A 112,376-nucleotide genomic window follows, 5' to 3' on the forward strand; every position below is an offset into this window, starting at 1 on the left:
CGCCCCCCCCGGGCCGCCGGGCGGCCCCCGGGGGGGGGGCGGGGGGGGGGGGGGGGGGGGGGGCGGCCGCCCCCCCCCCCCCCCCCCCACCAAAAGGGGTGAACGGTCGTAACTTTCCTGTGCGGTTCGCGTTCGATCGCGCTAAGAGATCATGCAGTCACGTTCCGTCAGGCTGCGGCCGGCTCCCGCCGTGCCGCCCTGCGGCTCGTGGCGACCTGCGGGTCGAGTGCCGGTACGGCGGCCAGGAGCTCCTTGGTGTACCGGTCCTGCGGGTTGTCGTACACCTCGTCGGCGGGGCCGGACTCCACGATCCGGCCGCGGCGCATCACCGCGACCCGGTCGCTGACCTGGCGGACGACGGCGAGGTCGTGCGCCACGAAGACCAGCGCCAGGCCGAGTTCACGCTGGAGTTCGCCGAGCAGAGCCACCACCTGGGCCTGCGTGGTCACGTCCAGCGCGGAGACGGGCTCGTCGCAGACGATGACGCGCGGATCGGCCGCGAGCGCTCGTGCGATGCCCACGCGCTGGCGCTGTCCGCCGCTGAACTCGTGCGGGTAGCGGTCGTAGTGCGCCCGTTCGAGTCCCACGCGCTCCAGCAGTTCCGACACGCGCCCCCGGATGCGCTTGTCGTCGCGCTCCCCACGCGCGCGGAGCGGGTCGGCTATCGACTCGCCCACACTGCGGCGGGGATTGAGGGAGGAGACGGGGTCCTGGAAGACCATCTGGACGGCCGGACGCACACCCACGCGCGCGTGCCCGTCGTGCCGGACCTCTCCGGACGTCGGCTCCAGCAGCCCGACCAGCATCCGGCCGAGCGTCGTCTTGCCGCTGCCGCTCTCGCCGACGACGCCGAGCGTCTCGCCGCGGTGGATCGTCAGCGACACGTCGTCCACGGCCGTGAACGCCCGCTTTCCGCGCCCGAACTCACGTCGCAGGCCCTTCGCCTCCAGCACGACCTCGCCGGACACCTCCGAGGGGGTGCGCGGCGCGTCCACGCGCGGGACGGCGCCGAGGAGTTCGCGTGTGTACGGCTCGGCGGGCGAGGCCAGCACGGCGGCGACCGGCCCGTGTTCCACCACGCGCCCGTGCCGCATGACCAGCACCTCGTCGGCGCTCTCGGCGGCCACGCCCACGTCGTGCGTGACGAGCAGCAGCCCCATGCCGGTCTCCTCGCGCAGCGTGTGCAGCAGGTCGAGGATCTGGGCCTGCACGGTGACGTCGAGCGCGGTGGTCGGCTCGTCGGCGATCAGCAGCTCGGGCTCGCACGCGAGGGCCATGGCGATGAGCGCGCGCTGGCGCATACCGCCGCTGAACTCGTGCGGACGGGAGCGGGAGCGGCGCCGAGCGTCCGGAATTCCCACCCGGTCGAGCACCTCCACCGCACGCGCGCGTGCCGCCCGCCGTGAGGCGCGCGTGTGCACGCGGTAGACCTCGGCGATCTGGTCGCCGATCGCGTAGTACGGGTCGAGGGAGGACAGCGGGTCCTGGAAGACCATGGCGGCCTTCCCGCCGCGCAGCCGCCGCAACTCCTCGTCGGACGCCTGCCGTACGTCGGTGCCGGCGACCTCGATCGAGCCGCCGACCCGCGCGCCCGTGCCGCGGTGCAGGCCCAGCAGGGCCGAGGCGACCGTGGACTTGCCCGAGCCGGACTCGCCGACCAGGGCCAGGGCGCCGCCCCGCGCCAGGGCGAACGACAGTCCGCCGACGGCCCTGAGGTCGCCGAACTCGACGGTCAGATCGGTGACTTGGACGAGACTCATGTCAGTACCACCCGTCGGTCGGCCACCGCGTACAGGACGTCCGCGACGGCGTTGGCGAGGACCACGAAGAAGCCGATCACCAGGACCATGCCGACGACGACGGGCAGGTCGACCACGTCGACGGCGTGGACCAGTTCCTGTCCGATGCCGGGGAGGCCGAAGAGGGTCTCGGTGAGGACGGCTCCGCCGATCGCCGAGCCGACGTTGTTGGCGTTCAGGGCGATCACGGGCGCCAGGGCGCCCCGCAGCGCGTGCCGTCCCACGATCGTCCGCTCGGCGACGCCGTAGGCCCGGAAGGTGCGGATGTGGTCCTCCGCGAGCGTCTCCAGCATCGACGCCCTGGTCAGCCGGGCGAACGCGGCGGCCTCGATCAGGGCGAGCGAGAGCCAGGGCAGCAGCAGGTTCCACGCCCACTGCTCGGGGTCGTCGGTGAGCTTCACGTACTGCGGGAAGGGCAGCAGCCGCAGTTCGCCGCAGACGACGATCATCAGCACCAGGCCGATGACGAAGACCGGGGTGGCCCAGCCCGCCAGGGTCAGGGCGGTCAGCACCCGCTCGGTGAACCGGCCGCGCCGCCAGGCGGAGAGCACACCGGTGCCGACGCCGAGGACCAGCCACAGGACCATCGCGCCGAGCACCAGGGAGAGGCTCACCGGGAGCTTGGTCAGGATGATGTCCATGACCTGGCGGTCGGTCTGGTACGAGAGCCCGAGGCAGGGAGCCGGGCAGTGCTCCACCGAAGTGCCCGTGGAGTAGTCCTGGCCGGCGAACAGGCCCTGCAGGAAGTGCCAGTAGCGCACGTACAGGGGGTCGTCGAGCCTGAGTTGCTGCGCCACCTGGTGTACCTGCTCCGGGGAGCAGCGCGGGCCGCAGGTGATCTGGGCGACGTTGCCGGGGGTGGCGTAGAAGACGACGTAGACGATGACGGAGATGGCCAGCAGGGTCACGACGGTGCCGAGGGAGCGCCGGACCAGGAAGCCTCCGAAGCCGTTCATGCGGATCCCTCCTTCGCGCCGGCTCCGGCGTCCTTCGCGCCCGCCCTGGCCTCCCGCCTGCGGCCCGTTCCGACGCTCAGCCGTGACGCGGCGCGGGGGTCGAGGGCGGTGCGGACGCCGTCTCCGAGGACGGTCAGCGCGAGCACGGTGACGAACAGCGCGCCCGCCGGGAGCAGCAGGTACTGCGGCGCCGCCTGGTACCAGACGTCGGCGGCGGTGAGCATCTGCCCCCAGGACGGTGTCGGCGGCTTCACACCGACACCGAGGAACGACAGGGCGGCCTCGACGCTGATGTTGACCGGCATGAGGATCGCGGCGTACGTGATGACCGGCGCGGCGAGCCCGGGCAGCAGCTCCCTGCGGGCGACACGCCAGGTGCCCCAGCCGCTGAGCCGGGCGGCGGAGACGTAGTCGAGCCCCTTCAGCGTGAGCGTCTGGGCCCGCACGATCTTCGCGATGTTGCCCCAGGCGATGAACCCGATGACCAACGTGACCAGGACGGGGCGCGGGAAGCTCGACGGGACGATCGCGAGCAGCGCCAACGACATGATCATCAACGGCATGGCGACGAAGATGTCCGTGACCCGGCTCAACAGTTGATCAACCCATCCGGTGCCGATCGCGGACGCGATGCCGATCACCACGCCCAGGAAGACCTGGATCACGGTGGCCGCCAGCGCGACGCCCAGGGAGACCCTCGCCCCGTAGACGAGCCGGGCGAACAGGTCTCGCCCGGTCTGCGGTTCGACGCCCAGCCAGTGGTCCGCGCCGACGCCCCCGAAGGAGCCGATCGGCACGCCTCCGCGCGCGGAGTCGACGAGCGAGGGGTGGTACGTGGTCGGGTCCTGGCCTTCGAGGGCGGTGAGCAGCGGCGCTGTCAGCGCGACCAGGACGAGCAGCACGACGAGGGACGCCGCGACGAGGGCGGCGCGCTGCGTGCGCAGCCGCCGCCAGAACTGAACGGCCCCCGAGGTCCTCGAGGCGGACGCCTCGGGGACCTGGGCGGCGACAAGTGCTTCGCTCACGGCGCTACTTCACCGAGACCTGCGAGATGTCCAGCACGCCGGTCCAGTCGCTGATCACGACGTTCTTGATGTCGCTGCCGACCAGGCGCTTGTAGACGGGGTGGAACAGCGGCACGGTCAGGGCCTGCTCGCCGATCTTCTTGTCCAGCGCACCCCACCTCTTGGCGGCGGCGTCAAGATCGGTCAACTTGTTGATCGCGTCAATCTCGTCATTGACCGACTTGTCGTTCAGCAGGCCGTTGTTGAAGTTCGCGCCGTCCTTGACGATCTGGCGGCCGTCGAAGATCGGGGCGAGGAAGGGACCGCCGGAGGGCCAGTCGGCACCCCAGTGGGCGAGGAAGAACCCGGGCTCGGTCTTCACGCTGTGGATCTTGTCCCGGTAGTCGTTGTCCTCCAGGCCCTGCAGCCTGACCGTGATGCCGGTCTTCTTGAGCGCGTCCTGGATCGCGGTCGCGATCTCGGGGCTGGTCTCGAAGTCCTTGGCGTTGGAGTGGGTCAGCGTGATGGAGAGGCCGTTCTTGTACCCCGCCTGGGCCAGCAGCTCCTTGGCCTTGGCGGCGTTGCCCGTCCCGCCCGCCGGAAAGAGGTCGTAGGGCGTGTAGCCGAAGGACTTCTGGTTCGGCAGGAAGGTGGTGGCCGACTCGGCGAGCGCGGAGCCGCCGGCCGCGTTGATCACGGACGAGCGATCGACGGCGTACGAGATCGCCTGCCGCACCCTGACGTCGTTGAACGGCTTGACCGCCGGGTTGAACGCTATGTAGTTCGTGTAGCCGAAGTGGCCTGTGCCCACGCGCGCGGCCAGCTCCTTGTCGCCGGTCACCTTGGCGAGCTCTGCCGGGCCGAGGTTGGTGTCGGTCGTGACCGCGGTCGCGTCCGCGCCCTGGGACGCGGACAGCCGCTGGTTGATCACGGAGGAGTCCAGCCCCGACCGTACGTCGACCTTGTCCGGGTAGGCCTTGCGCTCGGCGTCCGTGGCGGCCGACCAGTAGGTGTTCCGCTCCAGGAGCAGGTGCTCCCCGTCGTTCTCGTTCTTGACGACCTTGTACGGGCCGGACGAGACCGGGTGCTCCTCGTACTTGGTGCCCGTGTCCTTGCTCTTCGGGACGGGCGTGAACTGCGTCTGCGTGGCGAGGTACGGGAACTCGCCCTCGGGCTTGTCGAGGTGGAAGACGATGGTCCGGCTGTCCGGCGTCTCGATCGCCGACAGGCCCTTCTTGTCCTTGTACGGCCCCTGGTAGTCGGCCGCGCCGACCAGCCAGTCCCTCAAGTAGGGGGCACCGCCGGACAGTTCGGCGGCGAAGGAGCGCTCGATGCCGTACTTGATGTCGGCGGACGTGATCGGGGTGCCGTCCTCGTACTTGAGGCCCTTCTTCAGGGTGTACGTCCACACGGTCGCGTCCTTGCTGGGGCGCCCGGTGTCGGTGGCGAGGTCCGGGACGACCTTGGCGCCGGCCGCGCCGTTCTCGCGGTTGCGGGTGGTGAGCGTACGGAAGACCAGGGACGGGACGTTGCCGCCGCCGGAGGTGTACAGGCGCGCGGGGTCGAAGTCCGTCTGCGCCTCGGAGTTCAGGACCGTGAGAGTGCCGCCCTTGTGGGGCGTGGAGTCGCCGCCGGCGCCCTTGGCATCGTTGTCCTTCGGCCCGCAGGCGGCGGCGCCCGCTGCCAGAACCAGGCCTACGGATGCCGCGGCCACGCGGCGCGCTGTGACGGACGGTTGGCGCATCGGAATGACGACCTCTCGAATGATGAGACGGAATGACGAGGAGTGAGACAGAAGTGCGCAGACGTCTGCTCGGGCGTCAGGTCGTCGAAAGCGACTGCCGCAGTGGCACGGCACAAGGCCGTGTCAGGGCAGGAGGAGAGGATCGCGACGCGAACGCCCGAGGGCGGACGTCAGCGACAGTCGATGTCGGCCACGCAGAGCGCGGTCACGCCGATGAGCGCCAGCTCGATGGCTGCGCGTACGGAGACGTGATCGGTCGACATGCCCAGAAATATGAATCAACTTTCTGCGCATGTCAACGTGACTTCCCAGGCGCCCGTCAACTCCTGGGATAGGGCCAGGGGTTGGGCAGGCAGTGGATGCCGTCGTGGTCGAGGAACTTGGTCTGCTGCTGCATCACCGGCGCGAGCTGGCCGTTCTTGGTGCAGGTCACATGGCCGTGGCCGAGGCGGTGGCCGACCTCGTGGTTGATCAGCATCTGCCGGTAGGCGTGAATTTGATCACCGTAGGTCTTCGACCCCTGGGCCCATCTGTATGCGTTGATCATCACTCGCTCGGTGGAGGCCGAGTCGCAGGAGACGTTGTCCTCGGTGGTGTCGAGGCCGGACTTGGCGCACCACTTGGCGGTGGTCCCCGGGCTGGCGAGGGTGATCACGAAGTCGGGCTTTCCGGAGTCGACGCGCTCGAAGGTGCGGTCGCCGTCGTGGGCCCAGCTCCGGCTGTCGTTGAGCGTCGCCTGCACGGCCCGGGCGAAGAGTTCGCCGTCGAGACCGAGCCCCTGCTCGACGTCCACGCGGTAGGTGTACTTCTGGCCCTTGCCGGGCGCCTTGGCGCTCCCGGGGACCGCGGCGAACTTCCCTGACCCCTTGAGCGTCGCGCTGAGCGGGTACTTCTTCCCCATCGCCTGCGCGTACGTCAGTGTCGCCACGCTCGGCGAGGAGGACGGTGACGCCCCCGGGTCCCGGGCGTCCCGCGCCTGGCCGGTGGCCGACTGCGCACCGATGCCGCTGTCGTCGCGGCCGCCGGCGACCTGGCCGGCCACGACGACGGCGAGCACGGTGGTGACGGCGGCGGCCGCGATACCGGTGAACGTCCGCCCCTTGCCGCCCTTGGCCTGAGCCGGCACACCGGTCGGCGGCGCGTCCTCGTCGGCCTCGGAGGGGGCGCCGACGACCGGGCCGTGGTCCCGGTCGGTGACGGAGGCGTACGGATCCGGGGCGCGCCCGGACCCGCCGCCCCGGGGCGTGAAGACGTCGGCGTCCTCCTCGAAGGCGTCTACGTACTCCTGCCGCGGTCCAGCGGGCGGCGCCTTGCGCTGCCGCGGAATGGCCGCCCCGGACTGCCTCAACTCACCCCAGCCGCCGCCGGCTTCACGCTGCTCGGGGTGACCGCCGCGGACCCGGGGGGTGCCATGGGCGGGCGTACCGTCGACGGGACGGGGCACGCCGTGAGCGGGCGGGCCGTCGGAGAACTGCGGCACCCCGCGCGCGGGCGTGCCGTCCGCCCTCCCCGGCTCCTTGTGACCCGCGTCCCTGGCGTCGCCCTTCGCGGCATCGGCCCCGCGGCGGCTGTGACGTCCCACGTCGCCCCTCAGCTCCCCGCGCTGTTTGCTGCGGTCCCGCCGTCACCGGCCGACTCGTCGGACCGAAGGCTATCAATCAACTCGCCCCGCTCGGACAGGAGTTCGCAGAAGGCGCGGGCCACCGTGCCGGGATACTCCATCATCGCCACGTGCCCCGCCTCCGGCAGGGTGAGCAGGCGCGAGTCGGGGAAGGCGCGGGCCGCCTTACGGGCCATGCGGAAGCCGACGAGCTGGTCACGGCCGCCGTAGACGAGGAGGGTCGGGGCGAGGACGCGCTCCGCCTGGCGCCACAGGCCGTGCTGTCCGCCCAGTGTGTAGGCGTTGACGATGCCGCGCGCGGAACGCGTCATCGCGTCCCAGAGGTACGGCAGCTGCATCCGCCGCTCCATCTCCTCCACGGCGTTGCGGAAACCTTCCGGCGACACCCGGCCGGGGTCGCCGTAGCAGAGCGCCAGCACGCCGCGGACGCGCTCCTCCGCGGTCCATCCGACGGTGTACCGGGTGAAGAGGTTGGCCACTCCCGGCAGCGCCAGCAGCGCGGTCGGCACCGCGCTGCGCTGCACGAGGAGCTCCGGCAGCGCCGGCGACACCAGCGTCAGCGTCCGTACGAGGTCGGGCCTGAGCGCCGCGACGCGCGTGGTGACGGCGCCGCCGAGCGAGTTGCCGAGCAGATGCACGGGACCGCGCCCGGACGCGTCGAGAAAACGGATCACCGCGCGCGCGTGCCCGGTGATCGAGTAGTCGCCGTCGTCCGGCGGCGGCGAGTCGCCGAAGCCCGGCAGGTCGACGGCCTCACCGTCGACGACGCCCTCGAGCTCCTGCATCAGCGCCGACCAGTTCTGCGAGGAACCGCCGAGCCCGTGGACGTAGAGCGCGGGCGGCAGGCCCTCGCGCGCCGGTGGTCTCGACCGCACCGTGAGCGTGATGCCCGGCAGCCCGACCGACCTGAGCCGCTCGCCCTCCGCGACCCTGACGGGCGACACCTTCGGGAGCACGGTGGTCGCCGGAACGGACGGCAGCTCGGTCGAAGACATGCGGCAATGTTACGAGACGATCACGCAGTGGCTCATGTGTTCGCCGTCACAGATTGCACGCGCAGCACATAGCATCCGGATCCGGTGTCTCCTAGGCTCGTAACGAGGGCACCCGCTGTGGCACCTGCTTCTCGCACAGGGACGTTCGTAGGAAGGGAGCCCGTCATCATGGCCGTAGACCCCACCGACCCCGAGACGTTCGAGGACGACGGCGCACAGGAGCCCCGGGAGATCGACGTCGAAGCCCCTGAGAACGACGCGGCGGAGCAGTCCGCCGACCTGGCGGCAGACCGCGACGACCCGCTCGAGGACGTGGACCCGGCCACCGCGAACGAGGCCGACCTCGTCGAGCAGCACCGCGTCGTCTCCATCGACGAGGACGACTACCGCTGACGGGGGCGCACGGAAGCACCGGAGGGCGCCGCTGAGCTGGAACGAGGCGGTTCGCTGCCCGCTTCGGTCCGGTTTGAAACGAGCTGCATGGCTTTCGTCGCCGTCCGGTCCGTGAAATTCTGCGCTCGCACCGCGCACACCCGGGTTACTGAAAAGTACGATGGCGGCGCGGCGCACACCGCATGTGGACGAAATTGGGAGGCGGCGTGACAGCCATCGAGCAGACAGAGGCGGCACGCCCGCGGGGCACGCGCCTGCCGCGACGTGCCCGACGGAATCAGCTGCTGGGAGCCGCCCAGGAAGTCTTCGTGGCGCAGGGTTACCACGCGGCCGCCATGGACGACATCGCCGAGCGCGCCGGCGTCAGCAAGCCGGTGCTCTACCAGCACTTCCCGGGCAAGCTCGACCTCTACCTCGCACTGCTGGACCAGCACTGCGAGTCACTGATCGGGGCGGTGCGCAGCGCACTCGCGTCGACGACCGACAACAAGCAGCGCGTCCGCGCGACGATGGACGCCTATTTCGCGTACGTCGAGGACGACGGCGGCGCCTTCCGCCTGGTCTTCGAGTCGGACCTGACGAACGAGCCCGCGGTGCGCGAGCGGGTCGACAAGGTCACGAACGAGTGCGCGGAGGCGATCTGCGACGTCATCGCCGAGGACACCGGCCTCTCGCGCGCGGAGTCGATGCTGCTGGCCTCCGGGCTCGGCGGACTCGCGCAGGTGGTGGCCCGCTCCTGGCTGCACAGCGACCGCACGGTGCCGCGCGACCAGGCGGTGCAGCTGCTGGCCTCGCTGGCCTGGCGCGGTATCGCGGGTTTCCCGCTGCACGGCAGCGAACAGCACCACTGAAGGCCCCCTGACACGCATTTGTTCCCGCCCCGTGTTCGCTCCTGGCGTTCCGGGGCGGAGCGTGCGCGTCCCCTCACCGGGCTAATGTGTGCTGGGTACGGCGCGTAAAGGTCGCGCACTTCACTGACCGTCGGAGGGACATAGCCGTGGAGGTCAAGATCGGCGTGCAGCACGCGCCCCGCGAGATCGTTCTGGAGAGCGGTCAGAGCGCCGAGGAGGTCGAGCGCATCGTGGCCGAGGCGCTGGCCGGGAAGGCGCAGCTGCTGACCCTCGTGGACGAGCACGGCCGCAAGGTCCTCGTCCCGGCGGAGCGCCTCGCCTACGTCGAGCTCGGCGAGCCCGCCCCCCGCAAGGTGGGCTTCGGCGCGCTGTAATCACCGGATCAAGGCAGGGGCCCGGCGGTCGACGACCGCCGGGCCCCTGCCGTTCGCCCAAGATTCTTCTCTTCACATATGGAGCACAACGGACGCACAGAGGAGGATTGCATTCCGCAGGTCACGGGTATGACGGGCTACGACCGTGACGCGCAGTCTGGCCGTGGGAGGGCCCCATGTTGTTGATCGAAGCGCTCGGCTCCGCGCTGCTCGGTCTGGCGCTGGCGTGGGCTGCGAGCCACCGGCTGGCCCACCGTCTGCCCGCCCGTTCCCTCGTGCTGGCGACGGGCGCCGCGGGAGCCCTGTTCGGTGCCTTCGTCACCCACAGCGCCTTCGACCCCGGCAACATCCTGCTGAATCTTCTCGGCGCGGCGATCGTGTCCGCCGCCTCTCTCTCCCTGCTGGTGCGCCCGGCAGGGAGACTCCGCCGGCGCTCGGCGCCGGCGTGATCTCGACGAGGACCGACAGGACGGGCGGGACGACCGCGAAGCCCGGACCGACCGCGAAGCCCGGACCGACCGGGACGACCGCGGAGGCGGGGACCACAGGCGTTAGGCGGCGAGCCCCAGGGCGGCCATGCGCTTCGTGTGCGCCTCGGTGATCCGGGAGAACATCCGGCCGACCTCGGCGAGGTCGAACCCGTCCGCGACCCCGCCCACGAGCATCGTCGACAGCGCGTCCCGGTCCGCGACCACTCGCTGGGACTGCGACAGAGCCTCGCCCATGAGACGCCGGGCCCACAGAGCGAGACGGCCACCCACGCGCGGGTCGGCGTCGATCGCGGCGCGCACCTTCTCCACGGCGAAGCCGGCGTGCCCGGTGTCGTCCAGCACGGCCAGCACGAGCTCGCGCGAGTCCCCGTCCAGCCGGGCCGCGACCTCCCGGTAGAAGTCGCTGGCGATCGAGTCGCCGACGTACGCCTTGACGAGCCCCTCCAGCCAGTCCGAGGGCGCCGTCTGCCGGTGGAAGCCGTCCAGCGCGGCGACGAACGGCTCCATCGCGTGCGTGGGCTCCTCGCCGATCTCCGTGAGCCGGTCGCGCAGCCTCTCGAAGTGGTGGAACTCCGCCGACGCCATCTTGGCCAGTTCCGCCTTGTCGGCCAGCGTGGGCGCCAGCTTGGCGTCCTCCGCGAGCCGCTCGAACGCCGCGAGCTCGCCGTACGCGAGCGCACCGAGGAGATCGACGACCGCGGCCCGGTACTGCGGATCGGCGGAGGCCTTCGCCCAGTCCTGGGCGGCGACTCCGGTGTGCTCGGAGGGTGCGTCAGAGGTGTTGTCAGGCGTCGTCATGAAGCGCACAATAGTCCGCTTGCCGAGTGGCGGAAGTCCCTGGTCAATCAGTGTGATGACGGCTACGTGACCAAATCGGCCATCGTGTGTGCGGGATTCCGGGGTATGGTGGTAATGCGCCTGCCGAGTAGTCGACGGGCCGCACGTATGAGGATGCCCGGTCGGTGGCCCGATCGGCTCCGACCCGACAGCCCTCCCAGGCCGTACGGCACATTGCGTACGACGACCGGAGGGACACCTCAGCGGTACGAGCGCTAGAGCGTCGGCAGAGGTCCCGTGCCCTACGGCAAGATCGTAAGGCAGCCGACGTCCCCCGGCACGGTCCGTCTACGACCCCCGCGCTCGCCTCGCACCGCGTACACAGAAGAGGCAGCACCCTGACTACCACGTTCAGAGATCTCGGCATCCTTCCCGAGACCGCCGAGGCCCTCGAAGCCGTCGGCATCATCACCCCCTTCCCCATCCAGGAGATGACCCTCCCCGTCGCCCTCTCCGGCACGGACGTCATCGGCCAGGCCAAGACCGGCACCGGCAAGACGCTGGGCTTCGGCCTCCCGCTCCTCGAGCGCGTCACCGTCCCCGCGGACGTGGAGGCGGGCCGCGCGAAGCCCGAGGACCTCACCGACACCCCGCAGGCGCTCGTCGTCGTCCCGACCCGCGAGCTCTGCCAGCAGGTCACCAACGACCTGCTGACCGCGGGCAAGGTGCGCAACGTACGCGTCATCGCGATCTACGGCGGCCGGGCCTACGAGCCCCAGGTCGAGGCCCTGAAGAAGGGCGTCGACGTGGTCGTCGGCACCCCGGGCCGGCTCCTGGACCTCGCGGGCCAGAAGAAGCTCAACCTCAAGCATGTGAAGTCCCTCGTCCTCGACGAGGCCGACGAGATGCTCGACCTGGGCTTCCTGCCCGACGTCGAGAAGATCATCAACATGCTGCCGGTCCGGCGCCAGACCATGCTGTTCTCGGCGACCATGCCGGGCGCGGTCATCGGTCTCGCGCGCCGCTACATGTCGCAGCCCACGCACATCCGCGCCGCCGCGCCGGACGACGAGGGCAAGACGGTCGCGAACACCTCGCAGCACGTGTACCGCGCGCACAACATGGACAAGCCCGAGATGGTCGCGCGCATACTGCAGGCCGACGGCCGGGGACTGGTCATGGTCTTCTGCCGTACGAAGCGCACCGCGGCCGACCTCGCGGACCAGCTCAAGCAGCGCGGCTTCGCGGCCGGCGCGGTCCACGGCGACCTCGGCCAGGGCGCCCGCGAGCAGGCGCTGCGCGCCTTCCGCAACGGCAAGGTGGACGTCCTCGTCTGCACCGACGTCGCCGCCCGCGGCATCGACGTCGAGGGCGTGACGCACGTCATCAACTACCAGTCTCCCGAAGAGGAGAAGACGTACCTGCACCGCATCGGCCGCACCGGCCGCGCGGGCGCCAAGGGCATCGCGATCACGCTCGTCGACTGGGACGACATCCCGCGCTGGCAGCTGATCAACAAGGCGCTGGAGCTCAACTTCAACAACCCGCCGGAGACGTACTCCACGTCCCCGCACCTCTTCGAGGAACTCAACATCCCCGCGGGCACCAAGGGTGTCCTGCCGCGTGCCGAGCGCACGCGCGCGGGTCTCGACGCGGAGGAGCTGGAGGATCTCGGCGAGACCGGCGGCCGCGCTCGCGGCGGCCGGAACGGCCGAGGCGGACGGGGTGACCGGGGTGACCGGGCCGAGTCCCGGCCCGCCGAGCGTGAGCGCCAGGAGCGTACGCCGCGGCGCCGTCGCCGCACGCGCAGTGGTACGCCGATGGACGCGACCGCCGCTCCGGAGGCCGTGGCGGAGACCGCGTCCTCCGAGGAGACCGGTCCCCGCACCCTGCGCCGCCGTCGCCGTACCCGCGGTGGCGCGTCCGAGCAGGTGCCGCCGGCCACGGCCACCGCGCCCGAGGCCGCGCAAGCCGCCGTCACGGCGGCGGAGGGCCCTGCCCTGGACGCCCCCGAGGCTCCGGAGAAGCCGCGCCGCCGGCGCACCCGTAAGTCCGCGGAGGGCACGGCGGCCGTGGAGACGGTTGCCGAGCAGGCCGCTGAGGTCGTGAAGACCCTGGCCGTCGCGGAAGCCCCGGCGAGCGCGGCTGCCGCGGAGACGGCGGTCGACACCGCCGAGGCCGCGGAGGCGAAGCCCCGTCGTACGCGCAAGGCGGCCACCACCGCCGAGACCGCCGTCGACACGGCCGAGACAGTCGAGGCCAAGCCGCGCCGGACCCGCAAGACGGCAGCCACCGCCGAGATCCCGGCGCAGGTCGCCGGCGAGCCCGAGGCGAAGCCCCGTACGCGAACCCGCAAGGCCACCGCCGCGGAGACCGCCGTGGACACGGCAGAGGCCGTCGAGGCCAAGCCGCGCCGCACCCGCAAGACCGCCGCAACCTCGGAGAGCGCCGAGGCCGTCGAGGCCAAGCCCCGTACGCGGACCCGCAAGGCCGCCGCCGCGGAGACCGCCGTGGACACGGCAGAGGTCGCCGAGGCCAAGCCGCGCCGTACGCGCAAGGCCGCTGAAGCCGCCGTCGACACCGCGGAGGGCGTCGAGGCCAAGCCGCGGCGTACCCGCAAGACGACGGCCGCCGCCCCGGAAGCCGCCGCCGAGGAGGTCAAGCCCCGCCGCACGCGGAAGGCCGCGACCACCGCGGTCGACGCGGCCGAGGCCGCCGAGGCCAAGCCGCGCCGCACCCGCAAGACGGCCGCCGCCGCCGAGATCCCGGCGCAGGCCGCCGACGAGCCCGCGGTCAAGCCCCGGACCACCCGCGCCCGCAAGGCCACGGCAGCCGCCGAGGCCACCGCCGACGCGGCCGAGGCGAAGCCCAGGACGCGTCGCACGCGGAAGGCCACGGCCGCCGTGGAGACCGCGGAGAGCTGACCGCTCACTCGACCGACGGCCCGGCCCACCTCGTGTGGGCCGGGCCGTCGGCATTCCGGCGCCGGGACTGCGCCCGTCCCCGCCCGGCCGCCTCCGCGACGCCCTCGCCGGATAACCTCACCCCATGAGCAGGCCTCCGACCTTCACCCCGCCCCCGGGCGCCCGCGCGTACTCGCTGCGCACCGCGCGCGGGGAGTTCGCCGTCGTCGACTCGCCCGTGGCGGACGGCGCCGTGCCACGGGGAACCGCGCTGCTGCTGCCCGGGTTCACCGGCAGCAAGGAGGACTTCAACCCGCTGCACGTAACGCTCGGGGCGCGCGGCTACCGGACCGTCGCGGTGGACGGGCGCGGGCAGTACGAGTCCGACGGGCCCGAGCACGACGAATCGGCGTACGCGCAGGGTGAGTTGGCGCGGGACGCGCTCGCCCAGGCCGCCGCCCTCGGCACCCCCGTACACCTCGTCGGGCACTCCCTGGGCGGGCAGATCGCGCGGGCCGCGGCCCTGCTGGACCACTCCCCCTTCCGGTCCCTCACGCTCATGGCCTCCGGACCGGCCCAGATCTCCGTCTCCCAGCAGCAGCGCGTGAAACTGCTCCAGGACGCGCTCGCCGTGATGGACATGACCGAGGTGTGGGAGGCGATCCAGGCCCTGGAGCCGCCCGAGGAGACCGACACCGGCGATCTGGATGCCGGGCTCGGCGACCAGGAGGATCTGCGCCGCCGCTGGATGGGCAACAAGCCGGCCCAACTCATCGCCACCGGACGCCAGTTGTGCACCGAACCGGACCGCGTGGCCGAGCTGGCCGCCCTGCCGCTGCCGTTTCACGTGCTGTCGGGTTCCAGCGACGACACCTGGCCGGTGTCCCTGCTCGACGACATGGCGCTGCGCCTGCACGCACACCGCACGGTCGTCCAGGGTGCCGAGCACTCCCCCAACACGGACCGGCCCCTCGAGACGGCCCGCGCCTTCGCCGACTTCTGGGACCGCAGCGACCCCGGCCACCGGTAACCGCCACATCCACCCGGGCAGCCGGTAACCGCGCCCGCACCCCGAAAGCCGGTGACCGCGCCCTGCCCCCGGCAGCCAGTTCTGCGCCTGCACTCCAGCGGCCAACACCGCGCCCGCACCCCAGCAGCCAACACCGCGGCCCGCACCCGTGCGGCCAACACCGCAGGCTGCACCCCGGCAACCAGTTCCGCGCCTGCACTCCAGCGACCAACACCGCGCCCGCACCCCAGCAGCCAACACCCCGCCCGCACCCGTGCAGCCAACACCGCAGGCTGCACCCGGCAGCTAGTACTGCGCCTGCAGGTGCTCCCAGAACCCGTCCCGCAACGCCCGCCGCAGATCGGCCTGTCCGCGCAGCGAGTACTGGAGCAGGCCCTCCGCCTCCACCAGCAGGTCCTGGTCGACCGAGCCCGGCAGATAGGGGTGACCGGGCAGCAGCTCGACCAGCGACTCCCGGCCCCGGGCCGCCAGCCACTTCGCCGCGATCTGCGCGCCGACGAAGCGGACGTCCTCGCGGGTGGGCCGGGAGGCGGTGGCCTCGTAGGCGGCAGCGGTGCGCCGGGCCACGTACGGCTTGAAGAAGTCGAGGTCGAGGGTGCGCTGGCTGTCGACCTCCCAGAGCAGGGGCTCCGCCTGGTTGCGTCCCTCGGGGGCCTCGATGCCCCACAGGTGCACCCGCGCGCCGTACCCCTGCGCCGCCTCGACCGCCGACACCAGGTCCTCGTCGCCGCCCAGCAGGGCCGCGTCGCTGATCGCACGGTGTCTGGCCAGCGACTCCAGGTCCGACCTGATCAGCGAATCGACGCCCTTCTGCTGGTTGTTGGCATTGAGATTGCCCAACCGGACCTTCACGTCGGGGAGTTCGGCGATCGACTGCTGCTCGGCGGTGTGGATACGGCGCCGCGCTCCGTCGTACCAGTAGACCCGCAGCAGCCGGCTGTCCGCGAAGATCGTGCGGGCCTTGTCGATGAGCGCCTCGATCAGCCCTTCCGCGTCGAGGTCGAACGCCCGGCGGTCCTCCGTGCCTGCGACGAGGCGCCCCGCGGCCGCGTACAGGTACCCCGCGTCGACGAAGATCGCATGGGTCGAGGGCGTCTTCGCCACCTCGGCGAGCATGCGCTGAAGCAACTCGTTCGTGCGGTCGATGCGGGCGGTGAGCGCCACGAGGTCGTCGTTCATCGCCTCCATTGTCCCGGCGGTCACGCTGCGAACACAACCGGTCCCGGTCGGTCTCGCGACTCGTTCCTTACCGGTCAGTAGTTAGCCGTTCGAAAAATTTATTTAGCGTAGGGAATGTTTGTAACGCGGTAATGGTTGACTCCATCAGATGGCAGCGCGACGAAGGGAGAGGCATGCGCTTCGAAATCATGCGACTCGACGAGGTCAACGGCACGACCGTGGACAGCACCGTCGTGGACGCCGCCTCCGTCGACCGGATCGTCCAGCAGGCCGCAGCCATAGGACAGCGACTCTGGATCCGGCCCGCCGAGAGTGCGGCCGTATAACCGACTGACCGACGCGGATCACCGCGCAATCTTCGAAGCCCCCGCCCGGCACCGACGCCGCGCGGGGGCTTCGCGTATACGCGGACCGAGTGGCCCCGGGGCCGCTCAGGCGCCCTTGATCACCTGGGTGACGCCGTTGATGATCTGCTGCACGGCGATCGCGGAGAGCATCATGCCCGCGAGACGCGTCACCAGGACCACGCCGCCGTCCTTGATGACCCGGATGATCAGCAGCGAGTAGCGCATCACCAGCCACAGCACGATGTGGATGGCGAGGATCGCCGCCCACACCGACGCCTGCATGGCGAAGCTGTGGGCCTTCTGCACGGCGAGGATCACGGAGACGATCGCCCCCGGGCCGGCCAGCAGCGGCATGCCCAGCGGCACGAGCGCCACGTTGACGTCCTTGGTCTGCTTCGGCTCGTCGTTCTTGCCGGTCAGCAGGTCGAGGGCGATGAGCAGGAGCAGCAGTCCGCCCGCGATCATCAGGGCGGGCACGGAGACATGCAGGTAGTCGAGGATCTGGTGCCCGAGCAGCCCGAAGACGGTGATCACGCCACCGGCCACGCAGACGGCCTGGAAGGCCATCCGCTTCTGCACCTTGCCGGGGCGTCCGGCGGTCAGCGCGAGGAAGATCGGGGTGATCCCGGGGGGATCCATGATGACGAACAGGGTCAGGAACAGGGAGCCGAAGACGGCGAGGTCGAACATGGGTGAGCAACTGGCCTTGCGGTGATGGGGAAACGGACGGTGAGAGGGCAGGGAAGGGTCAGGCCCCGCCGGTCCCCGGCACCGGGAACGCCCCGGTCGCCCGCCGCACGATCTCCCCGTACACCTCGGGATCCGTGACGTACTCGCCGAGCACACACGTCTTGCGGCTGCCGTGGTAGTCGCTGGACCCGGTGGTCAGCAGCCCCAGTTCCTTCGCCAGCCCGCGCAGCCGCGCCCGCGTCTCCTCGTCGTGGTCCATGTGGTCGACCTCGATGCCGTCGAGCCCCGCGGCGGCCATCTCGGCGATCGCCGGCTCCGGCACCGTACGGCCGCGCTTGCTGGCACCGGGATGCGCGAAGACGGTGACCCCGCCCGCGGCCTTGACGAGCCGGATCGCCTCGAAGGGGTCCGTCTCGTGCTTCTCGACGAAGGCCCGGCCGCCGTCGGACAGCCAGTCCTGGGTGAACGCGTCGTTCACGGTCGGCACGACGCCGAGCTCGACGAGCGCGGTCGCGACATGCGGCCGCCCGACCGAGCCGTCCCCGGCGATCCGCCGCACCTGGTCCCAAGTGACCGGCACGCCCAGCGTGTTCAGCTTGGCGACCATGCCCTGGGCCCGCGGCACCCGGTCGTCCCGCACCAGCTCGCGCTCGGCGAGCAGCGCCGGCTCCTCGGGGTCGAAGAGGTAGGCGAGCATGTGCATGGAGACGCCGTCGATACGGCAGGACAGCTCGGCGCCGGTGACGAGCGTGAGCCCCTCCGGCAGCGCGGCGATCGCCTCGGCGTGCCCGCGGGTGGAGTCGTGATCGGTCAGCGCGACGACGTCCAGCCCGGCGGCGGAGGCGTTCCGCACCAGCTCGGCCGGCGTGTCCGTACCGTCGGACGCGGTGGAGTGGGCGTGCAGATCGATACGCACTACGCGGACTCCAGGCGGCGACGGGACGGAAGAGGACGCTCAAGGATAACCGGATTTTCCAGGTCCCCTGTCACACCCATACCCGGGAGGTGACCCCTACAGGTTCCCTCAGGGTTCCAACAGCCTGGGCGAAAGCGCCCCGCACGGTACGAGATCGACCTCCGCCCCGGCATCCCGCAGATCCGTCAGCACCAGCTCGTCGTACATCAGCAGCCCCGACTGCTCGGGCCACACGACCGCCCACAGCCACAGCCCCCGCGCCTCGCCCGCGAAGACGGCGCGGTCGTCGGGGCTGTCGGTGACGTGCCAGAGCGGGGTCGGACGGCCGCCGGCCAGGACCTTGGCCTGGGGCGGCTTCTCGACGTTCATGTACCGCCCCGGGTCCGGGCCGTCGATGCCCGCGTACCGCGCGCCGAGTCCGACGCCGAGCTCCTCGGCGACCAGGATCAGCTCCCCTATACCGCCGAGCGGCCCCGGTCCGGAGCACGCCACCGCGGTGGCCCGGCCGCCGTGCCGGTCGTCACCCGCGCACGCCACTCCCGTGAAGAGCCAGCCGACCGGCAGGGGCCACGGCATCCACACCGGTACCTGCGTGCGATGCACCACCACACCGAGGGCCTCGACGCTGGGCGGGATCACGGGCTGCAGCGGATGCACGGTGCCGTGCACATCGCACTGCCAGGAATCGGCGAAGAGTCCGGGAGCCCTGACCCGGCCACCACACTTCGGGCAACTGGGTTCGCCCCTCATAGGGCCCCACGGTCCTACCCGCGCCCCGTCACGTCAAGGACGATCACCCGTCCGGACGGAACCCTTCACCGGGCGCCGCGACGGACCAAACTAGATGTAGCTTGCATTAATTAGCTGCCCTAACTTACTATGTGCATATACCAACCATCCTTGAACGAGAGTGGAGGAAGCATGGACGACCCCTTCGACGCGGGAGCGGGCAGCATCCTGCGGCAGCCGAAGGCCGTGTGGGCGACGGCGGGCGCGTCCGTCGTCGCCTTCATGGGCATCGGACTCGTCGACCCGATCCTGCCGTCCATCGCCAAGGGCCTGGACGCGACGCCCGGCCAGGTCTCCCTGCTCTTCACCTCGTACTTCCTGATCACCGCCGTCGCGATGCTGGTCACCGGCTTCATCTCCAGCCGTATCGGCGGCCGCAGGACGCTGCTGCTCGGCCTCGCCTTCGTCGTGGTGTTCGCGGGTCTCGCGGGCACGTCGGGCTCGGTCGCCGAACTCGTCGGCTTCCGCGCGGGCTGGGGCCTCGGCAACGCGCTCTTCGTCTCGACGGCCCTCGCGGTCATCGTCGGCGCTGCGGCGGGCGGCAGCGCCGCCGCGATCCTGCTGTACGAGTCCGCGCTCGGCCTCGGCATGGCGTGCGGCCCGCTGCTGGGCGCGCTGCTCGGCAACCAGAGCTGGCGCTACCCCTTCTTCGGCACCGCCTTCTTGATGGCGGTCGGCTTCCTGTGCATCACGGCGTTCCTGAAGGAGCAGCCGAAGCCGGCCCGGAAGACCTCGCTGCTCGACCCCCTCCGGGCGCTCGGCCACGGCGGCCTGGCCTCGGCGGCGGTCTCGGCGTTCTTCTACAACTACACGTTCTTCACCGTGCTGGCCTTCACGCCGTTCGTGCTGAACATGACGCCGTACAAGTCGGGTGCCGTGTTCTTCGCCTGGGGCGTGCTGCTCGCCGTCTTCTCGGTGCTCGTGGCCCCGCGCATGCAGAAGCGCTTCGGCTCACTGAAGGTGCTCGGCGGCTCGCTGGTGCTGCTCGCGGCGGACGTCCTCGTCCTCGGCTACGGCAGCCACACCACGGCCGTCGTCTGCACGATCCTGTCGGGCGCCTTCATCGGCGTGAACAACACCGTCTACACGGAGCTGGCGCTCGGCGTCTCGGACGCGCCCCGGCCCGTGGCGAGCGCCGGCTACAACTTCGTGCGCTGGTTCGCGGCCGCGGCCGCGCCGTACTTCGCGCCGAAGATCGAGGAGTGGACCGACATCCGCATCCCGTTCGTGGTCGCGGCGGTCACCGCCGTGCTGGGCGCGGTCGTCGTGTTCGTACGGCGGAACGCGCTCACCCACGAGACCGAGGAGCTGGAGCCGCGGCACGCCACGGAGGACAGCGTCACGGTCTTCGCCAACTGACGCCTTCCGGCCACCGGTTGGTGAGCTTGCTCACCTGGCCCTCAGTCCAGCGGGACGGACTTGCGGGACGGATCCCTGAGGTCCGTCCCGTTCGTCAGCCAGCGCTCCTGGAGGGCCTGGGCGCCGTGCACGCGCTTCCAGGCGGCCTCGTTCGCCGTCATCGGGAGCAGCGGCAGGAAGCGGACCGGCTCGAGCGGCTCGTCGAGTTCGAGGTCCTCGACCAGGCCGCCCGGCTCGGCGACCAGCACGGAGCTGAACGGGGCGCCGGGCCACAGGGGTTCACCGACGTCGAGCGAGGCGCCGGGTGCCACGACCACACCCTCGACCTGCGGGGAGGCGGCGAGTACGGCGAGCGGACGCAGCGCCTTGTCGGTCTCGGCGTGGCCGCCGCGCACCGAAAGGACCAGCTCGGCGCGCGGGCCCCTGTGCGGGTCGGCGAGCATGGCCGTGGGGTCGCTCATCGGCTGCGCGGACATGCCGAGGGTGGCGTAGCGGACGATGTCGCCCTCGTGGAAACGGAGCACTTCGATGCGGTCGGTGCCGAGGAACGTGACGGCCGCGCGGGCGTCCGGTTCGCCCAGCGCGCTGCGCAGCCGGGCCTCGACCAGAGGAAGAACATCAACCATGCCGCGAGCATAGAACTCGTCAGTACAGGGCAAAGCGGCGCCTTGACACATTGGGCTGCTGATAGTCTTGCCCGCGTCGTTCGGGGCAACACGCAGATGGGGCACCGCCCAGGCCGTTCAGGCACTGGGGGAGTCGCACCAAGTCCCGACGCCCGTGAGACTCCCTTTACGGGAATGGAACGTCCCTTACGAGGGACCGGCCGGAGGAGGTGGGGCTGTCATGGATCGAAGTCACCCGTGCAGTACCACTCGCTCTTCCCGCCGCTGATACAGCTGATCCGGCTCTGGCTGACCGCCGCCTTTCACGCTCACGTCTTCCCGCGGAAGAGCACTTCGTTTCGTTTTGCCTGATCTGTCTGATCTGAATCAGCAGCGAAGTCCGCCACCGCGACGGTGCGGTGCTCCCCGCTTTGTGGACGTGCCAAACACCTGACGCCAGGACGTCCCCATTCCGGGTAGTTCCAGCCGTCGTCGGCGCCTTTCGTCGCATGACACGAAGGAGCCAGCCATGTCGATGATCCGTGACCTGCGCGCCGCGGTCCGGCCCTCCCGCGTCCCGGTGCGCGGGGACGCCGGTGTGTACGACACGACTCGCGACCCCTCCACCCCCTCCGCCGTCGTCGACTGCGCCGTCTACCGGGACGGTGCCCGCGTGGACAGCGGCCGGTCCCTGAGCCCGCACGAGGCGATGCGCCTGGTGCGCCGCGACGGAGGCTTCGTCTGGATCGGCCTGCACGAGCCGACCGAGGCCGAATTCTCCGGGATCGCAAGCGAGTTCGGGCTGCACCCGCTGGCCGTGGAGGACGCCGTCCAGGCCCACCAGCGGCCCAAGCTGGAGCGCTACGACGACACGCTCTTCACCGTCTTCAAGACCATCCACTACGTCGAGCACGACCAGCTCACCGCCAACAGCGAGGTCGTCGAGACCGGTGAGGTCATGTGCTTCACCGGACAGGACTTCTTCATCACCGTCCGGCACGGCGGCCAGGGCTCGCTGCGCGCCCTGCGGCACCGGCTCCAGGACGACCCCGAACTGCTCGCCAAAGGCCCCTCGGCGGTGCTGCACGCGATCGCCGACCACGTCGTCGACGGGTACATCGCGGTCGCCGACGCCGTCCAGGACGACATCGACGAGGTCGAGACCGAGGTGTTCTCGCCCGGCCGCCGGGGCGGTGTCTCGCGCGGTGTGGACTCGGCGCGCATCTACCAGCTCAAGCGCGAGGTGCTGGAGTTCAAGCGCGCCGTCTCGCCGCTGCTGCGCCCCATGCAGCTGCTGAGCGAGCGGCCGATGCGGCTGATCGACCCCGACATCCAGAAGTACTTCCGGGACGTCGCCGACCACCTCGTCCGCGTCCAGGAGCAGGTGGTCGGCTTCGACGAGCTGCTCAACTCGATCCTCCAGGCCAACCTCGCGCAGGCGTCCGTCGCGCAGAACGAGGACATGCGCAAGATCACGTCCTGGGCCGCCATCATCGCCGTACCGACGATGGTGTGCGGGGTCTACGGCATGAACTTCAAGTACATGCCGGAGCTGCACGCGAAGTACGGCTACCCGGTGATCATGAGCATCACCGTCTGCATCTGTCTGGGCATCCACCGCACGCTGAAGCGCAACGGCTGGCTGTGAGAGTGCCTGGATAGGCTGGGCCCATGACTAGCGAGCTGCTCGACCAGGCCCTCGTCGAGGAGGCCACCAAGAAGTCCGGCCTCATCTGGGTCGCGGGCCCCGGCAGTCCGGCCCGGGCGCTGTGGCACGTGTGGCACGAGGGTGCCGCGTGTCTGGTCGGCGACGGACCGGGCGAGCAGCCGCTGCCGGGCCTGACCGACGGGGCCGGGGCCGAGGTGACGGTCCGCAGCAAGGACAAGGGCGGCCGGCTGGTGACCTGGTCGGCGAAGGTCGTCGAGCTGACGCCCGGGTCCGAGCAGTGGGCGGCCACGGTCGCCGAGCTGAAGGGCAAGCGGCTCAACGCCCCCGACGGCGAGGCGATGACCGGGCGCTGGTCCCGCGAATGCCGGGTGCTGCGCCTTGAACCCGCCGGGGCGACAACGGAGTTGCCCGACGACGACCTGGCCGAGGCACCGCTGCCGACGCCCGCCACCACCCGTCGGCCGATCCCCGCGGGGCTGCCGCGGCTGCTGCTGAGGAAGAGGAAACGCCGGTAGGACGTCAGGACGTCGGCAGCTGCTTGCCGTAGTCCACCGTCTCGGTCTTCTTCGGCTCGTTCAGGGCGAAGTCCTCGCCCCAGGACGAGAAGGCGATCGTGCCCGCGCCGCCCGCCCGCTCCAGCCGGAGCGGATACGGCTTGCCCTGGAGGGAGACGTCGAGGGTGCCGCCCGAGCCCTTGTCGCCGGTGATGCGGATGGTGCGGGTACCCGACTGCTCGTGATGCCCGTCCGTCGCGAGCGGGCCGTGCAGGGTGAGCAGACCCCCGAGGAGGACGTCCATGTCCGTGAAACCGCTGAACTTCTTGTACGCGGGGTCGCGCTGCGGCACCTTCACGTACTTGCCGTCGAGCTTGCTGGCGGACGCCTTGCCCGTATTGCCGTCCGCGTGGTTCCAGAAGCCCGCGCCGGCCTTCAGATACAGCTGCTCACCGATCCGCAGCAGCCCGAAGGCGACCCCGTTGGAGGTGACCGAGCCGGTGGCGCCCTCCGACTTCAGGCGCATGTCGAGTTTGTACGTACGCCCGTTGGTGACCACGTCGCCGGAGAGGTGCACGGCCTCCGCCGCCGCGGCGGCCGCCCTGGTCTTCGACTCGATCTTGGCAGCCGGCAGCTTGCCGACCCCGTTGGTGCCCGCGTCGGGGTCGTCGCTGCAGCCCGCCAGCACACCCGTCCCCGCCACGACCAGTGCGCACATCGCTCCCAGCAGCGTGGTCCGGCGCGTACGGCCCAGGGCAATCACGGTCACAGAAGGGGCTGCCTTTCGGTCGTGGGACGTGAGCGGCGTACCGCAGCGTACCCGGGGCCCCGACGGCCCCGCGGAAGCAGTCCGTCCGGACGTCCCACCAGGGCGGATCCGATCGGTACGGGCTAGCCTGAAGCCCACCTGAGCGGGCAATTCGGAAAGAAAACACAGCAGGAAACAAGCACTGCGAAACACCCCGCAAGCAAAGGAGCGCAGCCCATGGCAGCGGGCGCCCCCAGGATCTTCGTCTCGCACATCGCCGGCGTCGCCGTCTTCGACCCCAACGGCGATCAGGTGGGCCGCGTCCGCGATCTCGTCGTCATGCTGCGCGTCGGCCGCCGGCCCCCGCGCGTGCTCGGGCTGGTCGTCGAACTGCCCACCCGGCGCCGGATCTTCCTGCAGATGACCAGGGTGACCAGCATCGAGTCCGGCCAGGTCATCGCCACCGGCGTGCTCAACGTCCGGCGCTTCGAGCAGCGGCCCACCGAACGTCTCGCCTTCGGCGAGCTGCTGGACCGCCGGGTCACACTCGTCGAGACCGGCGAGGAGGTCACCGTCCTCGACCTGTCGGTGCAGCAGCTGCCGGCCCGCCGGGACTGGGAGGTCGACCGCGTCTTCGTCCGCAAGGGCAGGCCCGGCGGCGCCTTCCGGCGCGCCAAGGGCGAACAGCTGACCGTCGAGTGGTCCGCCGTCACCGGCTTCTCCCTGGAGGAGCAGGGACAGGGCGCCGAGAGCCTGCTCGCCACCTTCGAGCAGCTGCGCCCCGCCGACCTCGCCAACGTGCTGCACCACCTGTCGTCCAAGCGCCGCGCCGAGGTGGCCGCCGCCCTCGACGACGACCGGCTGGCCGACGTCCTCGAGGAGCTCCCCGAGGACGACCAGATCGAGATCCTCGGCAAGCTGAAGGAGGAACGCGCCGCCGACGTCCTGGAGGCCATGGACCCGGACGACGCGGCCGACCTGCTCGCCGAGCTCCCCGAGCAGGACAAGGAGCGGCTGCTGAGCCTGATGCAGCCCTCCGACGCGGCGGACATGCGGCGCCTGATGGCCTACGAGGAACACACCGCCGGCGGCCTCATGACCACCGAGCCCATCGTGCTGCGGCCGGACGCCACGGTCGCCGACGCGCTCGCCCGCGTCCGCAACCGCGACCTCTCCCCCGCCCTCGCCGCCCAGGTCTACGTCTGCCGCCCGCCCGACGAGACGCCGACCGGCAAGTACCTCGGCACCGTCCACTTCCAGCGCCTGCTGCGCGACCCGCCGTACACGCTGGTCAGCTCGATCATCGACGACGATCTGCAGACACTCGACCCCGATGCCACGCTGCCCCTCGTCGCCGGGTTCTTCGCCGCGTACGACATGGTGGCGGCGCCCGTGGTCGACGAGGCCGGGGCGCTGCTGGGCGCGGTGACCGTGGACGACGTACTGGACCACATGCTGCCCGACGACTGGCGGGAGACGGAGTTCCACCTGGACGAGGACGAGGGGGTGGGCGCTCATGACGCCTGAGCGGGAGAGCACGCGCGAGCGCACACCGGCCGGGGCCACGGCCGCCACCCGCCCGCGCGTCCGGCTGGACCAGCCGCGCGCGCCGCGCCGCCGGATCATCCCCGAGTGGGACCCGGAGGCCTTCGGGCGGCTGTCGGAGCGCATCGCGCGCTTCCTCGGCACGGGCCGCTTCATCGTCTGGATGACGGTCGTCATCATCCTGTGGGTGGTGTGGAACGTGTTCGCGCCGAGCGCCCTGCGCTTCGACAACTACCCGTTCATCTTCCTGACCCTGATGCTGTCCCTCCAGGCCTCCTACGCGGCCCCGCTGATCCTGCTCGCGCAGAACCGGCAGGACGACCGGGACCGGGTCAACCTCGAACAGGACCGCAAGCAGAACGAGCGCTCCATCGCGGACACCGAGTACCTGACCCGCGAGATCGCCGCCCTGCGCATCGGCCTGGGCGAGGTCGCCACCCGCGACTGGATCCGCTCCGAGCTCCAGGACATGGTCAAGGAGCTGGAGGAGCGGCAGAACGGCCACCACGAGCACGCCGTATTCCCGGCAGAACGGTCGCGTGGACGTGACGTAGACGACCGGTGACAGGCATCCCGGGGCCCCTGTGCGGCGCCGTACCATCGTCCTTATGGCTAGCGAAGACGCGGTGCGCGAGGCACTGGCGACGGTGAACGACCCCGAGATCAACCGACCCATCACCGAACTGGGGATGGTCAAGTCGGTGGACATCGGCGCGGACGGGACGGTCGCGGTCACCGTGTACCTGACGGTCTCCGGCTGCCCGATGCGCGAGACGATCACGCAGCGCGTGACGGATGCGGTGTCGGCGGTCGAGGGCGTCACCCGCGTCGACGTCTCGCTCGACGTCATGAGCGACGAACAGCGCAAGGAGCTGGCGAACGCCCTGCGCGGCGGCACCGCCGAGCGCGAGGTCCCCTTCGCCAAGCCCGGCTCGCTGACCCGCGTCTACGCGGTCGCGTCCGGCAAGGGCGGCGTCGGCAAGTCCTCGGTGACGGTGAACCTGGCGGCGGCGATGGCCGCCGACGGGCTGAAGGTCGGTGTCGTCGACGCCGACATCTACGGCCACAGCGTGCCGCGCATGCTCGGCGCGGACGGCCGCCCCACCCAGGTCGAGAACATGATCATGCCGCCTTCGGCCAACGGCGTGAAGGTCATCTCCATCGGCATGTTCACTCCGGGCAACGCCCCGGTGGTCTGGCGCGGCCCGATGCTGCACCGCGCGCTCCAGCAGTTCCTGGCGGACGTGTACTGGGGCGACCTGGACGTCCTGCTGCTCGACCTCCCGCCCGGCACCGGCGACATCGCCATCTCCGTCGCCCAGCTGGTCCCGAACGCCGAGATCCTGGTCGTCACCACGCCTCAGCAGGCGGCCGCCGAGGTCGCCGAGCGGGCCGGCTCCATCGCCGTGCAGACGCACCAGAAGATCGTGGGCGTCGTCGAGAACATGTCCGGCCTGCCCTGCCCGCACTGCGGCGAGATGGTCGACGTCTTCGGCACCGGCGGCGGCCAGACGGTGGCGGACGGCCTGACCCGTACGACGGGTGCGACGGTCCCCGTCCTCGGCGCCATCCCCATCGACGTCCGCCTCCGCGAGGGCGGCGACGAGGGCAGGCCCGTGGTCCTGAGCGACCCGGACTCCCCGGCGGGCGCGGCCCTGCGCGGCATCGCGGGCAAGCTGGGCGGACGCCAGCGGGGCCTGTCGGGAATGTCCCTGGGGATCACGCCGAAGAACAAGTTCTGAGGCTGCACGGAGCACTGAAGCGACGGGGCGCCGCATCCGCGCGGCGCCCCTTCGTCATGCGTACGCCTTGATGTCCTTGATCACGGCGAAGGCGAGGCCGTACGCGCTCATGCCTCTTCCGTACGCCCCCAGGTGCACCCCTTGCGGCGTGGACCCGGCGAGGACCCAGCCGAACTCGGACTCCCGGTAGTGGAACTGCGTGGGAACGCCGTCCACGGGCAGGGAGAGCGTCGACCACTCCGCGCCCGAGAGGTCGTCGGCCAGCGCCCACGCGGTCTCCGTCTGCTGCTCCAGCCAGTCGTCCCGCAGGGAGTGGTCCATCTGACCGGGCCAGGTGAAGGACAGCAGCCCCACACCGGCCAGCCAGGCCGCCGAGGAGACCGACGTGGCCTCCAGCAGCCCCGTGCCGTCGGCACTGCGCCGTACGGGGCTCGCCGCGACGGTCACCACGACCGCGAACTTCTCCCGCGGCTCGTCGTTCGAGCCGACCGCGAACTCGTTCTTCACGGACGGCTCGTCGCCGTGCCCGATCGAACCGTGCTCGACGGCACCGTCGGCCGCCGTCCCGACCTGCATCAGCCAGCGCGGACCCGTGAAGGCCTCATCGAGGCCGTACCACGGGAAGGGCGCCAGCAGGTAGCCGTCGACCGTGCGCCGGGCCGTGGGGAGCTGTTGTCCGCCCTCCGCGGCCGACGCCTGCGCGACTGCCTGACTCGTCGTCTCCATGTGCCCGGACGCCTCCTCGTTCTCGTCGAACCGGAGCGGCCCGCCCCCCTTCGGGCGTACTCGTCCGGTCCGCACAACAACTCGGCAGCATAGCCACCCCACTGAGGACAGCAGGGAAATCGCCCGGCTCGTGCGTCGCACCGAAGGGTGGGTTCAGGCCGTGCGCAGGTGCCGCGGAGTATGAAACGCATCACGTACGGCGCGGGTGGCACGGCGCTTGAGCAGCACCGGAGTGCGGCTCGGCGGCTCGGGCCTACGACTCAGGTGGCGTCCGCGTCGAAGGGCGGGCGGTCGTCCTCGTCGGGCTTCTTCGTCATGTCGATGCGGCCGCCGGCGGAGGACGAGGAACCGGAGGACGACGGGGACGACGACGGCGCGTCGGTCTCGCGGCTGTGCACCGCGTCCGTGACCTCGGCCATCTCCTTCTTCAGGTCGAAGCCGTTGCGGATCTCCTTGAGCCCCAGCTCGTCGCTGTCCATCTGCTTGCGGATGAACGTCTTGGGGTTGAGGTCCTCGAACTCGAAGTCCTTGAACTCCGGGCCGAGCTCCGAACGGATGTCGTGCTTGGCGCTCTCCGAGAACTCCCGGATCTTGCGGATCGTCCGCATCACGTCCTGGATGACCTTCGGGAGCTTGTCCGGACCGAAGACGAGCACGGCAAGGACAACGAGCGTCACCAGCTCGAGCGGTCCTATGTCATTGAACACCTGAAGCTCCTTGCGAGTCCCCCGGTCCTCGGCCCTCGGTGGCCTGTGCGGGTCTTCCGTGGTCCGGGCCGGATCCACGGTACCCGGCGATCCCGTAAGACCGGTACTGTCCCGGGGGTTCCGAGTGCGGTCGCGTGGGCGGTTTGGGGCGTTGTTTGCCTTGTGAGGCCCCAGGTGGGGCGGCGACCGGGGCTCGGCGCTGTGACTTTCTGTGAGTCCTGCCCGGGGACGTCACACACAGCTCTTACCCACGGCTCGCGTGCCCCGGCCCTCAGCTGCCCTCCGAGGAACCGAGGACCAGCGGGATCTTCAGCTCCTTGCCGTCGCGCCGGACGGTCAGCTCCAGGCGGTCGCCGGGGCGGTGGGCGCGGGTCTTGACGATCAGTTCCTCGCCGGAGTGCACGCGCTGGCCGTCCACCGCGGTGATGACGTCGCCCGCCTTGATGCCGGCCTTGGCGCCCGGGCCGCCCCGCGTGACGGCGGGGCCGCCGCTCTCGGCCTTCGCCCCGACGCGGGCACCGTCGCCGCTGTAGTCCATGTCGAGGGTGACGCCGATGACCGGGTGGGTCGCCTTGCCGGTGTTGATCAGCTCCTCGGCGACGCGCTTGGCCTGGTTGACCGGGATGGCGAAGCCGAGCCCGATGGAACCGGCCTGTCCGCTCGCCGAGTCCGAGCCGTCGTCGGCGGACCGGATCGCGGAGTTGATGCCGATGACCCGGGCCTGTGTGTCGAGCAGCGGGCCGCCGGAGTTGCCGGGGTTGATCGGCGCGTCGGTCTGCAGGGCGTCGACGTAGGAGACGTCGCTCCCGTCCGCGCTGTCGCCGCCGGCCGTGATGGGCCGTTCCTTGGCGCTGATGATGCCGGAGGTGACGGTGCCCTCCAGGTCGAAGGGGGCGCCGATGGCGACGACGGGATCGCCGACCTGGACGTTGTCGGAGTTGCCGAGCGGCATGGGCTTCAGCCCGCGCACATTGCCGACCTTGACGACGGCGAGGTCGTAGCCGCTGTCCCGGCCGACGACGGTGGCCTTCGCCGTGTCCCCGCTGTTGAAGGTCACCGATATCTGGCCGGAGGAGCCGGCGGCCGGTTCGACGACGTGGTTGTTGGTGAGGATGTGGCCCTGCGCGTCGAGCACGAAGCCCGTCCCGGTGCCGGACTCCTCGGCGCCGGACACATGCAGGGTGACCACGCTGGGCAGGGCCCGCGCGGCGATCCCGGCGACGCTGTCCGGAGCCCGCCCCGCGGGCTCCTTGCCCGCCTGCGGCAGCTCCACGGCCCCTACGCCGCCGTTGCGCTCGAGATAGGACCCGATGACACCGCCCACGCCCCCGGACACGAGCGCGAGGGCCACGGCACCGGTGACGAGCGCCCGCCGGACCCGCCTGCGCCGCTTGTCCTTGCCCTCCACGGCCGCGCCGTTCTGCTGGAGGGGGATGGACGACCAGGGGTCGTAGTTCTGCCAGGGGGTGGCGGGGTGTGCCGCGTGGGCCGCCGTATGTGCCTGAGCTGGGATGCCGTGGGCCGGTGGCGGCGTCGGCGATGGCGTCGGTATCGCGGGGCCCTGCGCGGGTGCGCCCGCCGCCGGATGCTGGACCGGCGGAGCGGGTGCCCAGGGGCCCGGCTCGCCGTACGGCGGGGTGCTGTAGGGATCGGGGTCGTGCAAAGGCCTGGGGTGCTCGGCGGCGGGCGTCGCCACGGGGGCGTCCGGCGCCGCGGGAGCGTCCGGCGCCGCAGGAGCGTCCGGCGCCGCGGGGGCGTCCGGCACGACAGGAGCGTCCGGCGCCGTCGGGGCGTCCAACTCGAAGTCGCCCTCGTCGGCAGGCGCGCTGTCGGCCGCGTCCTCCGGACGCCTCAGCTCGAAGTCGCCGTCGGACACGGATGGGCCGTCGGACACGGCTTCGCCGCCGGCACCCGCCGGTCGCGCCAGTTCGAAGTCGCCGTCGGGCAGAGGCACACGCGCGCTGCCGGCTTCCTCCGGCCCACTCAGCTCGTAATCGCCGCCGGCGGACGGGACCCGCTCCGCCTCCCCCACAGAGCCCTGCCGGCGCGGCAGGCTCCACCACTTCGGCTTCGTGGGCTTCCCCTCGTTCATGCTCTCCCCACAGCTGGCCACAGCACGGCACGGCTCGTCGGCCATGGCCTCAGTTGTCGACTCCGCGCGCGGCTTTCTGCCGTGGACGCGGTCCACCCTGGATTCAACCAGGTTCGCAGGCCGTGACGCAGAGACCGGTCAGCGTGAGGTGCGCGGGGAGGAAGAAGCGGAAGTCGAGTCGGGGACGGGTGCGGCGAGCAGACCCGGGGACGAGGCCTCGGGGGTCTTGGACCACGAGGTCAGGGTGAACGGCGGGGTCGCCTCGAGCGGTCGTATCAGCGGGGACATCACGGCGGCGCCGGCCATCACGGGGGTGGTCAGCGTGTGCATGTTCTGCTGGCGGGCCTGCACCGCGCCGGTCTGGTTCGCCGCGCCGGGCAGCAGCGGTGCGGAGACCGCGGTCGGGGCCACCGGGACGTCGTTCAGCGACTGCCGGCCCTGTGCGAGCAACGGGGTGGTGCCGCGGCGCCGCTGGTTCTCGGGAGCCGTCGCGGTGCCCGTCCCCTGCGTACGCGCCGGGGTGACGTTGCTCCCCGCGCCCGTGCCGCCGCGGGCGTCCGCGGTGTCGGTGGGCGTGCCCGCCGTGACGCCGCCCAGGGCGATCGCGGCGAGCGAGACGGCGCCCGCGGCGACGAACGCGAACCGCATCCCGCGCGAGGCGGAGCGCTCGGACTCGTGACGGCTGACGTCGTGGATACGGAAGCCGCGGTCCGCGGAGGGCGGCAGTACCGGGGCGTGCGGGGAGGAGGCGGGGACGTAGCCGAACTCGAAGCGCTCGCCGCGCTTCAGGCCGAAGACCCCGGTGACGCCAAGCCGTCCGGGGAGTCCGCCGGGGATTCCTCCCCCGCCGAACGGCGAGCCACCGCCGTCCGGATCACCTCCCCCGGGAAGCCCCTGAAGGCGGGCGAGGAAGCTCTCGGAGGGTGGCGGCGGGGCCGCCTCGGCGAAGACGTTCTTCAGCTGTCGCTGCGCTTCCGCCTCCGCCTTGCACCTGGCACAGGTGGCCAGGTGGGCGAGGACCCGCTCGCGCGTCTCATGCCCGAGCTCTCCGTCCACCAGGGCGGAGAGTCGGTCTCCCAGATGCTGTTCGGCCAGCCGCCTCTCGGCGGGGCTTGGTCGTGATTCGCTCACGCGGTCGCGCCCCCTCCTCCCAGTGCGGGCACACGGGCGAAGGAGCGCCGCTCCTTGGTCCGGGCCTGGGGCGCACGGTGCGCGAGGGCCTTGCGCAGCTGCGAACGGCCGCGGTGGATACGGGAGCGGACCGTGCCGAGCTTGACGCCGAGGGTCGCGGCGATCTCCTCGTACGACAGTCCCTCGATGTCGCACAGCACGACGGCGGCGCGGAACTCGGGCGCGAGGGTGTCGAGGGCCTGCTGGACGTCGGCGTCGAAGTGCGCGTCGTTGAAGACCTGCTGCGGCGACGGCTCCCGGCTGGGCAGCCGCTCGGCGGCGTCCTCGCCCAGCGCGTCGAAGCGGATGCGCTGCTTGCGGCGGACCATGTCCAGGAAGAGGTTGGTGGTGATGCGGTGCAGCCAGCCCTCGAAGGTGCCGGGCGTGTACGTCGACAGGGAGCGGAAGACGCGGACGAAGACCTCCTGGGTGAGGTCCTCGGCGTCGTGCTGGTTACCGGTCAGGCGGTAGGCCAGCCGGTACACGCGACCGCTGTGGGTGCTGACGATCTCCTCCCAGGTGGGCGGAGTCCACGCCTGCCCGTCCGCGTCGGTGGAGAAGGTCGCGGTCTGGGACTGGTCAGCGGCGTGGCTGGGGTCAGCAGCGGTGTCGTTCACGGATTTCGGCCTACCTGCTGATCCGAGGAAGCGCCGCAGCACCCCTGCCCGGTCCCCAGGCGCAGCCGCACCTCCCCTGTCGGCTCTGGTGGTGTCCAGTGGAGCCCCTACCATAGCCACCTCGCCCGTTAGCTCCGGATAAGCGGTTTTACGAGAATTTGATCTGGGTCGCCACCCCTCGGACCCCTGCGTCTGCAGTTGCTCCGGGGCCTGCCCCTCATCGTGATCCAACTGTGTCCCCCCGGCGTCGTCCGTACCCCTATTAACGCCCGGTCCCATCTGCGGGTTCCCGGGCCCAACGGATACAGTCACGCCGAGGCAACCACGGGGACAGGAGAGGGTCATTACCGGCAACCGGCAGACGAGCTGGGCGTTCGCCGACGCCTACGTCGCCGAGGACGAGGTGCTGCTCTGGGCCCGCGACCGGGCCCGTGAGGCAGGGCTGCGCTCGGTGGCGCCCGGCACGGGCTTCGCGCTGCGGTTGCTGGCGGCCTCCGTCGACGCCAAGGCGGTCGCCGAGATCGGCACCGGTACGGGCGTGTCCGGCATCCATCTGCTGCACGGCATGCGCCCGGACGGGGTGCTGACCACGGTGGATCCCGAGCCCGAGCACCAGCAGTTCGCCCGACAGGCCTTCCGTGCTTCCGGTTTCGCCAGCAACCGCGCCCGTTTCATCCCGGGCCGCGCCCTGGACGTCCTGCCCCGGCTCGCGGACGCCGGCTACGACCTCGTCTTCTGCGACGGCGACCGGCAGGAGGTCATGGACTACCTCGCTGAATCGTTGCGCCTGCTGCGCCCCGGCGGCCTCGTCGTCTTCGAGGGGGTCTTCGCGAACGGCCGCACGGTGGGCTCCGGACCGCAGCCGTCCGAGGTCCTGCGGCTGCGCGAGCTGCTGCGCGCGGTGCGCGAGAGCCAGGAGCTGCTGCCGTCGCTGCTGCCGGTGGGCGACGGGCTGCTGTGCGCGGTCAAACGGCCGGTGCAGGACCCGTAAGGCACACGGCGACCGAGCTTCGAAGCCGGGAGAACAGCAGCCCCGGCACCACGTGGGTGCCGGGGCGACTGAAGGGGTATGGTCGCTCCCGCGTCAGCCGACGACCTTCTTGAGGGCGTCGCCGAGCGCGTCGGCCTCGTCAGGGGTCAGCTCGACGACGAGCCGACCGCCGCCTTCGAGCGGAACGCGCATGACGATGCCCCGCCCCTCCTTGGTCACCTCGAGCGGGCCATCGCCCGTTCGCGGCTTCATGGCCGCCATGCTCGTTCCCCTTCCTGAAACCAGCTCATCGCCAAAGCCGACGGCCCTGGAGGGCACGCGCGGGTCACAGCGTGGGACTGGGACACGCGACACCGGCATCGAACACATTGCTTCCCAGCCATTATCCCGCATCTCAGGACCCGATGACCAACATCAGTCGGCATCGCTTGGGCAACGCGCGCGAGCAAAACCACTCAATTCGGCGATGTGACTGCGATACTGCGCCACCGCATCGACTTCCACGGACCGGAAATCGTCGAGAATTCTTTGACGCAGGTCACACGTCCACTCCGGTGTCTCTCCGCCATGCTGTCCTACGGACAGGGGCGTACCGGCCGGTACGCCTGAACCGCGACAGCGGAGGGGACACACCATGGCCGACACCGTGCTCTACGAGGTGAGCGACGGGCTCGCGACGATCACGCTGAACCGCCCCGAGGCGATGAACGCGCTGAACATCGCGACCAAGGTCGCCCTGCGGGAGGCGGTCCGCTCCGCGGCCGAGGACGACGCGGTGCGCGCGGTGCTGCTGACCGCGGCCGGCGACCGGGCGTTCTGCGTCGGGCAGGACCTCAAGGAGCACATCGGGCTGCTGATGCAGGACCGGGAGACGGGTTCCGGGCAGACGATGAGCACGGTGAAGGAGCACTACAACCCGATCGTGCGGGCGATCACCGGGATGCCGAAGCCGGTGGTGGCCGGGGTCAACGGCGTCGCGGCCGGGGCCGGGTTCGGCTTCGCGCTGGCCGCCGACTACCGGGTCGTGGCCGACACCGCCGCGTTCAACACGTCGTTCGCCGGGGTGGCGCTGACGGCCGACTCGGGAATCTCGTGGACGCTGCCGCGCGTGGTGGGCCCCGGGCGCGCCGCCGACCTCCTGCTCTTCCCGCGCAGCATCAAGGCCCAGGAGGCGTACGAACTCGGCGTCGCGAACCGTCTGGTGCCGGCCGCCGAGCTGCGGGCCGAGGCGGAGAAGGTGGCGCGGGCGCTCGCCGAGGGGCCGACGGTGGCCTACGGGGCGATCAAGGAGGCGGTGGCCTACGGGCTGTCGCACTCCCTGTCCGAGACGCTGGACAAGGAGGACGAGCTCCAGACCCGCGCGGGGTCGTCGGAGGACCACGCGATCGCCGTGCAGGCCTTCGTCGACAAGGAGAAGCCCAAGTACCTGGGCCGCTGACCCGCGCCGACGCGCTCAGGGCCGACGCGCCACGCAGCTTTCCAGGTGGTCGTCGACCAGGCCGCACGCCTGCATCAGCGCATACGCCGTCGTCGGGCCGACGAAGCGCAGGCCCTTCTTCTTGAGGGACTTGGACAGGGCCGTCGACTCGGGCGTGACCGCGGGGACGTCGGAGAGTGTCTTCGGGGCCGGGCGGCCGGGCGCCGGCGCGTGGGACCAGATCAGCTCGTCCAGCTCGCCCGGCGCCCAGTCGGCGAGCGCGCGGGCGTTGGCGAGGGTCGCGTCGATCTTGGCGCGATTGCGGATGATGCCCGCGTCCACGAGCAGGCGCTCGCGGTCCTCGTCCGTGAAGGCGGCGACCTTCTCGATCCTGAAGTCGGCGAAGGCGGCGCGGAATCCGGGGCGGCGGCGCAGGATCGTGATCCAGGACAGGCCGGACTGGAAGGCCTCCAGGCTCAGGCGCTCGTAGAGGGCGTCGTCACCGTGGACCGGGCGGCCCCACTCCTCGTCGTGGTACGCCACGTAGTCCTCGGTGGACAGGGCCCAGGGGCAGCGCAGGGCGCCGTCCGGCCCGGCGACCGCGGTGCCGTCGCTCACTGCTGCTCCTCCTGGCCGTGGACCGGCTTGTGCATGGAGACGTGGTGGGCGGCGGCCCGGGCGCCCGCCAGCGCGGACTCCAGGTCGGAGATGCGGGCGTCGCGCTCGGCGAGCTCGGCACCGAGGCGGTTGAGGGCGTCGTCGACGTCCGACATGCGGTAGCCGCGGGCGGCGAGCGGGAAGCGCAGGGCGTCGACGTCGGCGCGGCCGACCGGGCGGTCCGGCGGCAGCGGGTCCTGGAGCCGCTCGGGGGCCACCTCGGGCAGCGGGCCCTGGCCTTCGCCGCCGCCCACCACGGCAAGGGTCACCGCGGCGACCACGACGGCGAGAGCGACGACCAGGAACAAGAACATAACCATCGCTGTGGTCCCCACGCTCGATGCTCGGAAGGCAGAAAGTGTCAGGGTCCGATCGTGCCATGAGCCTGCGACAGTTAGGGTCGCAGGCGGCCGAAAGGCCGGGACACCCGGAACGTACTAGGAGAGGTCACAGGGGATGCTCAGGCTGGGCAGGCGGGAATTCGGGCCCCACGAGCCGGTGATCATGGCGATCGTGAACCGGACCCCCGACTCCTTCTACGACCAGGGGGCGACCTTCCGCGACGAGCCCGCCCTCGCGCGCGTGGAGCAGGCCGTCACCGAGGGCGCCGCGATCGTCGACATCGGCGGGGTCAAGGCCGGTCCGGGCGAGGAGGTGACCGCCGAGGAGGAGGCGCGGCGGACCGTGGGCTTCGTCGCGGAGGTCCGGCGGCGCTTCCCGGACGTCGTCATCAGTGTGGACACCTGGCGGGCCGAGGTCGGTGAGGCCGTGTGCGCGGCCGGGGCGGATCTGCTGAACGACGCGTGGGGCGGTGTCGACCCCGCTCTCGCGGAGGTCGCGGCGCGCCACGGCGCCGGGCTGGTGTGCACGCACGCGGGCGGTGCCGAGCCGCGGACCCGGCCGCACCGGGTGACGTACGACGACGTCATGGCGGACATCCTGGAGGTGACGCTGGGGCTGGCCGAGCGGGCCGTGGCGCTGGGCGTGCCCCGGGAGTCCGTGCTGATCGATCCCGGGCACGACTTCGGGAAGAACACACGGCACAGCCTGGAGGCGACGCGTCGCCTCGGCGAGATGGTCGCGACGGGGTGGCCGGTGCTGGTGTCCCTGTCCAACAAGGATTTCGTGGGCGAGACCCTGGACAAGCCCGTCAAGGAGCGGGTGGTCGGGACGCTGGCGACCACCGCCGTCTCGGCGTGGCTCGGGGCGCAGGTCTACCGCGTGCACGAGGTCGCCGAGACCCGGCAGGTGCTGGACATGGTGGCGACGATCGCGGGCCACCGGCCCCCGGCGGTCACCCGCCGGGGACTCGCTTAGGCCGCCGCTACCGGGCGGCCTCCTTGGACACCAGGGCGACCGCCTCGTCCACGTCGTCCGTGACGTGGAACAGCAGCAGGTCCTTCTCCGCGGCCTTGCCCTGGGCGATCAGCGTGTTCTTGAGCCAGTCGACCAGTCCGCCCCAGTACTCGCTGCCGAACAGGACGATCGGGAAGCGGGTGACCTTCTGGGTCTGGACGAGGGTCAACGCCTCGAAGAGTTCGTCCAGGGTGCCGAGGCCGCCGGGGAGGACCACGAAACCCTGCGCGTACTTGACGAACATCATCTTGCGGACGAAGAAGTAGCGGAAGTTCAGGCCGATGTCGACGTAGGGGTTCAGGCCCTGCTCGAAGGGCAGCTCGATGCCCAGGCCGACCGAGATGCCCTTCGCCTCCACGGCGCCCTTGTTGGCCGCCTCCATGGCTCCGGGGCCGCCGCCGGTGATCACCGCCCAGCCCGCCTCCACCAGGCCGCGCCCGAGGCGTACGCCCGCCTCGTACTCCGGCGAGTCCGCCTTGGTGCGGGCCGAGCCGAAGACGCTGATCGCGGGCGGGAGTTCGGCCAGCGTGCCGAAGCCCTCGATGAACTCCGACTGGATGCGCAGGACGCGCCAGGGGTCGGTGTGCACCCAGTCCGAGGGGCCGCCGGCGTCGAGCAGCCGCTGGTCCGTCGTACTCGCCGTGACCTGTCCTCGCCTGCGGAGGACCGGACCCAGGCGCTGCTCGTCCGGCGGCACCTTCTTGCCTTCTGGGTTCCCGGTGGCCATGTGCGCTCCCTCCACTTGCGGGGTGTTTCCACCTCAGCGTAGATCTACGCGGGTTACGGACGGGGGACGTGCGCATGTCCGCGGTGAAGCGGCCCCGCCACGACGGTCACCGCGTCAGGCGGTCAGCCACGCCCGCAGGCGCTCCTCACCCGCCAGGATCTTCGCGGTTTCGACCCGTTCGTCCCGCTTGTGCGCCAAGTGCGGGTTCCCGGGGCCGTAGTTGACCGCGGGGATACCGAGGGAGGAGAAGCGCGACACGTCCGTCCAGCCGTACTTCGGCTGCGGGGTTCCGCCCACCGCCTCGATGAAGGCCGCCGCGGCCGGGTGGCTCAGGCCGGGCAGGGCCGCGCCGCTGTGGTCGTCCACCTCGAACTCCGCCACTCCGCAGTCCGCGAAGACCTCGCGGACGTGGGCGATCGCCTCCTCCTCCGTGCGGTCGGGCGCATAGCGGAAGTTGACCGTCACCACGCACTCGTCGGGGATGACGTTGCCGGCCACGCCGCCCGAGATGCCCACCGCGTTCAAGCCCTCCCGGTACTCCAGGCCGTCGATCACCGGGTAGCGGGGTTCGTACGACGCGAGGCGGGCCAGGATCGGCGCGGCCGCGTGGATCGCGTTGGAGCCCATCCAGCTGCGCGCGGAGTGCGCCCGCTCCCCCTTCGTCCTCAGCAGGACCCTCAGGGTGCCCTGGCAGCCGCCCTCGACCTCGCCGTCCGAGGGCTCCAGCAACACCGCGAAGTCGCCCTGGAGCCAGTCGGGACGGGCCTCGGCGACGTGCTTGAGGCCGTTGAGCTCCGCGGCCACCTCTTCGTTGTCGTAGAAGACGAAGGTCAGGTCCCGGTTGGGGACCGGCACCGTCGCCGCGATGCGCAGCTGGACCGCCACTCCCGACTTCATGTCGCAGGTGCCGCAGCCCCACAGGACGCCGTCCGCGTCCAGCCGCGAGGGGACGTTGCCGGCGATCGGCACCGTGTCGATGTGCCCGGCCAGGACGACCCGCTCCGGCCGGCCCAGGTCCGTGCGCGCGACCACGTTGTTGCCGTACCGCTCCACCGTCAGATGAGGAAGGACGCGCAGGGCGGCCTCGATCGCGTCGGCGAGGGGCTTCTCCGTGCCGCTCTCGGAGGGGAAGTCGACGAGCTGCGCGGTGAGCTCGGCAGCGTCCAGGGTGAGGTCAAGTGCGGTGTCGGCCATGCCGTCGACCCTAACCCGCCACCGCCCGGCCCCACTGCCCACATCGGGCGCATGGGCCACGGAGGCCTCCGCTACCTTGTACGGCGTGCCAGAGCCGTCTCCCTCTCTCAAACGCCGTGGCCGCCTCTTCCGATTCGGTGCGGCCCTCGTGGTCCTCCTCGCGCTCGCGGGCTACCTCGCGGTGCAGTACGTCACCGGGGGCAGAGGCGCGCCGGGCTGCCGGGTCGTCTCGGGCGGGGACGACAAGGCGGCGTACGACTTCACGCCGGAGCAGGCGGTGAACGCGGCGACCATCGCCGCCGTGGGCACCGGACGCGGCATGCCCGAGCGGGCGGTGACCATCGCGCTGGCCACGGCGCTCCAGGAGTCGGGCCTGCGCAACATCGAGCACGGAGACCGCGATTCGCTCGGCCTGTTCCAGCAGCGGCCCTCGCAGGGCTGGGGCACCGAGCAGCAGATCCTGGACCCGACGTACGCGGCGGGCGTGTTCTACCAGCACCTGGCCAAGGTGCACGACTACACCAAGCTGCCGCTCACGGTGGCCGCGCAGCGCGTGCAGCGCAGCGGCTTCCCCGAGGCGTACGCCAAGCACGAGCCGGACGCCGTGCTGCTCTCCGCCGCGCTCACCGGAAACTCGGCCGCCACGCTGACCTGCGACGGGCGCCCGGCCGCGACGCCGGCGGCGGGTCCGGACGGCGTACGGGCCGCACTGGTGCGGGACTTCGGGCGGGACGTGCTCCAGCCGGCCGGCGTCGAGGTGGGCGCAACCGCCACGTCGGCGCCCGCCTCGGGCGCGCGGACCGTCACGCTCCCCGTCGACGGCGACGTGAGCCCCGCCAAGGGCCGCCACGTCCGGCAGCGCGGCTGGCAGCTCGCCCACTGGGCGGTGGCCAACTCCTCGGCGCTGCACATCGAACGGGTCCAGTACGGCGGGCGGGAATGGACCGCCGGCAACACCGACAGCCGGTGGCTCCGGGTCGCCGCGGGGGGCGCGGGCGGCGCGCAGCGGACCGCCGCCGCGGTACGCATCGTCACCGCTCAGTAGTACGGGCCTTCACCCTCAAGGGTTAGGTGTGGCATACGCGGGCCCTGAAGTGGGCAGGTTTTCGCGCCCTCACCCCTGCATCCGTAAAAGCCCTTGGAAACAAAGGGGCGTAAGGATTCCGCAGACTTTCAGACCGTGCGCATTTTGCCCGTTTTTATCCGCAGCCGATAATGCGACGCATTGCCAACTCTTTACGTTGTGGCGCCGCAACCTTCGAGCCCTTCGAGCGGTAACTACTGCGTCCGAGCCCGGACGATCAACCTCCATCGAAGGAGCACCATGTCCCTCCCCCTGACCCGTCGGATCGCCCGTGCCGCGCTGCTCGTCGCAGCGGGAGCGGCCGCCGGGGTCGGCGCGGCCGGCGCGGCGAGCGCGGCAAGCGCGGCCCCCCAGCTGCCCGCCACTCCGAACGTCGGTGGCCTGACCGCGCTGGACGGGGCAAACGTCGGCACCACCGTCGACGGTGCGGCGCAGAACGTCACCGGGCTCGCGGGCGACGCGGGCGCCAACGCGGTCAAGAAGGCGGTGCCGAACGCGGGCAAGACCGGTGGCAGCGTGGCCAAGAAGGCGGCCCCGGCCGCGCAGAAGGCGGCGGGAAGCGCGGCGGGCTCCGTCGGCGAGATCGTCGGTGTCACCACGCAGTCGGCGACCAAGGGCGGCGGCCTGCCGACCGACTCGCTGACCAAGGGCGGCCTGCCGGCCCCCGCCACCCTGCCGGTGAAGGGCCTGCCGATCGGCGGCTGAGCACTCCGTACGGCGAAGGGGCCCGGGATCTCTCCCGGGCCCCTTCGGCGTGTCCACGGCAGGTGTGGACCGCGTCGGCGGCTACAGGCGCTGCGCGGCCGCCCGTACCCGCTCGTCCGTCGCCGTCAGCGCCACCCGGACGAACTTCTCGCCCGCCGGGCCGTAGAAGTCGCCCGGCGCGACCAGGATGCCGAGTCCGGCCAGGTGGGCCACGGTGTCCCAGCAGGACTCGTCCCGCGTCGCCCACAGGTAGAGGCTGGCCTCGCTGTGCTCGATGCGGAAGCCGTGCTTCTCCAGCGCCGCGCGCAGGGCCGTACGGCGGGCCGCGTACCGCTGCCGCTGCTCGCGGACATGGCTGTCGTCACCCAGGGCCGCCACCACGGCCGCCTGCGTGGGCGCCGGCGTCATCATGCCGCCGTGCTTGCGGATCTCCAGCAGGGGGCCGAGCACCGCCGGGTCGCCGGCCAGGAAGGCCGCCCGGTAGCCCGCGAGGTTGGAGCGCTTGGAGAGGGAGTGGACGGCCACGATGCCCTCGTAGGAACCGCCGTTGACGTCCGGGTGCAGCACCGAGACGGGGTCGGCCTCCCAGCCGAGCTCCAGGTAGCACTCGTCGGAGAAGATCAGGACGCCGTGCTCGCGGGCCCAGGCGACGATCCGGGTCAGCTCCTGCTTCGGCAGGACCTTGCCGGTGGGGTTGGAGGGCGAGTTGAGCCAGAGGAGCTTCAGCCCCTCGGGGTCGAGCTCGGTCGGGTCGTCGTAGGCCTCGTACTCCGCGCGGGCCAGACGGGCGCCGACCTCGTACGTCGGGTACGCCAGACGCGGGTACGCGACCCGGTCGCCGGGGCCCAGGCCCAGCTGCGTCGGGAGCCAGGCGACGAGCTCCTTGGAGCCGACGATCGGCAGGACGTGCTTGTGGGTGACCCCGCGGGCGCCGAGCCTGCGCCCGACCCAGCCGGTGATCGCGTCGCGCAGCGCCGGGGTGCCCCAGACCGTCGGGTAGCCCGGGGAGTCCGCCGCGTCGATCAGGGCCTTCTGGACCAGTTCGGGGACCGGGTCGACCGGGGTGCCGACCGAGAGGTCGACGATGCCGTCCGGGTGCGCGGCGGCCGTCTTCTTGTACGGCTCCAGCTTGTCCCAGGGGAAGGTGGGCAGGCGGTCTGAGACTGCGGACACGGTTTCTGGCTCACTTTCTGGTACGGCAGAGGCCCTCGCACGGCAAACGCCTCGGCCCCGTACGGCGATCATGGCGATCGGGCCGTACGGGACCGAGGCGGCGCGTCTGAACGGACCGCTTCTACTGGTTCTGCGGCGGCAGCGCGGCGACGAAGGGGTGGTCGCGCTCGATCAGTCCCAGCTTGCTGGCGCCGCCGGGGGAGCCGAGCTCGTCGAAGAACTCGACGTTCGCCTTGTAGTAGTCCTTCCACTCCTCCGGAGTGTCGTCCTCGTAGAAGATCGCCTCGACCGGGCAGACCGGCTCACAGGCACCACAGTCGACGCATTCGTCCGGGTGGATGTACAAGGACCGCTGGCCCTCGTAGATGCAGTCGACCGGGCACTCCTCGATGCACGCCTTGTCCTTGACGTCGACACAAGGCTGCGCGATGACGTAGGTCACGCTGTCGTTCCTCCTCGATTGGGCGCTGGCGGGCCTCCGTAGGCTCCGCCGCCTGGCGCGCGGGAGCGCGGCGTCGTCGATGCCCGCCCCTAGTATCTCCGTTCCTGGGCATGATCCGAACAGGAGGGGTGAACTGACCTGTGGAAATCTCGGCCGGAGGACGTCTCGAGGTCCGAATCACCGCTGCTGACGTGGGGAAACGGGTCTCCGTCCGGCGCTTGATCGAATCATCGGTCCCGGAGGAGAAGTTCACCGACACGGTGGGTGTTCTCACATCATGGGACGACGGTGTGCTGCTGATCACACGGAAGGACGGCGAAAGCGTCCGCATCGCGGAATCCGCCCTGGTCGCGGGGAAGGTGGTGCCGTCGGCCCCGGCTCGGCGCCGCGGGCCCGCCGCCTCCTACGAGGAGCTCGCCCGGGTCGCCTCGCGCGCGTGGCGACCGGTGGAGAGCGAACGGCTCGGCGAGTGGGAGCTGCGGGCCGCGTCCGGGTTCACCCGGCGTGCCAACTCCGTGCTGCCGCTGGGCGACCCGGGCCTGCCGCTCGACGAGGCGCTGAGCGCCGTACGGCACTGGTACGGCGAGCGCGGGCTGCCTGCCTACGTGCAGACCGCGACCGGCGCCGAGGGCACGCAAGAGCTGCTGTGCGCGGAGCTGGAGCGGCGCGGGTGGGTGCGCGAGGTCAGCGCGGAGGTGTGGACCGGAGCGCTCGCGCCGGTCGCCGACCGGGCCGAGGGCACGGGCGTCGTGCTGTCCCGGGAGGCCGACGAGGCGTGGCTCGCGCGCTATCAGCGCAAGGGCGTGAGCGAGGTGGCGCTGAAGGTGCTCTCAAGCGGTCCGTCGGTGTGGTTCGCGACCGTTCCCGGTCACGACGCCCCCGCCGCGATCGGGCGGTGCGTGGTGGACGGGCGGTGGGCGTCCTTCGCCGCCGTGGAGGTGGACCCCGCGCTCAGGCGCCGCGGCCTCGCCTCCACCGTGCTGGCCGCGCTGGCCCGGCGGGCGATGGACGAGGGCGCCTCGGCCGCCTGGCTCCAGGTCGAGGAGGACAACGCGGGAGCGCGGGCGCTGTACGCCGGCATGGGCTTCGCCGCGCACCACGCGTACCACCACTACCGGGAACCGGCGGCTCCCGGCAGCGGCAAGTAGTACCGATCGTCGTGAGAGGGCACGAGCCTGCTATGCGTCCCCCATACCCCCCTTCACCCGAGCGGTCCGCCGAGGTGCGGCGTCGGTTCGCCGAGGAGGCGCGGTCCGAGCGGCCCGATCTGTCGCAGCTCTGCCTGCTGGTGGGCGCGGAGGCGGACGGGGCGCTGGACGAGACGGGCATCGACGCCGCGCAGCTGGAGCTGGACCGGCTGGCGGGGCAGCTGCCGTTCCGGCCCGGCGGCCCGCAGTCCTGGGCGACGGCGCTGCACCATCTGCTGGGCGCGCGGGAGGGCTTCCGCGGCTCCCCCGCCGACTATCAGCGCCTGGAGTCCTCGCTGCTGCACGAGGTGCTGCGGCGCCGGCGCGGGCTGCCGATCCTGCTGTCGGTGGTGTGGGTGGAGGTCGCGCGGCGGGCGGGCGCGCCGGTGTACGGGGTCGCCCTGCCGGGGCACTTCGTCGTCGGGTTCGGCCCCGAGGACGCGCAGGTGCTCGTCGATCCCTTCGACGGGGGGCGGGTCCTCGGCGGAGGCGACGCGGAGGTGCTGGTGGCCGGGGCGACGGGGGCTCCGCTGGACCGGTCGATGCTGGTGCCCGCGGCGCCTCTGGAGGTGGTGTCGCGCATCCTGAACAACGTCCGCGCGTGGGCGGCCGCCCGGCCCGAGCGGTCGGACGTGGCGCTGTGGGCGGTGGAGCTGTCGCTGCTGCTGCCCTCGCATCCTGCGCGGCTGCGGTACGAGCGGGCTCATCTGCTCGTGCAGCGGGGGGATTTCGTGCGGGGCGCGGACGAGCTGGAGGCGTACGCCGATGTGGTGGCGGCGGCGGACGAGGCTGCGGCGGAGCGGGTGCGGGGGCAGGCGCGGGTGGCTCGCGCCATGCTCAACTGACGGCGCCACCTCGCCCTGGGGGGTTCTGTGGTTGCGCGGGCGCGGGTGCGTCGTGGCTTGTCGCGCAGTTCCCCGCGCCCCTGAGGGGGCGTCCCCGAACGAAGTTCAGAGCCAGCCCTTTTCTCGTGCTATCCGGACCGCTTCCGCTCTGTTTCTGACCGCCAGTTTCTGGATGGCTGTCGAGAGGTAGTTGCGGACCGTGCCCTGGGAGAGGTGCAGGGTTGCCGCCAGTTCGGCGTTGGTGGAGCCGTCGGCCGCTGCGCGCAGGATCTCGCGTTCGCGGTCGGTGAGGGGGTTGGCGCCCTCGGCGAGGGCCGCGGCGGCGAGGGTGGGGTCGATGACCCGCTCTCCCGCCAGTACCTTGCGTACCGCTTCGGCGAGTTGGGCCGCCGGGGCGTCCTTGACCAGGAAGGCGTCGGCGCCCGCCTCCATGGCGCTGCGGAGGTAGCCGGGGCGACCGAAGGTGGTGAGGACGACCAGCTTCACCGCGGGCAGCGCCCGGTGGACCTGGGCCGCCGCCTCGATGCCGGTGCAGCCCGGCATCTCGATGTCCAGCAGGGCCACGTCCACGTCGTGCTCGCGGGCGGCGGTCAGGACCGCGTCGCCGCGCGCCACTTGGGCGACGACCTCGATGTCGTCCTCGAGGCCGAGGAGGGCGGCCAGGGCCTCACGGACCATCGACTGGTCCTCGGCGAGCAGAACCTTGATCGTAGGGCTCATGCACCGGATCCTACGGCCGGCGGGAAGCCGGCGGGCACGCGGGCGACCAGCCGGAACCCGCGCTTGGTCCGGCCCGCCTCCAGAGTGCCGCCCGCCTTCTCCAGGCGCTCGGTCAGGCCCGTCAGACCGTTGCCCGGGCCCTTGCCGGTGCCGCCGGATCCGTCGTCCTCGACGGAGAGTTCGAGCATGTACCCGTCCAGGGTCTGCCGCTTGAGCACCTCCACGGTGCAGCGCCCGGCGCCGCTGTGCCGTACGACGTTGGTGACCGCCTCGCGCAGCGCCCAGGCCAGGGCCGCCTCGCTCTCCTCGGGGACGCCGGCGAGGTCCGGTTCGTCGGGTACGTCCGCGACCATGCCGGCCGCCGTGAGGGCGACCTGCGTGCCCGCGAGCTCCGCGGCCAGACGTGGGCGACGGTAGCCGGTGACGGCCTCGCGGACGTCCACCAGGGCCTGGCGGCTGACCTGTTCGATGTCGGCCACCTGCTGGGCCGCCTTGCCGGGGTGGTCGGGGAGCATCCGGCCCGCGAGCTCGCTCTTCAGCGTGATCAGCGACAGCGAGTGGCCGAGCAGGTCGTGCAGGTCACGGGCGAGCCGCAACCGCTCCTCGTTGGCGGCGAGTTGGGCGACCGTTGCGCGGGCCTTGCGCAACTCGACGGTGGTGCGCACCAGTTGGCGTACGCCGGTCATGGAGTAGCCCACCAGCAGCACCACCAGGACCAGGCCCCACGCGGCGTCCTCGTCCTCGCGCAGCCCGATGGCCAGGAAGACCACGGTGGTCAGCGGGATCGTCCAGTAGGCGGCCCGCAGCGGGAGGGTCACGCCGCAGCTGACCGAGAGGTACACGAACAGGCCGAGCCACCTGCTGCCGAGGGTGAGGCACAGGGTGACCGCCAGGACGGCGAGCACGCCCAGCAGGACGGCGACGACGGGGGTGGGGAAGGGCCGTCCCATGTTCCGGAAGACCAGCGTCATGTACGCCCCGACGAAGACGGTCAGTCCCGCCCAGCCGGCGGCGGTGGCGCCGGCCGAGTGGTGGCCGCCGGTCAGGTCGCTCACCGGGGAGGCGAGGAAGACCAGCCAGGGCAGGATCCACACCATCTTGCGCAGGGCCTCGCGCACGTTGCGGGGTGGCTCCCCCATCCGCACCAGTCGCTCCGCTCGGGCGTCCGTGGCCCGCAGGTCTTCCGTCATGGCGCTCACGCCTTCAGCGTGTCCTTCCGGTACAGCCATGCCGCGCCGCCCGCGAAGAGCAGGAAGAAGACGACGAGGATGACGACGTCCTTGGTGTGCGGGGCCTGGCTCTGCTCGATGGCCTGTCCGAGGGCAGCGTACGCGTGCGTGGGCAGCCACTTCGCGATGTCCTGGAGCCACTGCGGGAAGCTGGTGGAGGGGAACCACAGGCCGCCGAGGATCGACAGGCCGAAGTAGGTGATCATCGTGATCGGGCGGACCGCGTCCCCGGAGGCGATGTAGCCGATGGCCACGCCGAGGGCGGCGAAGACCAGGCTCCCGGCCCAGATCGCGCCCGTGAGGGCGACCCACTGCCAGGCGTCCAGGCGTACGTCCTTGACGACGGCGGCGACCAGGAAGACGACCACGATGGAGGGCAGGCTGACCACGGCGGCACTGGCGGTCTTGGCGAGGACGTAGCCGCGCCCGGGCAGCGCGGTCAGCCGCAGCTGCCGTACCCAGCCGTTCTCGCGCTCCTTGGCGATGCGCTCGCTGTTGCCCATCAGGACGGCGGTCAGGGCACCGAAGGAGGCCATGGAGACCATGACGTACTTCGCGACGCTCAGGCCGGTGCCCTGGACGTTGCCCGTCTGGTTGGCGACGAGCAGGAAGATCACCGACGGGTAGATCACCGAGAAGAACAGGAACTTGCGGTTGCGCAGGGCCCGGGTGAGCTCCAGCTTGATCAGGCTGTTCATGACTGCTTGGACTCCTCGGCGGTGGTGATGGCGACGAAGGCCTGCTCCAGACCGAGGCCGGCGACTTCGAGGTTGCGGGGGTAGACGCCGAGGCCGTAGAGCGCGTGCACGGTCGCGTCGGCGTCGGTGGACTGGATGCGGACGGTCTGTCCGGAGATGTCGATGGAGGTGAGGAACGGCAGGCTGCGCAGCGGGCTCTCGTCGATCGTCCCCTCCAGGTCGAAGGCCACCCTCCGCGCGCCCGCCTTCGCCTTGATCTCGGCGGCGGTGCCGTCGGCGAGGAGCCGTCCCCGGTGCAGGACGAGCACCCGGTCGGCGATGGCGTCGGCCTCTTCGAGGTAGTGGGTCGCGAACAGCACGGTGCGGCCCTGGTCGGCCTGCTCGCGCATGGTCGCCCAGAAGGCCTGGCGGGCGGAGACGTCCATGCCGGTGGTGGGCTCGTCCAGGACGATCAGGTCGCTGTCGCCGGCGGTGGCGAGGGCGAAGCGGACGCGCTGGGCCTGGCCGCCGGAGAGCTTGTTGACCTTGCGGTCGGCGATCTGGGTGATGCCGGCGCGGGCGAGGACGTCGGCCGCCTTGTACGGCTTCGGGTGCAGGTCGCAGGCGAGCTTCACCAGCTCGGCGACCGTGACCTCGTCCATCAGCCCGCCGCTCTGCAGCATGGCGCCCACACGTCCGGCCACGATGGCCTCGCGGGGGCTGGTGCCGAAGACGCTGACCGTGCCGCTGTCGGCGTGCTTCAGCCCGAGCAGCAGATCGAGCGTGGTCGACTTGCCGGCCCCGTTGGGCCCGAGCAGCGCCACGGTCTCCCCCGGGTGCAGCGCGAGCGTCAGCCCGTCCACGGCCCGGACGTTCCCGTACGTCTTGCTCACCTGCTCGAACCCGACCACGGGCGCGGTGGTCGCTGTCACTGTCGTCGTCATGTGATCCATGGTGGCCGCGGGCGGCGGATCACGGCAGTGTCGGCAGTCCGCAGTGCCGGATGACAGATGTCATGGGCCAGGGCGTGACATACGACGAGAGGGCACCCGGCGCGTGCCGGGTGCCCTCTCGCGGGGCGTGTGTCAGCTGGGGTTCGTCTGGATGACCCCGACCCGGTTCGACGTGCGCAGCAGGGCCTGGCGCAGGGCGCCGTAGACGTCCTCGGGGGTGACGGCGGTCTTCTTGCCGGTGCCCCGGGTGATCAGGACGCCGTCGAACTGGCCGCCGTAGAGCTGCTTGAGCGCGACGAGGTCGGGCTTGTCGACGAGCTTGCCGTTGACGGCCTGGACCCTGAGGAACTTCCACAGGGACTTCTGCGGGCTCATCAGCAGCGAGACACCCGTGTCCGTCTTGACCGTCACGAGTCCCGACATCGCGGGCTCCGCGAACGCCTTCATCTCACGGTCCACCTCGGCCTTGGACACCGTCGGCTGCTGCGTGGTCGTGGCGACCTGCACCGCCGGGGCCGACCCGGTCTCCACCTGGGTGCGGTAGGCCGTCTCCACGGCGTCGGTGGACCGGGTGACGTCGATGCCCTTGCCCGCCTTGCCGTATATCGGGACGGCCTGGCCGGACTTGAACTGGATCGAGCCCTCGACCATCGAGCCGGAGCCGCCCGACGAGGCCGTCAGGGCCGCGGCCAGCTTCTCCTCGTCGACGGGCATGACCGGGTCGACGACGCGGTGGTTGCCGAAGAGGGAGCCGATGACGGAGATCGGGTTGTAGTCGCTCTCCGCGGCCGCGGCGACCGTGCCCTGCTCGTCCAGTTGGAGCCCGGCCTGGTCGGGCTTGAGCGCGACCGTCTTGCCGCCGACCGACAGCTTCAGCGGCTTGTTCACATTGCCGCCGAAGGCCTCGTCGAGCTTCTTGACGGCGTCGTCGCGCGTGCCGCCGCCGATGTCCACGCCGAGCACGGTGGTGCCCTTGGGCACGTCGGAGTGGTTCATCAGCAGCCCGGCGCCGTAGGCGAGACCGGCGACGACGACCACACCGGTGCCGACCAGCACCAGCTTGTTGCGCCCCTTCTTCTTTTTCTTGGGGCCGGAGGCGGACGGCACGTTCTGTGCCACCGGCTCGGGGAGTTTCGGGGGCGTGTGCGGCAGTGGGGCCTCGCTCGGGGCGCCGGGGCCGAACGGGGAGTTCGAGCCCGGCGGCACGACCGGGATGCCGCTCTTGACGGTCTGCCCCGAGACGTTGTCGGGCGCCGGATACCCCTGCGGACCCGGCTCGGGGGCCGGCTTCTGCGGGGTGAGGATCGCGGTGTCGTCGCTGAGGCCGCCACCGGGGCCGAGACCGGCGCCGTGCGGACCGCCCATGCCGCCGGGGGGCGGGGCCAGGTGGCCGTCGCCGGTGACCGGTCCGCCGGTCGGGCCCGCGGGACCCTGGCCGCCGCGGCCGTTCGGGCCGTCGAAGCCGCTCGCGCCGCCCTGAGCTCCGTACGGGTCCTGCCCGTTCGGCCCGCCCTGGGCGCCGCGCTCGCCGTCCGCGAAGTACGGCAGGTCGTCACGGCGCGGCTCGCCGCCACCGGGACGCGCACCGAGCGGTCCCGCGGCCAGCGCCTCGGTGACGTCGAAGGAACCGGTGCCGCCGCCGTGTCCGGGGGCCACCGGCCCGCCGGTCGCTCCGGGGAGGCCGGCGCCGTTCGTCCCGCCGGGGCGGGAGGCGCCCGGCACGCTCATGGAGCCGACGACACCGCCGGGGCGGCCGGTGTTCGGACGCGGAGCGCCGGGAGCCCCGGCACCAGTGCCCGGTGCGGGCGGTGCGGGAGGTGCGGCCGGTGCTCCCGAACCGCCCGGCAGACCGGCTCCGTTGGTCCCGCCACCGCCCTGACCGCCCTTGGGCGCCCCGGCCTTGCGCGGTGCGAACCAGTCGCTGGTCTTCTCCTCGGCGGGCGGTGCGGGCTCGGCCGGAGGCTCGACGGTGCCCATGGACTGGGTCGCCTGCGGCGGCGGGGCCTCGGTCTCCCCGGTCTCCTCGGGGGACCCGGCGTCCGTGACGGGCGTACGCACGACGACCGGCGGAATGGGCCGCGACCCGGGGATGTTGATCCGGATCCGGGTCGTCAGCGTGGTCTCGGTCTTGCGCTCCTCCGGCTGCGCGGCCGATCGGCCCGCGTCCGTACCGGCGTCGGAAGCCGTGGGCGTCCCGTACGGCGGCGTGCCCGACGGGTATGCGGCTCCGCCGCGCCCGTTGGGCCCGGAGGACGGAGTGTCAGTTTCACGACTCAAGGCAGGTTCTCCCGGTTGGCTCCGCCGCCCGACACAACCTCGCGGGCGGCTCGGCGGCGCGCACCACCATACTGGCCACTTCTGGCGCGTATCCCATGACCGCCGGGGAAACCCACACGGGACTCGCACGCACGGTTAATGGCGAAGTGGTACGTCACTTGCCAAGTCGGACCTCACGGCCCCTTGGTTGCCACCCCTGACCAAGGGTGGCGCAGATCACAGCCACGGCCATGCCGCCGAGCAGGAAGACGTACGAGCCGCCTCCCGCGCCGAAGAGGAAGTCCCCCTCGGGCCTGCTGGCGGTGAGCAGGATGACGGCGATCAGCCAGCCGGCGGCGGGCGCGATCGCCCCGCCCCGGCCACGGGCGACCAGTCCGCCGCCGAGGCAGAGCCCCGCCTCGCCCGCGAGCGCGAGCAGCAGCCCGCCCGGGAACCAGGCGCCCTGCACCAGCGAACCGGCCACGCCGACCGCGAGGCCGAGCACGAAGAGGCCCACGTACAGCCCGACCCGCCCGGCGGAGGGTGGCTGCAGCGGCTGGGTGAGCAGCGAGCCGCGCTCGTTCATGACGCCTCCCCCACGCCGGCACCGGCTGCGAGCCCGGCGAACAGATCGCTCTCCCGCGCCGCGCCGGCCTCGCCGCGCACCAACTCGTAGTACTCGGTGGTGAAGAGGGGCTGGGCCAGCTCGTTGGAGAGCGCGAAGCAGCCCTCCGCAACCTCGATCTGCGTGGCGTGCGCCCGCATCGCGGCGGCCTTGGCGGCGGCGTGTGCGCCGCCGTCGATCTCGGCGGTGACGCGGTCGTCGGGCACGACACCCGGTACGTCGCCGACGGCGGCGACCTTGGAGAAGGGCAGAGTGGGCAGTTCGTCCGCAAGCCGGGCGAAGGCCTCTTCCGCGACGGACTCGGGCACCCGGTTCCAGTACACCTTGGGGATGTGCCAGCCCGCCCCGGCGGCGAGTTCGGCGGCGCGCATGGCGACGCGGTGGGCCTGGATGTGGTCGGGGTGGCCGTAGCCGCCGTTGTCGTCGTAGGTGACCAGGACCTGGGGGCGCACCTCGAGGATCACCTCGACCAGGTGTCCGGCCGCCTCGTCGACGTCCGCCTGCCAGAAGCAGTCCGGGTCGTCGTTGTCGGCCAGGCCCATCATCCCGGAGTCTCCGTAGCGGCCCGGGCCGCCGAGCAGTCGGACGTCCTCGACGCCGAGCGCGTCCATGGCCTCGGTGAGCTCGCGCAGCCGGTGTTCGCCCAGTGCCGCGCCGGTGAGATGCCGCAGGTCCGTCGGGATGACCTCGCCGCGCTCGCCGAGGGTGCAGGTGACCAGGGTGACGTGAGCGCCCCCGGCCGCGTAGGCGGCCATGGTCGCGCCGTTGTTGATCGACTCGTCGTCCGGATGCGCGTGCACCAGGAGCAGACGCCGGGAGGGCTGTTCCGTCATGGAGCCACCCTACGAGGCCGCGAGCCCCGGCCCCCGCTCACCCGCCTGCTCTCGGACCGCCGGTCAGAACTTGATGCTGCCGATCATCCCGGCGATGTTCGTCGTCAGCTCGTTGATGGTGGGAGCGATGGTCGAGGACGCGAGGTAGAACCCGAGCAGCATGGACACGATGGCATGCCCCGCCTTCAGTCCTGACTTCTTGATCAGCAGGAAGACGACGATCGCCAGCAGCACCACCGCCGAAATCGAGAGTGCCACGGCGGTTCACCTCCAAAGGTCCCAGCAGTGGGGGATCGGACTTGGGGGGGGCAGATAAATCCACGCAACAACCAGCAGGTTCATACCCACCATGCGCCAGTGATCATAACTATTCGGGCGCGCGCATCGATCGGCGCACGGCCGCACAAGGGGGCGCATGGCCAATATGGTCGGACCATGACGACGACGTCCGACTCCTTCCCCCGCCGGCACGCACGCACCCAGCGATTCACGCTCGGTGCGCCGCGTGCTTTCACCGTGGCGCCCGACGGCGCGCGTGTCGTGTTCCTGCGCTCCACCTCCGGTACGGACAGGGCGAGTTCCCTGTGGGTCCTCGACCCGGCGCAGGGGCAGGAGCGCGTGGCGGCCGACCCGCGCGCCCTGCTGGGCGGCGCCGACGAGGACCTGCCGCCCGAGGAACGGGCGCGCCGCGAGCGCAGCCGTGAGGGCGGCGCCGGGATCGTCGGCTACGCCACCGACGCGGACGTGGAGTTGGCGTCTTTCGCCTTGTCAGGGCGGCTTTTCGCGGCCGAGCTGCGGGCCGGCACGGCACGTGAACTCCCCGCCGCGGGGCCGGTGATCGACCCGCGCCCCTCCCCCGACGGCCGGCACGTCGCCTACGTCGCGCACCGTGCGCTGCGGGTCGTCAGCGCCGAGGGCAAGGACGAGCGGGCGCTCGCGGAGCCGGAGTCGGCCGAGGTCACCTACGGGCTGGCCGAGTTCATCGCGGCCGAGGAGATGGGCCGCTCCCGGGGCTTTTGGTGGTCGCCTGACTCGGAGCGCCTGCTGGTCGCGCGTGTGGACGACACGCCGGTCCGGCGCTGGTGGATCTCCGACCCGGCACGGCCCGAACGTGATCCACAGCACGTGCCCTACCCGGCGGCGGGCACCGCCAACGCGGACGTACGGCTGTTCGTGATCGGCCTGGACTCAGAGCGCACGGAGGTGGTCTGGGACCGGGCGCGCTATCCGTATCTGGCCCATGTGCACTGGTCGGACGCGGGTGCGCCGCTGCTGCTCGTACAGGCGCGCGACCAGCGCAGCCAGCTGTTCCTGGCGGTGTCGCCGGAGACGGGCGAGACCCGGCTGGTGCACGCGGACGAAGATCGAGTTTGGCTTGATCTTTTCCCCGGGGTGCCCTGCTGGAGTCCCTCGGGAAACCTGGTGCGGATCGCCGACGAGGGTGGCGCGCGGGTGCTCGCGGTGGGTGAACGCCCGCTGACGGGACCGCAGTTGCACGTCCGTGCGGTGCTGGACGTGGGGCCGCACGACGTGCTGGTCTCCGCGTCGGCGGGCGCCGAGGCCGACGCCCCCGAGATCGGCGAGGTGCACGTCTATCGCGTCAACGAGCTCGGCCTGGAGCGCGTCTCGCAGGAGCCCGGTGTGCACGCGGCCGTGCGCGCCGGGGGTGTGACCGTGCTGGTGTCGGCCTCGGTCGACCGGCCGGGCAGCCGTGTGAGGGTACTTCGCGACGGCAAGCAGGCGGCGACCCTCACCTCGCATGCCGAAGATCCCGGTATGTCCCCGCGCGTGACCTTGACCGAAGGGGGCGCACGCCGCATCCCGTGCGCCGTGTTGCTCCCCCGTGACCACGACGGCCGGACCCCGCTGCCCGTCCTCATGGATCCCTACGGCGGTCCGCACGGCCAGCGGGTGGTCGCCGCGCACAATCCGCACCTGACCTCGCAGTGGTTCGCCGACCAGGGCTTCGCGGTCGTCGTCGCCGACGGCCGCGGCACCCCGGGCCGCTCCCCGGCCTGGGAGAAGGCGGTCCGCGACGACCTCGCGGCGGTCGTCCTCGAGGACCAGGTGGACGCGCTGCAGGCGCTCGCCGCCGACTTTTCCCTCGATCTGGACCGGGTCGCCATCCGCGGCTGGTCCTTCGGCGGCTATCTGGCGGCGCTCGGGGCGCTGCGCCGCCCGGACGTCTTCCACGCGGCCGTGGTGGGCGCACCGGTCACCGATCTGCGCCTGTACGACACCCACTACCAGGAGCGCTACCTCGGCCACCCGGACGAGCAGCCGGAGGTCTACCGGCGCAACTCGCTGATCGACGACGCCGGTCTGGTGGACGCCGCCGAGCCGCACCGTCCGATGATGGTCATCCACGGCTTCGCCGACGACAACGTGGTGGTCGCCCACTCCCTGCGGCTGTCCTCGGCGCTGCTCGCCGCCGGCCGGCCGCACGAGGTGCTGCCGCTGTCCGGCGTCACCCACATGACTCCGCAGGAGTCGGTGGCCGAGAATCTGCTGCTACTGCAACTCGACTTCCTGCGACGGTCGTTGGGCCTGGCGTAGCACGGCAGCGGGCCGGGGCGACATGGCGTGCCCCGGCCCGCTTACGGCACCCGCACGGCCGTACGCTCCACAGCCTGACGCGTCCGTATATCGGAGGCGGGTCGGCCAAGTTGCCTGCGTGTTACTCCTCTTCTTCCTCCCGCTCCTGCTCCTTCTGCTCCGGCTCCTCGGCCGGTACGACCTGCTTCTCCTCCGCGAAGTGGCAGGCCGAGTCATGGGCGGTCGGGCCGGTCTCGTAGCGGAACACGGCGGGCACGGCGAGCTCCGGCACCTCCAGCGCGCACCGCTCCTGCGCCTTCCAGCAGCGGGTGCGGAAGCGGCAGCCGGAGGGCACGTTCGTCGGTGACGGCACGTCGCCCGCCAGGATGATCCGCTCCCGGTGCTCGCGCGCCTCCGGGTCGGGCAAGGGGACGGCGGACAGCAGCGCCTGGGTGTACGGGTGCGTCGGGTGGTCGTAGATCTCGCTGTCCCGGCCGGTCTCCACGATCCGGCCGAGGTACATCACGCCGACCCGGTCCGAGATGTGCCGGACGATCGACAGGTCGTGCGCGATGAAGACGTAGCTGAGCTCGAACTCGCTCTGCAGCCGGTCGAGGAGGTTGATCACCTGGGCCTGCACGGAGACGTCGAGCGCGGAGACCGGCTCGTCGGCGACGATGATCTCCGGGCGCAGGGCCAACCCGCGGGCGATGCCGATGCGTTGACGCTGGCCGCCGGAGAACTGGTGCGGATAACGGTTGATGTACTCGGGGTTGAGGCCCACGACGTCCAGCAGCTCCTGGACCTTGCCGCGCCGGTCGCCCTTGGGGGCCACCTCGGGGTGGATCTCGTACGGCTCCCCGATGATGTCGCCCACCGTCATACGGGGGTTGAGAGAGGTGTACGGGTCCTGGAAGACCATCTGGATGTTGCGCCGCACGGAGCGCAGGGCCTTGCCGGAGATCCGGGCGATGTCCTCGCCCTTGTAACGGATCTGACCGGCCGTCGGCTTCTCCAGGTTGACCAGCATCTTGGCGACCGTCGACTTGCCGCAGCCGGACTCGCCGACGATGCCGAGGGTTTCGCCGCGGCCCAGTTCGAAGTCGACGCCGTCGACGGCCTTCACGGCGCCGACCTGCTTCTTGAAGAGGATGCCCTGGGTGAGTGGATAGTGCTTGACCAGCCCGCTGACCTGAAGAATCGGCTCAGCCATTCAGGCACTCCCTCCAGAAGTGGCAGGCGCTGCGCCGGGCCGAGTCCTGGCCGTCCACCTCGTACAGGGGCGGCAGGTCCGTGCGGCACACGTCCTGGGCCATCGGGCAGCGGGGGTTGAAGGCGCAGCCGGCCGGGATGTTCATGAGGTTGGGCGGCAGGCCCTTGATGGCGTAGAGCTCCTCGCCCTTCTGGTCCAGGCGGGGGATCGAGTCCAGCAGGCCCTTGGTGTACGGGTGTGCGGGCGCCTTGTAGATGTCGTGCACGGGGGCCGACTCGACGATCCGGCCCGCGTACATCACCGCGATCTTGTCGGCGACGTCGGCGACCACGCCCAGGTCGTGGGTGATGAGGATGAGCCCCATGTTGAACTCGCGCTGCAACTCGGCTAGCAGGTCCATGACTTGAGCCTGGACGGTGACGTCGAGGGCGGTGGTGGGCTCGTCGGCGATGATGAGGGCGGGCTCCAGGGCCAGGGCCATCGCGATCATGATGCGCTGGCGCATGCCGCCGCTGAACTGGTGCGGATAGTCCTTGACGCGTTCCCTGGCCGCCGGGATGCGCACCCGGTCCATCAGCTCGACGGCCTTGTTCCGCGCGTCCTTCTTCGACATCCCCCGGTGCACGACGAACATCTCGCCGAGCTGGTCGCCCACGGAGAGCACGGGGTTGAGGGAGGACAGCGCGTCCTGGAAGATCATGGCCATCTCGGCCCCGCGGACCTTGCGCCGCTCGTCCTCCTTGAGCTTCAGCAGGTCCCGTCCCTGGAAGAGGATCTCGCCGCCGGTGATCCTCCCGGGCGGGATGTCGAGGATGCCCATGACCGCCTGCGCGGTGACGGACTTCCCCGACCCGGACTCCCCGAGCACCGCGAGCGTCTCCCCCGCGTCCACGCTGTAATCCACCCCGTTGACGGCCCTGGCCACTCCGTCCCGGGTCCGGAACTCCACGTGCAGGTCCCGCACTTCGAGCAGCAACGCCATCACCTCAGCTTCGGATCGAGAGCGTCCCGCACCGCGTCGCCCAGCATGATGAAGGCGAGGACCGTGAGGGCGAGGGCGCCGGCCGGCCACAGGAGCATGTGGGGGGCGTTGCGGATGTAGGGGGAGGCGGCGGAGATGTCGATGCCCCAGCTGACCGTGGGGGGTTTGAGGCCGACGCCGAGGTAGGACAGGGTCGCCTCCAGGGCGATGTAGGTGCCGAGCGCGATGGTCGCCACCACGATCACCGGGGCCACGGCGTTGGGGGTGATGTGCCGCAGCAGGATGCGGGAGTTGGAGGCGCCGAGGGCGCGGGCGGCCTGGACGTAGTCGTTCTGCTTGGCGGTGATGACCGAGCCGCGGGCGATGCGGTAGACCTGCGTCCAGCCGAGCAGCACGATGAAGCCGACGACCGGCCAGATCGTGTTGCTGGTCACCACGGAGAGCAGGACGAGACCGCCGAGCACGACCGGGATCGCGAAGAAGATGTCGGTGATCCGGGACATCAGTGAGTCCCAGCCCCCGCCGAAGAACCCGGCGAGTCCGCCCAGGACCGACCCGAGGAGCGCGACACCGAGTGTGGCCAGGACGCCGACGCTGATGGAGACACGGGTCCCGTACACCGTGCGCGTGTAGACGTCGCAGCCCTGGCCGTCGTAGCCGAAGGGATGGCCGGGCTGCGAGCCCTCCTGGGCCTTGGAGAGGTCGCACTTGAGGGGGTTGCCGGAGGTGATCAGCGACGGCCAGATGGAGATGACGACCAGGAAGAGGATCACCAGCCCCGAGATGATGAAGACCGGATTGCGGCGCAGGTCCCGCCAGGCGTCGGACCACAGGGAGCGCGGCCTGCCCGCGGGCCCCGTGCCCTCCGGTCCCCCGGGCGTCCGCTCCAGCGTCTCCGCCTCGGTCACCGCGAGGTCCATCGCGCCGCCCGTGCCCGCGGAGGAGATGACGCCCTCGGACTCGTACTGCTCAGGCATAACGGATCCTCGGGTCGAGTACGGCGTACAGGAGGTCGACGAGCAGGTTGGCCACCAGGAAGACGAGGACGAGTACGGTCACGAAGCCGACGACGGTCTGCGTGTTCTGCCGCAGGATGCCCTGGTAGAGCTGGTAGCCGACGCCGTGGATGTTGAAGATCCGCTCGGTGACGATCGCGCCGCCCATCAGCGCCCCGATGTCCGTGCCGATGAACGTCACCACGGGGATCAGGGAGTTGCGCAGCAGGTGCCGGACGATCACCCGCTGCCGCGGCAGGCCCTTGGCGATGGCCGTGCGGACGTAGTCGGAGCGCCGGTTCTCCGCGATGGAGGTCCGGGTCAGCCGGGTCACGTAGGCGAGGGAGACGGAGGCCAGGACCAGGCCCGGCACGATCAGTTCGCCGAAGTTCGCGTCCGGGGAGACCGACGGTTTGATCCAGCCCCACTCGACGCCGAGCAGCAGCTGCAGCAGCAGGCCGGTGACGAAGGTGGGGACGGAGATGACGACGAGGGTGAGCAGCAGCACCGAGGTGTCGACCGGACGCCCGCGCTTCAGTCCCGTGATCACCCCCAGCGTGATGCCGATGACGATCTCGAAGAGGATCGCCACGATGGTGAGCCGGATCGTGACGGGGAACGCCGTCGCCATCAGCTCGGTGACCTTCTGCCCGTTGAACGCGGTGCCGAAGTCGCCGGTGAAGACGTTCCCCATGTACGTCAGGTATTGCTGCCAGACCGGTTTGTCGAGGCCGAACTCCTTCTTCAGCTGGGCGGCCGTGGCCGGGTCGCACTGCCGCTCGCCGCACAGGCCCGCGATGGGGTCGCCCATCACGTTGACCATCAGGAAGATCAGCAGCGTGGCCCCGATGAACACCGGGATCATCTGGATCAGACGCCGGACCACGTACCTGCCCATAGGCGCTCAGCCGACCTTGATCTCGTTGTAGACCGGGACGCTGAAGGGGTTGAGGGCGACGTTGGAGAGCCGGTCGGACCAGCCTGCGCTGCCGTTCTGGTACCAGAGCGGGATGGCCGCCATGTTGTCCCGTACGACCTTCTCGGCGCTCTGGAACAGCGAGATCGCCTTGGTGGTGTCGGTCTCGCCGTTGGCCTGGTTCACGAGGTTGTCGAAGTCCTTGTTGGACCAGTGGCCGTCGTTGGAGGAGGCGTTGGTGTAGTAGAGCGGCTGCAGGAAGTTCTGGATCAGCGGGTAGTCCATCTGCCACCCGGCCCGGAACGGGCCCGACATCTTCTTCGCGGTGATCTTGTTGCGGAAGTCCGCGAAGGTGCCGACCGGGTTGCCGACGCAGGCCTTGTCGTTGCCGAGCGAGTTGTTGATGGAGTTGCAGACGGCGTCCACCCACTCCTTGTGCGAGCCCGTGTCCGCGTTGTAGCTGATCTTGACCTGGCCGCCGGGCAGTCCGCCGCCCTCCTGGACCATCTTCTTCGCCTCGGAGGGGTTGTAGTCGCAGGCGCTCCCGCACAGCCCGTCCTGGAACCCGCCCTTCGTGCCGAGCACCGGGGAGGTCCAGTCGCTGGCCGGGGTGCGGGTCTTCTGGAAGATCGTGTCGGTGATCTGCTTGCGGTTGATCGCCATGGACAGGCCCGTGCGCACCTTCTGCGAGCCGCTCTTGTTCCAGTTCGGGTCGTAGAAGGGGAAGGCGAGCGTCTGGATGATGCCGGCCGGGGTGTTCAGATACCGGCCGCCGAGGTCGCTCTTGACGTTCTTGAGCTGGGCGGCCGGGACGTCGTCGACCAGATCGAGGTTGCCGGCGATGAGGTCGGTGTAGGCGGTGTTGTTGTCGGTGTAGACCTTGAGGTCCACGCCGCCGTTCTGCGCCTTGTCCGTGCCGGGGTAGGCGTCCCACTTCCTGAGGGACATCTTCGAGCCCTTGGTGTACGACTGCACCGTGTACGGACCGTTGCCGACGGGCTTCGCGATCCAGGAGGCGTGGTCGCTGAAGAACGCCTGCGGCAACGGCGCGAAGGCCACGTAGCCGAGGGTGTCCGGGAAGGTCGAGAACTTCTGGCTGAGCTTGATCGTGAAGGTGTTGGTGCCGGTGACCTTCAGCCCGGAGAGCGTGTCGGCGGTCTGCTTGCCGCTGTCGGGGTGGACCTTGTCGTAGCCCTCGATGTACCCGAAGAAGTACGCGTTCTTCTGGTTGTTCTTCAGGCTGGCGCCGTAGTTCCAGGCGTCCACGAAGGACTTGGCGGTGACGGGCTCGCCGTTGCTGAACTTCCAGCCGCTCTTGACGGTGACGGTGAAGTTCGTCGAGTCCGTGGTGTCGATCTTCTGGGCGAGCATGTCCTTGGCCGCGCCGGTCTTGGGGTCGTACCGCTTGAGCCCGCGGAAGATCATGTCGAGGACCTTGCCGCCCTGCACCTCGTTGGTGTTGGCCGGCTCCAGCGGGTTCTGCGGGTCTCCCCAGGAGGAGCTGAGCACGCCACCGCTGCCACCACTGCCGCCGCCGTTGTCGCTGCCGCCGCCCCCGCAGGCCGTCGCGGCGAGTGCGACCGCCGCCGCGCCCGCGGCCCATTTGGCGTGCGTGGCTCCGCGCATCGTGTGCCTCCTCATGACTGCCAGTCCATTACCGGCAATATCAACTCAAAAGGAACGCACCGCACACGCACCGAGCCCATTGGGGGATCTTCGGCGGGTCATGCCATCCGGATGGGCGCGCACGGGCCTCGCCGGGACAAAGGATCTTCCGCGGATCGCGCAATGGATCTTCACCATCCGATGCCGAACCGTTGGATCGTTACGCGGAGATGTACGGATTTCGATACGGAGGCATCCGCATATCGAACTCCTTGCCCGTTTCGCGCAGTTAGCCCGAATCTGGACACGGATCGATTACAAGGCACTACACGCGTAGCTACAGATCGGTCAAGGCCGGGCAAAGAAAGCAAAGCTAAGCCCAAGTCGAGTGAGAATTTATTGACCTTGAACGAATTGCGTTGAAAAAGTCCGGCGTAGCCCGTAGGGGAGCGCCCTGCGGAGTCACTCAGACCTCCTCCTGGGCCAGGAGCACCATGACCCCCCCAACTCCATCGGCGGCTGCACCGCTCGAGGTGACCGACGCGAGCGTCGAGACGTCACCCTCGCCCTCCACCCCCAAGGGCAGCGAGAGCCGTTCACCCGGGCGTCTGGCCTGGACTCGCTTCAAGCGCGACCGGACGGGTGTTATATCCGCCTACATCGTGATCTTCTTCATCGTGATCGCGGTGGCCGCGCCACTGATAGCCAAGCTCTATGGCAAGGACCCGTACACGACGTACGCCAGCCAGAACCCGAACCTGCTGAACGCGTTCTCCTACCCGGCCGGTCCCAACGGCGGTATGAGCTCGGACTTCTGGTTCGGCATCGAGCCCCAGCTCGGGCGGGACGTCTTCACGTTCCTGCTGTACGCCATCCGCAACTCGCTGGGCATCGCCGCGGCCGCCGCCATCCTCACCACGGTGCTCGGCGTCCTCATCGGTGTCACGGCGGGCTACCTGGGGGGCAAGGTCGACTACTTCGTCGGCCGGGTCATCGACATCCTGCTGTCGTTCCCCTCGACGCTGTTCTTCATCGCCTTCATGCCCGTCGTCTTCGGCTTCTTCGTCGCCCCGGACGACAACATCCCCACCTCGCTGCGGGCCTTCGCGCTGATCATCGTCCTGTCCTTCTTCGGCTGGTCGAGCATCGCCCGTCTGCTGCGCGGCCAGGTACTCGGCCTGCGCGAGCGGGAGTTCATCGAGGCAGCGAAGATCACGGGCGCGTCCCCGATGCGCATCGTGTTCAAGGAGCTGCTGCCGAACCTGTGGACACCGATCATCATCCAGTTCACACTGCTGCTCCCCCTCTACGTGACCTCGGAGGCGGGTCTCTCCTTCCTCGGCGTCGGCATGATCGACCCGACCCCGGACTGGGGCGTCATGATCGCTCGCGGCGCCCAGTTCTACACCGAGGACTTCACCTTCATGCTCTTCCCGGGCCTGTCGATGGTGATCTTCGTCCTCGCCTTCAACCTGCTCGGTGACTCGGTGCGCGACGCGCTCGACCCGAAGTCCAGGCGGTAACCCAAGCTCCCCGTCCCGGCCGGCCCGCCGCCCGGCCGGTCCCGTTCGTCACGACTCACACAAGAGGCAGGCCCAGCATGTCCTTTTCCCGCAGAAACTTCCTGATAGCCACCGGTGTGGCCGCGGCCGGCACCACCGTGCTGAGCGCCTGCGGCGGCAGCGGGGGCGGCAGCTCGTCGAACGACAAGGTGCCCTCGGTCTCCGGTGCCAAGACCATGAACATCCCGGTCGGCACCAAGGCCGACTCCACCGGCCCCGCGCCGGAGGTCCCGGGTGCGGTCAAGGGCGGCACGATCTACTCGCTCGACCAGTTCGACATGGACCACCTGGACCCGGCCCAGATCTACGTCTCGACCGAGGGCGCCATCACCCGTCCGATCCTGCGCGGCCTCACCGGCTACAAGATCGACGAGAAGGGCGGCTGCACTCTGATCGGCGACGTCGCCACCGACGCCGGCACCATGAAGGACGGCGGCAAGACCTGGTCGTTCACCATCAAGGACGGCATCAAGTGGGAGGACGGCGCCGAGCTGTCCATGGACGACGTCCGCCACACCTTCGAGCGCCTCTTCGCCTCCTTCGTCACCGAGGGTCCCCGCTACGTCCAGCAGTGGCTGGTCGGCGGCGACAAGTACAAGGGCCCCTACAGCGGCAAGAGCCTCGACTCGATCGAGATCGACGGCAAGACCATCACGTTCCACCTCACCGAGGCGCGTGCCGACTTCAACTACACGCTCGGCATGCCGGGTTACGGCCTGGTGCCGAAGAAGCACGACACCAAGGAGCAGTACGACAAGCGTCCGTACGCCCTCGGTCCGTACAAGATCGGCGACCGCAAGATCGGCAAGTCGCTGACCTACGTGCGCAACGAGCACTGGGACCCGAAGACGGACGCGATGCGCAACGCCTACCCGGACAAGTACCTCTTCCAGTTCGGCTTCGAGACCGTCGCCTCCACCGACCGCTACATCGCGGACAAGGGCAACGACCAGTACACGATGTCGATCTTCAACGAGGTCGCTCCGGAGCGCACCCAGCAGGTGCTCACCAACGCCACGCTGAAGAAGCGCGTCCTCACCCAGGTCGACACGGTCACCTACTACTGGCCGATCAACACCACCCGGATCAAGGACGTCAAGGTCCGTCAGGCCATCAACTGGGCCTGGCCGCACCAGCAGCTGCAGACCATCCGCGGCGGCAAGGCCACCAGCGAACTGGCCTCCACCATCCTCAGCCCCGTCACCCCCGGCTACGAGAACTTCGACCTCTACGGCGTGGAGACGAAGCCCGGTGGCGACCCGGCGAAGGCCAAGGCCCTGCTGAAGGAGGCCGGCAAGGTCGGCCAGAAGCTGGTCATCGCCTACCAGCAGTCGGACAACGCGGTGAAGCAGGCCGTCGCGATCAAGAACGCCCTGGAGGCGGCGGGCTTCACGGTCGTCAACAAGCAGGTCGACAAGACGACCTTCTACACCCAGATCGGCAAGATCGACAACGGCTACGACCTGTTCGCCGCCGGCTGGAGCCCGGACTGGCCGAACGGCTACTCGGTCTTCTACCCCTGCTGGAGCGGCAAGAACATCGGCGACGGCCGCAGCAACTACGCCCAGCTGAACGACCCGACCGTGAACAAGGCGATCGACCAGGCCTCCACGATCGCGGACACGAAGGCGGCCAACAAGGCGTGGGGTGCCATCGACAAGCAGATCATGGAGCTCGCGGCGGTCGTCCCGGACTACCACTCCATCCGTAACTGGATGTACGGATCCAAGGTCGGCAACGTGGTCTACGACGCCGGCAACACCTGCGTCGCGCTCTGCAAGCTGTACGTCAAGAAGTAAGCCGACCGGGGGCGGCCGTCGCGACGGCCGCCCCCGCGGTGGCCCACCCCCCTCCTCTCCCCGGCGACGGCGCCCCGTCCGGAAAGTCACGCCCTCATGCCCCGCTTCCTTGTCCGCCGAGTTCTCGGCGCGCTGGTCATCCTCCTGATCATCAGCGCCGTCACCTTCTGGCTCTTCTACGCCGTTCCGCGTGACCCGGCCACGATGTCCTGCGGCAAGAACTGCACGCCCGACATGCTGGCGAAGATCCGGCACAACCTCGGCATCGACCATCCGATCCCGGTCCAGTACTGGGAATGGCTCAAGGGCGTCTTCGTCGGACGCGACTACTCCGGCTTCGGCCACTGCAACGCCCCGTGCCTGGGCTACTCGTTCGCCAACCGCCAGCCGGTGCTCGGCACCATCCTGGACCGGCTGCCGCTGACGCTCTCGCTCGCCTTCGGCTCCGCCGTCGTCTTCCTGGTCTTCGGCATCGGCACCGGCATGATGGCCGCCGTCAAGCAGGGCAAGTGGCAGGACAAGGTGGCCAGTTCGGCCTCCCTGGTCGCCTCCTCGATGCAGATCTACTTCGTCGGCTACCTCGCGATGTACCTTCTCGTGAGCAAGCTCGACATCCTGGACAACCCCTCCTACACGCCTCTGACGGAGAACCCCGTCAGCTGGGCCTCCGGCCTGATGCTGCCCTGGCTGGTGCTGTCCCTGATCTGGACCGCGAACTACACCCGTATGACGCGCTCCCAGCTGGTCGAGACGCTCAGCGAGGACTACGTCCGCACGGCCCGGGCCAAGGGCCTGTCCCGCCGCAACGTCTTCTTCCGGTTCGCCTGGCGCGGCGCCATGGGCCCGATCGTCACCATCTTCGGCATCGACCTCGCCACCCTCATCGGTGGCGCGATCATCACCGAGTCCGTCTTCAGCCTCCAGGGTGTCGGCCGGCTGGCGCTCTCGTCCGTGGACAAGAGCGACCTGCCCATGCTGCTCGGCGTCACCGTGCTGTCGGCCGGCGCGATCGTGTTCTTCAACATCATCGTCGACGCCGTCTACGCCCTCATCGACCCGCGGATCCGGCTCGCCTGACCTCCGCCGCCCTGCCCCCGACCCCTCGCATCACCCCTGGAGCGTCCCAGTGACGAGCACCGACCAGCAGATCTTCCTCTCCGTCAGGGACCTGAAGGTCCACTTCTCCACCGAGGACGGCATCGTCAAGGCCGTCGACGGCCTCTCCTTCGACCTGGCCAAGGGCAAGACGCTCGGCATCGTGGGCGAGTCGGGTTCCGGCAAGTCCGTCACCAACCTGTCGATCCTCGGCCTGCACGACCCCGCCCGTACGACGATTGACGGCGAGATCCTGCTCGACGGCAAGGACCTGCTCACGGCCACCGAGCGCGAGCTCGAGCGGCTGCGCGGCAACAAGATGTCGATGATCTTCCAGGACGCGCTGGCCTCGCTGTCGCCGTACCACACCATCGGCATCCAGATCGGCGAGACGTACCGCAAGCACACCGGCGCCTCCAAGAAGGAGGCCCGGGCGCGGGCGATCGAGATGCTGCGGCGGGTCGGGATCCCCCAGCCGGACGTCCGGGTGGACGACTACCCGCACCAGTTCTCCGGGGGTATGCGCCAGCGCGCGATGATCGCCATGGCGCTGGTCTGCGACCCCGAGCTGCTGATCGCCGACGAGCCGACGACCGCTCTCGACGTGACCGTCCAGGCCCAGATCATGGACCTGCTCAAGGACCTTCAGCAGGAGTTCGGCACCGCGATCATCTTCATCACCCACGACCTCGGCGTCATCGCCGACATCGCGGACGACGTACTGGTCATGTACGGCGGCCGGTGCGTGGAGCGCGGTACCAAGCAGGAGGTGCTGCGCACCCCGCAGCACCCGTACACGCTGGGCCTGATGACCTCGATGCCGAGTCTCGAGGGCTCGGTCGACGTGCCGCTGAACCCGATCCCGGGCTCGCCGCCGTCGCTGCTCAACCCCCCGTCCGGCTGCCGCTTCCACCCGCGCTGCACCTTCACCGAGAAGGTCGCGGACGGTCTGTGCTCCACCGAGCGGCCGCTGCTCGACGTGGTCGACGGCCGGGGTTCGGCCTGCCACCTCTCGCTCGAGCAGCGCGAGGAGTTCTTCGCCGAATTCGCCGCGTCGCGGCACAACTGACGGACACGAGACGGGATTTCACGATCATGAGCAACGCCACCCCCCTCCTGGACGTCTCCGGGCTGACCAAACACTTTCCGATCAGGGGCGGTTTCCCGTTCCCGCGCACGGTCGGCGCCGTACAGGCGGTCGACGGCCTGGACTTCCAGGTGGCCACGGGCGAGAGCCTGGGCCTGGTCGGTGAGTCCGGCTGCGGCAAGTCGACGACCGGCCGGCTGATCACGCGTCTGCTGGAGCCCACCGCGGGCAAGATCTCCTACCGCGGGCAGGAGATCACCCACGCGAGCCGCAAGCAGCTGGCGCCGATCCGCTCCGAGATCCAGATGATCTTCCAGGACCCGTACGCGTCGCTGAACCCGCGCCAGACGGTCGGCAAGATCATCGCCGGCCCGATGGAGATCAACGGCGTCAACCCGGCGGGCGGCCGCGAGAAGCGCGTGCGCGAGCTGCTGGAGATCGTGGGTCTCAACCCCGAGCACTACAACCGCTTCCCGCACGAGTTCTCCGGCGGACAGCGCCAGCGCATCGGTGTCGCCCGCGCCCTCGCGCTGGAGCCGAAGCTGATCGTCGCCGACGAGCCCGTCTCGGCCCTCGACGTCTCCATCCAGGCCCAGGTGGTGAACCTGCTCCAGAAGGTGCAGCAGGAGCTGGGCATCGCCTTCGTCTTCATCGCCCACGACCTGGCCGTCGTACGGCACTTCTCGCAGCGCGTCGCGGTCATGTACCTCGGCAAGATCGTCGAGATCGCCGACCGCGACGACCTGTACGGCAACCCGCGCCACCCCTACACCCGGGCCCTGCTGTCCGCCGTGCCAGAGGCCACGGCGGACGACCAGCCGGCCCGTGACCGGATCCGGCTGGTCGGAGACGTGCCCTCCCCGATCTCGCCGCCCTCCGGCTGCCGCTTCCGCACCCGCTGCTGGAAGGCGACGGACAAGTGCGCGAGCGAGGCCCCGCCGCTGGTCCAGGTCGAGGGCAACAAGCCCGGCCACCTGACCGCGTGCCACTACCCCGAGACGGTGGATGCCGCGCCCGCCGCCGTTCTCTCCAAGGACCCCGAGGCGGCGGTCTGACACACCCCTTTCGTCAGCCGCCCTCTTCGGAACGGACCTTCAAGGCCCATTGACCCGAGCCCCGAACGTCCGCTTCCCGGGGATGAAGGCCCACGCCGCGCTCTCGCGCCGCGTGGGCCTCTTCTCTGCCGTGGGTGCGCACAGGCCTCAGGCGCCCGCCTGCGGCTCCGCAGCGGCCTTCGTGGCCCCTACGGCGCCGGAGGGCACCCTCTGCGTGCCCAGCGTGCGCACCTGGGGTGAGAGCAGCGCCGCCGCGGTGGCGAGGACGATCAGGGCGGCACAGCCCGCGAGGGCCCGGCCGGTGCCCACGGCCTGTGCGACCGGTCCCGCCACCAGCAGGCCGAGCGGGGCCAGCGCGAGGGAGCCGAACCAGTCGTAGGAACTGACGCGGGACAAGGCGTGTTCGGGGATCTGGCGCTGGATGGTGGTGGCCCACAGGACGCCGAAGACGTCGCTCGAGATGCCGGCGCAGAACATGGCCGCCGCGATCAGCCATACGGGCGCCCGGGCGCAGAGCAGGGCGATGGGCACCGCGGCGGGGAACGTGCACGACACGGCGACCAGCATGGGCCGTCGCACCCGCACGCGGGCGGCGAGCCCCGCGCCGGCGATGGTGCCCAGGGCCTGTGCGCCCACGATGACGGACCAGGCTCGCGCCCCGCCCAGATGCTGTTCGGCGGTCAGCGGGCCCAGCACCCCGACGTTGGCGTTGGTCGCGGCGACCACGACCGCGTACTGGACGACCACGACCCACAGCCACTGCCGGGAGGAGAACTCGTGCCACCCCTCCCGCAGATCGGCCCACCCGGAAGCCTTTTTGCGCGGCGCCGCGGTCACGCCGAGGCGGGACGTCAGGGCCGCGCTGACCACGAAGGACGCGGCGTCGAGTGCGAGAGACCAGCCGGGCCCGACCAGGGCCACCGCGACCCCGGAGAGCGCCAGGCCGAGCAGCAGCGAGCTGTTGGTGCCCATCCGCAGCAGGCCGTTGGCGCGCTGCAGCCGGTCGGCGGGCACGATCAGCGGCACCATGCCGTCCATCGCGGGCGCGAACAGGGCCGTTGCCGTCCCCGCCACGGCCGCGAGCACGCAGAGCGCCACCAGGGGCGCGTGGCCGGTCAGCACCATGGCGGCCAGGCCCCCGTAGGCCCCGGCCCCCAGGACGTCGGCCAGGGCCATCAGCCTCGACCGTGACATCCGGTCCGCGACGACGCCGCCGGCCAGGATGAACACCAGCTGCGGCAGGGCCTGGCAGGCCACCACCAGCGACAGCCGGCCCGGGCCGGCTCCCGGAAGGGCCAGAACCGCGAACGCCAGGGCCACGCGCGCGAATCCGTTGCCCAGCACGGAGATGACGCGCGCGCCGGCGAGCAGCAGGAACCGTCTGTCACGCCACAGCGGCGCGCCGTTCGAAGAAGCCGTCACGGCCAGGCACCCTACGTCCGCGAGGTGATGCGTGGGCGGGACGGGTCAGGTGAGTCGCCGACCCATCTTCGCCGACCGCCGGTTGTGCCCCTTCGTGTCCCACCACTCCTCCAGATGGGCGTGGACGAGATGCACGAGCTGCTGCAGCCGGTCGGGAGGGGGTGCGGGCGAAGTGAGCACATCCACAAAGGACTTGTCGTCCCAGGGGAGGGCGACGACCCAGCGTTCGTCCGGGTGGTCCGGACGGCGCACGGTCAGCCGGTACGTCAGCGTCGCGCTGCGGTCGGGATGGTGCTCGACCGTCAATGCGCCGACGTCGAACCGGAGTCCGTCAGCGGTGACGTACGAGCGTCCGAGGGCCTGCTCGGCCGACGTCTGTTCCTCCACTGGGATCAACCACCCTTTCACCTCGGCCCACACCCCGTCACCGTGTTCAGCAGCGGGCAGCGCCGGCGACGGCCGGCTGGTCCACCTTGTAGGCGGTCAGGAGGTCGTTGCGCCCGCCCGGGGTACCGATGATGGTGCGGAACTTCTCGATGCGCGGGCACTGATTGGCGTAGGTGGAGTATCCACCGCGGCCGTTGGGGTCCCCGGTTCCGATGGCGGCGCTTATCTTCCGGTCCATCGCGCTGTTCCAGCCGTGCCCCGCCTTGATGTGCTTCCAGCCCCACGTGCTGGTGCCACAGCGCAGAGTGATGAAGGTGGGCGGGCCGACGGGCACCTGGCGGTAGTACTTCTTCAGTACGTACGTGCGGCTGTGACTCCTGCACTTGGCGTCGTAGCTGGTGGCCTGTGGTGTGACGGTCTGCCCGGATGCGGGTGACGCGGCGGACGCGGAACCGGCTGCCGGGATCAGGAGCGCCGATATGACGGCAGCACCGGACAGCGCTGCCTTGACGGCAGTGCGGTGAAGCATGTTTCCCCCTCTGTGCTCCCCGTGGTCAGCGGGGAGTTGAGTACGAAGCGCCCCATTGGTGGCGCGGCTTCACCGTTCCATCGTCCACCGCACCCCGTCAATCGAATACATCCCAGGCCATCGGGCCCCAGGCGCCTACGCTGATGCCAATTCGCACCACACGTACTTGCCCCGGTTCCCGTGCCTGGACAGCGGCTGCCACCCCCATGCGTCGGCACACGCCCGGACCAACGCCAGCCCTCGCCCTCCCTCCGTCTCCCCGAGCCGCCCCAACGCCTGGGGCGGTTCCGGTGGTTCGGGGTCGCCGTCCCAGGCCCCGATCCGCAGCACACCGGCGCCCCACCGGACCCGTAGCGCGGCGGGCCCCTTCGTATGGCGTACGGCGTTGCAGACCAACTCCGTCGCGAGCAGCTCGGCGACGTCCACGAGCCCGATGAGGCCGTGCATCGTGAGGATCAGCCGAAGGGTACGGCGACAGACGGTGACGGCACGGGGATCGTGCGGGATGTAGAGGGAGTACTCCCAGGTTTCGGATTCGTTTTCGGGCATGCGGCAACTCCGGTTCGACGGTGGGGGTTTCGGAGGGTTGCGAGGGGGCGGAGCCCTTCCGCAGCGTGTGCGTCGCGTCACCGACAGTAGACCTTCATTTCCAGGTCTAGCAAGCCGGTCGCGTAACCTGACCCCGAACGAGTCGCGCCCTCAAGCGCGTTGAGCCGAGGAGAAGTGCATGGCCGGGTTGAGGCGCGATCCAACAGCGCGTCAGATGCGCCTGGGAATCGAGCTGCGCAGACTTCGTGACGCGGCAGGCCTGACGGGCCGGGAGGCGGCGGCACTGCTCGGAGTCAGCTCGACGCAGATCAACCAGGTCGAATCCGCCCTCACCGGCGTGAGCGAGAAGCGGCTGCGCCGCCTGGCCGCCAACTACGCGTGTACGGACGGAGAGTTGCTCAACGCCCTGGTGGCGATGGCAACAGACCGGACTCGCGGCTGGTGGGAGGAGTACCGCGGCCTGCTCCCCACATCGTTCCTGGACCTGTCCGAGCTGGAGCACCACGCCGCCTACCGGTGGGACGTGGACTTCCTGCACGTTCCCGGCCTCCTTCAGACCGAGGACTACGCCCGGGCACTGTTCTCGCACCGCGTCCCCGAACTCCCGGCAGACGAGTTGGAGCCGCGCGTCCGGCACCGGATGCAACGGCGTGTCATCGTCGAGGAGGGGGCGACCCCGTACAAGGCCGTGATCCACGAGGCGGCACTGCGCATCAAGGTCGGCGGCCGTGCCACCTCACGAGCTCAACTCGCCCGCATCCTGGAGCTTTCCGAAGCGGGCCACATCACGGTGCGTGTCATTCCCTTCGCACTGGAGGAGTTCGCCGACATCACGGCGGCCATGGTGTACGCGGGCGGCACCGTCTCTCGGTTGGACACCGTCGTACGCGACGGTCCTCACGGTTCGCTCTTCATCGACTCCGAGGCTCAACTCGGCGTCTTCCGAACACTCTTCCGTAGAGTGGAGGCGGTGTCACTCGAACCCGAGCGGTCGCGTGACCTCATCCACAGGCTGACGAAAGAGCTGTGAGGCACCCGATGGTCACCCCCGACAACTGGCGGAAGTCCTCGTACTCCGGAAGCGGCGACGGCAACGCCTGCGTGGAGATCGCGCCCCACCCCACGCACATAGCCATCCGCGACTCCAAGAACCCGGCCGGCAGCATCCTCACCGTCCGGGTCGGCGCCTTCACTCCCTTCATCGACGCCCTGAAGACCCCGCACTCCCCGGAGGGGCAGGGCTAGGCATCTTCCTCCAGCGCCGCAAGCGCCGGGTCCAGCACGATGTCCTCTTCCCGCGCCTCGATCGACGGCTCCTCCGGGAAGTGGCAGGCCGTCAGGTGCCCGTCGTGGTTGCCGGACAGACGAACCAGCGGCGGCTCCTCGCTCGCGCACTTGTCCTGCGCCTTCCAGCAGCGGGTGCGGAAGCGGCAGCCGGAGGGCGGGGAGATGGGGGACGGTACGTCGCCGGCGAGCCGGATGCGCTCGCGCTGGGCCTCGTCCTCGTCCGCGGACAGGCTCACCTCGGGGACGGCCGAGAGCAGGGCGTGGGTGTAGGGGTGGCGGGGCCGGGTGTAGATGGACGTGCGGTCCCCGACCTCGATGATCTTGCCGAGGTACATCACGGCCACGCGGTGCGAGAAGTGCCGTACGACGGCCAGGTCGTGGGCGATGAAGAGGAACGCGATGCCCAGCTCCTTCTGGACCTCCTGGAGCAGGTTGACGACCTGCGCCTGGATGGAGACGTCCAGGGCCGAGACGGGCTCGTCGGCGACGATCAGCTTCGGCTCCAGGGCCAACGCCCTTGCCACGCCGATACGTTGACGCTGTCCGCCGGAGAACTCGTGCGGGAAGCGGTTGTAGTGCTCGGGGTTGAGACCCACGATCTCCAGCAGCTCGCGCACGCGCTTCTCGCGGCCGCCCGCCGGGTTGACGCCGTTGATCTCCATCGGGCCGGCGATGATCTTGCCGACCGTCTGGCGCGGGTTCAGCGACGAATACGGGTCCTGGAAGATCATCTGGATCTCGGAGCGGATCGGCGCCAGCTGCTTGCGGCTCGCGTGGGTGATCTCCTGCCCGCGGTAGGAGATCTTGCCCGCGGTGGGCTCCAGCAGACGCGTGATCAGCCGGCCGGTCGTCGACTTGCCGCAGCCGGACTCACCGACGAGGCCGAAGCTCTCGCCGACGTGCACGGTCAGGTCGATGCCGTCGACCGCCTGCACGGCGCCGATCGTGCGCCGGATCGGGAAGCCGCCCTTGACCGGGAAGTGCTTGGTGAGCCCGCTCACTTCGAGCAGCGGCTCCCCTTCCGGCCCACCGGCCGTCTCCCGCGGAGCTGGGAGGACGAGGTCCTCTGTCATGCCGTCTCCTCCTAGCCCAGACGGGGCCTGATCTCTTCGACGAAGATGGTGTGCTTCTGCTCCGCCGTCAGGTGGCACGCGGAGTCGCGGTCCGGGCCCAGCAGCGGACGTTCGGTGACACAGCGGTTCCCGCCGACCCGGTCCTGGAACGTGCAGCGCGGGTGGAACCGGCAGCCGGACGGCGGGTTCAGCAGGGAGGGCGGGGCGCCGGGGATCGGCGCGAGCGGGGCGTCGAGGTCCGAGTCCAGCCGCGGCATGGAGTTCAACAGACCCCAGGTGTAAGGGTGTTGCGGCGCGTGCAGCACCTCTCTCGTCGTGCCGCGCTCCACCGCGCCGCCCGCGTACATCACCATGATGTCGTCGGCCATGTCGGCGATGACCCCGAGGTCGTGCGTGATGAAGATGATCGCCGAGCCGAACTCCTGCTGGAGGCTCTTGAGCAGATCGAGGATCTGGGCCTGGACCGTCACGTCCAGCGCCGTCGTCGGCTCGTCGGCGATCAGCAGGTCCGGGTCGCAGACCAGCGCCATGGCGATCATCGCCCGCTGGCGCATACCCCCGGAGAACTGGTGCGGATAGTCCTTCGCCCGCTCCTTGGGGTTGGGGATGCCCACCTTGCCGAGCATCTCCACGGCCCGGTCCCAGGCGGCCTTCTTCGAGGCCCCGGTGTGCTTCATGAAGGGCTCGGCGATCTGCCGGCCCACCGTGTAGTACGGCGACAGGGCGGTGAGCGGGTCCTGGAAGATCATGGCGGCCTTGTTGCCGCGCAGCCGCTCCAGCTGCGACTCCCGCGCCGTCGTCAGCTCCTGGCCCTCCAGGAGGATCTCGCCCTCGACGGTGGTGAACATCGGGTTGTGCAGCCCGAGGATGGTCAGGTTGGTGACGGACTTGCCGGAACCCGACTCGCCCACGATGCCGAGCGTCCTGCCGCGGTCCAGGTCGAAGGAGAGGCCGTCGACGGCCTTCACCACGCCGTCCTCGGTCTTGAAGCTGACATGCAGGTCCCGCACCGAGAGGAAGGCTCCCGCGTCGGCCGGTACGGGAGCCCCTGCTTCCTTGGTCACAGTGGTCACGACAGTCTCCTCCTACCCGGCCTAGGCGAGCCGCACGCGCGGGTCGATCCAGGCGTACGCGGCGTCGACGACGATGTTGCAGAGCAGGATCATGGTGGCCGAGAACAGCATCACGCCCAGCAGCAGCGGCAGATCGCTGAACTGCACCGCCTCCACCGCGAGCCGCCCGAGCCCGGGAAGTCCGAAGGTGTACTCGGTGATGATGGCGCCGCCGAGCAGCGAGCCCAGGTCGATGCCGAAGATGGTGATGATGGGGATCAGCGAGCCGCGCCAGGCGTAGCGGAAGAAGACGTAGCGCCGCGACATGCCCTTGGCGCGAGCGGTGCGCACGTGCTCCTCCTGGAGCTGCTCGATCATCGAGGAGCGCGCCATACGGGTGTACTGCGAGGCGAAGATCGTGGACAGCACCACCCACGGCACGATCAGGCCCGTGAACCAGGCGACGGGATCGGTCGTGAAGGGGTTGTAGTCGGGCTTGTCGAAGACGTGGGTCTGGTAGACGAGGACCGCCAGGAGGAGCGGGCCGAGGAAGTAGATCTGCATCGAGCTGATCACCATCGCCCCGGCCGTGAACGTCTTGTCCACCAGCGTGCCGCGCTTCCAGGCGGCGATCAGGCCGGTGCCGAGGCCGAGGATCAGGAAGCAGACGGCGCCGCCCAGCGTGAGCGAGAGGGTGGTGGGCAGCCGGTCCATCAGGGTGGCCCAGACCTGCTCGTTGGTGTGGTACGAGTACCCGAAACAGGGCGCGGGGCACGGCCCTTGGGCGAATCCGTCGCTTCCCGCCACGAGGTTGTGCAGGAAGATCCCGTACTGCTCGGGGATGGACTTGTCGAGGCCGAGCACATGGTGGATGTTCGCGACGTTGGCCGGCGTGCATCCCTTGCCGCACATCAGGAGCGCCGGGTCCCGGGGCATGCCGAAGAACAGCAGGAACGCGACGATACTCAGCAGGAAGAGGATGACGAGGGCGCCGAGCGACCGGCGGACGAGGAAGCGCAGCATGGCAGTGGCAGCTCTCAGGCGTCAGCGGACCGGGGGGTGCCCGGCGCGCGCCGCACGAGGCGGGCGAACGCGCCGGACACCAGGTCTGGCGGGGATTACTTGACGTACACGCGACGCGGGTCGATGCCGGCGATGATGTCGTCGTAGGCCAGGCCACCGATCTTGGAACCGGCGATCTGGACCTGCTTGAAGTAGCCGGTCGGGACGATGTTGACGATGTCCTTCACGATGTACTTGTCGAGCTTCTCCCACTCGGCCGCGGCCTTGACCGGGTCGGTGATCTTGTTGATGCGGTCGATCTCGCTGTTCACCTTCGGGTCGTTGAGCTGCGAGTAGTTCGACGCACCGTCCGCGATCTGCCGGCCGTCGAAGCTCGGCGGGATCACGGTCGAGGCGGAGGGCCAGTCGGCGCCCCAGTTGGAGTTGAAGATGTCGTAGTTGTTCTTGATCTTGCTGACCTGGTCGTAGTACGACTCGGCGGGAATCTCCTGGCGCTGGACGTCGAAGCCGGCCTTCTTCAGACCCGCCGCCATGGCGGTCGAATAGGCCTGGCCCTCCTGGGAGTTGATGTAGCCGAAGGTCAGCTTCATGCCGACCTTGCCGGCCTCCTTGAGGAGTGCCTTGGCCTTGACCGGGTCACCTGCGGGCTTCGCCTTCTTGCCCCACGGGTCGAAGTTCGGGTCGTAGCCGCTGACGGTCGGGCTGATGATGCCGCCCGGGATGTCCATCGCGTCGGAACCACCGTAGGCGCGCTGGAACGGCGAGACGGGCAGGGCGTACGCGATGGCCTCGCGGACCTTCTTGTCCTTCATCGCCGGGTGGCTCAGATTGATGTTCATCTGGCCCACGAACGGCTGGTATCCCTTGACCGTACGGGACTTCATCTTCGGGTCGCCGAGCACCTTGGCCAGGTTGCCCGCGTCGACCGAGTTCTGGAAGCTGACCGAGGTCTGGTCACTGCTGCCGTCCGCGAGCAGCGCCTTGGTGGAGTCCTCGAACTGCTGGTTGAACGTGATGTTGAACTGGTCGACGTACTGCTGCCGCAGCGGGTCCGTCTTCGGGTCCCAGTTGGGGTTCTTGACGAGCACCATCGACTTGCCGGACTTGAACGACGCGATCTTGTACGGGCCGGACGTCACCGGCTTCTTGTCGTACTTCTCCTTGGTGTCGCCCTTCTGGGAGACCATCGCGTAGCCCACCATGCCGAGCGCGTACGGCAGGTCGGGGTGCGCCGTCTTGAAGTGGAAGATGACGGTCTTGTCGTCGGGCGTCTCCAGGATGCTGCTCGGCAGGTGCTTGCCCTTGTACGGGCCGTCCGGCAGCAGCTTGCGGTAGTCGGCGCCCGGCGTGTTCGCCAGCCACTGCTGGAGATAGCTCGGGCCGGTGTTGATGAAGGGCGCGAAGAGGCGCTCGACGGACTGCCGGACGTCCTTGGACGTGATCGGCGACCCGTCCTCCCACTTGACGCCGTCCTTCAGCGTGTACTTCCAGGTCTTGCCGCCGTCGGTGGTGGTGCCGGCGTCGGTGGCGAGATCACCGACGACCTCGTGCTGCTTGCCGTCGTTGCTGGTGGCTTTGAAGCCGGTCAGCCCTCTGTGATAGAGCTGCGCGAGCTGGCTCTCGTTCGAGACGTAGATCTGGCCCGGGTCCAGGTGGGCGATGCTGTCGCGCTGCGGCACGGAGACGGTGCCACCGCTCTTGGCGCCCGGTACCGCGGCCGCCGGCCCCTGCGAGTCGGCGGCGTCGCCGAACTTGATGGACGCCTGCTGACGCTGGGCGTTCTCCTTGTCCTGCTTCTTGTTGTCGCCCGTGTCACTGCCGCCCTTGCTGCAACCGGTCAGCACGAGTGCGCCGGCCGCAAGCACGGACAGTGTGGCGTATGCGTGGCGTCCGCCCTTACTCATCACTCAGTTTCCACCCATCTGTGTGTCACCAGTGCGAAGGAAGTGCCATCCGGTATCCGGGCGAGGACGCCCAATCCGTAGGTCAGCGAGCCGTCTTGGGGTCGAAGGCGTCTCTGACCGAGTCCCCGAGCAGGTTGAAGGCAACGATGAAGATGATCATCGAGATGCCGGGGAAGAACATGTAGGTGATGTCGTTCTGCATCACGAGTTCGGTCGACGCCTTGGAGAACATCTGGCCCCAGTCGGGCGTCGGTTCGACGATGCCCACGCCGAGGAAGGACAGACCGGCCTCGGCCGTCACGAAGTTGGGCAGCATGTAGGTGCCCTGGACGAGGATCGGCGTGACCACGTTCGGCAGGATCTCCCTGCGGATGATGCGCCAGGGCGGCGCTCCGCTCACCCGGGCCGCCTCGATGAACTCCCGCTCCCGCAGGGCGAGTGTGGTGCCGCGCAGGATGCGTCCGAGGCTCATCCAGCCCAGGAACCACTGCACCATGATCAGCGCGACCACCCGGACGTAGACCGGTGTCTCGTCGGTCGGGCTGACGAACAGCGACACCACGACCGGCATGCTGGCGATGAAGAACAGCTGCGCAGGGAAGGCGAGCAGGAAGTCGATGACCCGGCTGATGAAGTAGTCGGCCTTGCCGCCGAGATAACCGGCCGTCACACCGAGGAGGATGCCGGTGAGGACGGTCGCGACCGTCACGGCGAGGGAGATCATCAGCGAGGTGCGGATGCCGTAGAGGAGCTTGGTGAAGACGTCGTAGCCGTTGCCGGGCTCGAGGCCGAACCAGAACTCGCTGCTGATACCGCCATTGGGCTGTACCGGCACACCGGCGCTGTCGAAGAGCTCGGGGCGCTCGTCCGCGTAGACGGTGTAGGGGTTCTTGCCGTAGAGCTTCGCGATCAGTGGAGCCGCCGCCGCGATCAGGAAGAAGAAGACCACAACAGCGGCCGAAATCACGCCGGTTCGGTCGCGCTTGAAGCGGATCCACATCAACTGGCCGGGAGACCGGCCCTGAAGTTCCTTGGCCTCGAGTGTCGCCGGAGGCTCGGTTGCTCCGTCGACCATGACCGACGTGCCGCCGCCGCCCTCGACGTCGATAGGACTTGTCACAGTTCGCCCATTTCACAGGTGTGGGTGTGAGAGGTTCCTGTTACCGCGAGGACGCGCGAACCCCCCAGGGGAACGCGCGTAGTTCTAGGACCTGATCACACAGCTGGAAGCGACGAACCGAACCACCTGACCCTTGTGACACCGCACATGGGGCTCCTCCTCGTGACTCCACGTGTCCACCAACAGGCGGGGGTACGTTTCTGCCCTCCGACACCCCTGACGGAAGGTCAGGCACCCCCGGGTGCTCGCGAGTCGGGCGCTGCCCCACAGCGCCAGACCCATTGACCCGAGCTACGCGGCTAACTATCTGCCATGAGCAAGGGGCCGACCACCGTCTGTAAATCTCAATTCAGTCACAGCTGACGCGTAGAACTTCCAAAAGTTGGACAAACCGTTCGGGAGGAGAAGGCCACGAAACGGACGTGTTACATGGCTATCGGGCGCATCGGTCCGCATTCCGGACGACGTCGGCCCGAAAACCGGTTGCAAAAAGCCCGGCCGCCCCCGAACTTGGGGCGACCGGGCTTCAACCCGTCCTGAATCAGCCGTGCTTGGCGCGGCTCGCGGCGCGGGCGCGCTCGCGGGCGTCCAGGTTCACCTTGCGGATACGGATCGACTCCGGGGTCACCTCGACGCACTCGTCGTCGCGGCAGAACTCCAGCGACTGCTCCAGGGAGAGCTTGCGCGGCGGGACGATCGCCTCGAACGAGTCGGCGGCGGCCGAGCGCATGTTGGTGAGCTTCTTCTCCTTGGTGATGTTCACGTCCATGTCGTCGGAGCGCGAGTTCTCGCCGACGATCATGCCCTCGTACACCTCGGTGCCCGGTTCGGTGAACAGCACGCCGCGCTCCTGGAGGTTCGTCATCGCGAAGGCGGTGACGGCGCCGGAGCGGTCGGCCACGAGCGAGCCGTTGTTACGGGTCGACAGCACGCCGAACCAGGGCTCGTGCCCCTCGTGGATGGAGTGGGCGATGCCCGTGCCGCGGGTTCCGGTGAGGAACTCGGTACGGAAGCCGATCAGGCCGCGGGAGGGGACGACGAACTCCAGGCGGACCCAGCCGGAGCCGTGGTTCGACATGTTGTCCATCCGGCCCTTGCGGACGCCCATGAGCTGCGTGACCGCGCCCATGTGCTCCTCGGGCACGTCGATCGTCATGCGCTCGACGGGCTCGTAGACCTTGCCCTCGACATCCTTGGTGACGACCTGCGGCTTGCCGATGGTCAGCTCGAAGCCCTCGCGGCGCATCTGCTCGACCAGGATGGCGAGCGCCAGCTCACCGCGGCCCTGGACCTCCCAGGCGTCCGGGCGCTCGGTGTCGAGCACACGGAGCGAGACGTTGCCGACCAGCTCGCGGTCGAGGCGGTCCTTGACCTGGCGCGCGGTGACCTTGCGGTCCTTGACCGCGGCCTTGTTCTCGGCACCCTTGCCGGTGCCGCCGCGGCCGACCAGCGGCGAGGTGTTCGTACCGATGGTCATCGAGATCGCGGGCTCGTCGACCGTGATCAGCGGCAGCGGGATCGGGTTCTCGGGGTCGGCGAGGGTCTCGCCGATCATGATGTCCGAGATACCGGCGACGGCACAGATGTCACCGGGGCCGGCCATCTCGGCGGGCTTGCGGGTGAGCGCCTCGGTCATCATCAGCTCGGTGATGCGGACGTTGGACATGGTGCCGTCACGCTTGATCCACGTGACCGTCTGGCCCTTGCGCAGCTCGCCCTGCTCGACGCGGAGCAGCGCGATACGGCCCAGGAAGTTGTCCGCGTCCAGGTTGGTGACATGCGCCTGGAGCGGGGCCGCCTCGTCGTATTCCGGGGCCGGGACGTGAGACAGGATCGTGGAGAAGAACGGCTCCAGGTTGTCGCTGTCGGCCGGGACCGTGCCGTTCTCCGGCTTGGTCAGCGACGCGACACCGGCACGCGCACACGCGTAGACGATCGGGAACTCGATCTGTTCCTCGTCGGCGTCCAGATCGAGGAAGAGGTCGTACGCCTCGTTCACGACCTCGTCGATACGCGAGTCGGGGCGGTCCGTCTTGTTGATGCACAGGATGACGGGCAGGCGGGCCTGCAGCGCCTTGCGCAGCACGAAGCGGGTCTGGGGCAGGGGGCCCTCGGAGGCGTCGACGAGCAGCACCACCGCGTCCACCATCGACAGACCGCGCTCGACCTCGCCACCGAAGTCGGCGTGGCCCGGGGTGTCGATGATGTTGATGGTGATGACGTCGCCGCCATCCTTCGGGTGGTACTTCACGGCCGTGTTCTTGGCCAGGATCGTGATGCCCTTCTCACGCTCCAGGTCGTTCGAGTCCATCATGCGGTCGTCGAGCGACTCGGCGGCGTGCGCTGCGAAGGCACCGGCCTGCTTCAGCATGGCGTCGACGAGGGTCGTCTTGCCGTGGTCGACGTGGGCGACGATGGCGACGTTGCGGATGTCGTGGCGCGTGGCCATGAAGGCGTACTCCTGGAGTGTGAGGAAGGCCGTTCGCGTACGTCCGTGTGACGCGGGCCCTGCCGGGCTGGACACGCCACGGCCTTACCCCATGGTACGTGGCCCTGGCGGAGGTGGCTTTCGCAGGGCTCCCGGGCTCAGTGGCCGGACGGACCGGCCGAGGGCTTGGCCCCCTTCTTGAGGAAGCCCATGTCCTCGTAGACGGGCGTCTGGAACCCGAACGAGCCGGCGTTCACCAGGCCCTTCTTCACGGCCGTCAGCTGGGGGCGCTGGTAGAGCGGGATGGAGGCGGCGGCGGCCCAGATACGGGAGTCGGCCTTGCGCAGCAGGGAGCGGCTCTCGCTGCCGTCGAGCGTGCCCGCGGCCTGGTCGAAGAGCTGGTCGACCTGGTCGGTGCCGATCCGGGTGTAGTTCTGCTCGACGTCGAGCGAGCCGTCGGCGGCCGGGACCGGCTTGGCGAAGACGGGCCGCGCGTCGGTCGCGGGGAAGGCGGAGGCAGGCCAGGAGTAAAGGGCGAGGTCGAACTGGCCGGACGCGATGTGGTCCTTGAAGTAGCTGTCGTCCGAGACCTTCGTGATCTGCGTGGTGATGCCGACCCGCTGGAGCATCCGGCCGATCCGGTCGGCGACGGTGCGCAGCACCTCCGAGCCGCTTCCGGACGGGAGAACGAAGCGCAGGGTGAGCGGCTTGCCGTTCTTGGCCAGCGGGCCGGCCGCGACGCCCGCCGGAGCCGCGGTGCCCTTGGGGGCGTAGGCGCCGGGGGCGCCCCCCTGCTGCCCTGCGTACTGCCTGCCGTCGGCGAGGTGCTTGCCGCCCTCCTCGCCCCCCTTCCCGTTCTCCTGCTTCCTCGCGTGGTCCCTGGGGTCCTTGTCGTCCCCGCCGCGGCTGTCCCCGTTCTTGTCGTCCTTGTCGTCCTCGCCGACGATGTACGTGCCGTCGTCGCCCTCGGACTCGTCGTCCGACTTCTTGCCCGCGGCACCGGCGGCCTTGTCACCCTTCTTCTTCTCCTCCGCGACCGGACCGCCGCGCACCCAGCCGGCGTCCGAGAGCAGCGCCTGCGCCTTCGCGGTGTCCTCGCCGCCGAGTGCTGCGCTGTTGTCGGCGTAGGCGGCCTGCCCGGACAGGGCGAGGTGGCTGCCGACGGGGACCGCGGGCAGCCCGAGCGGCTTGAGCACGGTCTCGGCGAGCGACGCACGGTCCAGCGAGCGGGCCACGGCCCGGCGGACGCGCTCGTCGGAGAGGGGGCCCTCGGAGCCGTTGAGGGCGAGCTGGGTGTAGGCGGGCTCCAGCGACTTGCGGACGGCGAAGCCCTGCAGGGCCTTGGCGGGGGTGCGCCGGGAGCCGGGGCCCATGAGCGGGGTTCCGGTGCCGTTCGCGCGGCCTGCCAGGGTGAAGCGGCCGGCGTCGGACGGGTCGATCTCGGCCAGGTCGAGCTTGCCGTCGGCCAGCGCCTCGGCCCGCTTGTCGAGCGGCACGGCCTTGAGGTCGATCTCGTCGAGCTTGGCGGGCTTGCCCCACCAGCGCGGGTTGCGGACCAGGGTGACCTGGTCGTTCTTGGTGTCGACCTGCTTGAGGGAGAAGGGGCCGGCGGTGACCTTGAGCTTGCGGCGCGCGCCGTCGTTGAAGGCGTCCGGCGTCCCCATGACCTCCTTGGGGTACAGCGGCGTGAACAGCGACTGCCAGTCGGCGTACGGCTTCGCGAAGGTGACCTTGACCTCGAGGTCGCTGGCGCCGCGCTCGATCTTCTCGATGCGGTCGTAGCCGGCGTTGCGGGCCGTCCAGTACGCGCTGTCCTTGCCGGACAGCGCGCGCCACTGGGCGGCGAAGTCGGCGGCGCCGATCTCCCGCCCGTCGCTCCAGACCGCCTGCTGGTTGAGCTTGTAGACCACGACCTGCTTGGGCTCGGTCTTGACGACCTTGGCGGACTCCAGGTAGTCGGCGTTGCGCACCGGCCGCCCCTTGCGGTCCAGCCGGTACATCGACGGCAGGACGGCCTGCGCGATGCGGCCGGTGGCGGCGTCGGCGTCCGACTGGAAGCTGTTCAGCGTCTCCGGCACGTCGTCCACGGCCCAGCGCAGCGTGCCGCCGTCGGCGACCTGGGCACGGGCGGCGGGCGCGACGTCCGGCCCCGCGAGCGGCTTGCCCGCCGGGTCCTCGGCGCTGCACCCGGTGAGCGCGGACACCCCGAGGGCGCCCACGGCGAGGAAGGCGGCCGAGCGCAGCGCGGCTCCGGGGCGGACAGACCTGGGTCCGATGCCGTCGTGGGACATCTCTTCCTACCTCCGAGCGGCCGCTCCGGCCGGCGACACAAATGGGGTTCTGATCACATTTGGCGGTATTTTTGAGTTGATCAGATCTACGGCCCCACTGAAGAGGAAAGGGTTCGTCTCTCGACGGCGACACGGCGGCGGGCGCACGGAAGGTCACTCGTGCGGCGCAACGTGCGCCGGGGGCGCATACAGAGCGCATGCGGGCGTGCACATGGAGGCGTGCAATCCGCCAATCGCTGCACATCCCTTCCCACCGGCAGGTGTGACGCGCAACACTCGCAGGCGCATGAACGTTGCCACCTGGGGCCGGACGGCCCATGGAAGTGAGGTCACGTCATGTCCGTGCAAGACGACCTGACGAACATCCAACGCTGCCTGGACGACCTTTCCCGGTCGATGGGCCGCCTGGAGAAGCAACTGGGCAGTGGCGGCCTGGACGTGCGCCGCGTCCGCACCGATGCGGACCACCTGCGGGAGAGCGTCGCGCTCCTGCGGGAGGCGGCGTCGAGCCCGGCCGCGCCGCGCAAGCCGGAGCTCGTCTCCATCCCCGACACGCCGTACGACCCCTCGCTGTGGATCGACACGGACGACGAAGGACTCGGCGCCCGCGACCGCCACGCCCCCTGAACCCGACCGGAGTCATGAGTTGGCCACTGGTACGGAACCACATCTGAACAGCGGCGGCGTACGGACCGGTACGCGCGCCGCGATCGACGCCCCGCATCTGCGCACCGACCGCTGGTGGCTGGCCCCGGCCGCCACCGCGGCCGGTCTGCTTGCCTTCATCGTCTACTCGACGTGGCGGGCCTTCGCGAACGCGGACTACTACTCGGCGCCGTATGTCTCCCCGTTCTACTCGCCGTGTCTGGCGGAGAACTGCAAGAACATGCCCTCGGGCCCCAACGCCGACCTCTTCGGCAGCTGGTGGGGCATCTCCCCCGCGATCATCATCCTGATCTTCCCGCTGGGCTTCCGCCTGACCTGCTACTACTACCGCAAGGCCTACTACCGGGGCTTCTGGGCGTCCCCGCCGGCCTGCGCGGTGGCCGAGCCGCACAAGAAGTACACCGGCGAGACGCGCTTCCCGCTGATCCTGCAGAACATCCACCGGTACTTCTTCTACGCGGCGATCCTGGTCGCCCTCGTGCTGACGTACGACACGGTGCTCTCCTTCCGCGACACGGACGAGAACTGGGGCCACATGGGCCTCGGCACCGTCGTGTTCCTGATCAACATCACGCTGATCTGGGCGTACACGATCTCCTGCCACTCCTGCCGGCACATCGTGGGCGGCAAGCTCAAGCACTTCTCCAAGCATCCCGTGCGCTACAAGGCCTGGCAGTTCGTCGGGAAACTGAATGCCCGTCACATGCTGCTCGCCTGGGCGTCGTTGGTGAGCGTGGCGGTCGCCGACTTCTACGTCTATCTGCTCGCCTCGGGCGCTTTCGACGATCCGCGATTCTTCTAGTGAGTGGGGCCTTTTGATGTCCGTGGTCGACCGCCAGGAGTGGGACGTGGTCGTGGTCGGCGCCGGGGGCGCCGGACTGCGTGCCGCTATCGAGGCGCGCGAGCGAGGAGCACGTACGGCAGTCATCTGCAAATCCCTGTTCGGCAAGGCGCACACGGTGATGGCCGAGGGCGGCATCGCCGCGGCCATGGCCAACGCCAACGAGCACGACAGCTGGCAGGTCCACTTCCGCGACACCATGCGCGGCGGCAAGTTCCTCAACCAGTGGCGGATGGCCGAGCTGCACGCCCAGGAAGCCCCACAACGGGTGTGGGAACTGGAGACCTGGGGCGCACTCTTCGACCGTACGAAGGACGGCCGGATCTCCCAGCGCAACTTCGGCGGCCACGAGTACCCGCGCCTGGCGCACGTCGGCGACCGGACCGGACTCGAACTGATCCGCACGCTCCAGCAGAAGATCGTCTCGCTCCAGCAGGAGGACAAGAGGGAGACCGGTGACTACGAGTCGCGCCTGAAGGTCTTTCAGGAGTGCACGGTCACCCGCATCCTGAAGGACGGCTCACGCGTCTCGGGTGTCTTCGCCTACGAGCGGGAGAGCGGCCGCTTCATGGTGCTGGAGGCCCCCTCCGTCGTCGTCGCGACCGGGGGCATCGGCAAGTCCTTCAAGGTGACGTCGAACTCGTGGGAGTACACGGGCGACGGGCACTCGCTCGCGCTGCTCGCCGGAGCGCCGCTGCTGAACATGGAGTTCGTGCAGTTCCACCCGACGGGCATGGTCTGGCCACCGTCGGTGAAGGGCATCCTCGTCACGGAGTCGGTGCGCGGCGACGGAGGGGTGCTGCGCAACTCCGAGGACAAGCGGTTCATGTTCGACTACATCCCCGACGTCTTCAAGGAGAAGTACGCGGAGTCGGAGGAGGAGGCGGACCGCTGGTACGAGGACCCGGACAACAACCGGCGTCCTCCCGAACTGCTCCCCCGCGACGAGGTCGCCCGCGCGATCAACTCCGAGGTGAAGGCGGGCCGCGGATCGCCGCACGGCGGAGTGTTCCTCGACGTGTCGACGCGTATGCCGGCCGAGATCATCAAGCGCCGGCTGCCGTCCATGTACCACCAGTTCAAGGAGCTGGCGGACGTGGACATCACGGCGGAGGCGATGGAGGTCGGGCCGACCTGCCACTACGTGATGGGCGGCATCGCGGTCGACTCCGACTCGGCGGCGGCGCGCGGAGTGCCGGGGCTGTTCGCCGCGGGCGAGGTCGCGGGCGGCATGCACGGCTCGAACCGGCTGGGCGGCAACTCCCTGTCCGACCTGCTGGTGTTCGGACGCCGGGCGGGCTGGCACGCGGCCGAGTACGCGGCGGGGCTGACGGGCGGACGCCCGCCGGTGGACGACGTCCAGGTCGACACGGCCGCGGCGGAGGCCCTGCGGCCGTTCTCCGCCGAGGGCCCGCCCGGCGAGGACGACGGCCGCCCGCCGGAGAACCCGTACACCCTGCACCAGGAGCTCCAGCAGACCATGAACGACCTGGTCGGCATCATCCGCCGCGAGGGCGAGATGGAGCAGGCGCTGGAGAAGCTGGCGGATCTTCGGGTACGGGCCCGCCGGGCCGGTGTCGAGGGGCACCGCCAGTTCAACCCCGGCTGGCATCTCGCACTGGACCTGCGGAACATGCTGCTGGTCAGCGAGTGCGTGGCGCGGGCCGCGCTGGAGCGCACCGAGTCGCGCGGCGGCCACACCCGCGAGGACCATCCGACGATGGAACGCAAGTGGCGCAACATCAATCTGCTGTGCCAACTGACCGACCCCACGGGCGGGTTGGCGGCCACGGACCCCGTCCGCGGCCAGATCACCCTGACCCGGGAGAACACCGACCCCATCCGCGCCGACCTGCTCGCTCTCTTCGACAAGGAGGAGCTGGTCAAGTACCTCGCCGAAGAGGAGCTCTACGAGTGAGCAGCTACGAGGCCCGCTTCAAGGTGTGGCGGGGCGATCCGAAGGGCGGCGGCCTGGAGGACTTCAAGGTCGAGGTCAACGACGGCGAGGTGGTGCTGGACATCATCCACCGCCTCCAGGCGACCCAGACCCCCGATCTCGCCGTGCGCTGGAACTGCAAGGCGGGCAAGTGCGGTTCGTGCTCCGCGGAGATCAACGGGCGTCCGCGGCTGATGTGCATGACGCGCATGTCGGTGTTCACGCAGGAGGAGACCATCACGGTCACTCCGCTGCGGGCCTTCCCGGTCGTCCGCGACCTCGTCACCGACGTCGGCTTCAACTACCAGAAGGCGCGCGAGGTCCCGGCCTTCGTGCCGCCTGCCGACCTCGCCCCCGGCGAGTACCGGATGATGCAGGAGGACGTGGACCGCTCGCAGGAGTTCCGCAAGTGCATCGAGTGCTTCCTGTGCCAGGACACCTGCCACGCGGTCCGCGACCACGAGGAGAACAAGCAGGTGTTCGCGGGCCCGCGCTTCCTGATGCGCGTCGCCGAACTCGACATGCACCCCCTGGACGCGGCCTCCGACACCGGCCTGGACCGCAAGAAGTCCGCCCAGGACGAACACGGCCTCGGCTACTGCAACATCACCAAGTGCTGCACGGAGGTCTGCCCCGAGGGCATCAAGATCACGGACAACGCGCTGATCCCCCTGAAGGAACGGGCCGTCGACCGCAAGTACGACCCGCTGGTGTGGCTGGGGTCGAAGATCAGGAGGAGGACGTCGTAGGGGGGTTCGCGGGGGCTGGTCCCTCAGCCCACCCATCCCTCCCGGTAGGCCGTCCAGTCCCCTTCCGTGGCCGCGAAGTCGACGTACAGGGCCACGCCGAAGTTCGCGCGGTCGGCGTCCGTGCGGGAGAGGCCGAGGCGGACGCCGTGGACGGCGGCCGGGACCGTCTCGGCATGGGCCCAGTGGCCGAAACGGTTCTCGTGGTAGAAGGGCAGGCCCATGAGGAGGTCCGTCGACCTCGGGGTGACCTCCAGGGCGAGCGAGGTCTGCTGGGCCACGTAGCCGCCGTAGAGGGTGTCGAGCGGCTGCATGGTGTCGTACGACATCACGGCGATCTGGTCGACGCGGCGCGCCACCTGCCCGAAGTACGCCTGCGACCACCACTTGGGGTGGCCGGTGAGTGTGCCCCAGATGGAGTGGAAGGCGGGGAGCGGGTCGATCTGGTGGGCCGCGACGGAGAGCGGGACGCCGGCGGCCGCGGTGACCTGGTGCAGGGCGTCGAGGAGGGCCAGGTAGTGGCGGTCCCCCGAGTGCAGGGGTTCGAGGTCGAAGTGGGCGCCGTCGAAGCCGGTGGCGAGGATCTGGCGGGTGGAGGTGACCACGGCGGCCCTCGTCGCGGACCGCTCCAGGCGCATGCCGTCGGGTCCCTCGCTCGCGAGCACGTCGCCCAGCCAGGCCTGGACCCGGATGCCGGGGGCCGCGCGGTGGACTGCGCCGATGAGCCAACGCGCCCTGGGACAGGCCGACTTCGGGAGGGTGCCGTCGTGTTCCAGTGGGCCCGCGTGCACGTACAGGTCGCGGATGCCGGTGCCCTTCAGCCGGTGCGCGAGGGCCGTGACGTCCGCGTCGGTCTTGCGGCCGTCGACCCAGGCGTGGCCGAGCCAGATCGCGTCGCGGTTCCTGGTGTGCGTGCCGGCCGCCGGGTCGCCGTTGTAGTTCAGGCGCAGGGCGAGCTCGGCGGCGAGGACCGGGACGAGGAGCACGAGGGCCAGGGCGAGGGCGGTGCGTCTGAGTCTGCGGCGCCGTTTCGCCTTGCGCGCGGCCGCGGGGTCGTGGCTCTCGGTGTCCGTCCCCGCCTCCGCGGCCGGGGTGGCCGTCTCCTCCTCCGTGGCCGGTTGCCCCGCCGTCTCCGCCGTCGGCTCCATCTCCGCTCCCCCTCCGCCGTCCGCGTTCCCGCTCATCCGTCTCCCTGAGTCGCCCCTGCCCCACCCCGGACGTATCCCGGTCGCGCGCCCGCATTCCTGCTCATACGCTCCGAAATGTGACGTCACCCTTGATCCGGGGCCGGCCGCGGCGGGCCGCCTCCCAGATATCCGTGCGGGTCGCGCACGCCCTGGTGGGTGGTATCGCCGGGGTCGTGTGGCTGGTGTTGCCGTGGATGACGATCAACCACGACGTGCCGGTTCCGGCCACCCGCGCGGCCCCGTCCGCCCCGAGCGCCGCCGCGGCGCAGCAGGACGAGACGTCGGCCACCGATCTGGTGCTGCCGCTGGTGGCGGTGGCCGTGGTGGGCGCGCTCGCGGGATACGGGTACGTGCGCCGCACCCGGCGGGCCCGGACCCGTACGACGCCGGGCGGCGCCGTCGCCCCCGCCGGTCCCGCCGCGGGGCCGCTCTCCGAGGACGACGAACGCGCGCGGGCGGCGCTGGTCGAGGCGGACGACTGCGTCCGCACCAGCCGGGAGGAGCTCGGCTTCGCCGAGGCGCAGTGCGGGGCCGACGCCGTGGAGCCCTTCGCCCTGGCCGTGCGCGATGCCGGGTCCGAGCTGTCGGCCGCCTTCCGGATGCGGCAGCAGTACGACGACGGGGTCCCGGAGGACGAGACGTCCCGGCGGCACGCGCTCGCGGGGATCGTCGGGCGGTGCCGGGAGGCGGGGCGGCGGCTGGACGCGGAGGCCCCGGCCTTCGACCTGCTGCGCGCTCCCGCGCAGGGCAACCCGGACACGGCGCTGGAGCCGGGCGAGATCCGGTTCCGCGAGCTGACCGGGCGCACCGCGGCCGCGGAGACGACGCTGGCCGGCGCCACCGGGCGGTACGGCCCCAGCGCCACCGCCGCCGTCACCGGCCACGTCGAACAGGCCAAGGATCGCCTGGTGTTCGCCACGGTCAGGTTCAACCAGGCCCACCAGCGCCGCGACATGGGGGACGCCGAGGGCGCGGCACGTCATCTGCGCGCGGCCGAGGGCGCGACCGCCCAGGCCGCCGCGCTCGTGACCTGCGTCGAACGGCTCGCCGCGGATCTGACGGCGGCCGCGGAGCTGGTACCGGCCGCGCTGACCGGCGCGGAGGCGGAACTGGCTGCCGCGAAGACGTCGGACACGGCCCTGCCCTCCGGCGAGCTGCACGCCCTCGCCGGGCACGCCGATCTCGTCCTGGCCGCCGTACGGGAAGAGGTGACCGCCGGGCCGTACGACCCGCTCGACGCGCTGCGGAAGATCACGGCTGCCCTCGCGCCGGTGGCGACCGGGCGGGCCGGTGCGCTGCCGGTCGGCGCGCTGCTCGCCGCGCGCAGTGCCGTCGCCCTCGCGGACGGCTTCGTCGCGGCGCACCGCGGCGCCCTGGGCAGCGCGGCGCGCACCCGGCTGGCCGAGGCGGAGCGGCTGCTCGCCGCCGAGCCGCCCCACCCGCAGGCCGCCGACGCCCTGGCCCGCCAGGCCCTAGCGCTGGCCGAGCAGGACGTCCGGATCTACGGCAACCCGATCGCCGGAGCGGCCGAGCACGCGAGCGGTGCCGCCGGAGCCGTCGTCGGGGGGATCCTCCTGGGCGGAGGCCCCGACGGCGGCCCGCCCGCGAGTTTCGGCGGGCCGCTCACCCGCGCCCGCCGGGCGAAGCCGCCCGGCTAGCGCGCCCCTAGAACAGGCTCAGCAGAGCCTCCGCCGGATCCGTCAGCCCCGTCTCCCCGTCCGGCAGCGGGAGTTCGAACCAGACGGTCTTGCCGCGGGGGGTGCGGCGGGAGCCCCACGCCGCGCTGAGGAGGCCGACGAGCTGGAGGCCGCGGCCGCCCTCGTCCGTGTCCCGGGCCCGGCGGCGGCGCGGCTGGACGAGCCCGGAGTCCCAGACCTCGCAGACCAGGGTGCGGTCGAGGAGGAGGCGGAGTCTGATCTCGCCCTCGCCGTAGCGCAGGGCGTTGGTGACCAGCTCGCTGACCAGCAACTCCGTGGTGTCCACCAGGGGTTCGAGGTCCCAGGACAGCAGCTGGCCGCGGGCGTACTCGCGGGCCCGGCCCACGCTGCGCGGCTCGCGCGGCAGCGTCCAGTCGCCGACCGAGTCGGTGGGCAGGCCCTGGACCCGGGCCATCAGCAGCGCGATGTCGTCCTCGCCGTGGTGGGTGTCGAGGGTGTTGAGGACGTGGTCGCAGACGTCCTCGAGGGGGCGGGCCGGGTCCGTGAGCGCCCCCACGAAGGCCTGGAGGCCCTCGTCCAGGGGGTGATCGCGGCTTTCGACCAGTCCATCCGTGTAGAGCGCGAGCAGGGCGCCTTCGGGAAGTTCGACCTCGACCTCCTCGAAGGGCTCGCCCCCGACGCCGAGCGGCATGCCCGGCGGCACGTCCAGCATCAGCGCGTCCTCGCCGGGTTCGACCAGCACGGGCGGCAGATGCCCCGCGTTGGCGAAGGTGCAGCGACGGGTGACGGAGTCGTAGACCGCGTAGACACAGGTCGCGAGGTACACCTCGGAGAGGTCCGCCTCCCTGGGGCGGCGGGCCGCCCGGGTCGCCTGCTGGACGCCTCCGGGGGCGCCGAGACCGCGGGCGATCTCGTCCAGCGCGCTCAGGACCTCCGCCGGTTCGAGGTCGAGGAGGGCCAGCGTCCGCACCGCGGAACGCAGTTCGCCCATCGCCACCGCTGCGCGCAGTCCGCGGCCCATCACGTCCCCGACCACCAAGGCCGTACGGTGCCCGGGCAGTTCGATCACGTCGAACCAGTCGCCGCCGACTTCGCTCGGGCGGTCCGCGGAGGAGGCGCCCGGCAGATAGCGGCAGGCGATGTCCAGGCCGGAGGCCACCGGGTCGCCCGGCGGGAGCAGCGAGCGCTGAAGGATCAGCGCCCGTTCGTGCTCGCGCCGGTACAGCCGCGCGTTGTCGATGCACACGGCCGCGCGCGCCGCGAGCTCCACCGCCAGATCCCGGTCCCGGTCCCCGAACGGCTCGCTGCCCTTCGTCCGGGCGAACTGCGCCAGTCCTACGACGGTGTCGTGGGCGACCATCGGCACGGCCAGCGTGGACTGGACGAGGCCCCCCTCCTCGGCGGGCACGAGCTGCGGCCGGGCGGTGCGCAGGGCGTCCGCACAAGGGGAGTTGAACGGGTAGTGGTGGACGGCGCCCACCGCGACGGGCGCTCCCCCGCCCACGAAGGGCGCGTCGGAGACCGCGCTGGCGAACGCGACCCGGCGCAGCTCCGCGCTGCCGTCGGCGAGCCCGGGCGGCGTCTCGTCGCCCGCGAGCAGCCCCTGGTAGAGGTCGACCGTCGCGAGATCGCAGAAGCCGGGGACGACGACGTCGAGGAGTTCGCGGGCCGTGGTCTCCAGGTCCAGGGAGTTGCCGATGCGGGCGCCCGCGTCGTTCAGAAGGGCGAGATTGCGCCGCGCGGCTGCGGCCTCACGCGCGGCCGCGCGCCGGGAGGTGATGTCGGTTCCGAGCCACGCGATGCCGATGGGGCGGCCGGAACCGCTGTGCACGCGGTAAAGGTTGATGGACCAGTGACGGCGGTCGTCGGAGCCCGGCACGAAGCCCGTGACGTGCATGTCCGTGATGGAGTCGCCGGTCTCCAGGACCCGGCGCAGGGTCGCCGAGACCCGCTCGGCCTCCGGGCTGCGCAGATAGTCGTGGACACCGCGGCCGCGGTGGTCGTCGGGCGTGCCGCCGAAGGTGCTGGCGAACTGCTGGTTGGCGCGGCGGATGCGCAGATCGGAGTCGATCAGCAGGAAGCCGAACGGAGATTGACCGAAAATAGACTGCGAGGCGGCCAGGTCGGTCTCGATGCGGCGCAGGGTGCGGACGTCGACCACGATGCAGACGGCGGCCTTCTCCCCGTCCTCGGTCCGCGTCGGCATGACATAGACCTCGGCGAGGGCCTCCTGGCCGCCGCCGTCCTCGGCCGTCTCGGGCGTACGGAACGGCACGACGCCGGTCCACTCCCGGCCGTCGAGGATCTCCGCCATCTTGCGCTGACCCTGTTCGCGCAGGTCGGGGTCGACGAACGCCTCGATGGGGTCCATGCCGACCGCGTGCTCGGCGGGGATCCCGAAGAGCTGCTCGGCGCGCAGGCTCCACTGGTCGACGAGCCCGTCGGGGCCGATGGAGAAGGAGGCGACCTTGATGTAGTCGTACATGGAGCCGGGCGGGCTGCTCTGCCAGATGGCGTCACCGGCGGGCACGTCGTCACCGAGGCCGGTGTCCCGGCTCCCCGAGCGGGGCACCGAGAGCTCCCCGCGGGCGGGCACGCCCGCCTCACCCGTCGTCCCGCGCGCAGCACCGGCCGCGGTCTCACCCGCGGCCCCCGCCCTCGCGCCGTCCGACGGGTCCTCGGACTCCGTGGCCTTCGCTGGTATCTCGCTCACGCGAACCGTCCCCTCCAGCTCACCGCGCCCGGCATCGGTCACCGGGGGCGGCTGCCCGCAGTATCCAGCACTACGGCGCCGCACGACACGGTGTTCACGATCACAGCACGGTCCCGACGGTTTTCGGTCCCGGCTGCGACAACACTTCCAGTCTTCTAACCAGCCAACACCTCGTCGAATCACACTCGTCGCACCCTGCCACTGGTCTGAACCGGCATTCGACAGACCCATGGCCCTCGTACAGCCCCCGCGGACGGCTCCCGGCGTTTCGTACAGCGGCCGGCGGACCCGGTCTCCGGGCCCCTCTCAGCCCGGCACGGCGAGCTCGAACCACACCGTCTTGCCCGCCTCACCGGGCCGGGTACCCCAGCGGCGCGAGGCGAGGGCGACCAGCTGAAGTCCGCGTCCGCTCTCGTCCTCGGGCCGGGCGACGCGCTCGCGCGGCGGGTCCGGGAGCGGGTCGGAGACCTCCACCAGCAGCACGTCCTCCAGGTCCACGGGGCGCACGAGCCGCACGCCGATGGGTCCGGTGGCGTGCCGCAGGGAGTTGGTCACCAGCTCGCTGACGAGCAGGGCGGCGAGATCGCCGAGGACGTCGAGCTCCCAGGTGTGCAGCTGGGCGCGAACGGCGGCGCGCGCCTTGCCGACCGCACCCGGTTCCGCGGGGAAGGTCCACTCGGCGCGGCCGCCTTCGGTGTCGATCACGCCGATCACTTCCCAGCCAAGCCCGCCCATGTCCGGTTTCGTGGGGTTAATGGCCACATACCCGATATCCGGCAGCAAGTACCGTCCAGCGCGGCGCACTGTGGCACGAACGGCGTAGGGAGGGGCGCTCAGCGGGTGCCGGCGTCGAGCCTCGCACTCAACTCGCGCACCGCGGCCACGTCCTGGTCCAGCCAGTCCACGTCCCAGAACTCGTCCTGAGCGAGCCAGCGCAGTTCGTCGTGGTCCTGGAGGGGCCGGGGGCCCGCGGAGCCGGGCAGCAGCCGGGCGCTCCACACCTGAAGGACGTACGGGGACCTCAGGGGCCACTCCCCCGGGATCCGCTCGACGGTCGCGGAGTCGACGCCGAGTTCCTCGCGCAACTCGCGCACCAGGGCCGCCTCGGGGCTCTCGCCCGGCTCCACCTTGCCGCCGGGCAGTTCCCAGCGGCCGGCCAGCTCGGCGGGCGCGCTCCGGCGCGCGGCGAGCAGGCGGCCGTCGTCGAAGAGGGCGGCTCCCACCACCACGATCCGTTCCGTCATGCGCGGGAGCCTACGGGACCTCGGAGGCCCGCTCGCGGAGCCGTATGCGGGCCGGTCAGTTGCGGGAGGCGTCGCCGTTCTGGCCGACGCGCTCTACCCAGTACAGCTGCTTGTGCTCACGGCCGTCGAGGCTGTCCGCGATCTTCTGGGCCTCGGCCCTGGTCGCGTACCTGCCCACGCGGTAGCGATTGCCGTTGTCGTCCTGCCGTATGACGAGCCAGGGAAGAGTGATCGTGCCGTCGTTCATCACGCCCCACCGCTCCTTCCCGTCCCGGCCCGACCGCTGCCCGTCCGCGGTTCGTGCCGTGCCCCACCCGATAAGGAAACCGCAATCCGCATATGCCTGAGCCTACGCCTAACCTTTACGCAGCGAATACGACTTCTTACAAGGAGGTACGCAACCGGCCAGGCCGCAGGGGGCGCACGACGGTGAGTGCGCCGCACGGGGAGGGCGACGCATCCGGTCAGGGGCATGTCGGACATGGGCGGGAGCGACCTGCCAGAACGGCCAGATTCCACCGGCGGACGGGCGCGCTCCGAGGGCGCCCGGCGGGGGTCGGGGCGCGGGGGCGCCCGGGCCCGCTGCCGTGAAGGTGTGCGCTACCTCACCGGGAGGTGGTACGCGATGCGGTAGCGGTCGGCGGGGACGACGATGTCCGCCGCCTCGACGGGACGGCCCGACGCGAAGAACGTCCGCTGGATGACCAGGACGACATGACCGGGTACGCCGCCCAGGGCGTGCAGTTCCTCGGCGAGCCCGGGGCGGGCGCCGACCTCCTCGGTGACGTTGTCCACGATCACGTCGATCGCCGCCATGCGCTCGACGACGCCCATGCCGCCGAGCGGTCCTTCCTCGGGGAGCATCACGGGGGTGCGGCCGGTGACCGCGAGGGGCTCCCAGGAGGTGGAGAGCATCATCGCCTCGCCGGCCTCCCGGAAGACGTAGCGCGTGCACATCACACGGTCGCCCGGCTTGATCGAGAGCCGCTCGGCGACCGAGGTGCTCGCCTCGGCCTGGGCGCTGCTCGACTCCCAGGTGCCGCGCCCGTCGCCGTCGGCCTGCTCCTGGCGGAAGGGCGTGGCCCCGCCGGCCGGGCGGTATCCGGAGCGGGCCACGCTGCGGGGCACGGGGCGCTCGCGGACGTACGTCCCCGAACCCGAGCGGCCCTCGACCAGGCCCTCCGCCATGAGCACCTTGCGCGCCTCCAGCGCGACGGTGTCCGAGACGCCGTACTCCTCGCGGATCCTGGCCTGGGACGGGAGACGGGTGTGCGGCGGCAGCGAGCCATTGACGATCTTCTGGCGGAGATCACCCGCGACGCGCAGGTACGCCGGCTGCTCACCGAATGTCACTGGCCGCTCCCATCAGGTTGTACAGACAGCAACAGCCTGGCAACCGTGGGTTCGGCGGTGCAAGCAAAGGCCAGAGAATCACTCGATGTAGTGACATGTGCGTGCGGAGGGCTTTACGCAGGCACTTTCTCCCCACTATGGCGGCGATCACACATCGAGCCCCGAACCGTCACCTCCGTCGTCCCGTCCGCCGCTCCCGTCGCCGGACACGGGCGGGGTCGTCGCCAGGCCCAGAGCCTTGCGTGCGGTGACGGAGGTGTCGGGGTCGGCGAGCACCATGGCGCGGTCGTAGTGCGCGTAGAAGCTGCCCGCGTCGGCCGCCTTCGCGGCCAGGGCCCATTCCTTCCGGCCCGCCGCCGCCTTCGCGGCGACGTCGGCCACCGGCTTCTCGGCGCCGGCCGGCCATGTGCGGCCGCGCAGCAGCCTGGTCTCCCGGGCGAGCGCGGCCGACATCTGCCCGGCCCACTCGCGGCTTCCCTTCAGGTCGTCGTCGGGACTGTCCACGGGCTGCCGGTCCAGGGCGGCGTCCTCGACGTCGACCGCCTTGAGATACGCCACCTGATCGCTCCCCAGGCTCCGCTCGTCGTTGCGCAGCGAACCCTTGAGACCGGCCGTCTCGTCGGTGTTGCCGAACAGGCAGGTGACCTCGCGGTCGCCGAAGCCCCAGCTGTCCCGGGTCGGCGTCATGTAGTACACGTCGACGTTGTCCGGCACCGCCCAGGCGTCCATGGCGTAGCCGTAGCGCAGTCCGTAGCACCGGGCGTCGGCGACGTCCGTGACCTTGCCGTCGCCGGGGTAGGCGGAGCCGCCCGCCATCCGGAAGACGGCGAAGACCTCGCCGTCGTGCCGCTTCTCGCAGAGCACCTTGTCGACGTCGTAGGCCGTGCCCTCGAGGGACCCGCTCGGGGCGTCGAAGCAGTCGCCCTCGGTGAGGGAGTAGGCGCTGCCGTGGTCGCCCGCGGCGTCCTTGACGCCGGACCAGGTGTAGAAGTGCACGCCGCCGGCGAGGGCCACGGCCCACAGCGCCAGCCCGACGGTGGAGAGGATCGAGCCCGCGACGGCCATGCCCTTGCCCCGGCCGCCCCGCTTCTTGAGCTGGGCGAGCGCGATGATTCCGAGCACCAGCCCGACGGCCGGGACGAAGCAGAGGATGCCGAGGACCAGGGAGGCGATGGCGACGCCGTTGACCGGGGCCGGGCGGTTGTACGGGCTGTAGCCCTGGCCCCAGGGCTGGTACGGATACGGTCCGGGAGCGCCGTAGGGGCCCTGTGGGTAGGACGGGAACTGGCCCTGCGGGTCCGGCCCTTGGGGCTCCTCGGGCTGGTGGGGCCCAGGCGGCGGAGGTATGGACACGGGCACCGTGCTCCTGCTTCGGACTCTGACGCACTTCACCGGCGTACGACTGGGCGCATGGTAAGCGTGCGGTGAGCTGGGGCGGAATGGTGATCGCGGAACCCGTGGTCCGCGGTGAACCGGCCGGCCACACGGTGGGCCGGGTCAGGAATCCGCAGCCGTGTCCCCGGCACCCGCCAGTCTGCGCTGCTCCTCCTCCACGATGCGCCGCGCGATCCCGCCGTCCGAGACGTCGATCGCGTCCGGGGTGGCGTCGGCGATGTCGCTGCGGCGGGCGTAGGCGTCGAAGAGGCGGTCCTTGTTCTCCAGGATGCGCAGCAGGCGTTCGTCGACACTGTCGGTGGCCAGGAGGCGATGCACCTGGACCGTGCGGATCTGGCCCATGCGGTGGGCGCGGGCCACGGCCTGGTGCTCCAGGGTGGGTTTGACCTGCGGTTCGCACAGGATGACCACGGACGCGGCCTGGAGGTTGAGGCCGACGCCGCCGGCCTCGATCTGGGACAGCAGCACCGCGTGCCCGTCGGCGGCCGTGAAGTCGTCGACCAGGCGCTGGCGCCGGGCGGCCGTGACGGAGCCGGATATCGGCCCGAAGACGTCCTCCCCGAGGGCGAGCCGGACCGTGCCGAGGACCTCGCGGAAGTACGAGAACACGACCACCTTCAGGCCGTTCTCGGCGGCCTCAGCGACCAGTTCGCGCAGTCGCTGCAGCTTCGCGGACTTCTCCGGGTCGGCGTACGCGGCCCTGCGCATCGCCATGAAGTTCCCCTCGGCGACCGCCGTGCGGTAGGCGTCCTGGTCCGCTGCGCCGAGCTCCTCCCACTCGTCGACCTGGAGCAGCGCGGGCAGTTCGGTGAGCACGTCCTGCTGGTTGCGGCGCAGATAGGCGGGCGCGACCGATCTGCGGAAGACGTGCGGTCCCGCGACGGCGTCGCTGTCGCGGATCTCGGGGACCAGCTCCGGCCGCAGATACCGGACCAGGGCGCGGAACTCCTCGACGCGGTTCTCCATCGGGGTGCCGGTGAGGAACAGGACGCGGTCGCAGGCCCCGGTCCAGCTCGCGATCGAGCGGGCCCGGCGGGTGACGGGGTTCTTCACGTAGTGCGCCTCGTCGACGACGAGCATGCCCGGCTTGGTGCCGTCCGGCGCGGGGAGCGTGTGCAGCAGGTCGAACGTGGTGAGGGCGACGCCGCCGCGCTCGCGCCAGTCGGCGTACGCCTCCTGCCGGTCGGGGCCGTGCACCGGCACCGCGCGCAGGACGCTGCGGGAGCGGATCTCCCGCGTCCAGTTGATCAGCACACTGGCCGGGCACACCACCAGGAAGTGGGTGTGCCCCTCCGCCGCGAGGTGGGCGAGCGCGGCGATGGCCTGGACGGTCTTGCCGAGCCCCATCTCGTCGCCGAGGACGACCCGGCGCTGGGCGAGCGCGAAGCGGGCGCCGAAGGACTGGTAGCCGCGCAGCGAGACCCGGCGGTGGGTGTCGTCGAGCGGCTGGGCGTGCACCCGCTCGGCCACCTCGGAGGGCAGGAAACCCTCGGCGGCCGCCTCGTCCGTGCGGTGCTCGGAGACCTCGGCGAGCTGGCTGTAGTACTCGGCGGAGCGCAGCTCGAAGTCGACCCAGGCCTCGATGTCGGAGGCCGGCCCGCGCAGCAGGTCGGTGGCGGCCTGCGTCAGCTGGAGCCGGGTGCCCTTGTCCCTGGCCTCGGAGGTCAGCGCGCGCAGCTCCGCCGTCGCGGCGAGGGCGGCCTCCTTACGGCGCCGCCCGGTGAGCGCCAGCCGCAGCCGGCCGGTGGCCGGACGGGCGGCGGGGAGCAACTCGCCCAGCTTCCGGTCGAGTTGCTCAGCGGTGTCCACGGCCCGGCGCAGTTCGGGTCCGGCCTCGACCAGCCGGTGCAGCGCGACGACCAGCGCGGTGGTGCGGGGTTCGGGCCGGTCCACGTCGATCCGTACGGTGACCGTCTCCTCCACCGCCCGGGCGATCTGCCCTGCCGCGGCCAGCGCCTGGTCGGCGGTCTGGGCGCCGACCCCGGGGATCTGCCGGAGCTCGTAGCGGCTCGCCTCGTACACCGCGCGCACCGAGGACAGCCCGGCCGCCTCGACGGCCGCGAGGCGCAGCCGGCCCTCGGTGGCGTCCTTGAGCCGGCCGATCGGGATGGACTCCAGCTCCTTGACGACGAGTTCGTCCCGGAGCGGGGCCAGGGCCGAGCGGACGGCCTCGAGGGCCCGCGCGTGATCGGCGAGCACGGTGCGGGCGGCGTCGTACAGCCGCGTGCCCTGCGTGCACAGCTCCCGGGCCCGCCGCCCCACGGGCGGCTCCCGCACCTCCCCCGTCTGCGCCATGCCACCCCTCCCGCTCCGTCCGCCCCGGTACGCACATCTTGGCACCGGGGTACGACAACGGGACCGGTGGCGGCGGCCCGTTCGGCCGCGGACGGCGTCTCGGCCGCGGACGGCGGGTGGCGTCTCAGCAGCCGACGGCGGGTGGCGTCTCAGTCGCGGATGGCGGGTGGCGTCTCAGTCGCCGACGGCGGGTGGCGTCTCAGTCGCCGACGGCGGGCGGCATCTCAGTCGCCGACGGCGGGCGGCATCTCAGTCGCCGACGGCGGGCGGCATCTCAGTCGCCGATCGCCGTGGCGCGCGTGCGCTTCTCCCAGGCGGCGATCTCCGAGCGCACCTGGTCGAGCTTGCCGAGGACCGCCTCGACGCCGTCCTCACCGAGCGGCAGGTGCAGCGGCGTCTGCTCGGCGTCCAGGGCGGCGAGGACCAGGGCCGCCGCCTTGGCCGGGTCGCCGCCCTGGGTGCCGTCGCCGCCGGCGACCACGGCGCGGGTCCGGCTCACGCCGCCGTAAACACCGCTGTCCGCGCTGACCCCCGCACGGCTGGTGTCGAACAGGGCCGTCCGGAAGGAGCCCGGCTCCACGATCAGCACCTTGACGCCGAACTCCCGCACCTCGTCGGCGAGCCCCTCCGACAGGCCCTCCAGCGCGAACTTGGTTCCGCTGTACGCCGAGAACCCGGCGAAGGACATCTGCCCGCCCATGCTGCTCATCTGCACGATCGCGCCCGAGCACCGCTCGCGCATGTGCGGCAGCACCGCGCGCGTGAGGGCCGCGGGCCCGAAGACGTGCACGTCGAAGAGGTCGCGCAGCTCGGCGTCGGTGGTCTCCTCGAAGGCGCCGACGTGCGTACGGCCGGCGTTGTTGACCAGGACGTCGATCCGCCCGTGCCGTGCGATCACGTCCCGCACGGCCGGCTCTGCGGCAGCGACGTCGGCGACGTCCAGCCGCAGCGCCTCCACCTGGTCGGGGTGGGCGGCCACGAGGTCGTCCAGCCCCTCGGGCCGCCGGGCGGCGCCCACCACGACATCGCCCGCGGCGACGGCCGCCTGCGCGATGGCCCGCCCGAGTCCGCTGCTCGCACCGGTGATCAGCCACACCTTGCTCATGACACCCAGCCTCCGTAGGAGCGCTCGGAGCAGCTCTCTGCGGCTCTCCTCGTCGCTCGTGAACCAGGCTGCTCCCGTGGACCGCCGCCCGTCCAAGACCTACGGTGACAACCGATGGTTATGACGGCGGACGTCCATGTGCGGGACCTGCGGTACTTCGTCGCGGTCGCCGAGGAGCTGCACTTCACGCGCGCGGCCGAGCGGCTGTACGTCTCGCAGCCCGCGCTGAGCAAGCAGATCCGGGCGCTGGAGCGGCAGTTGGGCGTCGAGCTGCTGCACCGGGACCGGCACGGCGTGGCGCTCACCGCGGCCGGGACGGCCCTGCTGCCGTACGCACGGCAGGTGCTGGACGCCTGGGCGCGGGGTGCGTCGGCGATGGAGGAGGCGCGGGCCGCGCTGCGCAGCACGCTGGTGGTGGGCATGAGCACCAGCCCCGGCCGCGGCGGGCTGCTGCCCGCGATCCGCTCCCGCTTCACGGCCGCGCACCCCGAGGCCGCGATCCGGCTGCGCCAGGTGAGCTGGGAGGACCCGACCGCGGGCCTCGCGGACGGCGACGCGGACGTCGCCTTCGTCTGGCTGCCCCTGCCGGACCAGGAACGCTACGGGTGGACGGTGGTCGCCGAGGAGCCCCGCCACGTCGCCCTCCCGGAGTCCCACCCGCTCGCCGGCCGCCCCGCGATCGACTTCACCGACCTGGCCGACGAGCCCTTCCTCGCCCTGCCCGAGACGGCCGGTCCGCTACGGGACTACTGGCTCGCCCTGGAGGAGCGCACCGGCCGCCCGCCCCGTATCGGCGCGGAGATCGCGAGCACGGAGGAGACGTACGAGGCCCTGGTCGCGGGCCTCGGCGTGTGCCTGGTGGCCGACGGCAACATCCCGCTGCTCACTCTCGGCGGCGTGGTGACACGACCGGTACACGGAGTGGCCCCCAGCCGCTACGTCCTGGCCTGGCGGCAGGAGGACCGCAGGCCACTGGTACGGGCCTACGCCGAGGCGTGCCGGCGGGCGACCGAGGGGGAGATCAGACGTTGAACCTGAACTCCACGACGTCCCCGTCCTGCATGACGTAGTCCTTGCCCTCCATGCGTGCCTTGCCCTTCGCGCGGGCCTCGGCGACCGAGCCGGTCTCCACCAGGTCGTCGAAGGAGATGACCTCCGCCTTGATGAAGCCCTTCTGGAAGTCGGTGTGGATGACGCCGGCGGCCTCGGGGGCGGTGGCGCCCTTCTTGATGGTCCAGGCGCGGGATTCCTTGGGGCCGGCCGTCAGGTAGGTCTGCAGGCCGAGGGTGTTGAAGCCGACGTGCGCGAGGGTGGCGAGGCCCGGCTCGTCCTGGCCGACGGACTGGAGCAGTTCGAGCGCCTCGTCCTCGTCGAGCTCGGCGAGGTCGGCCTCCAGCTTGGCGTTCAGGAAGATGGCCTCGGCGGGGGCGACCAGGGCACGCTGCTCGTTCTTGAACTCCTCGTCGACCAGCTCGTCCTCGTCGACGTTGAAGACGTAGAGGAAGGGCTTGGTGGTGAGCAGGTGCAGGTCGTGCAGGAGCTCCTCGTTGCCGGAGCCCTGGACGATGCCCGCCGAGAACAGCGTGTCGCCCTTCTCCAGGATCTCCTTGGCCTCCTCGACCGCCTTGACCTTGGGCCCGATGTCCTTCTTGATCCGCGACTCCTTCTGGAGCCGGGGCAGGACCTTCTCGACGGTCTGCAGGTCGGCGAGGATCAGCTCGGTGTTGATCGTCTCGATGTCGTCCTTCGGCGAGACCTTGCCGTCGACGTGCACGACGTTCTCGTCCTTGAAGGCGCGGATGACCTGGCAGATCGCGTCGGACTCACGGATGTTCGCGAGGAACTTGTTGCCCAGGCCCTCGCCCTCGGAGGCGCCGCGCACGATGCCCGCGATGTCGACGAAGTCGACGGTCGCAGGGAGGACCTTCTGCGAGGCGAAGATTTCGGCCAATCTGGCCAGCCGCGCGTCGGGGACGCCGACCACGCCCACGTTGGGCTCGATCGTGGCGAACGGGTAGTTGGCCGCGAGCACGTCGTTCTTGGTCAGGGCGTTGAAAAGGGTCGACTTGCCGACATTCGGCAGACCGACGATTCCGATCGTGAGCGACACGTTGCGACTTCCCGTACGTGAGAGACATCAGGGGGACTGGGGCTGCGGGCCCGGTCCTTCTTCGTTGCGGGGGCGGGCCGATCCACCAGTCTACGGCGTACCGTCGCCCGCACCGGCGCCCCGTCGAACGCATGGCCAAGCTCTTCCCATCGGCGTGTCTGAAGGGCGATTCGGCACATAAGCCGACCTAAGTTGGTCCGGTGGAGCAACACAGGACGCCACCCCCGCGCAACGGAACGCAACGCGGCAGGCCCCCGCTGCCCCCACAGGCGAAGCGGAGCGGCAGCGGCGGTGCGGGCGGCGGCACCGGCGAGGGTGTGCGGCCCGCCGTGCAGCGCTCCCCGGCCGCCCGTCCCGCGGACCGCCCGGCGGGTGCCCGAAAGCCCGTTCCGCCGCTGTTCGAAGCCGTGCGGCGGGTGCGGCGGATGCCCAATCCGCGGCTGACGGGACTCGGCGGCGGTCTGTTCTGCGGGGCGCTGATGTTCGTGCTCGGCTGTCTCGACCGGCTGCTGCTCGGGGCGTCGCCGACGGTGTACGGCGTGCTGTTCCTGCCCGTCTGCCTGCTGACCGCGCTCTGGGTGCGCAAGGGCGACCTGGCGTCCCCGGCCGTCGTCGTGCCGATCGCCTTCGCCGTGGGCCTGCTGCCCGTGGCGGACGGCGACGGAGGACTGTCCGGCCGGCTGATGGGACTGGTGACGGCGCTGGCGACGCAGGCCCTGTGGCTGTACGCGGGGACGTTCGTCGCGGGCGCGGTCGCGACCGTACGGAAGGTCGGCCTCATGCGCGGGCGGGCCGACCGGCGCCACCCGCCCACGCATTGAACACAGGGGCCCTAGCCCTCCACAGCCCGCATCGCCGCCCCTACGATGCCCGCGTTGTTCTGGAGCTGGGCCGGGACGATCTCGGCCTTGATGCCCTCGATGAAGGGCAGGAACTTCTGGGACTTACGGCTGACGCCGCCGCCGACGACGATCAGTTCGGGCGAGAAGAGCATCTCGACGTGGGCGAGGTACTTCTGCACGCGGTGCGCCCAGTGCTCCCACGTCAGCTCGCCGTCCTCCTTGGCCTTGCTGGAGGCGCGCTTCTCCGCGTCGTGGCCGTGCAGCTCGAGGTGGCCCAGCTCGGTGTTGGGCACGAGCTTGCCGTCGATGAACAGGGCACTGCCGATGCCGGTGCCGAAGGTCAGCAGGATGACCGTGCCCATACGGTCCTTGCCCGCGCCGAAGTGCATCTCGGCGACGCCCGCCGCGTCCGCGTCGTTGACCACAGTCACCGGCAGGCCGCCGAGGCGCTCGCTGAACAACGCGCGCGCGTCGGTGTCCACCCAGCCCTTGTCGACGTTCGCCGCCGTACGGACGGTGGCGCCGCCGGTGACCACGCCGGGAAAGGTGAGGCCCACCGGGCCCCGCCAGCCGAAGTGCTCGACGACCTGCTGGACGCCGTCCGCCACGCTTTCGGGGGTCGACGGGTGTGGAGTGAGCACCTTGAAGCGCTCCTCCGCCAGGTCGCCCTTGTCCAGGTCCACCGGGGCGCCCTTGATCCCGGACCCACCGATGTCCACACCGAAGATCTGCATGGCCCTACGTTACGACGGAGGACTGACGGTCATTCGTGAGAGGAGCCTGTTCGCTCCGCGATCAGTGCCGCCGCCTCCTCGCGAAGATCGCGGCGCAGCTCCTTGGGCAGTGAGAACGTGATGGACTCCTCGGCCGCCTTGACGATCTCCACGTCCTCGAAGCCGCGCCCGGACAGCCACTCCAGGACCTGCTCGACCAGGACCTCCGGGACGGAGGCGCCGGAGGTGACGCCGACCGTGGTGACGCCCTCCAGCCAGGCCTCGTCGATCTCGTCGGCGAAGTCGACCAGGTACGCCTCGCGCGCCCCGGCCAGCTTGGCGACCTCGACCAGGCGCTTGGAGTTGGAGGAGTTGCGGGAGCCGACGACGATCACCAGCTCGGCCTCGGCGCCCATCTGCTTCACCGCGAGCTGGCGGTTCTGCGTGGCGTAGCAGATGTCGTCGCTGGGCGGGGAGATCAGCTGCGGGAACTTCTCCTTGAGGGCGTCGACCGTCTCCATCGTCTCGTCGACGGAGAGCGTGGTCTGGGAGAGCCAGACGACCTTGGAGGGGTCGCGGACCTCGACCTTGGCGACGTCCCCGGGGCCGTCGACCAGCGTGATGTGGTCGGGGGCCTCGCCGGAGGTGCCGATGACCTCCTCGTGGCCTTCGTGCCCGATCAGGAGGATGTCGTAGTCGTCGCCTGCGAAGCGGACGGCTTCCTTGTGCACCTTGGTGACCAGGGGGCAGGTCGCGTCGATGGTGGCGAGCCTGCCGCGCTCGGCCTCCTCGTGGACGACGGGGGCGACGCCGTGCGCGGAGAACATCACGATGTTCCCCTCCGGGACCTCCTCGGTCCGCTCGACGAAGATCGCGCCCTTCTTCTCCAGGGTCTGCACGACGTACTTGTTGTGGACGATCTCGTGCCGGACGTAGACCGGAGCTCCGTACTGCTCCAGGGCTTTCTCGACGGCGATCACGGCGCGGTCCACACCCGCGCAGTAGCCCCGGGGGGCGGCGAGCAGGACACGGCGGCCAGGCGAAGCAGTCATACAGCCATCGTAGGGCCACGTTCGGCGGGTCAAAGATCGCGCCCTTGGGGAGACTGGCCGTGGAGTGGGAGGGGTGGGGCACAGGACGACGGACGAGGCACCGGCGGAGGCGGCATGTCCAGGACCGGCACGGCGGCGCGGACCACCGACGAGGGCCATGAACTGCGGCGCAGCCTCGGCCTGCGGGATCTGGTGGTCTACGGGCTGCTCTTCATCGCCCCCATGGCGCCCGTCGGCGTGTTCGGCACCCTGGACGCGAAGTCGCACGGGGCCGTCGCGCTCGTCTACGTCGTGGCCACGGTCGCGATGGCGTTCACCGCTTTCAGCTACGCGCAGATGGTGCGCGTGGTCCCCCAGGCGGGGTCGGTGTTCGCCTACGCGCGCGTGGCGCTCGGCAGGGACGCGGGCTTCGTCGCCGGCTGGATGGCGATGCTGGACTACCTGCTGATCCCTGCGGTCGCCTATCTCTTCTCCGGGATCGCGATGAACTCCCTGGTGCCGGAGGTCTCGCGCTGGGTGTGGACGGCGCTCGCCGTCGTCGTCACGACGGCGCTGAACCTGTGGGGCGTGCGCGCCGCGGCCCGCGCCGGCTTCCTGGTGCTGGCCATGGAGGTCGTGGTGCTGCTGGTGTTCGTCGTGTCGGCGCTGGTGGTGCTGGGGCGGGACGGCGCGGAGCGGGGCTGGTGGTCACCGCTGTCCGGGGACGGCACGCAGGGGTCGTTCGCGCTGTCGGCGGTGATAGGCGCGGTCTCCGTCGCTGTCCTGTCCTACCTGGGCTTCGACGCGATCGCCACCTTCGCCGAGGAGGTCACGGGCGGCTCGGAGAAGGTCGCGCGGGCCCTGCTGTTCTGCCTCGCGCTCGCGGGCGTGCTGTTCATAGGGCAGACGTACCTGGTGGCGCTGCTGGAGCCGGCGACGTCTGCGCAACTGGCCGCCGATCCCGGGAAGCAGGGGTCCGCGTTCTACGACGCCGTGGACACCTCGGTCGGTACGTGGCTGCACGACCTGGTGGCGGTGAGCAAGGCGATCGGGGCGGCGTTCGCGGCGCTGGCCGGGCAGGCGGCGGCCGGGCGGCTGCTGTTCGCCATGGGGCGCGACCGGCGGCTGCCGCGGGCGCTGTCCCGGACGGACTCCGGGCTGCCACGGGTTGCACTGCTGTGCGCGGCCGTGATCACGCTCGTCGCGGCGGTGTGGGCGGCCCGGCGGGACGACGGGATGGACCGCCTGGTGTCGGTGGTCGACATCGGCGCCCTCACGGCGTTCACCCTGCTCCACGCGAGCGTGGTGAGCTGGTTCGCGGTCCGGCGGGCCGGGGGGCCGGTGAGCTGGTGGCGGCACGTGGCGATCCCGGTGCTGGGCGCGGCGATCACGATCGCCGTCATCGCGGAGGCGTCGGGCGCCGCACAGGTGGTGGGCGCCGCGTGGCTAGCCATAGGCCTCGCAGTGCTGGTGACGCAGCGCGCACGCCACGACCCCTCGCCCGCCGGAGGGGCCGGCTGACGGCGGGCTACGTCGCGGGTTCGCGGCGCGGCGGGCCGGGGGCCGACGGGTTGGTGAGGGCGCCCGCTGATCCCGGCGGCCACGATCGCGGTCATCGCGGAAGCGTCGGGCGCCGCACAGGTGGTGGGCGCCGCGTGGCCGGCCATCGGCCTCGCAGTGCTCGTGACGCAGCGCGCACACCACGACCCCTCGCCCGCCGGAGGGGCCGGCTGACGGCGGGCTACGTCGCGGGTTCGCGGCGCGGCGGGCCGGGGTGCCGACAGGCTGGTGGGGGCTTCTGCTGATCCCGGTGCCGGGGCAGCGATGACCGTCGGGGGCATCGCGCCGCGGCGAGCCGGGGTCCGACGGGTTGGTGAGGGCGCCTGCTGATCCCGGCGCTGGGCGCGGCGATCACGATCGCGGTCATCGCGGAGGCGTCGGGCGCCCCACAGGTGGTGGGCGCCGCGTGGCCGGCCATCGGCCTCGCAGTGCTCGTGACGCAGCGCGCACGCCACGACCCCTCGCCCGCCGGAGGGGGCGGCTGACGGCGGGCGAGGCGTCGCGATCCCGGTGCTGGGTGCGGCGATCGCGATCGCGGGCGTCGTCGAAGCGTCGGGCGCCGCCCGAGTGGGCGCCGTGTGGTCGGCCATCGGGCTCGTGGTGCAGCGCGGGCGTTGTCGCGTCTCGTCCGTCCGACGGGTCGGCTGCGTTGTCGGTCGGGGCCGTTACTCTCGCGGCATGGCTCTCAACACGTCCGCGGAAGCCCCCCTGCCCGTCGGTGAGATCTCGCGGCTCATCGGAGGGTGGATCGACCGTCTGGGGGCCGTCTGGGTGGAGGGGCAGATCACCCAGCTGTCGCGGCGGCCCGGCGCCGGGGTCGTCTTCCTGACGCTGCGCGACCCCTCGCACGACATCTCCATCAGCGTCACCTGCTACCGGCAGGTGTTCGACGCCGTCGCCGACGTCGTCAGCGAGGGCGCGCGGGTCGTCGTCCACGCCAAGCCCGAGTGGTACGCGCCCCGGGGCCAGCTCTCCCTGCGCGCCGCCGAGATAAGGCCCGTCGGCATCGGTGAACTCCTCGCCCGGCTGGAGCAGTTGAAGAAGTCCCTGGCCGCCGAGGGACTGTTCGCGCCCGAGCGGAAGAAGGCCCTGCCCTTCCTGCCCCAGCTCATCGGGCTGGTCTGCGGCCGCGCCTCGGCCGCCGAGCGGGACGTCCTGGAGAACGCCCGGCACCGCTGGCCCGCCGTCCGCTTCGAGGTGCGCAACGTCGCCGTGCAGGGCGTGCACGCCGTCCCGCAGGTCGTGCAGGCCGTGAAGGAGCTCGACGAGGTCGGCGAGGTGGACGTGATCGTCGTCGCGCGCGGCGGCGGCAGCGTGGAGGACCTGTTGCCGTTCTCCGACGAGCAGCTGGTGCGCGCCGTCGCCGAGTGCCGCACGCCGGTCGTCTCGGCGATCGGCCACGAGCCCGACAACCCGCTCCTGGACTACGTCGCCGACCTGCGCGCCTCCACCCCGACCGACGCCGCCAAGAAGGTCGTACCGGACGTGGGCGAGGAGTACGAGCGCGTACGGCTGCTGGGGGACCGGGCCCGGCGCTGCGTGGAGGCGCTCGTCGAGCGGGAGGAGCGCGGGCTCGCCCACGCGCTCGCCCGGCCCTGGATGGAGGACCCGCACCGGATGGTCGACGAGCGGGCCGATCACATCGCCTCGCTGACCGACCGCTCGCGGCGCACGCTCCGGCATCTCCTCGACCGCGCGGACTCGGAGCTGACGCACACGCACGCGCGCGTGGTGGCCCTCTCCCCCGCCGCCACCCTGAAGCGCGGGTACGCCGTGCTGCAGAAGGAGGACGGTCACGCGGTGCGGGACCCCGCCGAGGTCACCCCGTCGGAGACGCTGCGCGCACGGGTCTCCGAGGGTGAGTTCTCCGTACGAGTCGACGCATAGGGTGGGCGGATGACCAGCAAGGTGGCGGAAGAGGCGCTCGGCTACGAGCAGGCGCGGGACGAGCTGATCGAGGTCGTACGGCGGCTCGAGGCGGGTGGCACGACGCTCGAGGAGTCGCTCGCGCTCTGGGAGCGGGGCGAGGAGCTGGCCAAGGTGTGCCGGCGCTGGCTGGACGGCGCGCGGGCCCGACTCGACGCGGCGCTGGCCGAGGAGGAAGAGGCCGGGGAGGCGGGCGGCGAGTAGCCGTCCCGGCAGTGGTCTGCTGTGAAGCGGATCACTACGCCCGCGTTTTTGTTGAACCTTGAACTTCATTGCCGTACGGTCATGCCTGTCAGCTTAACCGGACCGCGGTCCGGTTGAGGACCGGACGCCGTTACCAAGGAAGTTCTGCCATGTCTCTCGTTCTTGACGCCGCCGCCCAGGACCTGCTGTTCCGCGAGGCCCGCACCGCGAACACCTTCACCGACGAGCCGGTGACCGACGCGCAGGTGCAGGCGATCTACGACCTGGTCAAGTACGGCCCGACCTCCATGAACCAGTCCCCGCTGCGCGTCACGCTGGTCCGCTCCGCCGAGGCCCGCGAGCGCCTGGTGCAGCACATGGCCGAGGGCAACCAGAAGAAGACCGCCACCGCCCCGCTGGTCGCGATCCTCTCCGCGGACAACGAGTTCCACGAGGAGCTGCCGGCGCTCTTCCCGCACTTCCCACAGGCCAAGGACGCCGTCTTCGGCGACCGCGTGGTCCGCGAGGGCAGCGCCGCCCTGAACGCCTCGCTGCAGGCCGCGTACTTCATCATCGGCGTCCGTGCCGCCGGCCTCGCCGCCGGCCCGATGACCGGTCTCGACCTCGAGGGCGTCCGCAAGGAGTTCCTGGACGACGACCACACCCCGCTGATGGTGGTCAACATCGGCAAGCCGGGCGAGGACGCCTGGTTCCCGCGCTCCCCGCGTCTGGAGTTCGACCAGGTCGTCACGACGGTCTGAGCCGCCCCGCACATGACCGAGGCCCCCGGCGTCACCGCCGGGGGCCTCTGCCGTACGTCCGCGGCTACGACTTCGCGAGCTTCAGCGACTCGGCCATCTGCGTCAGCTGCTTGAAGGAGCCGGTACCCGCGACCACCGTCGTCGAGCCCTTGCCCGGGAGCACGAGTGCGTCGTAGCGGCCGCCGGTGTAGTGCGTCCAGGTCCGGCCGTCGATCTGCTGGGTGGTCTTCGTGGCCTGAGCGCCCTGGCTCGCCTCGTCGATGAACTCCACCGGCTTCTGAGTCGACTGCTCGATCTGCACGTACTGGTCGTCGGGGGTGTGGAAGCCCAGATGCCAGGAGTCGAAGTCGTCCCCCTGGAAGCGGACGGACGTCGCCTTCCAGGTCCCGGGCAGGCCCTCGGGGGCGGCGACCGGGTAGGCCGCGGCACGGCGCGCCGTGAGCAGCTCGACGCGGTAGTCGACCGGCTTGGTGTCCGGCTCCGAGTCGTCGTGCGGGATGAAGACGTAGATGACTGCCGCCGCGATCCCGATGATGCCCAGGGACAGAATCATGTCCCGGACCGTCTTCTGCTTACCTTTCGAACCTGCCACGCCCCCTATCGTCGCAGGTGCCCGGTCCGCTCATCCGTGGGGCCCCCTGCTCATTTTGTCGGACTGACGATAGAGTCGTGGATCGAACCCTCATCCGGCCGTCGTCGTATCAGAAAGGTGCGCCTCGATGACCGAGCATCATCACTTGCCGTCCGAACTCGAAGTACCGCGCGAAGCCCCCGACCGTAACCTCGCCCTGGAGCTCGTCCGGGTGACCGAAGCAGCCGCGATGGCCGCGGGTCGCTGGGTCGGAAGGGGCGACAAGAACGGCGCCGACGGCGCCGCGGTGCGCGCCATGCGGAGCCTCGTCTCCACCGTGTCGATGAACGGCGTGGTGGTGATCGGCGAGGGCGAGAAGGACGAGGCGCCGATGCTCTTCAACGGCGAGCGCGTCGGTGACGGGACCGGGCCCGAGTGCGACATCGCCGTCGACCCGATCGACGGCACCACACTGACGGCCAAGGGCATGCCGAACGCCATCGCCGTGCTGGCCGCCGCCGACCGCGGCTCGATGTTCGACCCGTCCGCCGTGTTCTACATGGACAAGCTGGTCACCGGGCCCGAGGCGGCCGACTTCGTCGACATCAACGCCCCGGTGTCGGTGAACATCCGCCGGGTCGCCAAGGCCAAGCGCTCCACGCCGGAGGACGTCACCGTCGTCATCCTCGACCGGCCCCGGCACGAGGGGATCATCAAGGAGATCCGGGAGGCCGGCGCGCGGATCAAGCTGATCTCCGACGGCGACGTGGCCGGTTCGATCTACGCGTTGCGCGAGGGTACCGGCGTCGACATGCTGCTCGGCATCGGCGGTACGCCCGAGGGCATCATCTCGGCCTGTGCGGTGAAGTGCCTGGGCGGGACGATCCAGGGCAAGCTGTGGCCGAAGGACGACGAGGAGCGGGCGCGGGCCATCGACGCGGGCCACGACCTGGACCGGGTGCTGATGACCGACGACCTCGTCTCCGGCGAGAACGTCTTCTTCGTCGCGACGGGCATCACCGACGGCGAGCTGCTGCGCGGTGTGCGGTACCGCTCGGAGACCGCGACGACCGACTCGATCGTGATGCGGTCGAAGTCGGGGACGGTGCGCAGGATCGATTCCGAGCACCGGCTGAGCAAGCTGCGGGCCTACAGCGCGATTGATTTCGACCGCGCCAAGTAAGCCGAAGGCCGGTTCGCCGAATCAGTTCGGCGAACAACCAGAATGGGGCGCCCCCTGGTGCGGAAGGGGGCGCCCTTTCTGTTGCTTGTCGCGGTTATCCCGCCTGCGCTATGCGCGCCGGCCCGGCCGCTTTCTTGAGTTCCATCTCGCGGCGGCGGCGCCGGGCGAGGACCACGCGGCGCTCGGCCGCCGTGAGACCGCCCCAGACGCCGTAGGGCTCCGGTTGCAGGAGCGCGTGCTCGCGGCACTCGACCATCACGGGACAGCGGGCACAGACGCGCTTGGCCGCCTCCTCTCGCGAGAGCCGGGCGGCGGTGGGTTCTTTTGAGGGGGCGAAGAACAGGCCTGCCTCGTCGCGCCGGCACACCGCTTCGGTGGGCCATGGAGCGTCTTGGTCCCTGTCCCGCACTGGCACCCGCTGGGCCGGAACAGCAGCTACCTGCAGGGACGAATGCGGCGGTTGCAGCACGGTCTACTCCTGACGACGGCTTCGCGAGCGAGAGACGATGCAGCAAGGCCTACCCGCTGTGCGCGTGCCTATGCACTGAGTTCCGAACCGCTGGATTTCGGGTACTTGTGAGCGCTGCCGTGGTCCGGCCGCGGGTGAACCAATTCCCTTCCTGCGCGGCCGGATTAGCAAACGTCAACGATCCAGATGTTTGCGCAAATTCTTGTCGACCTTGCGCTGAACCCGGTCCAGAATGTCGGCGACGAGCCGGCCACGCTTCGGCCGCGCCTCGACGTTGCCGAGGACGGCCCATCCGTCGACGTAGACGACCGGGGCGTCCGGTTGGGCCGAATCGAGGGTGTCCACCTCGAAGTTGCCGAGGACGCCGCCGCCGGTGCCGCGCAGCGACACGTTCTCCGGGACGCGGATCTCGACGTTGCCGAAGACCGAGACCGTCTTGATCACGACCTGCTGGTACTCGAAGAGCGCCTCGCTGAGGTCGATCTCCACGCTGCCGAAGATCGCGTACGCGTGGATACGGCGGCCGGCACGCCAGCGGCCCTTGCGGACGGCGCTGCTGAACACCGCAACAACGTTGTCGTCGGGGTCGGCCGGGATCGCGCCCGCGGTGGGACGGTTCGGGGCCGCGGCGAAGGACGGCGCCGCGCGGCGCTGGTGGGCGGCCGGCAGGTCCCGTATGAAGACCTCCAGTTCGCCGACCGTCTTGGCGGCGAGCACGCCCTCCACCCGCTCGGCGTGCTCCTCGGCGGTCAGCCGGCCCTCGGCGAGGGCGTCACGCAGGATGTCGGCGATACGGTCGCGGTCGGCGTCCGAGGCGCGCAGCTCGGCCGGCGCGGGTGCGGGTTCGGCGCGCTGGTGAAGGTCCTGCTTCTGAAGGTCCACGGCAGCAGCGTACCGAAACGCGATAGATCGCGACCAGGCCTGTGGACGAGCAACTGAGCCTCACCTCACAAGCTTCCGGTCCTGGACAGGTTCTACGCTGGTGAGGCCCGCCAATGGCGGCGGGCGACCGTCTGCCGAGTGAGGAATGGGCTGCGATGCCTGAGTTCGCGTACACCGATCTGCTCCCCATGGGAGAGGACACCACCCCCTACCGGCTGGTGACCTCCGAGGGTGTCTCCACCTTCGAGGCCGACGGGCGGACCTTCCTCAAGGTGGAGCCGGAGGCGCTGCGCAAGCTGGCCGAGGAGGCCATCCACGACATCCAGCACTATCTGCGCCCGGCCCACCTGGCGCAGCTGCGCCGCATCATCGACGACCCCGAGGCGTCGGGCAACGACAAGTTCGTGGCCCTGGACCTGCTGAAGAACGCGAACATCGCGGCCGCGGGCGTGCTGCCCATGTGCCAGGACACCGGCACGGCGATCGTCATGGGCAAGCGCGGGCAGAACGTCCTCACGCGGGGCGGCGACGAGGCGGCCCTGAGCCGGGGCATCTACGACGCCTACCACAACCTCAACCTGCGGTACTCGCAGATGGCTCCGCTCACCATGTGGGAGGAGAAGAACACCGGCTCGAACCTGCCGGCCCAGATCGAGCTGTACGCCACCGACGGCGGCGCCTACAAGTTCCTGTTCATGGCGAAGGGCGGCGGCTCCGCCAACAAGTCCTTCCTGTACCAGGAGACGAAGGCCGTCCTGAACGAGTCCTCCATGATGAAGTTCCTGGAGGAGAAGATCCGTTCGCTGGGCACGGCCGCCTGCCCGCCGTACCACCTGGCGATCGTCGTCGGCGGCACGTCCGCCGAGTACGCGCTGAAGACCGCCAAGTACGCCTCCGCGCACTACCTGGACGACGTCCCGGCCGAGGGCTCGGAGCTCGGCCACGGCTTCCGGGACAAGGACCTGGAGCAGAAGGTCTTCGAGCTGACGCAGAAGATCGGCATCGGCGCGCAGTTCGGCGGCAAGTACTTCTGCCACGACGTGCGTGTGGTGCGGCTGCCGCGGCACGGCGCCTCCTGCCCGGTCGCCATCGCCGTGTCCTGCTCGGCCGACCGCCAGGCGGTCGCGAAGATCACCGCCGAGGGCGTCTTCCTGGAGCAGCTGGAGACCGACCCTGCGCGGTTCCTGCCCGAGACCACCGACGAGCACCTCGCCGAGTCGTCGGACGTCGTCAGGATCGACCTCAACCAGCCGATGGACACGATCCTCGCCGAGCTGACCAAGTACCCGGTGAAGACCCGGCTCTCGCTCAGCGGACCGCTGGTCGTGGCCCGCGACATCGCACACGCCAAGATCAAGGAGCGGCTGGACGCGGGCGAGGAGATGCCCCAGTACCTGAAGGACCACCCGGTCTACTACGCGGGTCCCGCGAAGACCCCCGAGGGCTACGCGTCCGGTTCCTTCGGTCCCACGACGGCCGGCCGTATGGACTCCTACGTCGAGCAGTTCCAGGCCGCGGGCGGCTCCAAGGTGATGCTGGCCAAGGGCAACCGCTCCAAGCAGGTCACCGACGCGTGCGAGGCGCACGGCGGCTTCTACCTCGGCTCCATCGGCGGCCCGGCCGCCCGCCTCGCCCAGGACTGCATCAAGAAGGTCGAGGTCGTCGAGTACGAGGAGCTCGGCATGGAGGCCGT

At 70.6% G+C, this 112,376-nt stretch carries 106 protein-coding genes (1 of these 106 cut by a window edge); 41 read left to right on the forward strand and 65 right to left on the reverse strand.

Translation table 11 applies throughout. From position 1 onward, the window contains the following. Positions 1 to 167 precede the first annotated feature (167 nt). From ACGFYN_RS13510 to ACGFYN_RS13540, 7 genes are all read right to left on the reverse strand, one after another. Complete coding sequence (locus ACGFYN_RS13510; protein WP_393865960.1) at positions 168 to 1,760, reverse strand: dipeptide ABC transporter ATP-binding protein; 1,593 nt, start codon at positions 1,758 to 1,760, stop codon at positions 168 to 170. Then, a complete protein-coding gene (locus tag ACGFYN_RS13515; RefSeq protein ID WP_393865961.1) occupies positions 1,757 to 2,755 on the reverse strand; it encodes an ABC transporter permease in 999 nt (332 codons plus the stop codon). The genes ACGFYN_RS13510 and ACGFYN_RS13515 overlap by 4 nt, the downstream gene beginning before the upstream one ends. Next, complete coding sequence (locus ACGFYN_RS13520; protein WP_393865962.1) at positions 2,752 to 3,780, reverse strand: ABC transporter permease; 1,029 nt, start codon at positions 3,778 to 3,780, stop codon at positions 2,752 to 2,754. Before ACGFYN_RS13520 ends, ACGFYN_RS13515 begins: the two co-directional genes overlap by 4 nt. A 4-nt stretch (positions 3,781 to 3,784) precedes the next feature. After that, a complete protein-coding gene (locus ACGFYN_RS13525) occupies positions 3,785 to 5,503 on the reverse strand; it encodes an ABC transporter substrate-binding protein (protein WP_393865963.1) in 1,719 nt (572 codons plus the stop codon). A gap of 170 nt (positions 5,504 to 5,673) precedes the next feature. Next, a complete protein-coding gene (locus ACGFYN_RS13530) occupies positions 5,674 to 5,766 on the reverse strand; it encodes an Ms4533A family Cys-rich leader peptide (protein ID WP_393865964.1) in 93 nt (30 codons plus the stop codon). A 56-nt stretch (positions 5,767 to 5,822) separates the two neighbouring features. Further along, positions 5,823 to 7,085 (reverse strand): DUF3152 domain-containing protein, encoded by a 1,263-nt coding sequence (locus ACGFYN_RS13535; RefSeq protein WP_393865965.1) that lies wholly within the window; start codon positions 7,083 to 7,085, stop codon positions 5,823 to 5,825. Positions 7,086 to 7,093: 8 nt separating this feature from the next. Continuing rightward, positions 7,094 to 8,119 carry an alpha/beta fold hydrolase gene (locus tag ACGFYN_RS13540; RefSeq protein ID WP_393865966.1) on the reverse strand — a complete coding sequence of 342 codons (1,026 nt, stop codon included), beginning with the start codon at positions 8,117 to 8,119 and terminating at the stop codon, positions 7,094 to 7,096. 168 nt (positions 8,120 to 8,287) lie between these two features. Between ACGFYN_RS13540 and ACGFYN_RS13545 the strand changes: the two genes are divergently transcribed. From ACGFYN_RS13545 to ACGFYN_RS13560, 4 genes are all read left to right on the forward strand, one after another. Then, the gene (locus ACGFYN_RS13545; protein WP_393865967.1) at positions 8,288 to 8,512 is read left to right on the forward strand and encodes a hypothetical protein; all 225 of its coding nucleotides are present in this window, start codon (positions 8,288 to 8,290) and stop codon (positions 8,510 to 8,512) included. 206 nt (positions 8,513 to 8,718) lie between these two features. After that, complete coding sequence (locus ACGFYN_RS13550; protein ID WP_393865968.1) at positions 8,719 to 9,363, forward strand: TetR/AcrR family transcriptional regulator; 645 nt, start codon at positions 8,719 to 8,721, stop codon at positions 9,361 to 9,363. A gap of 146 nt (positions 9,364 to 9,509) precedes the next feature. Next, a complete protein-coding gene (locus tag ACGFYN_RS13555; RefSeq protein ID WP_393865969.1) occupies positions 9,510 to 9,737 on the forward strand; it encodes a DUF3107 domain-containing protein in 228 nt (75 codons plus the stop codon). Between the two features lie 176 nt (positions 9,738 to 9,913). Then, on the forward strand, positions 9,914 to 10,186 hold the full coding sequence (locus ACGFYN_RS13560; protein ID WP_393865970.1) for a hypothetical protein: 273 nt from the start codon (positions 9,914 to 9,916) through the stop codon (positions 10,184 to 10,186). Between the two features lie 102 nt (positions 10,187 to 10,288). Here ACGFYN_RS13560 and ACGFYN_RS13565 read toward each other — a convergent pair whose 3' ends face one another. Beyond that, positions 10,289 to 11,026 (reverse strand): ferritin-like fold-containing protein, encoded by a 738-nt coding sequence (locus ACGFYN_RS13565; RefSeq protein WP_393865971.1) that lies wholly within the window; start codon positions 11,024 to 11,026, stop codon positions 10,289 to 10,291. A gap of 470 nt (positions 11,027 to 11,496) precedes the next feature. Between ACGFYN_RS13565 and ACGFYN_RS13570 the strand changes: the two genes are divergently transcribed. Both ACGFYN_RS13570 and ACGFYN_RS13575 read left to right on the forward strand, forming a co-directional pair. After that, positions 11,497 to 13,929 carry a DEAD/DEAH box helicase gene (locus ACGFYN_RS13570; RefSeq protein WP_393865972.1) on the forward strand — a complete coding sequence of 811 codons (2,433 nt, stop codon included), beginning with the start codon at positions 11,497 to 11,499 and terminating at the stop codon, positions 13,927 to 13,929. A 124-nt stretch (positions 13,930 to 14,053) separates the two neighbouring features. Further along, positions 14,054 to 14,938, forward strand: coding sequence for an alpha/beta fold hydrolase (locus ACGFYN_RS13575; protein WP_393865973.1), 885 nt, complete (start codon positions 14,054 to 14,056; stop codon positions 14,936 to 14,938). Between the two features lie 285 nt (positions 14,939 to 15,223). Here the strand turns inward: ACGFYN_RS13575 and ACGFYN_RS13580 are convergent, their stop codons facing one another. Then, positions 15,224 to 16,117, reverse strand: coding sequence for an NYN domain-containing protein (locus tag ACGFYN_RS13580; RefSeq protein WP_393865974.1), 894 nt, complete (start codon positions 16,115 to 16,117; stop codon positions 15,224 to 15,226). Positions 16,118 to 16,290: 173 nt separating this feature from the next. On the opposite strand from ACGFYN_RS13580, the gene ACGFYN_RS13585 reads away from it, so the two are divergent. Then, complete coding sequence (locus tag ACGFYN_RS13585; protein WP_384250585.1) at positions 16,291 to 16,443, forward strand: hypothetical protein; 153 nt, start codon at positions 16,291 to 16,293, stop codon at positions 16,441 to 16,443. Between the two features lie 105 nt (positions 16,444 to 16,548). Here ACGFYN_RS13585 and ACGFYN_RS13590 read toward each other — a convergent pair whose 3' ends face one another. From ACGFYN_RS13590 to ACGFYN_RS13600, 3 genes are all read right to left on the reverse strand, one after another. Beyond that, positions 16,549 to 17,154: a MarC family protein gene (locus ACGFYN_RS13590; RefSeq protein WP_393865975.1), complete on the reverse strand. Its 606-nt coding sequence runs from the start codon at positions 17,152 to 17,154 to the stop codon at positions 16,549 to 16,551. A 58-nt stretch (positions 17,155 to 17,212) separates the two neighbouring features. Then, positions 17,213 to 18,070: a PHP domain-containing protein gene (locus ACGFYN_RS13595; RefSeq protein ID WP_393865976.1), complete on the reverse strand. Its 858-nt coding sequence runs from the start codon at positions 18,068 to 18,070 to the stop codon at positions 17,213 to 17,215. 108 nt (positions 18,071 to 18,178) lie between these two features. Continuing rightward, complete coding sequence (locus ACGFYN_RS13600) at positions 18,179 to 18,820, reverse strand: DUF6758 family protein (RefSeq protein WP_393865977.1); 642 nt, start codon at positions 18,818 to 18,820, stop codon at positions 18,179 to 18,181. A 171-nt stretch (positions 18,821 to 18,991) separates the two neighbouring features. Here ACGFYN_RS13600 and ACGFYN_RS13605 point away from each other — a divergent pair, with 171 nt between their 5' ends. Continuing rightward, positions 18,992 to 20,218 (forward strand): MFS transporter, encoded by a 1,227-nt coding sequence (locus tag ACGFYN_RS13605; protein ID WP_393865978.1) that lies wholly within the window; start codon positions 18,992 to 18,994, stop codon positions 20,216 to 20,218. Between the two features lie 41 nt (positions 20,219 to 20,259). Here ACGFYN_RS13605 and ACGFYN_RS13610 read toward each other — a convergent pair whose 3' ends face one another. After that, positions 20,260 to 20,844, reverse strand: coding sequence for a suppressor of fused domain protein (locus ACGFYN_RS13610; protein WP_393865979.1), 585 nt, complete (start codon positions 20,842 to 20,844; stop codon positions 20,260 to 20,262). A gap of 508 nt (positions 20,845 to 21,352) precedes the next feature. On the opposite strand from ACGFYN_RS13610, the gene ACGFYN_RS13615 reads away from it, so the two are divergent. Both ACGFYN_RS13615 and ACGFYN_RS13620 read left to right on the forward strand, forming a co-directional pair. Beyond that, positions 21,353 to 22,471 carry a magnesium and cobalt transport protein CorA gene (locus tag ACGFYN_RS13615; protein ID WP_393865980.1) on the forward strand — a complete coding sequence of 373 codons (1,119 nt, stop codon included), beginning with the start codon at positions 21,353 to 21,355 and terminating at the stop codon, positions 22,469 to 22,471. Between the two features lie 23 nt (positions 22,472 to 22,494). Then, positions 22,495 to 23,007 (forward strand): hypothetical protein, encoded by a 513-nt coding sequence (locus tag ACGFYN_RS13620; RefSeq protein ID WP_393865981.1) that lies wholly within the window; start codon positions 22,495 to 22,497, stop codon positions 23,005 to 23,007. Positions 23,008 to 23,011: 4 nt separating this feature from the next. Here ACGFYN_RS13620 and ACGFYN_RS13625 read toward each other — a convergent pair whose 3' ends face one another. Beyond that, on the reverse strand, positions 23,012 to 23,755 hold the full coding sequence (locus ACGFYN_RS13625; RefSeq protein WP_393865982.1) for a hypothetical protein: 744 nt from the start codon (positions 23,753 to 23,755) through the stop codon (positions 23,012 to 23,014). Positions 23,756 to 23,971: 216 nt separating this feature from the next. Here ACGFYN_RS13625 and ACGFYN_RS13630 point away from each other — a divergent pair, with 216 nt between their 5' ends. The 3 genes from ACGFYN_RS13630 to ACGFYN_RS13640 are packed head-to-tail and all read left to right on the forward strand — an operon-like array spanning position 23,972 to position 27,021. After that, positions 23,972 to 25,261, forward strand: a complete 1,290-nt coding sequence (locus ACGFYN_RS13630) for a magnesium transporter MgtE N-terminal domain-containing protein (RefSeq protein ID WP_393865983.1) — start codon at positions 23,972 to 23,974, stop codon at positions 25,259 to 25,261. Continuing rightward, on the forward strand, positions 25,251 to 25,844 hold the full coding sequence (locus ACGFYN_RS13635; RefSeq protein WP_393865984.1) for a DUF1003 domain-containing protein: 594 nt from the start codon (positions 25,251 to 25,253) through the stop codon (positions 25,842 to 25,844). Before ACGFYN_RS13630 ends, ACGFYN_RS13635 begins: the two co-directional genes overlap by 11 nt. Positions 25,845 to 25,887: 43 nt before the next feature. Then, on the forward strand, positions 25,888 to 27,021 hold the full coding sequence (locus ACGFYN_RS13640; RefSeq protein ID WP_393865985.1) for an Mrp/NBP35 family ATP-binding protein: 1,134 nt from the start codon (positions 25,888 to 25,890) through the stop codon (positions 27,019 to 27,021). 54 nt (positions 27,022 to 27,075) lie between these two features. Here ACGFYN_RS13640 and ACGFYN_RS13645 read toward each other — a convergent pair whose 3' ends face one another. The 5 genes from ACGFYN_RS13645 to sigE form a co-directional block, all read right to left on the reverse strand. Continuing rightward, positions 27,076 to 27,747 (reverse strand): hypothetical protein, encoded by a 672-nt coding sequence (locus tag ACGFYN_RS13645; protein WP_393865986.1) that lies wholly within the window; start codon positions 27,745 to 27,747, stop codon positions 27,076 to 27,078. A gap of 260 nt (positions 27,748 to 28,007) precedes the next feature. Beyond that, positions 28,008 to 28,454 carry a sec-independent translocase gene (locus ACGFYN_RS13650; RefSeq protein WP_393865987.1) on the reverse strand — a complete coding sequence of 149 codons (447 nt, stop codon included), beginning with the start codon at positions 28,452 to 28,454 and terminating at the stop codon, positions 28,008 to 28,010. Between the two features lie 271 nt (positions 28,455 to 28,725). Beyond that, entirely contained in the window at positions 28,726 to 30,546 is a 1,821-nt protein-coding gene (locus ACGFYN_RS13655; RefSeq protein ID WP_393865988.1) for a S1C family serine protease, read from the reverse strand. Positions 30,547 to 30,684: 138 nt separating this feature from the next. Continuing rightward, positions 30,685 to 31,677, reverse strand: a complete 993-nt coding sequence (locus ACGFYN_RS13660; RefSeq protein WP_393865989.1) for an anti-sigma factor family protein — start codon at positions 31,675 to 31,677, stop codon at positions 30,685 to 30,687. Continuing rightward, positions 31,674 to 32,375, reverse strand: a complete 702-nt coding sequence (gene sigE / locus ACGFYN_RS13665; protein WP_393865990.1) for an RNA polymerase sigma factor SigE — start codon at positions 32,373 to 32,375, stop codon at positions 31,674 to 31,676. Before sigE ends, ACGFYN_RS13660 begins: the two co-directional genes overlap by 4 nt. Positions 32,376 to 32,676: 301 nt before the next feature. Between sigE and ACGFYN_RS13670 the strand changes: the two genes are divergently transcribed. Further along, the gene (locus tag ACGFYN_RS13670; protein ID WP_393866258.1) at positions 32,677 to 33,324 is read left to right on the forward strand and encodes an O-methyltransferase; all 648 of its coding nucleotides are present in this window, start codon (positions 32,677 to 32,679) and stop codon (positions 33,322 to 33,324) included. Positions 33,325 to 33,417: 93 nt separating this feature from the next. Here ACGFYN_RS13670 and ACGFYN_RS13675 read toward each other — a convergent pair whose 3' ends face one another. After that, complete coding sequence (locus tag ACGFYN_RS13675) at positions 33,418 to 33,585, reverse strand: DUF3117 domain-containing protein (RefSeq protein ID WP_003966491.1); 168 nt, start codon at positions 33,583 to 33,585, stop codon at positions 33,418 to 33,420. A 373-nt stretch (positions 33,586 to 33,958) separates the two neighbouring features. On the opposite strand from ACGFYN_RS13675, the gene ACGFYN_RS13680 reads away from it, so the two are divergent. Next, positions 33,959 to 34,762 (forward strand): enoyl-CoA hydratase/isomerase family protein, encoded by an 804-nt coding sequence (locus ACGFYN_RS13680; RefSeq protein WP_393865991.1) that lies wholly within the window; start codon positions 33,959 to 33,961, stop codon positions 34,760 to 34,762. A gap of 15 nt (positions 34,763 to 34,777) precedes the next feature. Here ACGFYN_RS13680 and ACGFYN_RS13685 read toward each other — a convergent pair whose 3' ends face one another. Both ACGFYN_RS13685 and ACGFYN_RS13690 read right to left on the reverse strand, forming a co-directional pair. Next, entirely contained in the window at positions 34,778 to 35,359 is a 582-nt protein-coding gene (locus ACGFYN_RS13685) for a DNA-3-methyladenine glycosylase I (RefSeq protein WP_393865992.1), read from the reverse strand. Further along, positions 35,356 to 35,712 (reverse strand): DivIVA domain-containing protein, encoded by a 357-nt coding sequence (locus ACGFYN_RS13690; protein WP_393866259.1) that lies wholly within the window; start codon positions 35,710 to 35,712, stop codon positions 35,356 to 35,358. Before ACGFYN_RS13690 ends, ACGFYN_RS13685 begins: the two co-directional genes overlap by 4 nt. A 142-nt stretch (positions 35,713 to 35,854) precedes the next feature. Between ACGFYN_RS13690 and folP the strand changes: the two genes are divergently transcribed. Beyond that, entirely contained in the window at positions 35,855 to 36,715 is an 861-nt protein-coding gene (folP, locus tag ACGFYN_RS13695) for a dihydropteroate synthase (RefSeq protein WP_393865993.1), read from the forward strand. A gap of 7 nt (positions 36,716 to 36,722) precedes the next feature. On the opposite strand, the gene ACGFYN_RS13700 is transcribed toward folP, so the two are convergent. Both ACGFYN_RS13700 and dapE read right to left on the reverse strand, forming a co-directional pair. Then, complete coding sequence (locus ACGFYN_RS13700) at positions 36,723 to 37,481, reverse strand: TIGR00730 family Rossman fold protein (protein WP_393865994.1); 759 nt, start codon at positions 37,479 to 37,481, stop codon at positions 36,723 to 36,725. A gap of 114 nt (positions 37,482 to 37,595) precedes the next feature. Further along, a complete protein-coding gene (gene dapE / locus ACGFYN_RS13705) occupies positions 37,596 to 38,675 on the reverse strand; it encodes a succinyl-diaminopimelate desuccinylase (protein ID WP_393865995.1) in 1,080 nt (359 codons plus the stop codon). An 85-nt stretch (positions 38,676 to 38,760) separates the two neighbouring features. On the opposite strand from dapE, the gene ACGFYN_RS13710 reads away from it, so the two are divergent. Then, positions 38,761 to 39,720, forward strand: a complete 960-nt coding sequence (locus tag ACGFYN_RS13710) for a heavy metal transporter (protein ID WP_393865996.1) — start codon at positions 38,761 to 38,763, stop codon at positions 39,718 to 39,720. Positions 39,721 to 39,999: 279 nt separating this feature from the next. Next, a complete protein-coding gene (locus tag ACGFYN_RS13715) occupies positions 40,000 to 40,464 on the forward strand; it encodes an ATP-binding protein (protein WP_393865997.1) in 465 nt (154 codons plus the stop codon). A gap of 81 nt (positions 40,465 to 40,545) precedes the next feature. Here the strand turns inward: ACGFYN_RS13715 and ACGFYN_RS13720 are convergent, their stop codons facing one another. Together ACGFYN_RS13720 and fdxA are read right to left on the reverse strand one after the other, a co-directional pair. Beyond that, positions 40,546 to 41,637 (reverse strand): bifunctional succinyldiaminopimelate transaminase/glutamate-prephenate aminotransferase, encoded by a 1,092-nt coding sequence (locus ACGFYN_RS13720; RefSeq protein ID WP_393865998.1) that lies wholly within the window; start codon positions 41,635 to 41,637, stop codon positions 40,546 to 40,548. A gap of 121 nt (positions 41,638 to 41,758) precedes the next feature. After that, the gene (fdxA, locus tag ACGFYN_RS13725) at positions 41,759 to 42,079 is read right to left on the reverse strand and encodes a ferredoxin (protein WP_003973842.1); all 321 of its coding nucleotides are present in this window, start codon (positions 42,077 to 42,079) and stop codon (positions 41,759 to 41,761) included. A 140-nt stretch (positions 42,080 to 42,219) separates the two neighbouring features. On the opposite strand from fdxA, the gene ACGFYN_RS13730 reads away from it, so the two are divergent. Together ACGFYN_RS13730 and ACGFYN_RS13735 are read left to right on the forward strand one after the other, a co-directional pair. After that, positions 42,220 to 43,227, forward strand: coding sequence for a GNAT family N-acetyltransferase (locus ACGFYN_RS13730; RefSeq protein WP_393865999.1), 1,008 nt, complete (start codon positions 42,220 to 42,222; stop codon positions 43,225 to 43,227). Positions 43,228 to 43,259: 32 nt separating this feature from the next. After that, positions 43,260 to 44,111: a transglutaminase-like domain-containing protein gene (locus ACGFYN_RS13735; RefSeq protein WP_393866000.1), complete on the forward strand. Its 852-nt coding sequence runs from the start codon at positions 43,260 to 43,262 to the stop codon at positions 44,109 to 44,111. Between the two features lie 105 nt (positions 44,112 to 44,216). Here the strand turns inward: ACGFYN_RS13735 and ACGFYN_RS13740 are convergent, their stop codons facing one another. From ACGFYN_RS13740 to ACGFYN_RS13775, 8 genes are all read right to left on the reverse strand, one after another. After that, on the reverse strand, positions 44,217 to 44,831 hold the full coding sequence (locus tag ACGFYN_RS13740) for a response regulator transcription factor (RefSeq protein WP_393866001.1): 615 nt from the start codon (positions 44,829 to 44,831) through the stop codon (positions 44,217 to 44,219). After that, positions 44,828 to 46,021: a sensor histidine kinase gene (locus ACGFYN_RS13745; protein ID WP_393866260.1), complete on the reverse strand. Its 1,194-nt coding sequence runs from the start codon at positions 46,019 to 46,021 to the stop codon at positions 44,828 to 44,830. The genes ACGFYN_RS13740 and ACGFYN_RS13745 overlap by 4 nt, the downstream gene beginning before the upstream one ends. 5 nt (positions 46,022 to 46,026) lie before the next feature. Further along, positions 46,027 to 46,758 carry an ABC transporter permease gene (locus ACGFYN_RS13750; RefSeq protein ID WP_393866002.1) on the reverse strand — a complete coding sequence of 244 codons (732 nt, stop codon included), beginning with the start codon at positions 46,756 to 46,758 and terminating at the stop codon, positions 46,027 to 46,029. After that, positions 46,755 to 47,681, reverse strand: coding sequence for an ABC transporter ATP-binding protein (locus tag ACGFYN_RS13755; protein ID WP_393866003.1), 927 nt, complete (start codon positions 47,679 to 47,681; stop codon positions 46,755 to 46,757). Before ACGFYN_RS13755 ends, ACGFYN_RS13750 begins: the two co-directional genes overlap by 4 nt. A 141-nt stretch (positions 47,682 to 47,822) precedes the next feature. Continuing rightward, on the reverse strand, positions 47,823 to 49,967 hold the full coding sequence (locus tag ACGFYN_RS13760) for a hypothetical protein (RefSeq protein ID WP_393866004.1): 2,145 nt from the start codon (positions 49,965 to 49,967) through the stop codon (positions 47,823 to 47,825). A 154-nt stretch (positions 49,968 to 50,121) separates the two neighbouring features. Further along, on the reverse strand, positions 50,122 to 50,532 hold the full coding sequence (locus ACGFYN_RS13765) for a DUF6113 family protein (protein WP_393866005.1): 411 nt from the start codon (positions 50,530 to 50,532) through the stop codon (positions 50,122 to 50,124). Next, complete coding sequence (gene mshB / locus ACGFYN_RS13770; protein WP_393866006.1) at positions 50,529 to 51,404, reverse strand: N-acetyl-1-D-myo-inositol-2-amino-2-deoxy-alpha-D-glucopyranoside deacetylase; 876 nt, start codon at positions 51,402 to 51,404, stop codon at positions 50,529 to 50,531. Before mshB ends, ACGFYN_RS13765 begins: the two co-directional genes overlap by 4 nt. A 63-nt stretch (positions 51,405 to 51,467) precedes the next feature. Next, the gene (locus tag ACGFYN_RS13775) at positions 51,468 to 51,662 is read right to left on the reverse strand and encodes a hypothetical protein (RefSeq protein WP_393866007.1); all 195 of its coding nucleotides are present in this window, start codon (positions 51,660 to 51,662) and stop codon (positions 51,468 to 51,470) included. Between the two features lie 177 nt (positions 51,663 to 51,839). Here ACGFYN_RS13775 and ACGFYN_RS13780 point away from each other — a divergent pair, with 177 nt between their 5' ends. Continuing rightward, on the forward strand, positions 51,840 to 53,960 hold the full coding sequence (locus ACGFYN_RS13780; protein ID WP_393866008.1) for a prolyl oligopeptidase family serine peptidase: 2,121 nt from the start codon (positions 51,840 to 51,842) through the stop codon (positions 53,958 to 53,960). 121 nt (positions 53,961 to 54,081) lie between these two features. Here the strand turns inward: ACGFYN_RS13780 and ACGFYN_RS13785 are convergent, their stop codons facing one another. The 5 genes from ACGFYN_RS13785 to ACGFYN_RS13805 are packed head-to-tail and all read right to left on the reverse strand — an operon-like array spanning position 54,082 to position 59,671. Then, a complete protein-coding gene (locus ACGFYN_RS13785; RefSeq protein ID WP_393866009.1) occupies positions 54,082 to 55,152 on the reverse strand; it encodes an ABC transporter ATP-binding protein in 1,071 nt (356 codons plus the stop codon). After that, positions 55,145 to 56,128 carry an ABC transporter ATP-binding protein gene (locus tag ACGFYN_RS13790; protein ID WP_393866261.1) on the reverse strand — a complete coding sequence of 328 codons (984 nt, stop codon included), beginning with the start codon at positions 56,126 to 56,128 and terminating at the stop codon, positions 55,145 to 55,147. Before ACGFYN_RS13790 ends, ACGFYN_RS13785 begins: the two co-directional genes overlap by 8 nt. 5 nt (positions 56,129 to 56,133) lie before the next feature. Then, positions 56,134 to 57,111 (reverse strand): ABC transporter permease, encoded by a 978-nt coding sequence (locus ACGFYN_RS13795; RefSeq protein ID WP_393866010.1) that lies wholly within the window; start codon positions 57,109 to 57,111, stop codon positions 56,134 to 56,136. Further along, positions 57,104 to 58,027: an ABC transporter permease gene (locus ACGFYN_RS13800; RefSeq protein ID WP_393866011.1), complete on the reverse strand. Its 924-nt coding sequence runs from the start codon at positions 58,025 to 58,027 to the stop codon at positions 57,104 to 57,106. The genes ACGFYN_RS13795 and ACGFYN_RS13800 overlap by 8 nt, the downstream gene beginning before the upstream one ends. A gap of 6 nt (positions 58,028 to 58,033) precedes the next feature. Continuing rightward, the gene (locus ACGFYN_RS13805) at positions 58,034 to 59,671 is read right to left on the reverse strand and encodes an ABC transporter substrate-binding protein (protein WP_393866012.1); all 1,638 of its coding nucleotides are present in this window, start codon (positions 59,669 to 59,671) and stop codon (positions 58,034 to 58,036) included. A gap of 473 nt (positions 59,672 to 60,144) precedes the next feature. Here ACGFYN_RS13805 and ACGFYN_RS13810 point away from each other — a divergent pair, with 473 nt between their 5' ends. The 5 genes from ACGFYN_RS13810 to ACGFYN_RS13830 all read left to right on the forward strand — a co-directional run bounded on the left by ACGFYN_RS13810 (position 60,145) and on the right by ACGFYN_RS13830 (position 66,248). After that, positions 60,145 to 61,173 (forward strand): ABC transporter permease, encoded by a 1,029-nt coding sequence (locus ACGFYN_RS13810; protein ID WP_393866013.1) that lies wholly within the window; start codon positions 60,145 to 60,147, stop codon positions 61,171 to 61,173. A 77-nt stretch (positions 61,174 to 61,250) separates the two neighbouring features. Then, the gene (locus ACGFYN_RS13815) at positions 61,251 to 63,011 is read left to right on the forward strand and encodes an ABC transporter substrate-binding protein (RefSeq protein ID WP_393866014.1); all 1,761 of its coding nucleotides are present in this window, start codon (positions 61,251 to 61,253) and stop codon (positions 63,009 to 63,011) included. A gap of 96 nt (positions 63,012 to 63,107) precedes the next feature. Further along, on the forward strand, positions 63,108 to 64,088 hold the full coding sequence (locus tag ACGFYN_RS13820; protein ID WP_393866015.1) for an ABC transporter permease: 981 nt from the start codon (positions 63,108 to 63,110) through the stop codon (positions 64,086 to 64,088). Between the two features lie 49 nt (positions 64,089 to 64,137). Then, positions 64,138 to 65,175 (forward strand): ABC transporter ATP-binding protein, encoded by a 1,038-nt coding sequence (locus tag ACGFYN_RS13825; RefSeq protein WP_393866016.1) that lies wholly within the window; start codon positions 64,138 to 64,140, stop codon positions 65,173 to 65,175. A gap of 26 nt (positions 65,176 to 65,201) precedes the next feature. Then, entirely contained in the window at positions 65,202 to 66,248 is a 1,047-nt protein-coding gene (locus tag ACGFYN_RS13830; RefSeq protein ID WP_393866017.1) for an ABC transporter ATP-binding protein, read from the forward strand. A gap of 147 nt (positions 66,249 to 66,395) precedes the next feature. Here the strand turns inward: ACGFYN_RS13830 and ACGFYN_RS13835 are convergent, their stop codons facing one another. The 4 genes from ACGFYN_RS13835 to ACGFYN_RS13850 form a co-directional block, all read right to left on the reverse strand. Next, entirely contained in the window at positions 66,396 to 67,670 is a 1,275-nt protein-coding gene (locus tag ACGFYN_RS13835) for an MFS transporter (protein ID WP_393866018.1), read from the reverse strand. A 45-nt stretch (positions 67,671 to 67,715) separates the two neighbouring features. Beyond that, entirely contained in the window at positions 67,716 to 68,057 is a 342-nt protein-coding gene (locus tag ACGFYN_RS13840; RefSeq protein ID WP_393866019.1) for a hypothetical protein, read from the reverse strand. Between the two features lie 46 nt (positions 68,058 to 68,103). Further along, on the reverse strand, positions 68,104 to 68,586 hold the full coding sequence (locus ACGFYN_RS13845) for a hypothetical protein (protein WP_393866020.1): 483 nt from the start codon (positions 68,584 to 68,586) through the stop codon (positions 68,104 to 68,106). A 135-nt stretch (positions 68,587 to 68,721) separates the two neighbouring features. Next, positions 68,722 to 69,135, reverse strand: coding sequence for an ATP-binding protein (locus ACGFYN_RS13850; RefSeq protein WP_393866021.1), 414 nt, complete (start codon positions 69,133 to 69,135; stop codon positions 68,722 to 68,724). Positions 69,136 to 69,349: 214 nt separating this feature from the next. Between ACGFYN_RS13850 and ACGFYN_RS13855 the strand changes: the two genes are divergently transcribed. Continuing rightward, entirely contained in the window at positions 69,350 to 70,165 is an 816-nt protein-coding gene (locus ACGFYN_RS13855; protein WP_393866022.1) for a helix-turn-helix domain-containing protein, read from the forward strand. An 8-nt stretch (positions 70,166 to 70,173) separates the two neighbouring features. Next, the gene (locus ACGFYN_RS13860; RefSeq protein ID WP_393866023.1) at positions 70,174 to 70,380 is read left to right on the forward strand and encodes a DUF397 domain-containing protein; all 207 of its coding nucleotides are present in this window, start codon (positions 70,174 to 70,176) and stop codon (positions 70,378 to 70,380) included. Here the strand turns inward: ACGFYN_RS13860 and ACGFYN_RS13865 are convergent. The 7 genes from ACGFYN_RS13865 to ACGFYN_RS13895 form a co-directional block, all read right to left on the reverse strand. Then, complete coding sequence (locus tag ACGFYN_RS13865; RefSeq protein WP_393866024.1) at positions 70,377 to 71,495, reverse strand: ABC transporter ATP-binding protein; 1,119 nt, start codon at positions 71,493 to 71,495, stop codon at positions 70,377 to 70,379. The two genes, ACGFYN_RS13860 and ACGFYN_RS13865, sit on opposite strands and share 4 nt — an antisense overlap. An 11-nt stretch (positions 71,496 to 71,506) precedes the next feature. Then, positions 71,507 to 72,568, reverse strand: coding sequence for an ABC transporter ATP-binding protein (locus ACGFYN_RS13870; RefSeq protein WP_393866025.1), 1,062 nt, complete (start codon positions 72,566 to 72,568; stop codon positions 71,507 to 71,509). Between the two features lie 21 nt (positions 72,569 to 72,589). After that, complete coding sequence (locus tag ACGFYN_RS13875) at positions 72,590 to 73,570, reverse strand: ABC transporter permease (RefSeq protein WP_393866026.1); 981 nt, start codon at positions 73,568 to 73,570, stop codon at positions 72,590 to 72,592. A gap of 95 nt (positions 73,571 to 73,665) precedes the next feature. Beyond that, positions 73,666 to 75,474 (reverse strand): ABC transporter substrate-binding protein, encoded by a 1,809-nt coding sequence (locus tag ACGFYN_RS13880; RefSeq protein WP_393866027.1) that lies wholly within the window; start codon positions 75,472 to 75,474, stop codon positions 73,666 to 73,668. Positions 75,475 to 75,556: 82 nt separating this feature from the next. After that, positions 75,557 to 76,594: an ABC transporter permease gene (locus ACGFYN_RS13885; RefSeq protein ID WP_393866028.1), complete on the reverse strand. Its 1,038-nt coding sequence runs from the start codon at positions 76,592 to 76,594 to the stop codon at positions 75,557 to 75,559. A 541-nt stretch (positions 76,595 to 77,135) separates the two neighbouring features. Next, entirely contained in the window at positions 77,136 to 79,043 is a 1,908-nt protein-coding gene (typA, locus tag ACGFYN_RS13890) for a translational GTPase TypA (RefSeq protein WP_393866029.1), read from the reverse strand. Between the two features lie 137 nt (positions 79,044 to 79,180). Further along, positions 79,181 to 81,313, reverse strand: coding sequence for an ABC transporter family substrate-binding protein (locus ACGFYN_RS13895; protein ID WP_393866030.1), 2,133 nt, complete (start codon positions 81,311 to 81,313; stop codon positions 79,181 to 79,183). Between the two features lie 336 nt (positions 81,314 to 81,649). Here ACGFYN_RS13895 and ACGFYN_RS13900 point away from each other — a divergent pair, with 336 nt between their 5' ends. From ACGFYN_RS13900 to ACGFYN_RS13915, 4 genes are read left to right on the forward strand one after another with little or no spacing between them, the layout of a single operon-like run. Then, positions 81,650 to 81,940 carry a hypothetical protein gene (locus ACGFYN_RS13900; RefSeq protein WP_393866031.1) on the forward strand — a complete coding sequence of 97 codons (291 nt, stop codon included), beginning with the start codon at positions 81,650 to 81,652 and terminating at the stop codon, positions 81,938 to 81,940. A gap of 19 nt (positions 81,941 to 81,959) precedes the next feature. Beyond that, entirely contained in the window at positions 81,960 to 82,781 is an 822-nt protein-coding gene (locus ACGFYN_RS13905; protein ID WP_393866032.1) for a hypothetical protein, read from the forward strand. 16 nt (positions 82,782 to 82,797) lie between these two features. Further along, on the forward strand, positions 82,798 to 84,738 hold the full coding sequence (locus ACGFYN_RS13910) for a fumarate reductase/succinate dehydrogenase flavoprotein subunit (RefSeq protein WP_393866033.1): 1,941 nt from the start codon (positions 82,798 to 82,800) through the stop codon (positions 84,736 to 84,738). Continuing rightward, positions 84,735 to 85,505 (forward strand): succinate dehydrogenase/fumarate reductase iron-sulfur subunit, encoded by a 771-nt coding sequence (locus tag ACGFYN_RS13915; RefSeq protein WP_393866034.1) that lies wholly within the window; start codon positions 84,735 to 84,737, stop codon positions 85,503 to 85,505. The genes ACGFYN_RS13910 and ACGFYN_RS13915 overlap by 4 nt, the downstream gene beginning before the upstream one ends. Before the next feature lie 23 nt (positions 85,506 to 85,528). Here ACGFYN_RS13915 and ACGFYN_RS13920 read toward each other — a convergent pair whose 3' ends face one another. Then, positions 85,529 to 86,686, reverse strand: a complete 1,158-nt coding sequence (locus ACGFYN_RS13920; RefSeq protein WP_393866035.1) for a hypothetical protein — start codon at positions 86,684 to 86,686, stop codon at positions 85,529 to 85,531. Positions 86,687 to 86,766: 80 nt separating this feature from the next. Here ACGFYN_RS13920 and ACGFYN_RS13925 point away from each other — a divergent pair, with 80 nt between their 5' ends. Further along, positions 86,767 to 88,347: a hypothetical protein gene (locus ACGFYN_RS13925; protein WP_393866036.1), complete on the forward strand. Its 1,581-nt coding sequence runs from the start codon at positions 86,767 to 86,769 to the stop codon at positions 88,345 to 88,347. 7 nt (positions 88,348 to 88,354) lie between these two features. Here the strand turns inward: ACGFYN_RS13925 and ACGFYN_RS13930 are convergent, their stop codons facing one another. From ACGFYN_RS13930 to ACGFYN_RS13965, 8 genes are all read right to left on the reverse strand, one after another. After that, a complete protein-coding gene (locus tag ACGFYN_RS13930; protein ID WP_393866037.1) occupies positions 88,355 to 91,060 on the reverse strand; it encodes a SpoIIE family protein phosphatase in 2,706 nt (901 codons plus the stop codon). 306 nt (positions 91,061 to 91,366) lie between these two features. After that, a complete protein-coding gene (locus tag ACGFYN_RS13935) occupies positions 91,367 to 91,795 on the reverse strand; it encodes an ATP-binding protein (RefSeq protein WP_393866038.1) in 429 nt (142 codons plus the stop codon). Between the two features lie 98 nt (positions 91,796 to 91,893). Further along, entirely contained in the window at positions 91,894 to 92,304 is a 411-nt protein-coding gene (locus tag ACGFYN_RS13940) for a (deoxy)nucleoside triphosphate pyrophosphohydrolase (RefSeq protein ID WP_393866039.1), read from the reverse strand. Between the two features lie 55 nt (positions 92,305 to 92,359). After that, on the reverse strand, positions 92,360 to 92,551 hold the full coding sequence (locus ACGFYN_RS13945; RefSeq protein WP_393866040.1) for an SPOR domain-containing protein: 192 nt from the start codon (positions 92,549 to 92,551) through the stop codon (positions 92,360 to 92,362). 353 nt (positions 92,552 to 92,904) lie between these two features. Further along, positions 92,905 to 93,657: a GntR family transcriptional regulator gene (locus tag ACGFYN_RS13950; RefSeq protein WP_393866041.1), complete on the reverse strand. Its 753-nt coding sequence runs from the start codon at positions 93,655 to 93,657 to the stop codon at positions 92,905 to 92,907. A gap of 147 nt (positions 93,658 to 93,804) precedes the next feature. Next, the gene (locus ACGFYN_RS13955) at positions 93,805 to 95,010 is read right to left on the reverse strand and encodes a DUF4190 domain-containing protein (protein ID WP_393866042.1); all 1,206 of its coding nucleotides are present in this window, start codon (positions 95,008 to 95,010) and stop codon (positions 93,805 to 93,807) included. A gap of 144 nt (positions 95,011 to 95,154) precedes the next feature. After that, positions 95,155 to 97,347, reverse strand: coding sequence for a DEAD/DEAH box helicase (locus tag ACGFYN_RS13960; RefSeq protein ID WP_393866043.1), 2,193 nt, complete (start codon positions 97,345 to 97,347; stop codon positions 95,155 to 95,157). Positions 97,348 to 97,621: 274 nt separating this feature from the next. Beyond that, on the reverse strand, positions 97,622 to 98,452 hold the full coding sequence (locus ACGFYN_RS13965; protein WP_393866044.1) for an SDR family NAD(P)-dependent oxidoreductase: 831 nt from the start codon (positions 98,450 to 98,452) through the stop codon (positions 97,622 to 97,624). Positions 98,453 to 98,572: 120 nt separating this feature from the next. Here ACGFYN_RS13965 and ACGFYN_RS13970 point away from each other — a divergent pair, with 120 nt between their 5' ends. Beyond that, positions 98,573 to 99,484, forward strand: a complete 912-nt coding sequence (locus ACGFYN_RS13970) for a LysR family transcriptional regulator (RefSeq protein WP_393866262.1) — start codon at positions 98,573 to 98,575, stop codon at positions 99,482 to 99,484. Here the strand turns inward: ACGFYN_RS13970 and ychF are convergent. Next, entirely contained in the window at positions 99,474 to 100,562 is a 1,089-nt protein-coding gene (gene ychF, locus ACGFYN_RS13975; protein WP_393866045.1) for a redox-regulated ATPase YchF, read from the reverse strand. The two genes, ACGFYN_RS13970 and ychF, sit on opposite strands and share 11 nt — an antisense overlap. 200 nt (positions 100,563 to 100,762) lie before the next feature. On the opposite strand from ychF, the gene ACGFYN_RS13980 reads away from it, so the two are divergent. After that, the gene (locus ACGFYN_RS13980; RefSeq protein ID WP_393866046.1) at positions 100,763 to 101,383 is read left to right on the forward strand and encodes a DUF6542 domain-containing protein; all 621 of its coding nucleotides are present in this window, start codon (positions 100,763 to 100,765) and stop codon (positions 101,381 to 101,383) included. A gap of 11 nt (positions 101,384 to 101,394) precedes the next feature. Here the strand turns inward: ACGFYN_RS13980 and ppgK are convergent, their stop codons facing one another. After that, the gene (ppgK, locus tag ACGFYN_RS13985) at positions 101,395 to 102,138 is read right to left on the reverse strand and encodes a polyphosphate--glucose phosphotransferase (RefSeq protein ID WP_393866047.1); all 744 of its coding nucleotides are present in this window, start codon (positions 102,136 to 102,138) and stop codon (positions 101,395 to 101,397) included. Positions 102,139 to 102,167: 29 nt separating this feature from the next. Further along, a complete protein-coding gene (locus tag ACGFYN_RS13990; RefSeq protein WP_393866048.1) occupies positions 102,168 to 103,169 on the reverse strand; it encodes a 4-hydroxy-3-methylbut-2-enyl diphosphate reductase in 1,002 nt (333 codons plus the stop codon). Positions 103,170 to 103,283: 114 nt separating this feature from the next. Between ACGFYN_RS13990 and ACGFYN_RS13995 the strand changes: the two genes are divergently transcribed. The 4 genes from ACGFYN_RS13995 (at position 103,284) to ACGFYN_RS14010 (ending at position 107,578) form a co-directional block, all read left to right on the forward strand. After that, positions 103,284 to 104,669, forward strand: a complete 1,386-nt coding sequence (locus tag ACGFYN_RS13995) for an APC family permease (RefSeq protein WP_393866049.1) — start codon at positions 103,284 to 103,286, stop codon at positions 104,667 to 104,669. Between the two features lie 717 nt (positions 104,670 to 105,386). After that, a complete protein-coding gene (xseA, locus tag ACGFYN_RS14000) occupies positions 105,387 to 106,595 on the forward strand; it encodes an exodeoxyribonuclease VII large subunit (RefSeq protein WP_393866050.1) in 1,209 nt (402 codons plus the stop codon). A gap of 9 nt (positions 106,596 to 106,604) precedes the next feature. Continuing rightward, on the forward strand, positions 106,605 to 106,838 hold the full coding sequence (locus ACGFYN_RS14005) for an exodeoxyribonuclease VII small subunit (protein WP_393866051.1): 234 nt from the start codon (positions 106,605 to 106,607) through the stop codon (positions 106,836 to 106,838). 149 nt (positions 106,839 to 106,987) lie between these two features. After that, a complete protein-coding gene (locus ACGFYN_RS14010; RefSeq protein WP_393866052.1) occupies positions 106,988 to 107,578 on the forward strand; it encodes a malonic semialdehyde reductase in 591 nt (196 codons plus the stop codon). Positions 107,579 to 107,642: 64 nt separating this feature from the next. Here ACGFYN_RS14010 and ACGFYN_RS14015 read toward each other — a convergent pair whose 3' ends face one another. Beyond that, on the reverse strand, positions 107,643 to 108,170 hold the full coding sequence (locus ACGFYN_RS14015) for a DUF4245 domain-containing protein (protein ID WP_393866053.1): 528 nt from the start codon (positions 108,168 to 108,170) through the stop codon (positions 107,643 to 107,645). A gap of 127 nt (positions 108,171 to 108,297) precedes the next feature. Between ACGFYN_RS14015 and glpX the strand changes: the two genes are divergently transcribed. Beyond that, positions 108,298 to 109,332, forward strand: coding sequence for a class II fructose-bisphosphatase (gene glpX / locus ACGFYN_RS14020; RefSeq protein ID WP_393866054.1), 1,035 nt, complete (start codon positions 108,298 to 108,300; stop codon positions 109,330 to 109,332). Positions 109,333 to 109,426: 94 nt separating this feature from the next. On the opposite strand, the gene ACGFYN_RS14025 is transcribed toward glpX, so the two are convergent. Then, a complete protein-coding gene (locus ACGFYN_RS14025) occupies positions 109,427 to 109,801 on the reverse strand; it encodes a WhiB family transcriptional regulator (RefSeq protein WP_393866055.1) in 375 nt (124 codons plus the stop codon). A 174-nt stretch (positions 109,802 to 109,975) separates the two neighbouring features. Further along, on the reverse strand, positions 109,976 to 110,683 hold the full coding sequence (locus ACGFYN_RS14030) for a DUF1707 domain-containing protein (protein WP_393866056.1): 708 nt from the start codon (positions 110,681 to 110,683) through the stop codon (positions 109,976 to 109,978). A gap of 155 nt (positions 110,684 to 110,838) precedes the next feature. Here ACGFYN_RS14030 and ACGFYN_RS14035 point away from each other — a divergent pair, with 155 nt between their 5' ends. Then, positions 110,839 to 112,376: the 5' portion of a fumarate hydratase gene (locus tag ACGFYN_RS14035; protein WP_393866057.1), read on the forward strand. It continues 130 nt past the right edge of the window; only the first 1,538 of its 1,668 coding nucleotides appear in the window; the start codon lies at positions 110,839 to 110,841; its stop codon lies off the right edge, out of view.

This window comes from Streptomyces sp. NPDC048419 (assembly GCF_043200415.1).
Lineage (GTDB): Bacteria > Actinomycetota > Actinomycetes > Streptomycetales > Streptomycetaceae > Streptomyces.

Bases quoted from the DNA above. Each gene is read 5' to 3' on its own strand.
- ACGFYN_RS13510 (WP_393865960.1), bottom strand. From the start codon at position 1,760: ATGAGTCTCGTCCAAGTCACCGATCTGACCGTCGAGTTCGGCGACCTC.
- ACGFYN_RS13515 (WP_393865961.1), bottom strand. From the start codon at position 2,755: ATGAACGGCTTCGGAGGCTTCCTGGTCCGGCGCTCCCTCGGCACCGTC.
- ACGFYN_RS13525 (WP_393865963.1), bottom strand. From the start codon at position 5,503: ATGCGCCAACCGTCCGTCACAGCGCGCCGCGTGGCCGCGGCATCCGTA.
- ACGFYN_RS13530 (WP_393865964.1), bottom strand. From the start codon at position 5,766: ATGTCGACCGATCACGTCTCCGTACGCGCAGCCATCGAGCTGGCGCTC.
- ACGFYN_RS13540 (WP_393865966.1), bottom strand. From the start codon at position 8,119: ATGTCTTCGACCGAGCTGCCGTCCGTTCCGGCGACCACCGTGCTCCCG.
- ACGFYN_RS13545 (WP_393865967.1), top strand. From the start codon at position 8,288: ATGGCCGTAGACCCCACCGACCCCGAGACGTTCGAGGACGACGGCGCA.
- ACGFYN_RS13560 (WP_393865970.1), top strand. From the start codon at position 9,914: ATGTTGTTGATCGAAGCGCTCGGCTCCGCGCTGCTCGGTCTGGCGCTG.
- ACGFYN_RS13565 (WP_393865971.1), bottom strand. From the start codon at position 11,026: ATGACGACGCCTGACAACACCTCTGACGCACCCTCCGAGCACACCGGA.
- ACGFYN_RS13570 (WP_393865972.1), top strand. From the start codon at position 11,497: ATGACCCTCCCCGTCGCCCTCTCCGGCACGGACGTCATCGGCCAGGCC.
- ACGFYN_RS13575 (WP_393865973.1), top strand. From the start codon at position 14,054: ATGAGCAGGCCTCCGACCTTCACCCCGCCCCCGGGCGCCCGCGCGTAC.
- ACGFYN_RS13580 (WP_393865974.1), bottom strand. From the start codon at position 16,117: ATGAACGACGACCTCGTGGCGCTCACCGCCCGCATCGACCGCACGAAC.
- ACGFYN_RS13585 (WP_384250585.1), top strand. From the start codon at position 16,291: ATGCGCTTCGAAATCATGCGACTCGACGAGGTCAACGGCACGACCGTG.
- ACGFYN_RS13590 (WP_393865975.1), bottom strand. From the start codon at position 17,154: ATGTTCGACCTCGCCGTCTTCGGCTCCCTGTTCCTGACCCTGTTCGTC.
- ACGFYN_RS13600 (WP_393865977.1), bottom strand. From the start codon at position 18,820: ATGAGGGGCGAACCCAGTTGCCCGAAGTGTGGTGGCCGGGTCAGGGCT.
- ACGFYN_RS13605 (WP_393865978.1), top strand. From the start codon at position 18,992: ATGGACGACCCCTTCGACGCGGGAGCGGGCAGCATCCTGCGGCAGCCG.
- ACGFYN_RS13610 (WP_393865979.1), bottom strand. From the start codon at position 20,844: ATGGTTGATGTTCTTCCTCTGGTCGAGGCCCGGCTGCGCAGCGCGCTG.
- ACGFYN_RS13615 (WP_393865980.1), top strand. From the start codon at position 21,353: ATGTCGATGATCCGTGACCTGCGCGCCGCGGTCCGGCCCTCCCGCGTC.
- ACGFYN_RS13620 (WP_393865981.1), top strand. From the start codon at position 22,495: ATGACTAGCGAGCTGCTCGACCAGGCCCTCGTCGAGGAGGCCACCAAG.
- ACGFYN_RS13630 (WP_393865983.1), top strand. From the start codon at position 23,972: ATGGCAGCGGGCGCCCCCAGGATCTTCGTCTCGCACATCGCCGGCGTC.
- ACGFYN_RS13635 (WP_393865984.1), top strand. From the start codon at position 25,251: ATGACGCCTGAGCGGGAGAGCACGCGCGAGCGCACACCGGCCGGGGCC.
- ACGFYN_RS13640 (WP_393865985.1), top strand. From the start codon at position 25,888: ATGGCTAGCGAAGACGCGGTGCGCGAGGCACTGGCGACGGTGAACGAC.
- ACGFYN_RS13645 (WP_393865986.1), bottom strand. From the start codon at position 27,747: ATGGAGACGACGAGTCAGGCAGTCGCGCAGGCGTCGGCCGCGGAGGGC.
- ACGFYN_RS13655 (WP_393865988.1), bottom strand. From the start codon at position 30,546: ATGAACGAGGGGAAGCCCACGAAGCCGAAGTGGTGGAGCCTGCCGCGC.
- ACGFYN_RS13675 (WP_003966491.1), bottom strand. From the start codon at position 33,585: ATGGCGGCCATGAAGCCGCGAACGGGCGATGGCCCGCTCGAGGTGACC.
- ACGFYN_RS13680 (WP_393865991.1), top strand. From the start codon at position 33,959: ATGGCCGACACCGTGCTCTACGAGGTGAGCGACGGGCTCGCGACGATC.
- ACGFYN_RS13690 (WP_393866259.1), bottom strand. From the start codon at position 35,712: ATGTTCTTGTTCCTGGTCGTCGCTCTCGCCGTCGTGGTCGCCGCGGTG.
- folP (WP_393865993.1), top strand. From the start codon at position 35,855: ATGCTCAGGCTGGGCAGGCGGGAATTCGGGCCCCACGAGCCGGTGATC.
- ACGFYN_RS13700 (WP_393865994.1), bottom strand. From the start codon at position 37,481: ATGGCCACCGGGAACCCAGAAGGCAAGAAGGTGCCGCCGGACGAGCAG.
- dapE (WP_393865995.1), bottom strand. From the start codon at position 38,675: ATGGCCGACACCGCACTTGACCTCACCCTGGACGCTGCCGAGCTCACC.
- ACGFYN_RS13715 (WP_393865997.1), top strand. From the start codon at position 40,000: ATGTCCCTCCCCCTGACCCGTCGGATCGCCCGTGCCGCGCTGCTCGTC.
- ACGFYN_RS13735 (WP_393866000.1), top strand. From the start codon at position 43,260: ATGCGTCCCCCATACCCCCCTTCACCCGAGCGGTCCGCCGAGGTGCGG.
- ACGFYN_RS13740 (WP_393866001.1), bottom strand. From the start codon at position 44,831: ATGAGCCCTACGATCAAGGTTCTGCTCGCCGAGGACCAGTCGATGGTC.
- ACGFYN_RS13745 (WP_393866260.1), bottom strand. From the start codon at position 46,021: ATGACGGAAGACCTGCGGGCCACGGACGCCCGAGCGGAGCGACTGGTG.
- ACGFYN_RS13750 (WP_393866002.1), bottom strand. From the start codon at position 46,758: ATGAACAGCCTGATCAAGCTGGAGCTCACCCGGGCCCTGCGCAACCGC.
- ACGFYN_RS13755 (WP_393866003.1), bottom strand. From the start codon at position 47,681: ATGACGACGACAGTGACAGCGACCACCGCGCCCGTGGTCGGGTTCGAG.
- ACGFYN_RS13765 (WP_393866005.1), bottom strand. From the start codon at position 50,532: ATGAACGAGCGCGGCTCGCTGCTCACCCAGCCGCTGCAGCCACCCTCC.
- mshB (WP_393866006.1), bottom strand. From the start codon at position 51,404: ATGACGGAACAGCCCTCCCGGCGTCTGCTCCTGGTGCACGCGCATCCG.
- ACGFYN_RS13780 (WP_393866008.1), top strand. From the start codon at position 51,840: ATGACGACGACGTCCGACTCCTTCCCCCGCCGGCACGCACGCACCCAG.
- ACGFYN_RS13785 (WP_393866009.1), bottom strand. From the start codon at position 55,152: ATGGCTGAGCCGATTCTTCAGGTCAGCGGGCTGGTCAAGCACTATCCA.
- ACGFYN_RS13795 (WP_393866010.1), bottom strand. From the start codon at position 57,111: ATGCCTGAGCAGTACGAGTCCGAGGGCGTCATCTCCTCCGCGGGCACG.
- ACGFYN_RS13800 (WP_393866011.1), bottom strand. From the start codon at position 58,027: ATGGGCAGGTACGTGGTCCGGCGTCTGATCCAGATGATCCCGGTGTTC.
- ACGFYN_RS13805 (WP_393866012.1), bottom strand. From the start codon at position 59,671: ATGCGCGGAGCCACGCACGCCAAATGGGCCGCGGGCGCGGCGGCGGTC.
- ACGFYN_RS13810 (WP_393866013.1), top strand. From the start codon at position 60,145: ATGACCCCCCCAACTCCATCGGCGGCTGCACCGCTCGAGGTGACCGAC.
- ACGFYN_RS13815 (WP_393866014.1), top strand. From the start codon at position 61,251: ATGTCCTTTTCCCGCAGAAACTTCCTGATAGCCACCGGTGTGGCCGCG.
- ACGFYN_RS13820 (WP_393866015.1), top strand. From the start codon at position 63,108: ATGCCCCGCTTCCTTGTCCGCCGAGTTCTCGGCGCGCTGGTCATCCTC.
- ACGFYN_RS13830 (WP_393866017.1), top strand. From the start codon at position 65,202: ATGAGCAACGCCACCCCCCTCCTGGACGTCTCCGGGCTGACCAAACAC.
- ACGFYN_RS13845 (WP_393866020.1), bottom strand. From the start codon at position 68,586: ATGCTTCACCGCACTGCCGTCAAGGCAGCGCTGTCCGGTGCTGCCGTC.
- ACGFYN_RS13850 (WP_393866021.1), bottom strand. From the start codon at position 69,135: ATGCCCGAAAACGAATCCGAAACCTGGGAGTACTCCCTCTACATCCCG.
- ACGFYN_RS13855 (WP_393866022.1), top strand. From the start codon at position 69,350: ATGCGCCTGGGAATCGAGCTGCGCAGACTTCGTGACGCGGCAGGCCTG.
- ACGFYN_RS13860 (WP_393866023.1), top strand. From the start codon at position 70,174: ATGGTCACCCCCGACAACTGGCGGAAGTCCTCGTACTCCGGAAGCGGC.
- ACGFYN_RS13865 (WP_393866024.1), bottom strand. From the start codon at position 71,495: ATGACAGAGGACCTCGTCCTCCCAGCTCCGCGGGAGACGGCCGGTGGG.
- ACGFYN_RS13875 (WP_393866026.1), bottom strand. From the start codon at position 73,570: ATGCTGCGCTTCCTCGTCCGCCGGTCGCTCGGCGCCCTCGTCATCCTC.
- ACGFYN_RS13880 (WP_393866027.1), bottom strand. From the start codon at position 75,474: ATGAGTAAGGGCGGACGCCACGCATACGCCACACTGTCCGTGCTTGCG.
- typA (WP_393866029.1), bottom strand. From the start codon at position 79,043: ATGGCCACGCGCCACGACATCCGCAACGTCGCCATCGTCGCCCACGTC.
- ACGFYN_RS13895 (WP_393866030.1), bottom strand. From the start codon at position 81,313: ATGTCCCACGACGGCATCGGACCCAGGTCTGTCCGCCCCGGAGCCGCG.
- ACGFYN_RS13900 (WP_393866031.1), top strand. From the start codon at position 81,650: ATGTCCGTGCAAGACGACCTGACGAACATCCAACGCTGCCTGGACGAC.
- ACGFYN_RS13910 (WP_393866033.1), top strand. From the start codon at position 82,798: ATGTCCGTGGTCGACCGCCAGGAGTGGGACGTGGTCGTGGTCGGCGCC.
- ACGFYN_RS13920 (WP_393866035.1), bottom strand. From the start codon at position 86,686: ATGAGCGGGAACGCGGACGGCGGAGGGGGAGCGGAGATGGAGCCGACG.
- ACGFYN_RS13935 (WP_393866038.1), bottom strand. From the start codon at position 91,795: ATGGGCGGGCTTGGCTGGGAAGTGATCGGCGTGATCGACACCGAAGGC.
- ACGFYN_RS13940 (WP_393866039.1), bottom strand. From the start codon at position 92,304: ATGACGGAACGGATCGTGGTGGTGGGAGCCGCCCTCTTCGACGACGGC.
- ACGFYN_RS13945 (WP_393866040.1), bottom strand. From the start codon at position 92,551: ATGAACGACGGCACGATCACTCTTCCCTGGCTCGTCATACGGCAGGAC.
- ACGFYN_RS13960 (WP_393866043.1), bottom strand. From the start codon at position 97,347: ATGGCGCAGACGGGGGAGGTGCGGGAGCCGCCCGTGGGGCGGCGGGCC.
- ACGFYN_RS13965 (WP_393866044.1), bottom strand. From the start codon at position 98,452: ATGAGCAAGGTGTGGCTGATCACCGGTGCGAGCAGCGGACTCGGGCGG.
- ACGFYN_RS13970 (WP_393866262.1), top strand. From the start codon at position 98,573: ATGACGGCGGACGTCCATGTGCGGGACCTGCGGTACTTCGTCGCGGTC.
- ppgK (WP_393866047.1), bottom strand. From the start codon at position 102,138: ATGCAGATCTTCGGTGTGGACATCGGTGGGTCCGGGATCAAGGGCGCC.
- ACGFYN_RS13990 (WP_393866048.1), bottom strand. From the start codon at position 103,169: ATGACTGCTTCGCCTGGCCGCCGTGTCCTGCTCGCCGCCCCCCGGGGC.
- ACGFYN_RS13995 (WP_393866049.1), top strand. From the start codon at position 103,284: ATGTCCAGGACCGGCACGGCGGCGCGGACCACCGACGAGGGCCATGAA.
- xseA (WP_393866050.1), top strand. From the start codon at position 105,387: ATGGCTCTCAACACGTCCGCGGAAGCCCCCCTGCCCGTCGGTGAGATC.
- ACGFYN_RS14005 (WP_393866051.1), top strand. From the start codon at position 106,605: ATGACCAGCAAGGTGGCGGAAGAGGCGCTCGGCTACGAGCAGGCGCGG.
- ACGFYN_RS14010 (WP_393866052.1), top strand. From the start codon at position 106,988: ATGTCTCTCGTTCTTGACGCCGCCGCCCAGGACCTGCTGTTCCGCGAG.
- glpX (WP_393866054.1), top strand. From the start codon at position 108,298: ATGACCGAGCATCATCACTTGCCGTCCGAACTCGAAGTACCGCGCGAA.